We start from the raw sequence: 109,832 nt of genomic DNA on the forward strand, positions 1-109,832 counted from the left end.
GAGCTGACCGGTACTAATAAGCCAATAATTTGATAACACACCAGTTTGAATAAGCTGCAAGCGTCCACTATGTGGTTCTCGATGTACGGTCGAGAACAATGCCTCACGGTGTCTAATAAACACCGGGGCTCTATAACTGAAAAATATAGAATCGATTCATCGAAAGATGTTTCGGCGGCTATAGCGAGAGGGAAACGCCCGGTCACATTCCGAACCCGGAAGCTAAGACTCTCTGCGCCGATGGTACTGCAGGGGGGACCCTGTGGGAGAGTAGGACACCGCCGGACTTNACCCTGTGGGAGAGTAGGACACCGCCGGACTTGACTTAGCAAGATCAGGAAAGCCACCCCACGGGGTGGCTTTCCTGCGTTAACGGCCCGGGGTCTCGACACGCTCGACCACCGGTGGTCGAACCTGTCGAGACCCGCTCCCGGACGGGCCTGGCGTGATCACCGGACCGGCTCGAGGACCTCTCCGTTCAGGACGTCCAGGGTCCAGCCGGCGGGCCCGCTCTGCGCCACCGTGAGGGCGGCGTTGGCGATCGTCGGGATCGGCCGGTCCAGGACGCGCATCAGGCTGAGCCGGATCAGGGTGCCGTGGCTGACCACGATGATGCGCGCCCCAGGGTAGTCGAGCGCCAGCATCCGCAGAGCCCCGACCCCCCTGTCGGCGACGTCGCCCTCCGTTTCGGCGCCGCGGAAGCCGCCGTTGCCGGTCGGTCCCCCCGGCTCGCGCAGAGCCTCAAGCTCGGCGCCGGCGCCCAGACCCTCGGCCAGGCCGTAGTCCCGTTCCCCGAGGGAGGGGATGCGCTGGGTCACCGTCAGTCCCAGGCCCTCGGCGATCAGGTCGGCCGTCTCGGCCGCGCGGGACAGGGGCGAGGAGACCAGGAAGTCCCAGTCGTAGGGTGACAGAGCGCCGACAGCCGCGACGGCCTGCCCCCGTCCGGTGTCGTTGAGGGGGATGTCGGACCGCCCCTGGATGCGCATGGCGGCGTTCCAGTCGGTTTGGCCGTGACGGACAAGGGCGAAGGTAGTTGCAGAACTCACCCGTCCATTGTCCTCCAATGTCCTGCAGCCGTTGCCCTCCAGGCGTCAGTCCCGGCCGACCGGGACGGTGCGCGCGCCGGACCGGGTGGCCGACCCGAGGATTCGGGGCGTGGAACGCACCAGGCGGGCCAGGGCGAGAACCGACCAGCCGAGCATGACCACGAGGAGCACATTGCGAGCGGTCAGGAGCAGGACGGCGAACGGATCCCCGTCGACCAGGGGCAGGTAGAAGACCGGGAAGATCAGGGTTGTCAGCACGCTGATGGCGAGCATCAGGTAGACCGGGGCGCGCCACTGCCGCCAGGCCGTGGCGGCGCCGACGACCACGATCGGCACGAGCCAGAGCATGTACTGCGGCGAACCGACCTTGTTGAAGACGATGAAGGCGCCAACGAGGGAAAGCGCGCCGAGCAGGAGCAGCCGGGAGGGGTCGCTGCGCCGGCGGAGCCCGACCAGCATAAGGGTGAGCACCGCGGCGAGCACCAGGAACATGAGCGGCGTCATCAACTCGGCGATGATGGCGGTGCCGGGGCCGGCGACCTCCCTGGTCGCAATGGCATAGTTCTGGTAGATGGCCGTGTCCGGCCTTCCGGAGACGGCCAGCCACACCCACGGCGTGGTGACGGGCGCCTCGAGCTGCAGGGCACGGTCGGACTGCATGGTGACGAACCCCGTGAGGAACCGGATTCCGCCCGAGGCCCACACCATCAGGGCGACGCCGGCGCTCATGGCCGCACCGGTCACGGCGACCACCGTGCGGCGGCTGGAGACCGTGACGACGGCTAACATCACCGCGGCCGGCCAGACCTTGATCCAGGTGGCGGCGGTGAGCAGGGCGGCCGCCACGATCGGGCGGCGGGAAAGGAGCACCAGACCGGTGATCACGAGCGGGGCGGTCAGTCCCTCCAACCGGAGAAGGCCGACCGGGCTCAGCACGAAGCTGAGCAGCAGCCAGAGCCAGGCGGCCCGATATCCCCGGGCGTCCCGGCCCCGATCGGTCAGCGCGGTCACGGCGATCGCGTTGAGGGCCATCGTCATCAGGAACCACAGCAGTTGGTAGAGCAGGGGACCGCCGATGGCGGCGAAAACGATGGGGACGAGGGCCCCGATCGGGTACACCCACAGGACGTCGATGCCCGGCCAGAGGTGGTGGACGAGGCCGTTCTCCGCCCAGGTGCGGTAGAGCGGAAGGTCACCCAGGACATTTCCGGTGAGGATCGCCGGCAACAGGGCGAGGAGGAACACGACGTGGATCGCCAGGAAGCCCAGCACCAGGGTGCGCGGAGAATGAAGCCAGGCCAGCCTGGCCGGGGTGAGGGCGTGGAAGAGCCGGCGATCGGCCCGGTCGAGAAGCTGGGACACGGCACTCACCTCTGCAGACGACGGCACCGGGAGCGGTGCCTGACGCCAGCGTAGAAACCTCAGGTGACAGGCAGGCTGCGTGCGGGCATCCATTGGGTGACACTTCTGAGAGTGCTCTCAGCGGGGGAGGCTCACGCCGGCCGGCCGCGGATCAGGTCACGGGCGAGGAAGCGAAGAGCACCCGGCTGCTGGCGACGAGATCGGAGACCTCGAAGAGACGGGCCAGGTCACGGCCGGCCGCGTGCGCCCCGTGCGCCTCGGCTTCGCTCTGCGGCGCCATCCGGCCCAGCATGACGCCACCGAGCGCGCGAACCGCGCAGGCCGCGATGACACCCTCCGGGGTTCCGCCGATTCCCATCACGAGGTCGATCGCGGTGCCGGGGGTCGCGGCGACGATGGCCATGGACACGTCGCCTTCGGCGGTGAGGCTCACGGTCGCGCCGGCGGCACGGAGCTCGCGGATCAGGGACGCGTGACGGGGTTTGTCGAGCACCGCGACCGTGAGCGAGGTTTCGGCGATGCCGCAGGCCGCCGCGTAGGCGCGGAGGTTCACCGTGGGAGAGCGTCGGAGGTCGAGCACGCCCAGGCCGGCGGCTCCCGCGATGAGTTTCTCCATGTAGAACACGCCGGCCGGGTCGAACATCGTGCCGCGGGGGGCAATCGCGATGACGCTCACCGCGCCCGGGCGGGCGAGCGCGGCGAGGCTGGTGCCGTCGAGCGGGTCGACGGCGATGTCGCACTCCGGACCCTGCCCGCTGCCGAGCCGTTCCCCGTTCGCGAGCATCGGGGCGGCGTCCTTCTCGCCCTCGCCGATCACGACGGTTCCGGAGAATGGCGCACCCATCAGCACCGCCCGCATCGCGGCCACCGCGGCCGCGTCCGCGGCGATCTTGTCACCTCGCCCGACCCAGGCCCTGGCGGCCAGGGCGGCGGCGGCCGTCGAGGAGCGGACCGCCAGGACCAGGTCCGCCGGCCATGCCTCGGCGCCGATGACGGTGGTTTCGGCGACGCCGTCGGAAGGATCGTGCTGCGGCATCCGCCACCTCAATGCTCTGGATTCGGTCCGGTGACCGGGCTCTTCCAGCCTACCGGGCGGTCGGATCACACCGCCGTGCGGGCTCGGCGCCGGTCAGGAGAGCAGTTCGCGGATGTCGGCGGCCGTCAGCGCCGCGCCGCGCGGGGCGGCATCCGTCATGACGCTCTCGAACAGGCGCGCCTTGGTGGCCTTGAGCGCCATCACCTTCTCCTCGATCGTGTCCTTGGCGACCAGGCGGTAGACCATGACGTTCTTCGTCTGGCCGATCCGGTGCACCCGGTCGACGGCCTGCGCTTCCGTGGCCGGGTTCCACCACGGGTCGAGCAGGATGACGTAGTCGGCCTCGGTGAGGTTCAGGCCGAAGCCGCCGGCCTTGAGGCTGATCAGGAAGACCGAGTTGGTGCCGTTCTTGAAGTCGTCGATCGTGCGGGCCCGGCCACGGGTCTTGCCGTCCAGATACGAGTAGCTGATCCCGGCGGCGTCGAGCCGGTCCCTGGCCTTGCCGAGGTACTGGGTGAACTGGCTGAAGATGAGGGTGCGGTGCCCTTCGGCGACGGTGTCCTCCAGCAGCTCGAGCAGCGCGTCCAGCTTGGTCGACGGGACCCCGGCGTACTTCTCGTCGTACAGGCTCGCGTCGAGGCTGAGCTGACGCAGCATGGTGAGTGAGCGGAAGATCTCGAACCTGTTCGCGTTCAGGTCCTCGATCAGGCCGAGCACCTTCTGTCGTTCCCGGGCCAGGTGCATGTCGTAGACCTTGCGGTGCTTCGGGTTCAGCTCGAGTTCGAGCACCTGTTCCTGCTTTTCGGGAAGGTCGCCGGCCACCTGGTCCTTGGTGCGGCGCAGCATGAACGGGCGGATGCGGCGGCGCAGCTGGGTGAGCCGGTCAGTGTCCGCGTCGGTCTCGATCGGTTTGCGGTAATAGTCGGTGAACCGGCCGGGGCTCGGGAACAGGCCGGGCGCCGTGATCGACAGCAGCGACCAGAGCTCCATCAGGTTGTTCTCCATCGGGGTGCCCGTGATCGCGAGCTTGAACGGCGTCTTGAGGCGGCGCGCGCACTGGTGCGCCCTGGCCTGGTGGTTCTTCACGAACTGGGCCTCGTCGAGCAGGAGTCCCGCCCAGTCCAGTCCGTCGTAATCGTCGAAGTCGAGCCGGAACAGAGTATACGAGGTGATCACGACATCGGCGCCGGCGGCGACGGAGGCGAGGCTTGTGGCGCGCTTCGCCGCGGTCTGCGTGATCGTGGCGACGCGAAGGTCAGGGGCGAAGCGGGCGCACTCCGCGGCCCAGTTCGAGACCACGCTCGTGGGGGCAACCACGAGGAACGGCGCTCCCGGAGCCGAGGGGGACGCCTGGTCGCGGGCGTGCGCGATCAGGGCGATCGCCTGCAGCGTCTTACCGAGCCCCATGTCATCGGCGAGGATGCCGCCGAGCCGGTGGTCGTAAAGGAAGCTGAGCCAGTCGAATCCGGACTGCTGGTAGGCGCGCAGGGTGGCGTGGACCGTGGCGGGGAGCGGGCGCCGGTCGATCTGGTCGGCATCCGTGAGCCCGGCGACGGCGGCGCGCCACCCGGCGGCCTGTTCGGCGACCACGCCGAGAGCCTGCAGCTCCTCCCAGAGATCGGCCTGGAACCGGCTGAGGCCGAGGGACTCCGCTCCGGCGTCCTGCAGGCCGCGCGCCTCCTCGATCAGCCGGCGGAGCTGGTGCAGTTCGGGGCGGTCGAGGCTGAACCAGGTGCCGCTGTCCAGGATCAGGATCTCCTGGTCGGCGGCCAGCGCCCGGAACAGATCGTCGAACGGGATCTCCTCGCCGTCGATGCTGACGGTCACCGCGAGGTCGAACCAGTCCCGGGCGGCTGTGCTCTCGGTGGTGGCCAGGCTGATCACGGGGGCATCGTCGGCGGGGCGGTAGCGGGGCGCGTCGGCGCTGACGGTGACCCGGATGTCGTCCAGCGCCTCGAGCTCGGCCCGGGCCCCGGTCAGGAAGTCGATCATGGCGGCGCCCTCGAGGGTCGCGATCATGGCGAGGCGCGGCAGGCCCTCGTGCACCGGCGCGAGCGTGGGGAAACCGGTGAGCACCGGCAGGATGGCAGCGAGGATGGCCTGTTCGCGCGTGGCGTCCCTGAACCGGGTGTCGCCGGGCGCCGGCCGGAGGGCGCTGCGATAGAGCGTGCCGGCCGTGCCGGTCTCCGCCCCGGCGGCGAGGTACTCCCAGTCCCAGTGCAGTTCGAGGCGCGCCCCCGGTTGGTGGGTGACCTGGAGGGCGAGCCGTGGCCGCGGCGTCTCCGGCAGGTCGAAGGAGCCGTCGGCGCTGGTCAGGGTGAGCTGTCGGCGCAGGAACGGGTAGAAGTCGGCGAGGAACAGAGCCTCGTCGGCGCGGGGGACGACGAGGGCTTCGGCGGACGCGGCCAGGGCGAGCAGCTCCGCGCCGAGCTGGTGTTCGAGTGGCGCGAGGGTGAGCACGGAGCCCGTGTCGTCGGTTTCCGTGCCCGCCGCGGGCTCCTCCCAGGTGAACACGCCGTGGGCGGGGCTGCCGATGAAACCGAATTGAGCGCGGTCGAGCCTGCGCCCGTCCAGGATGACCGCGGGCGAGAGGGTGAGGGTGCCGTCGGCGCGGCGGATGTCGAGTTGGAGCGCGGCGGGGCCAGGCGTCACGTCCACCCGGGCCCGGCCGCTCGCGGTGGTGACCAGGGCCAGCCCGGCCGTGCTCGCCTCGGCGAGGATCTCCCAGAACGCCCGGTTGGCGAAGCCGTCGAGAAGGATCCACTGCTGGGCGTAGCCGGTGGATCGGTTGCCGGCGGAGTACAGCGCGTAGAGCGCCTTGAGTACCGCCAGGTGGGCGGGGTCGTAGGCGCCGTAGACATAGGCGAGGTTGTCCCAGGTGAGATTGCCGCGGATCCACTTGCCCTTCTTGCCCATGACCACCGGGCGCGCGGCCAGCCGCCTGGGCCTGGCGCCGCCGCCGGCGAACCGTCCGTCTCGGACCGGGTCCTGAAGTTCGAACTGCAGGCCGACCACCGTGATCACCGGGCGAGAGGCGGCCGGGCGGGCGAGCGGCGCGAGGGCGCGCTGCCAGTCCGGCAGGACAGGCGGAGCGGGCGGGCCGGCGGACGGCTCGAACCGGGGCATCCGCCGGTCGCCGACCGCACGGCCGGGTTCGCCACCCGGGTTGTGGTCCCCCGGGGAGCCCGCGGTTGCGATCAGGAGGGCCGCCACATGCTTGCAGTTCTTCTTCATCGGGCAGGTGCACACGCCGGTGGCGCGCACGAGGGTGCCCGCCGCGTTGGCGGTGAAGGACACGGTCACGGCGTACGGCGCCGACCGGGTGCCCTGCACCTCGCCGAAAAGCTGGGTGCCTGCGCCGAACCATTCCGGCGGGTGGACGTTGCCGTTTCGGGCATAGCGCTCGCCGCGCGAGAACGCCTGACTGCCCACCAGTAGCGCGATCTGGTGGGAACTGAGCGAATGAGCCATGGTGAGGGCTCCCATTCTCCCACGGGACGGCGGCGTCGGCGCGGCAGGGGTGCGTCGACGTTCCAGGTTAGGCGGGGTCGGTCGAGGAACCCTTCCGGAGCGTGCGGCCCTGGAAGAACGCCGGGTCGGCTCGGCGCATCAGCAGCATCAGCACCACCCCGCCGATGAACAGCACCATGGCGAGGATGAAGACGAGACCGACCCCGCCGATATTCGACCCGCTGCCGTAGTCGGGGTTCATGCTGTCATACAGGGTGGTCGCGAAGATCACGGCGAGGATCACCCCGCCGACGAGCGGGGCGAGGAACTTGAGCAGGAACGCCCTGGCGTTGGTGAAGGCCTCGGCCCGGAAATACCAGACGCAGGCGAACGCGGTGACGCCGTAGTAGAAACAGATCATCATGCCGAGGGTCAGGATGGTGTCGGTGAGGACATCCGTGCTGAGCACCCGCATCACCGCGTAGAACACCCAGGCCACGATGCCGGCCATCAGGGTGGAGAAGCCCGGCGACTTGTAGCGCGGGCTGATCGCGGCGAACCGCTTCGGGAAGGCCTTGTAGTGGCCCATCGCGAGCATGGTGCGCGCGGGGCCGACGAAGGTGGACTGCAGCGATGCCGCCGAGCTCGACAGCACGGCCAGGGACATCAGGATCGCGAAGGGTCCCATCACCGGCCCGGCGAGGGCGGCGAAGACGTTCCCCTGGATGTCTTCGTTGCCCAGCCCGAGCTCGCCGGTGCCGACGCCGGAGAACATCAGGGCCGCGACGGCGACCAGGATGTAGAGCGCGAAGATGATGCCGACCGTGAGGGTGGCCGCGCGTCCGGGGGTGGTCTTGGGGTTCTTCGTCTCCTCGTTCATGGTGAGGGTCACGTCCCAGCCCCAGAAGATGAAGATGGAGAGCGACACCCCGGCCGCGAAGGCGGAGAACGACGGGGCGAGGAACGGGTTGAACCAGTCGGCGCTGAAGCCGAGGGCGTCGAACGACGTGCCGTTGCCGAAGTGCACCAGGGCGGCGACGCTGAACCAGACAAGCACGACCAGTTGGAAGGCCACGAGCACGTACTGCACCGCCTTGGTGGTTTCCATTCCCCGGTAGGAGACGTAACAGGCCGCGACCATGAAGACCAGGCAGGTGAGCACGTTGACGACCACGTTGGAGGCCAGATCGGCCAGGTCGGGATTGCCGAACAACTGGGCCAGCATGAGGTAGAAGAAGTCGACGGCGACGCCGGCGAGGTTGGACAGCACGACCACGGTGGCGACGATGAGCCCCCAGCCGCCCATCCAGCCGATCCACGGGCCGAACGCGCGGGTTGCCCAGGTGAAGGAGGTGCCGGCATCCGGCATGGCGTTGTTGAGCTCCCGGTAGCCGAGGGCGACCAGCAGCATCGGGATGAAGCCGACCAGGAAGATGCCGGGCATCTGCGTTCCGACGGCCGCGACCGTCGGGCCGAGCGAAGCCGTCAGGGTGTAGGCGGGGGCGATGCAGGAGATGCCGATCACGGTCGCGCCGAGCAGTCCGATCGAACCGGCGCGGAGGCCCTTGTCGGACAGGCCGCCGGCGGTGGTGGAGGCTCCGGTGGAGCCCGAGGAGTGGATGTTCGTCATCAGAGCCTCTTTCGGTCAGTGCGTCAGCCGGGCGTGGGTGCCGGTGGGAACGACGATCAGGGGCACGGGCAGGGCATGCAGCATGCGGTGGGCCGTGATGCCGAGGAAGATCGTGGTGGGCTGGGCGAGCCGGCTCGACCCGACGAAGGCGATCTCGGTCTCCTGCCAGTCGAGGGCCTCGACTGCGGCCTCCACGCTGTGGCCGGACGCCACTTCGGTGGTGATGTCCCCGTGTGCCCGGGAATGGGCCCCGAAGTAGTCGAGCACGGTGCGCAGGTGGGCGCCGCTCTCGTTCTCATCGGCAACCGCCTCGCCGCCGGTGGCGTGGGTGCGGTGGGCGTCGACCTCGACCAGGGTGACGAAGCGCAGGTCGACGGTGAGGCCCTCCGAGAACGCGAGCACCGAGTCGAGCAGGGTGCGCCAGCCCGGCCGGGTGCCGATCGCGCAGGTGATCCGCGTGATCTGTTCCGGGGCGCGGTAGCCGTGCGGCGCGAGGGCGACGGGCACCGGTGAGGCGTGCAGCAGCGCGTTGGCCACGCTGCCTATAGTGAACCGGTTCAGGATGCCGCGGCGGGAGGCGCCGACGATGATCCGATCGGAGTCGAACCGTTCGACCGCCTGCAGCAGCCCCTCGGTGGCCGAATCCGCCCAGAGCAGGTTCGTCGTTGCGACGATGTCCGCCGGGATCCGCAGGGCGGCCTGGGCGAGCCAGTCCAGGCCCTGCTCCTCGAGCAGGGCCTGGAAGTCCGAGGCAGAGGCTCCCACCTTGGCGGGCACGGCGGAGGAGTGCGGCAGCACGAGGCAAAGCCGCAACTCGGCCCCGGTCAGGCGCGCCAGGGCGACACCCAACTCGATGGCTTCGTTGCCGCGTTCGGTCGCTTCGTAGGCGACGACGTAGTTCGCTACTCGGGTCACTGCTCACTCCTTCGATTCTGTGGTGCCGTGGTCAGTGCTGATGCTCTGCGTGCCCGTCGTGATCGTGCCCGTCGTGTGCGTCGCCGGTGGTTCCCGGGGCGCAGTGTCCGCTCGGGCTCGGTGCCACGTCGAGCGACGGGTTGCGGTCGAAGAAACCGACCGGTTTCAGCCAGAACGATACCGTGTCGGCGGGCATGACCGGCCATTCCTCCGGCCGGGTGATGTGGTGGATGCCAAATACGTACCAGAGCACGAGGTCGGTGTCGCGGACGGAACGACCGGCCTGGATCCACTCGGGCAGCCCGTGGTCCACCGAACTCTGGTTGACGAACTCGCCGCAGGGCCAGCGCTCCGTCTCGTCGTTCGGGGTGACCCAGACGGTGTGCCCGATCACCTGGGCGCGCTGCAGGGCCGGCGCGGCGGCGTCGAAGAACGACGGGATGGCGCCGCCGGGCACGAGCTTGTAGGAGACGGGCGTGCCGAGGCCGTTGAGCGACTTCTCGTTCACGACCTTCCAGGCCCGCTGGGTGTTCCACTCGAAGTCGTCGAAGCCCTCGGTCTCGATCGGCGTGTTCTGCTGGGTCAACGCCAGGCCGAGCGGGTTCGTCTCGCTGATCGGTTCGATCCGGGTCTCGGAGCGGAAGACCGTGTTCTCCGGGCCGTCGATGTCGAGGTCCATCCGGGCGACGATGAAATGCTGGTGGAACGGCGCGTAGGTGCGGGTGTCGACGAGCGTGCCGTTCGGATGCGGCTGGCCGGCGTCGAGGTGGGTGACCACCATGATCCCGGTGGCGCGCACCTCGCACTCCATGTTGCCGTCCTGGTAGAAGCGCCAGTAGACGAGGTACTCGTAGTTCGCGACGGTGACGTGGAAGGACACGACGAGGCGGCGCATCCGTCGCACCTCGGCGCCGCCGTCGTGGTCGACGTGCTTCCAGAGCACGGCGTTGTCCTCCTCGTGGATGCAGAAGGCGTTCGGGATCGTGTACGGCTCGCCGCGGCTGTTGTGCAGCACGGCGTCGAGATAGCGGATCTCGCCGAGGCAGTCGCAGCCGAGCTCGAGCGAGGTGGTCATGAAGCCGAGGCCCCACTCGCCGATGTCGAACGCGGTGCGGCGGAAGTGGTCGACGCTGGGGTCGCGGTAGGGCACGACCATTTCGGCGAAGGAGAGCCGGTTGGCGATCGGGCGTACCCGGCCGCCGTCGGTGTAGCTCACGTTGTGCAGGGTCATGCCCTCGCGGTAGTTGAACCCGACGCGGAGCGACCAGTTCTGCCACCGGACCAGGTTGCCGTCGACCGTGAAGCTCGGCCCCTCGGACTGCACGATGTCGAGCGGCGCGAGCGGCGGGCGGTGGCTGAGCTCGCGGATGCGCGGCGGAATCAGGTGCGGGACGTACTCGCCCATCACCTCCGGGCGTTCGACCTCGAACGAGTCCTCGATCTCAAGGAGTTCCATGGTGTTCACGTCGATGACGAAGTGCAGGCCGCTGACCGGCCCGGCGTAAGGGTTCGCGCCCTTCTCCCGTCGCACCCAGATGTCCGCCCAGCCGAGCCGGCGGCCGCGGAAGCGGTCGGGGATGACGGCGTCGCCGTAGGTCCAGGTGTCGATGAACACATTGTCGAGGTCGGTGATGCCCCGGCCGGCGAGCACGGCGATCACGTCGGGGTGGGCGCGGAGGGCGGTATCCGCCTCGTCCCACTCGTCCACGGTGAAGTTCGCCTGCACGCCGGGCACAGTGGCCCAGTCGAGCAGGGAGTCGTCGGTGAGGGAGACCAGCGCGACCCAGGTGCTGTTCTCCGCGCGGTTGAGCACGACGAGCCTGGCCCGCCGGTCCGGCACGGTGCCGTCGGCTTCGAAGGCCCGGACAGCGCCCTTGGGGGGTTCGACGAGTTCGATCGAGGCGAAGCGCCAGCCGTCGCCGACCCCGTGTTCGCGGGCGAGGATGGCGGATGCGGCGCTGAACTCGGCGGCGGCAAGTGGATCGAGCGGGTGAAAGGCCATCGTGATTCCTCTGCGTTGAAGAGTGGATGTCTGTGGGGCGTGAAGATGCGGTCATCCACACCGTACATCCAGAGGACGGTTCGTGGCGGCGGAAGATCGGGGGCCGGGCGCAGTGAATTCGCCTGCCCCGCGCCCGGGCGGGCGCGGTGCTGGCGTGTCGGTCGAATATGAAATAAAGTTGAGTCGACAAGGCTCAGCTTTTCCGCCGGTCTCCGTGTGGGGCCGGCCGGCCAGAGAGAGGTTTCCCGATGCAAGCAGGTCAGCAGCCGCCCCAGGAAGACGCCAAGACGGCCCTCGAGCAGTACGGGGTCAACCTCACCGAGATCGCCAAGAGCGGCAAGCTCGACCCGGTGATCGGCCGGGACGCGGAGATCCGCCGGGTCAGCCAGGTGCTCACCCGGCGCACCAAGAACAACCCCGTGCTTATCGGCGAACCCGGCGTCGGCAAGACGGCGGTCGTGGAGGGCCTCGCCCAGCGCATTGTCGCCGGCGACGTCGCCGACTCGCTCAAGGGCAAGCAGCTCGTGTCCCTCGACCTGGCGGCCCTGGTGGCCGGGGCAAAGTACCGCGGCGAGTTCGAGGAGCGGCTCAAGGCCGTGCTCAAGGAGATCAACGACGCCGAGGGGCAGATCATCACCTTCGTCGACGAGCTGCACACGCTGATGGGCGCCGGCGGCGGCGAAGGCTCGGTCGCGGCCTCCAACATGCTCAAACCGATGCTGGCCCGCGGCGAACTGCGCCTGATCGGCGCCACCACCCTCAACGAGTATCGCGAGTTCATTGAGAAGGATGCCGCGCTGGAGCGCCGCTTCCAGCCGGTGCTCGTGGACGAGCCGAGCGTCGAGGACACCGTGGCCATCCTGCGCGGGCTCAAGGAGCGCTACGAGGCCCACCACAAGGTGTCGATCGCGGATGCGGCGCTGGTGGCCGCGGCATCCCTCTCCAATCGCTACATCACCGCCCGGCAGCTGCCGGACAAGGCGATCGACCTCATCGACGAGGCCGCGAGCCGGCTGCGGATGGAGATCGACTCGGCGCCGGTGGAGATCGACGAGCTGCGCCGCAGCGTCGACCGGCTCAAGCTCGAGGAGCTGGCGCTCAAGAAGGAGAAGGACGACGCGTCGAAGCAGCGGCTGGAGAAGCTGCGCGGGGACCTCGTCGAGCGGGAGGCGAACCTGGCCGGGCTGCAGGCCCGCTGGGACAAGGAGCGGTCCTCGCTCAACCGGATCGGCGAGCTCAAGGAGAAGCTGGACACCGCCCGGAGCGCCGCCGACCGGGCCCAGCGCGAGGGCAACCTGGAGAAGGCGTCCCGCCTGCTCTACGGCGACATCCCGGTGATGGAGCGCGAGCTGGCGGAGGCGGAGCGGGCGGAATCCGACGGGCCCCGGATGGTGAACGACCACGTCACCGCGGAGGACATCGCCGCGGTCGTGGCCATGTGGACCGGCATCCCGGTGGGTCGGCTGCTGCAGGGCGAAACCGACAAGCTGCTGAACCTGGAGGGCGAGCTCGGACACCGGCTGATCGGGCAGAAGGAGGCCGTGCGCGCCGTCGCCGACGCCGTGCGCCGCAGCCGAGCCGGCATCTCCGACCCGGACCGGCCGACCGGGTCGTTCCTCTTCCTCGGGCCGACCGGCGTCGGCAAGACCGAACTGGCCAAGGCGCTCGCCGAGTTCCTCTTCGACGACGAGAAGGCGATGGTGCGCATCGACATGAGCGAATACGGGGAGAAGTTCTCCGTCTCCCGGCTCGTCGGGGCGCCCCCCGGTTACATCGGCTACGAGCAGGGCGGGCAGCTCACCGAGGCCGTGCGCCGCCGCCCCTACTCGGTGATCCTGTTCGACGAGGTGGAGAAGGCGCATCCGGAAGTCTTCGACGTTCTGCTGCAGGTGCTCGACGACGGCCGGCTGACGGATGGCCAGGGCCGCACCGTGGATTTCCGCAACACGATCCTGGTGCTGACCTCGAACCTCGGTTCGCAGTTCCTGATCGACGCGAGCCTCAGCCGGCAGCAGAAGGAGGACGCCGTGCAGCAGCTCGTGCGGCAGACCTTCAAGCCGGAGTTCGTCAACCGTCTCGACGACATCGTCGTGTTCGAGTCGCTGTCGATGGACGACCTCGGCCAGATCGTCGAACTGCTCGTGGACCGGCTGGAGCGACGCCTCGTCGAGCGGCGGCTCGAGCTCGCGGTGACCCCGGATGCCCGGTCCTGGCTGGCCGAACGCGGCTACGACCCGATCTACGGCGCGCGACCGCTGCGCCGGCTGATGCAGACCGAGATCGACGACCGCCTCGCGACGGCGCTGCTCTCGGGCAGGATCCGCGACGGGGACACGGTGCTGGTGGACCTGGACCCCGACGCGGACGCCCTCACCGTGGCATCCGCCCCCGCCCTGGTCTGACCCGGGCCCTCCCGCCGGTGCCGCGCGTGCCGCGAGAGTGCGATTTTCACCCCTTCTCGTTGAGGGCGAAAACCGCACTTTCGCGGCAAGCGAAAACCGGGGTGACGGACGGGTGACGGTCAGGAGCGGCACCTAGGCTAGAAGGATGCGTGCAACAGTGATCTACGGCGAACGGGATGTTCGCCTTGAAGAAGTCCCAGACCCCATTCTTTCCACCGGCGGTGACGCCATCGTGCGCGTCGTCGCAGCCTGCGTCTGCGGCTCGGACCTCTGGCCCTACCGCGGCGTGCAGCCGACCGACGAACCACACCGGATCGGCCATGAATTCGTCGGCATCGTCGAGGAGATCGGCGCCGACGTCTCCACCATCAAGGTCGGCGACTTCGTCATCGCGCCGTTCTACGACTGCGACAACACCTGCGTCAACTGTCGCAACGGCGTCAGCACCTCCTGCCTGAACGGCGGCTGGTGGGGCTCCGACGACAAGCTCGGCGGCTTCGCCGACGGCGCCCAGGGCGAGAAGGTGCGCGTGCCGCACGCGGACGGCTCGCTCGTGGCGACCCCGACCCAGCCGACCGACGCCCAGGTTCCGGGCCTCCTCACCCTCGCCGACGTGATGGGCACCGGCCACCACGCCGCAGTGTCGGCCGGGGTGACCACCGGCAGCACCGTCGTCGTCGTCGGTGACGGCGCGGTCGGACTCTGCGGCATCATCGCCGCCAAGCGCCTCGGCGCCTCCCGGATCGTGGCGATGTCGCGCAACCCCGAACGGCAGGCCGTTGCCCGCGAGTTCGGTGCGACGGACATCGTCGAAGAGCGCGGCGACGCGGGCGTTGCCCGCATCCGTGAGATCTTCGACGGCATCGGCGCGGACTGCGTGCTCGAGTGCGTCGGCACGAAGGAGTCGATGGAGCAGGCGATCGCGTCGGCCCGGCCCGGCGGAATGGTCGGCTATGTCGGCGTGCCCACCGGTGGCCCGATCGAGGTGCGACCGCTGTTCAGTCGCAACGTCGGGCTCAACGGCGGCGTCGCATCCGTGCGCGGCTACGTCGAGGAACTGCTGCCCGAGGTGCTCTCCGGCGCGATCAACCCCGGCCGCGTGTTCGACCTCGAACTGCCGCTGTCCGAGGTCGCCGAGGCGTACGCCGTGATGGACGAGCGCCGCGCGATCAAGGTGCTCCTCCGCCCGTAGCCGGTCCCGGTAACCCCGCTCGCGAGAGCGCAAAAAATGGCCCCTTCACGACTCGTGAGCGGGCCATTTTGGCGCTCTCGCGGAGGTCGGCAGCCGACAGGCGTCAGTCGTCGACGAGGAGCAGCTCGGCGAGGGCGCTGCCTTCACCGTGCGTCTGCCGGTGCATGCCGCCGGGTCCCGTCACGATGACCTCGCCGGTGACATGGCAGGCTGTTCCGTATGAGTCTGTCCCGTATGAGTTCCGTCGATTCCGCTCCCGTCATCCACGTCCTGCACGAGAACCCGGACTGGTTCGGCCCGTTCCAGGCCGCCTTCGAGGCCGCCGGAGTGCCGTACCGTGAATGGCTGCTGGTGGACGGGGTGCTCGACCTCGATGAGGCTCCGCCGGCGGGGATCTACTGGTCGCGGATCAGCGCCTCGGCACACACCCGCGGGCACGGCCTGTCGAAGGACTACACCCGCAGCGTGCTGAACTGGCTGGATGCCTACGGCGCCCGCACGGTGAACGGCCGCCGCACCATCGAACTCGAGATGAGCAAGGTCGACCAGCTCACCCGGCTTCGCGCGCAGGGCTTCGACGTGCCGCTCACCCGCGTGGTCGTCGGTACGCATCTCCTGGTGGCGGCGGCGGAGGGCTTCCCGACCCCGTTCATCACCAAGCACAACCAGGGCGGCAAGGGCTTGGGCGTGCAGAAGTTCGACAGTGCGGCCGAACTGGCGGCGGCGATCGCCGCGGGGGACTACGAGGAACCCGAGGACGGCATCTCGCTGCTGCAGGAGTTCGTCGTGGCCGCCCGCCCCGAGGTCACCCGGGTGGAGATCATCGGCGATGAGTTCATCTACGCGATCACGGCCGACACCGCGCGCGGCGGCTTCCAGCTCTGCCCGGCGGATGCCTGCGCCATCGACCCGACCACCGGCGCGCTGCTGCTGCCGCCCGGCGCGACCATCCAGCCCGAGGTGGGACAGCATATCTTCGCCCTCCGTGAGGGGTTCGATCACCCGATCATCGACCGCTACCGGGCATTTTTGCGGGCCGAGGGGATCGAGGTCGCCGGGATCGAGTTCATCGAGACCGCTGACGGCCGCGTCGTGACCTACGACGTGAACACCAACACCAACTACAACGCCCAGATCGAGGCGTCCGCACCACGCTCCGGGCCCGGCGCGATCGCGGACTACCTGGCCGCACTGCTCGCCGACGCCTACCCGTCGGCTCGCTAGCTGCGGGGTTGATCACCGTGACAGGCTGCTCACCGTGACAGGCTCGATCACCGTGACAGGCTTCGGTACCTCCAGCAGGATTCGGCGGGCCGTGAGGCCGATGACCGCACTGTAGGTGGGGTAGGCGAAGCGCACCCCGGCCAGGGTGGCGACGTCGACGCCGGCGGCCATTGCCGTCGTCACGGACTGGATCACCTCGACCGCGTTCTCCCCGGTGGCATGGGCGCCGAGGATCAATTCCCGACGTCGGTCGGCGATCAGCTTGAGGAACCCGGGTTCCCGGCCGTCGATCACAGCGCGGTCGAGTTCGGTGTAGGGCACTGTCGCGACGACGCAGTGCGGATCGCGAGACCGGGCCTCCTCCTCGGTGAACCCCACTCCCGCGTAGTCGGGGTCGGTGAAGCCGCCGGCCGGAAGCAGGTGGTGCGGCGTTCTGCGATTGGCTCCCAGCACTGCGTTCTCGGCGGCGGCTTCACCCTCGAACTGGGCGGCCTGCACGAGCATGTCCCGTCCGTTCGCGTCGCCGACGGCGAAAATGTGTGGCACGACGCTCCGAAAATACAGGTCCACCGGGATCGCCGAACGCGCCGTGGTGATGCCGGCCTTGTCGAGCCCCAGATCGTCGACATCCGCCGGCCAGCCCGTGGACATGATGACGGCGTCGAAGCCGGAGGAATGCTCCGTTCCGTTCTCGCGCCAGGACAGGGTGAGGGTTCCGTCAGCCTCCCGCTCGATCGCCGTGACCGTTTCAATGCCCGTGTGCACGGCCACGCCCTGCTGGCGGAACGCCGCCGACACCATGGCGGAGATGTCGGAATCGGAAGCCGTCAGGATGCGCGGGGCGACGTCGAGCACGGTCACGGCTGAGCCGAACGAGTTGAACACCGTGACCAATTGTGCGCCGGTGTTGCCGGCACCGATCACGGCGACACGTCGGGGCAGTTCCGGCAGCTTCAGGATGTCTTCCGGGACGGTCGCCAGGTGCGCCCCCGGCACGGGGAGTCGACGTGAGTGCCCGCCGACGCAGACCAGGAACGTGTCGGCGGTGAGAATGCGGCCGGTGTCAAGGACGACGGAGTGCGGATCGATGAAACGCGCCCGACCTTCCAGCACGAGTTCGATTCCTGCGTCAGCGAAACGCTCGGCCTCGCTCTTGATCGAGCGCACCCTGTTCACCCGCGACTGCACCCGGTCCACCATGGTGGCCCAGTCGATGCGTGGGTCGCTGACCACGATTCCATAGGTGTCCGCCGCGCGCACCTCGCGCATCAGCCGCGCCGCCTTGGCGAGCACTCTCGTCGGCACGCACCCTGTGTTCACGCAGGTTCCGCCGAGCTGATCGGCCTCCGCCACGGCGACGCGCGCTCCCAGTTCGGCGGCGCGGAGTGCCGCTGCCGTTCCGGCGGGCCCTGCGCCGATGACGACGACATCGAAGTGGTCGGGGGTTTTTGGGGTCATTGTGGTCTCCACCGGTGGTCACTCCTGAGAGCACCCGGACGCCTGGCCGGAAAAATAGTTGGATGACTTTTTTACCGGATGGGGCTGTGGAGTTACTGTGCTGGGACGAGGATCTCGACAGGCTCGATCACCGGTGCGGCTGGATCACCGGGTCTCCACGGCCGCCGGCGGGCGGCTGCTAGTCGTTGCTCAGTCGTTGACGAGGAGCAGCTCGGTGAGCGGCTTGCGGGTTCGCGGGGCGGTCTCGCGCTCGAGCAGCTCGGGGGAGAGCAGGGAGACGTCGCCGAGTACGCCGAGGGCGGTGATCGAAACGATGGCCTGGTCCTCGGCGAGGCCGAAGGCCAGGGCAAGAGCGGCGCCGTCGAAGCCGCCGAGCTGGTGGGTGTGCAGTCCCTCGTGCTGGGCCTGGATCGTCAGGTGCGCGACGGCCTGGCCGAGGTCATAGCGGGCCCAGGGGTTTTCGCGGCTTTCGTCGATCGCCAGGGTGGCGACGTTCACGATCAGCACGGAGGCGGCATTCGCCCACGCCTTGTTGAATCCCCTCAGCGTCTCGTGCACCTTCACGAAGCTGTCGGTGCCGCGGCGGGCGACGATGAACCGGGACGGCTGGATGTTGCTGGCCGAGGGCGCCCAGCGGGCGGCCTCGAGCACGGTGGTCAGGGTGGCCTCGTCGACGAGGGCCGTCGGGTCGAAGCCGCGCGGGCTCCAGCGCCCGGCGAGCACGGGGAGAAGGGGCGACGTCGTGTCGGCGGCGCGGCTGAGGGTGTCGGTGATGAGGGTCATGGGCCCGTCTTTCGCTGTGTTCGCTGGGGGTGGAGGGGCAACGCTGACCCATCTGCTCCAACGTTCGGCGCTCCCTGCTATTCCACGAGTCCTGCTCTTCAGGCACGCCGGATGGCCACGACGTCTCGCGAGAGCGGGTGAATCGTCGGCAAGGGGCAGCGAAACCGACGATTCACCCGCTCTCGCGAGAGGGGGACAGGGGGATCTGGCGGCTACTCCCCGGTGAGGGAGGCGCGCACCTCGCGGCGGAGTACCTTGCCGACGAGGGACCGGGGGAGCTCGTCGACCTGCACGATGTTGCGGGGGACCTTGTAGGCGGAGAGCCGGGTGCGGCAGTAGGCGCGCAGCTCCTCGACGTCGAGGGTCGCCCCCTCGCTGAGCACGATCGCGGCCACGACGTCTTCGCCGCCGTTCTTGCTCGGCAGGCCGACCGCCGCGGCGTCCGCGACATCCGGATGCGAGAGCAGCGCCGCCTCGACCTCCGACGGGGACACGTTGAAACCGCCGGTGATGATCAGTTCCTTGATCCGGTCGACGACGGTGATGAAGCCGTCGGCGGAGACCCGCACGATATCGCCGGTGCGCAGCCAGCCGCCCGGAAGCAGCACCTTCGCACTCTCGCTCGGCTGGTCCCAGTAGCCGGAGAAGACTTGCGGGCCGCGGATGAGCAGCTCGCCCTCCTCTTCGATGCCCCGGTCGACGGTCGGGTCGGCCGGGTCGACCACCCGGATCTCCGTGCTCGGGAACGGGACCCCGACGGTGCCCGGCCGCCGGGTCGGCCCCATCGGGTTGCCGACGGCGATCGGCGAGGCCTCGGTCATGCCGTAGCCCTCGACCAGCAGTCCGCCGGTCGCGGCCTCCCAGCGTTCGACGATCGACACCGGCAGGCTCATCGCGCCCGAAATGGCGAAGCGGATGCTGCGCAGGCTCACCTGGCGTTTCGCGGCGGCCGTGACCAGCCGGTCGTAGATCGGCGGGACCGCGGGCATGAACGTCGGCGGGGTGCGCCGGGCCGCGTCGAGCAGCAGCCCCTCGTCGAACTTGGGGAACAGGACGAGCCGGGCCCCGGTGGCCATCGCGAAGGTGAGGCACAGGGTGAGGCCGTAGGCGTGGAACATCGGAAGGACCGCGTAGAACACCTCCTCGCCCACGTGCAGGCCCGGCACCCACGCCTCGCCCTGGAGGGCGTTCGCGCGCAGGTTGAAGTGGCTGAGGATGGCGCCCTTGGGGCTGCCGGTCGTGCCGCTGGTGTACTGCAGCGCGGCGGTGTCGCCGATCTTCGGCCGGGGGTGGTTGTGGCGGAGTTTGCGCGACCCGAGGAGCGAGGACCAGTCGATCGCGCCCTTCGGCAGCGAGTCCACGGTGAGGGCGCTCCGGGCGGCGCGGGCCTTGCCGACGGGCAGCCGCAGCGCCACCCGTTTGGCGAAGGGCATGGCCTCCGTCAGGTCGACGGCGATCACGGAGCGCAGCCCCATGTCGGCCGGGAAGTCGCGCACGGTCGAATAGACCTTGTCCCAGACCACGGCCACGGTGGCGCCGTGGTCCTCGAACTGGTGCCGCAGCTCACGCTCGGTGTAGAGCGGGTTGTGCTCGACCACGATCGCGCCGAGCCGGAGCACAGCGTAGAACGCCACCACGTGCTGGGGGCAGTTCGGCAGCACGAGGGCCACTCGGTCGCCGGGCTTCACGCCGAGGCGCAGCAGCCCGTTGGCCACCCGGGAGATCTGCTCGCCGAGTTCGGCGTAGCTGGTCGTGGCGCCGAAGAAGTCGAGCGCGACGTCGCCGGAGAACCGCCGCACCGACGTCTCGATCATGTCGACGAGGGTCTCGGTCGGCTCGGTGATGGTGGAGGGAACGCCGGGCGCGTACGCACCGAGCCAGGGCTTGTTCGCGAACGCGTTCATCGGGCTGCCAGTTCCTTCTTCAGGGCGTCGACGAACGCGTCGATGTCCTCCTCGGTGGTGTCGAAGCCGCACATCCAGCGCACCTCGTTCCGGGCCGCGTCCCAGTCGTAGAAGCGGAACGACTCGCGCAACCGGTCGGCGACCCCGGCGGGCACCACCGCGAACACGGCGTTGGACTGGGTGGCCTGGCTGAAGCTGACGCCCTGGATCGAGCCGTCCGCCACGCCCCGCTCGAGGGCGGCGCGCAGCCGGGCGGCCATCTCGTTGGCGTGGCCGGCGTTGCGCCGCCAGAGGTCGTTCTCGAGCAGCGCGATCAGCTGGGCGGAGATGAAGCGCATCTTCGACGCCAGCTGCATGTTCAGCTTGCGCAGGTAGATCAGGCCGTCGGATGCCTCGGGGTTGAGCACCACGACGCACTCGCCGTACATCATGCCGTTCTTGGTGCCGCCGAAACTGAGCACGTCGACGCCGGCGTCGCGGGTGAACGCCCGGAACGGCAGCCCGAGCGAGGCAGCGGCGTTGGAGAGCCTCGCCCCGTCCATGTGCAGCTTCATGCCGTGCGCGTGCGCATGGTCGGCAATGGCCCGCACCTCGTCGACGGTGTACAGGGTGCCGAGCTCGGTGGTCTGGGTGATCGACACGACGAGCGGCTGGGCGCGGTGCTCGTCGCCCCAGCCCCAGGCCTGCTGGTCGATCAGCGCCGGGGTGAGCTTGCCGTCGGGGGTGTCCACGGTGAGCAGCTTGATGCCGGCCACCTTCTCCGGCGCCCCGGCCTCGTCGGAGTTGATGTGCGCGGTCGACGCGCAGACCACCGCCCCCCAGCGCGGCAGCATCGACTGCAGCCCGATCACGTTGGCGCCGGTGCCGTTGAACACGGGGAAGGCTTCGACGCCCGGGCCGAAGTGCTCCGCGAAGACCTCCTGCAGCCGGGCCGTGTAGACGTCTTCGCCGTAGGCGATCTGGTGGGCGCCGTTCGCCCGGGTGATGGCGCCCAGGATCTCGGGATGCACGCCCGAGTAGTTGTCCGAGGCGAAACCGCGCGAGCTGAGGTCATGGAGTTGAGTCACTCCTCCATCTTCGCGCATCAAGCTCCTTCGAGGCCGCAGCCGACTGTTGCCCGGGCGGACAACTGTTCCCGGGGTGACGGCAACAGTTGTCCGCCCGGGCAACAGTCAGTGATTCACGGTGTCGGCGGGGCCAGGAACACCCGGGTGTTGTTGACGGATGCGGCATCCGTGTCCCAGAGGCCGACGACGCGGCCGGCGAGCTCGGTTTCGAGCCCGTCGAGTGCCTTGACGACGAAGACGACGGCCGCGGCCGGCGCCCCGGCCTTGCGGAAGCCCTGCCCGACGGCGCGGGTCCAGGTCTCGGCGGCGGCCTTCGTGGCGGCGTAGTTCGCCCCGCCGGCGAGCGGGTTGTCGACCGACACTGAGGAGACGATCGCCAGGCGACCGGCGGGCGAGGCCAGCAGGTCGTCGTTGAAGGCGCGGGTCGTGTTGCGGAGGGTGGTCACGACATTACGGTGCAGGAAGTCCCAGTCCTCGTCGGACTGCCCGGCGAGGCCGCCGCCGCCGCGCCAACCGCCGACAAGGTGGATGAGGCCGTCGATCGGACCGTGCTCGGCATGTACCACCGCGGCGAGGCTGGTCACGGCCGCGAAGTCGGCCAGGTCGCACTGGTAGGTCACGGCGGCCGGGACGGCGGCCCGGAGTGTGCGCAGCCGTTCGACGTGGGAACCGACCGCGATCACTCCCGCGCCGGCCCTGGCGAGGGCGGAGACCACGGCGAGGCCGGCGGCGCTGGTCGCCCCGGCGACGAGCACGATGCGACCGGCCACGGTTGGCCCGGCCACGGTGCTGCCGTCGGCGTCCTCTTCGGCGGCGTAGGCCGCGGCGCGGTCGATCCCGGATGCCTGGCCCGCGCGGTCGATCCCGGATGCCTGGCCCGAGCGGTCGACCGTGGGGCCGGCGTCAGACGCCGACCCCACGGTGTCGTCCGGTCGTTCAGTCACGCCCGGTGAGCCCGGCCGTCGACTCGATCACGGTCTTCATCTTCTTGTCGAGCGCCTCGAAGAACATCGACAGCGGGAACTCGTCGTCGAGGACGAGGTCGGTGTACCCCTTCGGCGCGCCGGCGAGCACCTCCAACGGCAGGCCGCGAGCCCAGGTCGACGCCGGGTTCGGCGTCAGTGTCTTCGCGATCATCTCGTAGGCGGCCAGCCAGTGCGCCTTCTTCGGCCGGTCGATCGACGCCCAGTACAGGTCGTCGATCTGCGCGCCGAGGGCGATGACGACCTCGGGCACTGCCTCCCAGTCGAAGGTGAGCGCCGTGTCGGTCCAGTGCAGCACGTGGTGCTGGTGCATCCACGCGAAGAGCAACTGGCCGCCGAGCCCGTCGTAGTTGCGCACCCGGCTGCCGCTGATCGCGAACCGGAAGATCCGGTCGAAGATCACGGCGTACTGCACCAGTTTCGCGTGCTTGCGCGCCTCGGGGCTGGCCGCCTCGTCGCGTTCGATCGTGACCGATTCGCGGAAAGCGGTCAGGTCGCAGCGCAGTTCCTCGAGGGAGTAGAGGAAGAACGGCATCCGCTGCTTGATCATGAACGGGTCGAACGGCAGGTCGCCGCGCATGTGCGTGCGGTCGTGGATGAGGTCCCACATCACAAAGGTTTCCTCGGTGAGGTGCTGGTCGTCCAGGAGCGCGGCGGCGTCGGCGGGCAGGTCGAGACGGGTGATCCCGGCGGCCGCGCGCACCACCCGGCGGAACCTCGCGGCCTCCCGGTCGGCGAAGATCGCCCCCCAGGTGAACGTGGGGATCTCGCGCATCGCGACGGTCTCGGGGAACAGGACGGCCGAGTTGGTGTCGTAGCCGGGCGTGAAGTCGAGGAACCGGATCGGCACGAACAGCCCGTTCGTGTACTCCTTCTCCAGTTCGTCGATGAACGCCGGCCAGATGACCTCGATCAGCACGGCCTCGACCAGGCGGTTGGTGCTGCCGTTCTGGGTGTACATCGGGAACACGACCAGGTGGCGGATGCCGTCGGCCCGGTGCAGCTGCGGCTGGAAGGCCATCAGCGAGTCGTAGAAGTCGGGCTCGCCGAAGCCCTCCGCGACCCAGCGGGCGAAGTCCCTCGTGAGTGCCGTCAGGTAGGCGGCGTCGTGCGGGAAGCGCGGGGCGAGCTCGTCGACGGCTTCGGTGATCGTCGCCACGTGGGCGGCGGCATCCGGGTGCGCGGTGGCCTCGGGGACCGAACCGTTCTTGACCTGCAGAGCCTGCAGCGCGGTGGCGGCGGCCTTGAGGCGGAGCCAGGCGGGGGAGGCGGCGACATCCTCGAGAACCTCGGGCTCACCGACCAGTGCTTCTTGCGCAACATAATTCGACATGGGAACCTCCCGTCCTCCTGGATGCCGCGGTTGCGGCAGTGGCGGCGCCGGCTTCAGCGCCACGGTCCAGCGTATCGGGACGACCCCGGCGTTTTCTTGCGACTTCCCGCAACGAATCGCCGGAAACGTGGTCTGACCTCGCCGAATTCGAGCGTTTCGGTCGAGGTCGTCACTTCCGGCGGCCGGGCTCGACCGGAAAGGTCGATGTCGGCGGGGGCGCGGCGGGCGAGGGAGCGGCTTCCGAGCTACCCTGCGAGGGTGACGGATGCGACGGTGACGGATGCGATGGGCACGGCGGGCACCACGGCATCCGTGGGCGCGGCGGCATCCGTGGTCGCGGCGCTGGCCGAGCTCGCGGACCCGGCGCGCGCCGAGGGTGCATCCCGGTACTTCCAGGGCGGCCCGGGCCAGTACGGCGAGGGGGACGTGTTCCTCGGGGTCAGTGTGCCGGCGACCCGGCAGGTGGTGAAGCGCTTCACCGGGCTTCCGTTGGCCGAGATCGACCTGCTCCTGGCCAGCCCGGTGCACGAACACCGGCTCGCCGCACTGCTGATTCTGGTGGCCCGGTTCGAACGGGCCGGCACGACCCGTCACCGCGACGACGACGCGCGCGCCGCCATCGCCGGGTTCTACCTCGACGCCGTGCGCCGCGGCCGGGTCAACAATTGGGACCTGGTCGACTCGTCGGCTCCCGCGGTGCTCGGCGGGTACCTCTTCGACCGGCCGCGCGGCGTGCTGTTCGAGCTGGCCGGCAACGAACTGCTCTGGCAGCGGCGCACGGCGATGATCGCCACGCTCGGCTTCATCGCCCGCGGCGACGCGTCGACGACGCTCGAACTCTCCGCGCTGCTCCTGGACGACACGGAGAGCCTGATCCACAAGGCGGTCGGCTGGATGCTGCGCGAGGTCGGCAAGCGCGTCGACCGGGCCCTGCTGCTCGCCTTCCTCGACGAGAACGCCGGGCGGATGCCGCGCACCGCGCTCAGCTACGCGACCGAGCACCTCGACGCCGGGCTGCGCGCCCACTACCGGGCACTGCCCCGGCCCACGGATCGGACGTGAACCATGGCATTCGAAGAGGTCATCCGGACGGTCGTGCAGGTGGTCGAGGCGGCCGGCGCCGGGATCATGGTGCTGGGCGGGGCCTCCGCGTTCGTCGTGGCGGTGCCGCGGGCGCTCGCCGCCGCCACGCGGAAGAGCGCCTACACCGAGCTGCGCCGCAACCTCGGCCGGGCGATCCTGCTCGGGCTGGAGGTGCTGATCGTGGCCGACATCATCCGCACGATCCTGGTCGACCTGACCACGGAGAGCGTGCTCGGCCTGGCCGGGATCGTCATCATCCGGATCCTGCTCAGCTTCTCGCTCGAGGTGGAGATGGACGGCGTCTGGCCGTGGGCGCGCTGGCGGATGCGCCGCGGCGACCCGCCGTCCTGACCGGCCTGGGCCAGGGTCGCGCCCGGGCAGGCAGCCCTGATCGCATCCGCCTGAAAAAAACCGGCGGGTACCGGTGCGCAGTCTTCTCGTGAGAGCGCGACCATGTTTGGCTGGTCATCACCGCAATCGGGCGACCGCCGGCGGCGTGAACGGAGATTCGGCTGTCGCCCCAGACGAAGAACGAGTTTCGACTCTTCCCTAATAACCGTTATCGTTGCTAATGATACGTGAAGATTTACAGGACCTTCTCAGCCGGCCACCGCGGTTTGCACGAGTCGTGCCAGGGGGAATCCCACGTTCCACATCCACATCAAGGGAGAACCAAGTGGCATCCAAACCTGCTGCAGACATTATTGAAAGCATGGGAGGGGCCGCGAATATCGTCGGCCTCACCCACTGCGCGACCCGCCTACGCTTCCAGCTCAAGGACGCGTCGGGCATCGACCAGAAGGCGGTTGAGGCGATCCCCGTCGTCCTGGGCGGCGTCGCCCAGACCGGGGACCGTTATCAGGTGGTCATCGGCGGAGCAGTCGAGACCGTCTACAACGACATTATGGCGCTGCCCGCATTGAAGAAGATGCACTCCGGTGACAGCCACTCCGGCGACGCCGCCGACATTAAGGCCGCGGAACGGGCCAAGGGCCCGCGAGGAAAGTTCGCGGGGCTCGACACGTTCTTCGAGATCCTCTCCGACTCCTTCCGCCCGATCCTGGGCGCACTGCTCGGCGCATCGCTGTTCATCACCTTCATGGCCCTGATGGCGACCCTCGGTGTCATCCCGGCCTGGAACGCCCCCGGCGTCACCCTGGACCCGTCCTGGCAGTTCGTGAACCTGATGTGGCAGGGCGTCTTCGTCTTCCTGCCGCTCATGGTGGCCTACAACGCCTCCAAGCGGCTCGGCGCCGACCCCTGGGTCGGTTTCGCCATCATGGCCGTCGTCATGCTGCCGGGCTTCACCGCCCTGGGCCAGACCGACGGCGCGGAAACCGTCTTCGGCGGCAAGGCGTCCGTCGTGCAGATCTTCGGACTGCCGCTGACCGTCACGGACTACAGCTCGCAGGTGTTCCCGCCGCTGCTCATGGCGGTCGTGCTCGGCCTGCTGACCAAGTACCTGAAGAAGATCATTCCGTCCAGCGTTCAGTTGATTTTCGTGCCGTTCCTCAGCATGCTGATCATGATCCCGCTGACCGCCTTCCTGATCGGCCCGATGGGCGTGTACGGGGGCGCCGCGCTCGGCAACTTCCTCAAGTCGATCAACGACTTCTCGCCGTTCATCTTCGCCGTTGTCATTCCGCTGGCCTACCCGTTCATGGTTCCGCTGGGCCTGCACTGGCCGCTCAACGCGATCATGCTGCTCAACATCCAGTCACTGGGCTTTGACTTCATTCAGGGCCCGATGGGTGCCTGGAACTTCGCCTGCTTCGGTGCGACCGCCGGTGTGCTGTTCCTCTCCATCCGCGAGAAGGACCGTCAGATGAAGCAGACGGCGACGGGCGCGCTCGCAGCCGGACTCCTCGGCGGCATCTCCGAACCCTCGCTGTACGGCATCCACCTGCGCTTCAAGCGCATCTACCCGCGCATGCTCCTCGGTTGCCTCGTCGGTGGCGTCATCATCGGCCTCGGCGGCGGCGTGAAGACCAGCGCGTTCGTCTTCACCTCGCTGCTGACGATTCCCGCGTTCGACAACATCCCGCTGTACGCCGGCGCCGTTGCCGCCGCGTTCTTCACCGCGATGATCCTCGTGATCCTCTCCGGCTACCAGACGCCTGAGCAGAAGGCGGAGGTTGCCGCCCAGGTTGCCGCCGACGAAGCCGCCGCAAGTGAGAAGGCCGCCGATTCCGCACACGTGGCAGCTCCGGTTGCTGCCGCTGCCATGGCTGGCGCTGGCGCAGGCGCTGGCGCAGGCACGGCGACCGCGGTCGCCACCGTCCTGGCCACCGTCGGTTCGCCCGTCGCCGGCATCGCCATCCCGCTCTCCGACGTGCCGGACCCGGTGTTCAGCAAGGGCATCGTCGGCCTCGGCGTCGGAGTGGACCCGACCGAGGACACCGTGTACGCACCTGGTGCGGGCAAGGTCGTCGTCGCGCAGGCGACCGGCCATGCCTTCGGCCTGCTGCTGGACAACGGCGTCGAACTGCTCATCCACGTGGGCATCGACACCGTCAACCTGGCCGGCAAGGGCTTCACCGTCAAGGTGGCCGCGGGCGACCGGGTTGAAGCCGGCACTCCGCTGGTGACCTTCGACCGCAAGGTGATCGAGGAGGCCGGCTACTCGCTGGTCACCCCGGTGCTCGTCACGAACCCCAAGAAGTTCGGATCGGTCGATCAGGCGGCGTTCGGACAGGTGAGCGTCGGAAGCCCGCTCATCACGGTCGCGGCCAAGTAAGACACCATACGGACAGGGTGGGCAGAGAATCTTCTCTGCCCACCCTTTCTGTCTGTTCGGATTCTGTCTGCGCGGATTCTTTCTGTGTGGATTCTGTTGTGCGGATGCGCAGGTCGCCGCGTCAGCGACTCAACGCGGGGCCTCCGGGTCAGCCGGCGGATGCCGCGCGCAACCGCCAGAGCGAGGTCACTTCCTTCGAGCGGGCGAGGTGCAGCGGGTCGCTCGCGTCCGCCGCCTTGCGGTGCACGGGCCGGGTGTCCTGCCGTGCGACGACCTCGAGGCCGGCGTCCTCGATGAGGTCAAGAAGCTCGCTGCGGCTTCGCAGGCCGAGGTGCTCGGCGATGTCGGAGAGCACGAGCCAGCCCTCGCCGCCAGGTTCGAGGTGTTCCGCGAGTCCGGAGAGAAAGCCGCGCAGCATCCGGCTGTCGGGATCGTAGACGGCGAAGTCGGTCGCGGTCACGGCGGCGGCCGGGATCCACGGCGGGTTGCACACGACGACGCTCGCCCGGCCTTCCGGGAACAGGTCCGCGTCGACGACGTCGACGGCCCCGGTCAGGCCCAGCCGCGCGATGTTCTCCCGGGCGCAGGCCAGCGCACGCGGCGCCTGGTCGGTGCCGACGACGCGTGCGATGCCGCGCCGGGCGAGGATCGCGGCGAGCACGCCCGTTCCCGTGCCGATGTCGAAGGCTGAGCTCGCCCCGTCCGGCAGGGGTGCCGTGCGCACGAGGTCGAGGTACTCGCCGCGCACGGGGGAGAAGACGCCGTAGTGCGGGTGGATGCGCGCCCCGAGCGCCGGGACGTCGACGCCCTCGATGCGCCACTGGTGCGCCCCGATCACGCCGAGGAGTTCGCGCAGGGCGAGGACCGACGGCTCGGTTGCCGGCCCGTAGGTCTCGGTGCAGGCATCCGCCACCAGCGGCGCCCGGCGGAGGGGAACCGAGTAGTCGGCGCCCAGCGGAACGAGGACCAGCCCGAGCAGGCGGGCCCGGCGAACCGCCTCGGTGCGGGTGCGGCGGAATGCGCTCGCCAGGTCGGGTGACGGGGTGTGCCGGCCGCGGTCGACACGGCGCGCGAGGGCCTGCAGCAGCTGGCGGCCGCCCAGGTAGTCGCCGCGCCACAGCATCCCGGTGCCCGCCTTCGCCAGGCGGTAGGCGGCATCCGCGGTGAGGGTGTCGTCGACGGGGATGATCCGCGTTGGCGGCGCCCAGCCGCTCTCCGAATGCCAGGCCGCCGACCGCGCCTCGCCGGCCTCGACCCAGCCGGCGCGGTCCGGTGACGGATGCCCGGGCGTGCCGGGGGCGGAGTTCGTGCCGATCATGGGGTCCCTCTTCCTGCTCGGGGGCGTGGGCGGTGTGGGCCGGGGCGGGGAGGCTAGCGGAGAGCCGGCATGACCTCGCGCTCGAACAGCTCGATGCCCGACCGGTCATAGGCCGCCTCGGGGAAGTAGTGGATGGCGTAGCCGAGGCCCCGCTCCTTCATCCCGCTCAGCCGCTCGACGATCTGCTCCGGCGTGCCGACTCCCTGCGCCTGACCGCTGCGGTACTCCGCCATGAAGTCCGCCGCGCCCGCGACGCCGAGATGGGGCGTGACCCGCGCCTCGATCACGTCGAGGCGGTCGGCCACCTCGGCCTCGGTCGCCGCGATCACGGTGTTGTAGTTGGCCGAGCGCGTGATGGCGGCGAAGTCCGTGCCCAGCACCCGGCAGTGTTCCTCGAGCAGGGCGCTCTTGTGGCTGAACCCCTCCGGCGACCCGTCGAAGTTGGTGTAATTCGCGTACTGCGCCGCGATGCGGAGCGTGACCTTCTCGCCGCCGCCCGCGATCCAGATCGGGATGCCGTCGTCCTGGAGCGGGAGCGGCCGCACGATCGCGCCGTCCACCTGGTAATGCGTGCCGTCGAGGGTGGCCGTTCCGGTCGTCCAGGCCTGCTTCATGATCTCGACGCCCTCCTCGAGCCGGGCGAGGCGTTCACCGGCCCGGGGGAACCCGTAGCCGTAGGCGCGCCACTCGTGCTCGTACCAGCCGGCCCCGATGCCCATCTCGACCCGGCCGCCGGAGATGATGTCGATGGTCGCGGCCACCTTGGCCAGGTAGGCCGGGTTGCGATAGCTCATGCAGGTGCACATCTGGCCGAGCCGCACCCGCTTCGTCGTGGCCGCGAAGGCGCTCATCAGGGTCCAGGCCTCATGCGTGGCCTCCTCGCTCGGCACCGGGACGGTGTGGAAGTGGTCGTACACCCAGATCGATTCCCAGTCGCCGGCGTCGGCGTGCGCGGCGAGGCCGCTCATCGCCGCCCACTGCTCGGCGGGGTCGATCCCGACCAGATCGTGACGCCAGCCCTGGGGTACAAACAGTCCGAATCGCATAGGTCGAGCCTAGGCGCAGTCGGGCGGGAGCCCGGTGACGGCCCGGGGTCGCGATGGCCAGGGCCGGCACTCCGGGGCCGCGATGTCCATACGCGCGCATGGGTTTCACAGGTAAAAGTGAGGATTCATCCAGTACCGGCGTGCAGACTGACCACTTCGCCCGCCCGGCAATCCGGCCGCGGGTCCACCGACCCGGCGCCCCGGCCTCGTTTGCCCGCCGGCGCCGCCACCTGGAAGTCATGATCTCCCTCCTCCGCACCCTGTTCCGCCCGTCCGCCCGCGTGCCGTCCACCCCGTCCTCCCGAAAGTCGCTCGCCGCCCGGCGGAAGCGCAGCCGCACCACGGTCGTGTCGGCCGCGGCCGCCCTGGCCCTCACCGGACTCATCGTCGGCGCCGCATCCTCCGCCCAGACAAGCGAGGCCGGCGCCGCGAGGATGGCGGCGACCACCGAGCTCTCCCAGAGCACCGGCCTCCGCCACGACCAGCTCGCCGTCCACCCCCAGACGGCGAAGGCGCACGCCGACGGGCGCGCGAAGAACACCCTCCGCGACGCCACCGTGGTGATGGCCTCGACCCGCGACAAGGTCGATGTCGGCCCGCTGGTGGCATCCGTCACGTCGCTCGCGAACTACCAGACCCTCGACCTCGACGCGGTCATCTCCCTGACCGGCCGGACCCGCACCATTGCGGCCACCGTGCAGGCCGCGGCGGCCGAAGCGGACCGGGCCGCCGCTGCGGCGGCCGCAACGGCAGCGGATGCCGCAGCCTCCGCGCTCACCGCCGCCAACACTCCCGACGGGGCCCGCGCCACCGCCCGCGACCTCGCCGCCGCACGGTACGGCTGGGGCGAGTCCCAGTTCTCCTGCCTGACCCAGCTGTGGGCCAAGGAATCCGGCTGGTCGTACACGGCCCTCAATGAGGCCAGCGGCGCCACCGGCATCCCGCAGGCTCTGCCGGGCAACAAGATGGCCTCGGCCGGGCCGGACTGGCAGACCAACGCGAGCACCCAGATCAAGTGGGGCCTCGACTACATCAGCCGCGGCTACGGCACCCCGTGCTCGGCCTGGTCGCACTCTCAGGCGATGGACTGGTACTAGGCCGCCGGGTCGTGCCGCGAGGCGCGGCGTCAACCCGAGCGGCGTCAGCGCCGGGGGTGCCGGTGCGACGGTGGACGTGGGAACATGGGCGGCATGGACCGCATCGACCCGACCCCGGCCGCCGACGAAGCAACGACGCTCGCCCAGTTCCTCGACTACCAGCGGGCGACCCTGCTCGGCAAGGCCGAGGGGCTGGATGCCGCGGGGCTGAGCCGGCGCCTCCCGCCGTCCACCCTCACCCTCGGCGGGCTGCTCAAGCACCTCGCCCTGGTCGAGGAGCACTGGATCCAGGTGCGCTTCCTCGGCCGGCCGGAGCAGGAGCCCTGGGTCAGCGTCTCCTGGGAGGACGACCCCGACTGGGAGTTCCGCACCGCGGCCCAGGACGACTCCGAGGCGCTCCGGGAGCTCTATCGCACGGCCTGTGACCATAGCCGCGCGGCCGTCGCCGGCGTCGACCTTGGGGCCCTGTCGGCCGGCGTCAACCGGGCCGGCGAGCACTGGAGCCTGCGGTGGATCCTCGTGCACCTGATCGAGGAGACCGCACGCCACAACGGGCACGCCGACCTGCTCCGCGAGGCCGTGGACGGCACGGTCGGCGAGTAACCCGGCCGACCGGTCAGGTTCCGCCCTCGCGGGCGAGAGTGATCGCGGCCGCGTGCGCGCCGACGGCATCCAGATAGCGGCCGCCGGGCGGCCGGAGCGCCGGAGCATCGCCGAACCGGTAGACGAGCGGATGCCCGGTCGGCAGGTTGAGCCGGTGGATGGCGTGGTCGTCGAGCGCGTCGAGCACGGCGCAGTATGCCCGCAGGGAGTTGCCGTGCGCGACGACGAGCACGACCTGGCCGGCGGTAAGCCGCGGCTCGATCCGTTCGGCGTGGAAGGCGACGACCCGGGTCATCACCTCGCTCAGCGACTCGGTGCGGGTGAGGGCCTCGGCGGGGAGCCGCCGGAACAGTGCCGACTCCCGCAGCGCGGCGAAGGCGGAGTCGCCCAGCGGCGGCGGCGCCGTGTGCACCGAGCGACGCCAGGCGAGGAACTGCTCCTGACCGAACTCGGCCCGCACGTCCTCCTTCGACCGGCCGGTCAGGGCACCGTAGTTGCGTTCGTTCACCCGCCAGTCCGCGGCGAGGACCTCCGGGCGGGAGGGCAGCTCCCCGGTCACGATCTCGGCGGTCTGCCTGGCCCGGTGCAACTCGGAACTGAAGACGGACTGCGGGGCGAGGCCCGCCGCGGCGAGCAGGGCGGCGGCGGACTGCGCCTCGTGGATCCCGCGCACCGACAGCGGGACATCCAGAACACCCGTGAACAGTCCGGCCGCATTCGCGGTGCTCTCGCCGTGACGGAGCAGGACCAGGATGCCGGCGTCTCGCACGGGTCACCAGCCTGTTTTCCGTCGCGGATGCCCGCGGGCCGGTCTCCCGGCAGCCGCGGCCGTCCTGGGCCGTTGTTCGGTCTCAGGCTACCGGTTAAGGCTCACGGTTTCGGGCTCACGGTCCCGCTCGCAGCGGGTGCGCGCCGGCACCCGGGTGCGCGCTCGCAGCGGGTGCGCGCCGGGGAGCGGTCAGAACCGGCCGGGGAGCCGTCAGAACCCGCCGAAGTCCCCGCCCCCGAAGTCCCCGCCGCCGAAACCGCCGCCCGAGTCGCCGCCGAAGTCCCCGCCGGAGGAGGCCGTGTCGGCGCTGGAGCTGTCGGCGCCGGCATCCGAGCCGGAGTCGCCCGAGGAGTCGCCACCGGCATCCGTGCCCCCGGAATCGCCCGGCAGGAACGCGCTCACCAGGGCGGACCCGATCACATAGCCGGCGACCGTGCCGAGGATGGTGCTGCCGACCATGCCGCCGAAGCCGAGCCCGCCCTGGCCCTGACCGCCGAAGCTGCGGGCGAGGGTGCCGGGCTGCCGGAGCTCCTGGCGGGTGGCGGCCTGCGCGAGCGTGGCCGGTTCGGCGTTCGCGGGTCGCTCGGCGGCGTCGGCGTTCTCGCTCAGCCGGCGGAAGAGCAGGTCGCGCTGCTCCTCGGTGAGTTTGCTGAACGCCTCGGTGTGCACCTGCTCGATCGTTTCAGGCGGGGCCGTGCGCAGCAGGTACTCGTAGCGTTCGACGGCGATCTCATCGTCGGTGCGTTTCGGCGCGGCCGGGCGGGCGGGTGAGCGCTCCGGCTCGTCGCGGCCGAGGAGGCGGTCGAGGAATCCCATGGTGTGCTCCTTCTGGCTGTCGGGATGACTGGCGGGCGCCGCATCGGGGCCGACGCCGACGTGGGTGGCAGTGCCGGTGGCGGCAGTGCCGGTGTCGGTGTCGTTGTCGGCAAGACTGGCAGGCGAGGCTGGGCGCGGGCTGGGCTTATTCTCCCAGCCGGCCGAGCGCCCGGGTGCCCGCCTGGCCCAGCGCCCGGGTGCCCGCCTGGCCCAGCGCCCGGCCGCGCACCCGGCGTAGCATTCGATCGTCCGTCGACGCGCTTTCGCGCAGACCCAGGAGGCAGCGTGCGCGGTGGTGAGAAGACCCTGCTCGGCATCGACCTGGGCACCAGCTCGGTCAAGGTCGCGCTCTTCGATGCGGACGGGCGGCGGCTGGCCGGCGCCCAGGCGGCCTACCCGCTCGACGCGCCGCACCCCGGCTGGGCCGAAACGAGCCCCGACGCCTGGTGGGCGGCCGTCTGCGCGGCCGTGCGGGAGGTGACGGCGGCTGCCGACCGTGACGTCGGCGCCGTCGGACTGTCCGGCCAGATGCACGGGCTCGTCCTCGTCGACGGGCGCGGCGCGCCGGTGCGGCCCGCGATCACCTGGGCGGACACCCGGGCGGCAGGACTCCAGCCCGACTGGGCCCGGCTGGCCCCCACGGTGCTCGAGCGGCTCGGCAACCCGTTCAGCCCCGGAATGGCCGGCGTGCTCCTCGGCTGGCTCGCCCGGCACGAGCCGGCCACGCTGCGGGCGGCAGCCGTCGCCCTGCAGCCCAAGGACTACCTCCGGCTGCGCCTCACCGGCATCGCGGCGACCGAGCACACCGACGCCTCCGCGACCCTGCTCTACGACCTGACCGGCCGGGCGTGGCTGACCGGCCTCGCCGCCGGTCTGGGCATCGACCCGGGGCTGCTCCCGCCGATCAACGAGGCCGCCGAGATCGCCGGGCCGCTGACAGCGGATGCCGCGGCCGACCTCGGCCTGCGGGCGGGCATCCCGGTGGCGCACGGTCTCGCCGACACGGCCGCCGCGATGCTCGGCAGCGGGCTGGTCACTCCCGGGGCCGTGCAGCTGACCCTCGGCACGGGCGGCCAGTTCGTCACCCCGGTGGCCGCGCCCGCCCCGGCGGCGACCTCTGGCTCGCCGGCGGCGGTACGACCTCGCCGCCCTGGCGCGGGATGCTGGCCGACCACCTCGGCGGGGGGTGGCCGCCGTGGAGGTGCCGGGGGCATCCGCTCGCGGGGCGGCGCTCGTCGCCGGACTGGCCGTCGGGCAGGTGGACCGGGCCGGGATCGCCGGGCCGCTGACCCCGGCGCGGCGGCACGTGGCCGATCCGCGGCCGGGCTCCACCGCCCAGGTTGAGGAGCGGGCCGCACTCTGGGCGGATGCCGTGCGGCGGAGCCTGGAGTGATCCTCTCGCCGTGATCGACCTTTTCGGTCGAGGCCGACCGGTGTGCCGGTCGCCCTCGACCGGAATGGCAGATCTCGGCGGGGTGGCGGGGTGGCGGTGGCGAGGTGGCGAGGTGGCGGGGTGGCGGGTGGCGGGTGGTCCGCAGGGAAAGTCTTGGGATGATGGAGCAATGACTCGAACCGTATCCGGAGCCCGCGTGCTGATCACCGGCGCAGCCATGGGCATGGGCCGCCTCTACGCCGAGCGGGCGGTGGCCGAGGGAGCCAAGGCCGTAATCCTCTGGGACCGCGACCCCGCGGCGCTGGCGGTCACCGCCGCCATCCTGAACGAACGTTCGGATGGCCGCAGCCAGGTGACGCCGTACGTCGTCGACATCGCCGACCTGGGAGCGATCGCCCAGGCGGCCCAGCGGGTGCGGATGGAGGTCGGCAATCCCGACATCGTCATCAACAATGCCGGCATCGTGCGCGGCTCCTACTTCTGGGAACATGACAACGGCGACGACACCCGGCCGACCATGCAGGTAAACGCCCTCGCCCCCATGTACATCACGCGTGAGTTCCTGCCCGCGATGATCGAGGGAACCGGCCGCGAATCGCGCATCGTCAACATCGCGTCGGCCGCGGGGATGCTGTCCACTCCTCGGATGAGCGTCTACGCCGCGTCGAAGGCCGCGCTGATCGGCTGGAGCGACTCCCTCCGCCTCGAACTCACCCAGCAGGGCCACGGTCAGGTGAAGGTCACCACTGTCTGCCCGAGTTACATCTCCACCGGCATGTTCGAGGGTGCCCGCGGCCCACTGTTCACCCCGCTGATGACGCCCGAGCATGTCGTCGACCGGGTGTGGCGGGCCATGCTCGCGGGCCGTCCGAGGCTCCTGATGCCGTGGACGGTCGGCCTGTCCAGCGCGGTGCGGGGCCTGCTCCCCCTGCCGGCGTGGGACCTGGTCGCCGGCCGGGTCTTCGGCGTGTACCGGTCGATGGACGCCTTCACCGGCCGACGCTGACCTGCCCGCCCCGCCGCATCCGTCGCCCGCCCGCTGAGATGCGGAGAATGCACCTTCGTGGCGCGGGAGGGTGCTTTTTCCGCAACTCACCAACAACGCGCCGGCGCCGGCGTGCCCCGAACTGGGGTCCTCATTTATGAGGACAACGGGGTGGTCTTCGCCTACGTTGAAGGTGCGCCCCCGGACGAGCTCACAACCGACGGCCGGAGGAAAGGCACACCCGTCGCGAGGCGGGGTCGCAAAGGCACGGGGCCTCATGGTCAGCCGGCCCACCGGGAACAGGAACCAGATCGATGAACACAGTGACCGACGGCCCCGCCGTCCGCACGGGTGGGTCGGGAATCTTCACGCGGCCCACGGGCATTGCGGATGGCGCCCGCTGGCTCTTTCTCTGGCTGGCCGTCGTCTCCGTGGTCCTGGCCGTCCCCGGGGTGCTGCTCACGGCGCGCGGCGGACTGCTGGCCCTGGGCCTCGCCGGCGGTGCCGTGCTCGTCTCCTCGCTCACCACCGGCTTCGTGCGCCGGCGCATTCCCCTGGGCGTCGACCTGATCGACGCGCTGGCGATGATGGCATTCGCCCTGGCGTCGCCGAAGGCGTCGGCCGTGGTCATGGTCATGTTCGGCGCCCTCTGGTTCCGGTCACTGTACGGCTCCGGCGCGCAGGCCCTGCTGCGGGTCAGCCTGTTCGCCGCGGCCCTCGGCTCGCTCTACGCGGTGTGGCCGCTGTTGCGGGAGGACAGGATCGGGACCGACTTCGGCGCGTTCCTCGGCGTTCTCCCCACCATGTTCTTCACCGTGCTGATCGCCCGCCAGCTGGGCAAGTCGCTCGCCGCCCGGGAGCAGAGCATGGGGCGCGACCGCGTGCTCGCCGCGACCGGCTCCCAGCTGCTCGGCGCCACCAGCACGGCCGCGATCCTGGCCCTGGGCTGGTCGGCCTCGGCCGAGTTCTGCGCGGCGACTCCCGGGCTCCGGCTCGTCCTGCTCGCACCGGACGGGCGCACCCTGCGGGTCGCGGGCACGGCCGGCAACTTCCGGAACGTCCCCGGCCGGCTCCCCGGCGAGGTCCTGTTCACCCGGCCAGGGACATCCGTCGCCCGTATCCTCGACCCCGCGCCGCTGAACGCCGCGGTCGGCGAGCCGCTGATGTGGGAGTGCCTCGAATTCGAGGGGCGGGACGAGCGGAGCTGGCTGCTGGTCGGCGCGCCGGGCAGGATCCCCGCCGAGGCGATCCTCTCCGTGCGGGGCCTGGCCGGCCAGGTCGCGCTCGCCATCCGCAACAGCCACGCGCACGAGGAGCTCTCGGCGCAGGCCCGCACCGACTCGCTGACCGGCCTGCACAACCGCGCCTCGCTGCTCGCTGGGCTCTCCGCCGGCCTGGCCGGCGGCGACGATCCGGCCGGGTTGCAGGTGCTCTTCCTCGACCTGGACGACTTCAAGGACGTGAACGACGAGCTCGGGCACCGGGCCGGCGACATCGTGCTGGTCGAGGTCGCCGCCAGGCTGCGCGCCTCGGTGCGCCCGACCGACGTCTGCGCGCGGCTCGGCGGCGACGAATTCGCGGTGCTCCTGCACGGCACCGGCCTGGCCGAGGCCACCGAGATCGCCCAGCGAATCGTCGACGCCGTGGCGGAACCGTTCCTGGTCGGCGCCGAGTCGATGCGGGTCGGCGCCAGCATCGGCATCGCGACGCCCGCCGCCGGAGTCGGCATCGAAGAGCTCGTGCACCAGGCCGACGTGGCGATGTACGCCGCCAAGGCGAAGGGAAAGGGCCGGGTCGAGCCATTCACCCCCGGTCTCCTTACCATGGATCGGTACCACACCGTCCACGCCTGACCCGGCGCCGCGGACCCGACCGCGGCGCCCGGAGCGGGGCGTGGGGCCCGGCTGCCGGCCCTGGCGGGACGAGGTTGACGGATGCTCACTCAGCGTCGTAGTATGGAATCGTTTCCATGGAAACGATTCCATACAACACGACGAGGTGACACCCGATGGTTGCGATCACGATCAAGGACGTGGCGGCGCTCGCCGGCGTCTCCGTGGCCACGGCCTCGCGGGTGCTCTCCGGCAACCCGGCCACCTCACCGGACTCCCGGGCGCGGGTCGCCGCGGCCGTCACGGAACTCGATTACCGGCCCAACGCCCAGGCCCGCGCCCTGCGCTCGACCCGGTCGGACTCGATCGGCCTGCTCGTCTCGGACGTGCGCAACCCCTTCTTCGCCGACCTGGCCCACACCGTGGAGCAGGCCGCCCTGGCCGCCGGCTACGTCACCCTGCTCGGCAACGCCAATGAGCGCAAGGAACAGCAGGACCGCTACCTCGACACGCTGATCTCCCGCCGGGTGGACGGCATCATCGTGGCCCCCCTCGGCGAAGGCAGCGGCAGCATCCGTTCGCTCATCACCCGGGAGATCCCCACCGTCTTCGTCGACCGCACCGTGGACGGCCTCGACATCCCGAGCGTGACCACCGACAGTGAGGCCGGCATCCGGCAGGCCGTCCACCATCTCGCGGCGGCCGGGCACACCCGGATCGGCTACATCTCCGGGCCGCAGGCCACCTCCACCGGCCGGGACCGGTTCGCCGCGTTCACCCGGGCGATCGCCGCCGCCGGACTCAGCCAGGATCCCGAACTCGTCTACTTCGGCGACTATCAGGCGGCCAGCGGCTCGGCCGGCGTGCACGCCCTGCTCCAGCTGCGCGAGCCGCCGACGGCCCTGCTCGCCGCCGACAGCCTGATGGCCGTCGGGGCGATCGCCATCCTGCACAAGCTCGGCCGCCGGATCGGCGCCGACATCGCGCTGATCGCCTTCGACGACATCGAATGGTTTGCCCTGCTCAACCCCGCGCTGAGCGTGATCTCGCACAGCGTCGAGGAGATGGGCCGGATCGCCGTGGACATGCTGCTCCAGGTCATCGACGGCGGAGAGCCGGAATCGGTGGTGCTGCCCAGCGAACTGATCGTGCGCGCCTCGTCGTCTACCCCCACCTCACCCGCATCCGGGCCCAGCCTAAGGACGAACTGAAATGAGCCAACAACCACTCGTCACCCTGCAGAACGTGGGCAAGACGTTCGGCCCGGTCACGGTCATCAAGGACGTCACCGTGAGCGTCTACGCCGGCAAGGTGCAGGTGCTGCTCGGTGAGAACGGCGCCGGCAAGTCGACCCTGATCAAGATGATGGCCGGCGTCTACCAGCCCGATGCCGGCCGGATCGTCGTCGACGGCAAGACCGTCACACTGCCGACCACCCGCGCCGCCGAAGAGCTCGGCATCGCCACCATCCACCAGGAACTCAATCTGGTGCCCACCATGAGCATCGCCGAGAACGTGATGCTGGGGCGGATGCCGACCAGGCACGGCATGGTCGACCGCAGCGCCCTCCGCAACCGGGCGCGCGCCGCCCTCAACCTGATCGGCCTCGACATCGACGTCGACACCCTGGTCGGCGAGCTCGGCATCGCCCGGCAGCAGCTCGTCGAGATCGCCAAGGCGCTCAGCATCAATGCCCGCATCCTCATCCTGGACGAGCCGACCGCGGCCCTGACCCGGCACGAGACCGAGAGCCTGTTCGCCGTGATGGCCGACCTGCGCAGCCGCGGCGTCGGGATGCTCTTCATCAGCCACCACCTCGACGAGATCGCCGAGGTCGGCGACACCGTGACCGTGCTCCGCGACGGCGAGTTCGTCGCCGAGGTGCCGGCCTCCACCCCGGAGGACGAACTCGTCAAGCTGATGGTCGGCCGGAGCATCGAGGACCAGTACCCCCGCAATACCGGCGCCGGGACCCAGCCGGCCGGGACCCAGCCGGCCGGGATCCTTGCCGTCGAGCACCTCAGCTCGACCGGGCGGTTCTCCGACATCACCTTCACCGTGCGCGCCGGCGAGGTGCTCGGCATCGCCGGCCTGGTCGGAGCGGGCCGCACCGAGCTGATTCGCGCCATCGCCGGCGCCGACCACTACGACTCCGGCACCGTCACCGTGCGCGGCCAGGCGCTGCCCAAGGGCAACATCCAGGCGGCGATCAAGGCCGGCATCGGGCACGTCCCCGAGGACCGCAAGGGGCAGGGCCTCGTGACGGGCGCCTCGGTCAACGACAACCTCGGCTACGCCACCCTCGCCTCCACCGCCCGGCTCGGCCTGGCCGACTTCGCCGGCCAGCGCAGCCGGGCGCAGGCGGTCGCGACGAAACTGCGCATCCGGATGCACACCATCGACCAGGCGGTCGGCGCCCTCTCCGGCGGCAACCAGCAGAAGGCCGTCTTCGGCCGTTGGATCATCGCCGCCTCCACTGTGCTCCTGCTCGACGAACCCACCCGCGGAGTCGACGTCGGCGCGAAGGTCGAGATCTACGAGCTGATGAACGCGATCACCGCGGCCGGCGGCGCGATCGTCATGGTCTCCAGCGAACTTCCCGAGATCCTCGGGATGAGCGACCGCATCCTCGTGATGCGCGACGGCAAGCTGGCCGGCGAACTCACCACGGCCGAGGCCACCCAGGACGCAGTAATGACACTCGCCGCCCGCGATGTCGACGAGAAGAACTGAAAGAAAAGGGATCCACGCATGTCAACGACAACCCAGCCCGCAACGAGGCGCGGCTTCAACTACAAGAAGTTCCTCGCCAACAACGGCGCCCTGGTCGGCCTCGTCGTGCTCTGCATCGCGTTGTTCATCGCGACCCCCGACTTCCTGACCGGGCAGAACCTGCTCAACATCGGCATCCAGGTCTCCACGGTGGCTGTGCTGGCCTTCGGCATGACGTTCGTCATCGTCGCCGGCGGGATCGACCTGTCGGTCGGCGCCGTCGCGGCCCTCTCGGCGATGGTGTCGAGCTGGCTGTTCGTCAGCGCCGGCCTGCCGGGCTGGCTCGCCCTCGTCGGCGGACTCGTCGCCGGCCTGCTCGCCGGAGTGGTCAACGGCCTCGCCAACGCCTACGGCAAGCTGCCCAGCTTCATCGCCACCCTCGCCATGCTCAGCGTCGCCCGCGGGCTGACCCTGGTCATCTCCGACGGCCGCCCGATCAAGACGCCCGCCGAGGTCTCCTTCCTGGGCGGAAACCTGGGTCCCGTGCCGATGCCCATCGTGGTGCTCCTGGTGGCCGCCCTGGTCGCGTCATTCCTGCTCAACCGCACCGTGATCGGCCGCTCGATGTACGCCGTCGGCGGCAACGCCGAGGCCGCACGCCTGTCCGGACTGCCCGTCAAGCGCATCCTCGTCACCGTGTTCGCGCTCGCCGGGCTCTTCGCGGCGCTCGCCGGGCTGCTGCTGGCCGGCCGCCTCGACTCCGCCCAGCCTCAGGCCGCGGCGGGCTACGAACTCGACGCCATCGCCGCGGTCGTCATCGGCGGCGCCTCGCTCTCCGGCGGGCTCGGCAAGATCTCGGGCACCTTCGTCGGCGCCCTGGTGCTCGTGGTCATCCGCAACGGCCTCAACCTGCTCAACGTCACGTCGTTCTGGCAGCAGGTCGTGATCGGCCTCGTGATCGCCCTCGCCGTCGGCGTCGACGTGCTGCGCCGCAAGACCCGCAGTAGCTGAGTCGTCCCGCTCCCTCCCTCACATCACCACCCCGCTCCACCAACAAAGGAAAAACAATGAAGTCCTCCTCATTCCGCAAGATCGCCGCACTGACCGCCACCGCGGCCCTGATCCTCACAGGCACGACCGCCTGCGGCCGGGGCGGCGGAGACGCGGCCGGCAGCACCAAGATCGTGATGGCCATCTCCACCCTGAACAACCCGTTCTTCGTCGAGCTGCGCGACGGCGCCCAGGCGGCCGCCAAGACCGCCGGCGTGCAGTTGAACATCGTCGACGCCCAGAACGACTCGGCCACCCAGGCCAACCAACTGGCCACCGCGGCCGCCGGCGCCACCAAGGCAGTCATCGTCAACCCGGTCGACTCCGATGCCGCGGCATCCGCCGTCAAGGCCCTGACCAAGGCCAATATTCCCGTCATCGCCGTCGACCGCACCGTCAACGGCGCTGAGCTGACCTCCCTCGTCGCCAGCGACAACGTCGCCGGCGGACGCCAGGCCGCCGACGAGCTCGCCAAGTCGATGGGCGAGAAGGGCAGCGTCATCGCCCTGCAGGGCGTCTCCGGCACCTCCGCCAGCCGTGACCGCGGCGCCGGGTTCGCGGAGGGCATGAAGGCCTACCCGAACATCACGGTCGTCGCCAAGCAGACCGCGAACTTCGACCGCGCCGCCGCCCTCGACGTGACCACGAACCTCATGCAGGCGCACCCCGACGTGACCGGCCTGTTCGCCGAGAACGATGAGATGGCCCTCGGAGCCGTTCAGGCCCTCGGAGCCCGCGCCGGCACGGATGTCATGGTCGTCGGCTTCGACGGCACCTCCGATGGCCTCGCCGCCATCAAGAAGGGCACCCTCGTCGCGACCATCGCGCAGCAGCCGGCCGAACTCGGCAAGCTCGCCGTCGAACTCGCCGTCAAGGCCATCAAGGGCACCAAGGTCGACAAGACCGTCCCCGTCGAGGTCGTCTCGGTCACGAAGACGAACGTGGGCGACTTCGCCAAGTGATCCCCTCCACAGCGTCAGTGGTCGTCGTCGGATCGATCAACGTCGACCAGCTGATCACCATTGAACGCCACCCGCTGCCCGGCGAGACCCTGATCGGGAAGTCGATGGAGTTCCTCCCCGGCGGCAAGGGCGCAAACCAGGCGGTCGCCGCCGCCCAGCTCGGTGCCACCGTGCGCCTGGTCGGCGCCGTCGGCCGGGACGCGCAGGCGCAGGTCGCGACCGCGATCCTGACCCGCGCCGGAGTCGGGCAGTCTGCGGTTCAGACCGTCGACGGCCCGACCGGCCTGGCCCTGGTGACCGTGGCCGACGACGGCGAGAACACCATCGTCGTCATCCCCGGCGCCAACGCTCTGGTGGGCGCGGATGCCGTCACCGCCAACGCGCACGAGATCGCCGCCGCCGCGGTGGTCGTGTTGCAGGGCGAGATCCCGGCCGACGGGATCGACACCGCTGCCCGGCTCGCCACGGGACGGGTGGTGCTGAACCTGGCGCCGGTCATCCCCGTGGCCGCCGAGACGATCCGGCGCGCCGATCCCCTCGTCGTCAACGAGCACGAGGCTGCCCTCGTGCTCGCCCAGGTCGAACCCGGTGCGGGAATCCCCGCGACGGACGAAGACCTGGTGGCCCGTCTGCGCGCCTGGGGTGTGGCATCGGTGGTGCTCACCCGCGGCGCGAAGGGGGCGATCTGCTCCGACGCGAGCGGCACGACCAGCGTGCCGTCGCCGGTGGTGTCCGCGGTGGACTCCTCCGGCGCCGGCGACGCGTTCGTCGGGGCGCTGAGCGCCCGGCTCGCGGCCGGAGCCTCGCTGCTGGACGCGGCACGCTTCGCCGTGCGCGTCGGCGCGTTCGCGGTGCAGGGACGTGGCACCCAGACGTCGTACCCGACCCTGGCCGACACCATGCCGGAGGTGCTCGCGTGAAGCGCGGGGGCATCCTGAACGCCGAGCTGTCGGGGGCCATCGCCCGGCTCGGGCACACCGACCTGGTGCTGCTCGCGGACTGCGGGATGCCCATCCCGCGCGGCGTGCCGGTGATCGACCTGGCCCTCGTGCACGGCGTGCCGCGGTTCGAGCAGGTGCTCGACGCGCTGCTCGGCGAGCTGGTCGTGCAGCACGCCATCGCGGCGGACGAGGCGCAGGGGGCTCCGGCCGGGGCCTGGCTGGCCGACCGGTTCGACGAGATCGAGTACATCAGCCACGAGGAGCTCAAGGACCTCTCCGCCTCGGCGAAGCTGTTCATCCGCACCGGCGAGGCCACCCCGTTCGCCAACGCGGCGCTGGTCTGCGGCGTCTCGTTCTGATGCTCGCGGCTCAGGTTGGGGAAGGCGGCTCAGGTTGGACCCTGCGCCCGCCTCCCCAACCTGAGCCGCGACAGGGGTGCCCGGAGTAGGCTCGCCGGATGACTGAAGCCTTCCGCCGCCGGCTGCGCGCCCTGCCGGATTTCCCGAGCGACCTGCCCGTGTTCGACCCGGCCACCGCGCCGGACGACCCGACGGTGTTGTTCAAGGAGTGGTTCGAGGACGCACTCGCCGCGGGCGTTCCGCAGCCGCACGCGTTCAGCCTCGCCACGGTCGGCGCGGCGGGCATGCCCTCGTCCCGGATGCTGATCCTCAAGAACCTGGATGCCCGGGGCTGGCAGTTCGCGTCGGCGCGCACCTCGCGCAAGGGTCGCGAACTCGGCGAGAACCCGCAGGCCGCGATGAACTTCTACTGGTCGCGCCTCGGCCGGCAGGTGCGCGTGCTCGGACCGGTCTCCGAGCTCTCGGCGGAGGCATCCGCCCTCGACTGGGCCGAGCGTCCGGCGGCGGGCGGCGGCGCCAACCCGGCCTGGCAGCTGTACGCCCTGCGCCCGGTCGAGATCGAGTTCTGGCAGGCCAGCGCCGACCGCAACCACGTGCGGCACCGCTACGAGCTGACCGCCGGCTGAGCCAGGAAACAGGCCGGGCCGGGAACAGGCCGGGCCGGGAACAGGCCGGGCCGGGAACCAGGCCGGGCCGGCTACTTCCAGCGGCGCGCGGAACCCGCCAGGTACTGCGTGTAGCCGGCCAGCGACGCGAACGAGCAGAGCACCTGGTAGCCGAGCAGGAAGGCCAGGTAGCCGACCGCGTTGCGCCGCACGTGCAGGTCCAGCGGGCCGAACACCGAGCGCCGCTGGTGCCGGCGGAGTCCGCCGTAGATGAGCAGGGTGACCGGGAGCACGGTCAGCGCCCAGACCGATACGATCGCGGGGACCCCGAAGAGGAACAGGACCAGGCCCGGCAGCCAGATCAGGGCGTAGCCGACGTCGAGCAGCGGGATGAGGTAGTCGATCCCGCTGATCAGGCCGGCCAGCCGGCGCTTCTGCCGCCACGGCGGCACCGCGTGCAGCCCCTCGAACATGCCGCGGGCCCAGCGCGCCCGCTGCCGCAGGAAGTGCGGGACGGTCGCCGGGGCATCCGTGAACGCCACGGCGGTGGGCTCGAACAGGACTCGTCCGCCCTGCTGCAGCAGCTTCCAGGTGACGACGATGTCCTCGCCGATCGCGTCTGGCCAGCCGCCGATCGCCTTCACGTCATCGGTGCGGTAGACCGAGAACGCGCCCTGGGCCACGAGGGTGGCCTGGTAGAGGCCCTGCATGCGCTTCACAGCGGCGATGCCGAGGTAGTAGTCCCACTCCTGCATGCGGGTGAGCAGGTTGACCCGGGAATTGCGCACGAGCACGGTGCCGGCCACGGCGACCGTATCGGCCGGGGCGGACTCGAGCCGGGAGATCAGGCGGCGCAGGGCCTCGCGGTGCAGCAGGGTGTCGGCGTCTACGGTGATGACGTAGGGCGTCGTGACCTGCTCGAGCGCGGTGTTGAGGGCGTGCGACTTGCCCGGGCTCGACTCGGGGAGCACCTGCAGGGTCATGCCCGAGGTGGCGGCGGTCCGGGCGGCGACGGCGGCCGTCGCGTCCTCCGAGCCGTTGTCGGCGAGGATCACGGTGACCGCGCCGGCGTAGTCGCTCTCGCCGATGCACCGGATCGTGCCGGCGATGCCGGCCTGCTCGTTGCGGGCCGCGACGATGATCGTGACCGGGGACACCGGGTTGCTGATCCGCAACGGCGGCTGGCGGTCGAGGAGCAGCGACATGGTCATCAACGCCACCACGAAGCCGGGCAGGTAGGCGACGAGGGTGACCATGACCCAGGCGGCCGGCTCGCCGACGCTGTGGGAGAGATCGGCGATCCAGGGCTGGGAGATCCACACCGCCGCGCCAGCCCAGGAGACTGCGAAGAGGGTGGAGAGCAGGAACTTGACCGTCACGGACAGGTAGAAGCCTGTGTACGCGTTCCGCGGGTGCTCCGGCCGGGCCGTGGGCGGTGTGCTCTGCGGGAATTCGGGCGGGCGTGAGTCCGCGTGCTGCGCGTGCTCCGTGCCGGACATCCTGTAACCCCTCCCCTCAACGCTATGCCTTTCCCCGCTCATCGACGAAAGGAGCGCCCTCCCATTTCGGGGGTCAGGCCGGGCCTTTCGCTCGGTGCGGGGGTCAGCCCGGGGCGCAATCGTTTACAGTGCTCTTATTGCGCCGTCGGAGCGCGAGTGAGGACGAAACCATGGCCCGAAGCACACCGCCCCGGTCCGGCTGGACCGCCGCCGACATTCCCGATCTGGCCGGCCGCACGGCCATCGTCACGGGCGCGAACTCGGGGCTCGGCTTCGTGACGGCGTCGGAACTGGCCCGGCACGGCGCATCCGTCACCCTGGCCGCGCGCGACCCGGACCGGGGCGAGGAAGCGGCCGCCCGCATCCGGGCCGCCGCACCGGATGCCTGGGTGCAGGTGCGCACGCTCGACCTGTCGAGCCTGGCCTCGATTCGCGCCTTCGCCGGCGCATGGGCCGACGAACACGTCGACGGGCTCGACCTGCTGGTCAACAACGCCGGCGTGATGAACGTGCCGCGGCGGTTCACCGCGGACGGTTTCGAGCTGCAACTCGGCACCAACCACCTCGGCCACTTCGCGCTCACCGGGCTGCTGCTGGGCTCCCTGCTGCGCCGCCCGGCCGCCCGGGTGGTGACGGTCTCCTCGACCCTGCACCGCCGCGGCCGGATGAACTTCGACGACCTGATGGGGGAGGCGAGCTACAGCGGCTGGGCCGCCTACGGCCAGAGCAAACTGGCGAATCTGCTCTTCACGAAGGAGCTGGCACGCCGGGCCGCGGTGGCCGGCCTGCCGCTCCTCGCGCTCGCCGCGCACCCCGGTTACGCCGACACCAACCTGCAGGCGGTGGGACCCTCGATGCGGGGCAGCGCGTTCCAGCGGGGCGTGTCCGCCCTCGCCAACCGATTCCTGGCCCAGCCGGCCGAGATGGGCGCGCTGCCCTCCCTCTATGCCGCGACGGCCCCCGGGCTGGCCGGCGATTCGTTCGTCGGGCCGGACGGGCGCGGCGAGCAGCGCGGCCACCCGCGCCTCGTCGACCGGTCGGCGGCGGCGAAGAACGGCACGGATGCCCGGCGTCTCTGGGAGGAGAGCGAACGCCTCACCGGCGTGCGTTACGCCCTCGGCTGAGCGGTCCGGGTCGACGCAGTCCGACGCGGTGCGACGCGGTCCCGGTCGACGCGGTCCGACGCGGTGCGGAAGCTCCCGCAGCCCCGCTCAGGCGGCCACCGATTCGGACAGGCCGGCGGCATAGGCGGGTTCCGGCATGGGCACCGCTGCGGTGGACCGGGCCGGAGTCGTGGTCCGCGCCGGCGCGAGGGCGAGGATCCGCTCGAGCAGGCGCGGCGCGGCATCCCGGCGCAGGGACAGCAGCACCCGGGCCTCGTGCGGGTTCTGCCCGTTGCGCACGTCGGCGCTGACCGGGCCGTCGACCTTGGCGAAGTAGGTCTGGCCGCGACGCGGGCCGGCGGTCGTGTCGACGCCGATGCGGAGGGTGGGCATCCGCTCTGGGTCGAGGTCACCGGAGGCGAACGCCGCGGCCAGGCAGTCGTGCGGGGACATCCGCCGGGTGCTGAAGTGCTTCTCGTAATAGGTGAAGCAGGTGCCGAGCATCTGCGCCAGCGCCTGCTGGGTGAGGCCCTCCGCGGCGGCCAGCGCACGCCGGTGGGTCTCGTCGAAGGAGTGGGCGAGGGCCACGTCGAGCGGCACCAGGGTCACCGGCCAACTGGCCGCGAACACGTCCGCGGCCGCCTCGGGGTTGGCGGCGACGTTGGCCTCGGCGAACTTGCCGGCATTGCCCGGTGCGAAGACGGCGCCGCCCATGACCGTCACTCGGCGCACCAGGCGCGGCAGTTCGGGGTCGAGGTAGAGCGCCTCCGCGAGGTTGGTCAGCGGCCCGGTGGCGATGATCTCGAGCCTGCCCGGGTGCTCGTGCGCGAGCCGGATCAGGAGTTCCGTGGCGCTCTCGTCCACGGGATGCCGGCGCGAGCGGGGGAGCAGCACGTCCCCGATCCCGTTCCGGCCCTGTCCGGTCCGGCCGTGCCCGGGGGTCCCGGGCCGCGGCCCGTCCACGGGATCGTACCCGCCGACGGCGACGGGGATGTCGTCGCGGCCGGCCGTGGCGAGCAGGTTCAGGGTGTTGGCGGCGGCGACGGCCGCATTCAGGGCGCCGGCCACGGTGCCGATCCCGGCCAGGCGAATGCCGGGCGTCGCGAGCAGGTAGGCGATCGCCAGCGCGTCGCCGACCCCGGTGTCGCAGTCGAGGTAGATCGGGGTGAGCGGGGTGGGGTGGGTGTTCATCGGTGAACCATCCATTTCGGGGTCGACGGGTTCGAGGGGGTCAGGCGCCGGTCTTCACGGCGGCGCGCAGGACGAGGGAGGCGAGGAAGGACCCCGTGCACAGCAGGGCGGAGATCCAGAGCGCGCTCTGGTAACCGGCGGCGGATGCCGTCGCCACGGCGGGCGCGACCAGGGCGATGCCGGTGCCGATCCCAATCCCGAAGCAGGCGCCGTTGAGACCGGGCAGGGCCCCGCGGGCCTCGGGCGGGGAGTTGAGCACGGACACGCCGTTGACGGCGCTCTGGAACAGGCCGAGGTAGCAGATCCCCATCACGATGAGCAGGCCGAAGACGGCCCAGCGGTCGAGGGCGAACACGGCCAGAGCCACGGCGACCAGCGCGATCAGGCCGCTGCTCAGCCGGAGGGAGGTGATCCAGCCGATCCGCACGGCCACCCAGCCGGAGAAGATCGCCGCGGTCACGCCGAACAGGGCGGTCGGGGAGAGGTAGAGCAGCGCGGACATCGACGCGTTCAGGCCGTAACCGACCTGCTGGTCCTGGCTGAGCATGATGACCGTGAAGTTGAGTGCCGAGTACGCTCCCGCCATGGTCAGGACCGTGCTGACCAGAAGCGGCCAGACCTGCCGGGAGCGCAGGGCGCGGATCGGGATCAGGGGCCGGATGATCCGGTTCTCGACCAGGACGAAGGCGACGGCGGTGACGAGGGTTCCACCGAGGCAGGCGATCGTCAGCGGGTCCGACCAGCCGGCGGAGGAGGCCTGCGAGATCAGGCTGGTGACCGAGACCAGGAAGAGGGAGAGGATGCCGGCGCCCCACCAGTCCATCGACCCGGCCTGGGTCCCCGGCTCATCCTGCGGCACGAACCGGGCGACGCAGACGATCGCGATCAGCCCGAGAACGAGGGTGATCACGAACAGGAACCGCCAGCCGATGGTGTCGGTCACCAGGCCGCCGAGGAGCCCGTCGACGCCGAACAGGCCGCCGTTGACCGAGGTGATGATGCCGACCGCGATCCCGAACAGGCGGGAGTCCAGCCGCTCGGAGAGCAGCAGGAAGGAGATCGTGAAGGTGGCACTGGCCGCACCCTGCAGAACCCGGCCCACGAGCAGCATCGCGAGGCTGGGGGCGAGCACGCAGACGACGGTGCCGACCAGGAGCATCGTGAGCACGATCACCAGGCTGCGCCTGCGGCCGATGAAGTCGCTCCAGCGGGAGAACACCATGCCGAACACGGCGCCGGCGAGGAAGAAGGTCGACTGCACCCGGGCGACGTCCCGCATGCTCTCGCCCAGCTGCACGCCGATCGCGGGCAGGGCGGCGGAGAGGAGGGTCGCGTTCAGCTGGAAGGTGAGGATGGCCAGCACCAGTGTGCCGATCAGCACCCCGGCGGAGCGGGGAGCCCGGTCCCGGACGGGTGCCGGGATCACTTCGGGGGCAAGCACGAGCATGAACGAACTCCTTCGTTGGAGCAACCACAAGGTCGATACGCTTAGTGTACATGCATGTTATACACGTGCACCAGTTCCGCCCGGTATACTCGGTCGCGACCGGGGGAGACGAATGGATCGACGCACCGAGGCGGCCCTGGCCGGGCCGCTCGAGAGCACCGGCGGGATTCCGCTGCGCGTGGCCGTGTACTCGCGGATCACCGAGGCCATCCGCGACGGCTCGCTGCCGATCGCCTCCCTCCTGCCCTCGGAGACCGAACTCGGCGCCGCGATGGGGGTCAGCCGCACGGTCGTGCGCGAGGCGCTGATGCTCCTCGAGGAGGACCGTTTCGTGCGCAGCCGCCGGGGAATCGGCCGATTCGTCGCCGACCGGCTGCCGCACCTCGGGTTGCAGAAGATCCGCCCGATCGAGGACCTGCTCGGCGAGACGGGCCAGCCGGTGCAGGTGCGACGCACCCAGAACGCACTGCAGCCCTCGTCGCCGGCGTTCACCGCCGACGCGATCGGGATCCTGCCCGGCGAACCGTCCTGGTTCATCGAGAGCGTCATCTCCCGCGACGGCGCGCCGATCGCCCTGCTGCAGGAACACGTGCCGGCCGAGGGACTGGACCGGCTCGGCCAGGCCGCCGTCGCCGCCGTCGCCGACGACCAGGCGGATGCCCGCAGCGTGCTCTCCGCCCTCATCGCGGTGCTCGGGCCGACCTTCGGGCCCGGCGAGACCGACATCACGATCGGCGTTCCCGGGGCGACCAGGGGCAAGCTGCTCGGGCTGCCCGCGAACAGCCCCGTGCTCATCCTCACCCAGACCCTCGAACGCGAGGGACACCCGTTCTACCTCTCCAAGGCCCTCATCAACACGAACCCCGTGCAGCTGACGATCAGCCACTCCGCGCAGTCCTGATCGGGTCCTCCTCAGCGCAGCGCGGAGATGCCCAGGGCGATCGCCTTGAGGTTGCCGATCCGCTGCTCGTAGCGGGCGGCGAGCACGATCAGCACGGCGCCGCCGATCCCGAGCCACAGCCACCACGGCACGGCGCCGTAGGCCAGCGAGATCCACGGCCAGAGCTGGGCGATCGCGTGCACGAGCAGCACGACGGCGCCGATCACGAAGGGCGCCTGCAGGCGGCGCATCGCGCCGACCACGATCACGACGGTGGCGACGACGCCGAGGCCGACCACCCGCCAGAGCGGGCTCTCGGTCACGTCGAGCAGCAGTGACGGCACGAGGAGCACGAGCAGGCCGGGCGCGAACCAGGGCCAGCTGCGCGCGGCCGGCGTCGCCTCGAGGTGCAACCAGCCCGTGGTCAGCAGCGCGACGGCGAGCGGAACGCTGACGATCTCGATCGTGTCGGGAGCCGCGTGTGCGAAGCCGGCCAGCACGGCGACCGCCCCGGCCGCGATGAACACCCAGCTGACACCGCGCCCGAGCGGGCTCTCGTCGAGCCAGAACGCGGCCAGGTGCAGGGAGGAGAAGGTCCAGACGAGCAGGATCACCCGGATCGTGGCCAGGGGCGCGAAGTCGAGGGCGGGCAGCTCTGCGGCGAGCACGAGCGCGGTCGCCAGGATGACCAGCGTGTAGCCGCGGCGGAGTGCCACGGCATCCGTCGGCCGGCCGGCGCCGGCCGGGATCGCGCCGACAGGCAGGGTGAGGGCAGCGGGGCCGTGAGCTCCGGTGACGAGGATGGTGCCGGCGACCACGAGAGCGAGCGCTGCCGGGAACAGCCAGGCCTCGAGCCGGGCATCCGGGCCGGCCGGCACCTCGGCGAGGAGCCTCACGATGCGCCCGCCCGCGGCCGAGACGACTCCCACCAGGCCGAGCACGAGGGCGAGCCCGGCGGGCGCCCTCCACCGCCGGTGCGGGGTCAGGACGGCCGCACCGACGGCCAGCGCGCCGCCGACCGCGAGCGCGAGGATCGGCCGCAGCACGGCGTCGCCGCCGGTGAACGCACTGGGCAGCAGCCCGATCGCGAGGCCGGCCCCGAACCGGCGGGTGGCCAGGGCGTCGAACGCGAGGCCGCCGACGCGGAGCCGGGGAAGCAGCTGCCCCACGGCGACGACGAGGCCGAGCGGCACGGTGACGAGTTCGAGCGGGTCCACCGCTCCGGTCACGATCGCGACGAACGCCACGAGCACAGCCAGGGCCACGGCCAGCCAGCCGGTTTCCGCGCGCAACGGCCCCCGGCTGCCGTCCCTGGTGAGGGCGAGCAGGTGAAGCGCGCCCAGCCCGAGCACGAGCGCGGTTCCGCGCAGGGTGCCGACCCAGCCTTCGGCCTGGCCGCCCGCGCCGTCGAAGCCGGCGATCTCGGCGAGGCTCACGATCGTGAGAACGCCGGCCAGCAGCAGCATGCCGGCGAACCGGCGCGCGGACCGGGTGCGGGCATCCGGGTGGCGAGGCAGCAGGAAGGCGGCCGCCGCCACGACGGCCAGCGGCAGCAGCCACAGTTCGAGGCGGCCGTCCGGCGGCCCGGGTTCGTTCAGCACGGTGACCGCCCGGGCCACGACGGCGAGGGCCAGGCCGGCCGCCCCCGCGGTGCCGGCTGCCGCCAGGTAGGCCGACCGGGCCGGCGACCAGCGGATGCCGGTGACGGCCAGGAGCAGCAGGGCGCAGACCAGCATGACCACGACCGGGCGGGCGACCGGGCCGGTCTGGCCGGCCACGGCGAGCGGCAGCACGGCCACGAGCAGGCCGGCCAGGGTGAGCAGGGCGGCGACCGGGCTGGCGGCGGCGGCCCGGTCGACCCGGCCGAACCGGCGCACCAGCACGGCCACGACGAGCAACAGCCCGGCGACGGAGAGCACGAAGGGTTCGAGAGCGGCCGTGCCGGCGGCGGAGAGCCCCCGCCAGAGCCCGGCGATGCCGAGGACCATGGCCAGCCAGCCCAGGTGGCGGCGCGGCGAGCGGGAGGCGAAGAGGCCGTCGGCCGCGATCGCCGCGACCAGGGCCCCGACGCCGGCCACGAGCAGCACCAGCCAGCCGAGGTCCGGGTCGGCGGTGACGGCCCAGCCAGTGGCAGGCACGAGCACCAGCGTTGCGCCGGCCTCGACGGCGAGCCGGTCGCGGTCGCGGTCCGCGCCCCCGGCTGTGGCGGTGGCCCCGGCTGTGGGCCAGCCGTGGGTGCCGAGGAACAGGGCGAGGGCGAAGACGAGCAGCGCGGCGGCCGCGGCGGGAAGGGCGATGGTGGCCACGGCGGCCGGGGCATCCGTCGCCCGGATCACGCTCCACCCCAGCAGCAGGAGCACCGGGGCAAGCGCCACGGCGGCGGTCAGGCGCTCGCGGTGCAGCTCACGGTTGCGGGGCGCCAGCACCCAGACCAGCGGCACCGCGAGCAGGATCGCCGCGTGCGCGATGCCCGCGGCCGGTTCGCCCTGCAGGAGCGTGGCATGCTCGGCGGGCGTGAGACCTTCCGCGATGGCGGAAAGCGGCGGCGCGAAGGCGGCCGCCGTGGGGGCGAGCAGGGTCCAGAAGGCCCAGCGGCGTTCGGTCGCCCCGAACAGCGGGAGGGGGACGGCCACGAGGAGCTGGAGCAGGGCCGCCACCAGGGTGAGGCCGCGGAGCTGGTCGACCAGCCGGGCGTCCCCGGTCGGCGCCGCGTCGAGGTTCAGCGCCCAGGGCGCGGCGACGGCGGCGACCAGGGTCAGCAGCAGCGCGCCGGCGAGCAGTGCCCCGCGGACGGTGCCGCCTCTGGCCCGGTCGACGAGGAGCCGAGCGGTGAACAGGGCCACGATCGCCCCGGCCGAGCCGACCCACCAGCTGCCGCTGCTGTTGCAGCTGACCAGGTAGCCGAACAGCACGGTGGCGGTGAGGAAGGCGACGACGACCGGGCGGAACCGGCCGAAGGACGCCCGGCCGAACCGCTGCAGCAGCAGACCGAGGAGGGACAGCAGGCCGAGGAGCACGTAGACCAGGGTGACCAGCCAGAGCGCGCCGAGGAACGGAACCGCGAGCACCGCGACGACGGCGAACAACCAGGCGATGACACGAGCCCTGACCGTGAGGATGCCGCCCAGCGCCCAGGCGAGCGTCGTCAGCAGGCCGACCCCGGCCAGGGCGCCGAGCGCCCAGACGTTCTCCGCGACCGGCGGCGCGAGCGGATCACCGGCCCCGGACAGACCCCCGGCCACGGCGCCGACCAGCGGGATGGCGGCATAGAGGCCCGTGAGCACGGCGAAATTGGCTGCCGCGAATGCCGCGGTCAGGGCGGCGACGATCGCCGCGGTGCGGGTCGGCCCCGAGCTCCGGCGGGCCAGGAGCTCGAGGGCGAGGGCCAGGCCGACGGCGATCAGGATCGGCCCGGCGGTGGCTCCGGCGAGGTCGCCGGCCCGGAAGGTGGCCACCGGAGCGATTGCCACCACCGCCAGGGTGGCCAGCGCGGCCGCGCCGGAGGCGAACGCGCGATGTGGCCCGCCGGCCGCCGGGGCGACCAGCACGACGACGGTGTGCAGCAGGGCGGCGGCCGCCACCAGCCCGAGGGTGAGGACAGGCGCGAGCGCGTTGGCGGGGTCGACGAAGACGGCGGCGAGGAAGGCGCCGGCCAGGGCCAGGCCGCCCAGGGTGACCACGGCCGCGCGCTCCGGCACCCGGTCGATCGAGGGCCAACGGCCGCCGCGCACAGTCGGGGCGGCGGCGGGAACGGCGTTCGGGGCTTCGGCAACCGGAGCCACGGCGACCGGGGTGTCGCCGACCGGGGCGTCGCCGACCGGGGCATCGGAGTCCCGGCCCGGTGCGGGCAGGGTGAACCGGTGCACCAGCGCGCCGATCGACGCGCCGAGGAACGCGAGGTAGAGGCGCGTGGCGTCGGGCTGCCCGGTCGCCAGGCCCGCGGCGAGCAGCCCCAGCCCCGGTGCGGCGGCGGCGAACCCGGCGACGCTGGCGACCCGGAGCCGGGAGACGGCGTGCCAGCCCAGGAAGAGGACCGTGCAGGCCACCAGGGTCACGCCCCAGTAGGTCAGGGCGTCCGTTCCGGCCAGCCCGAACAGGTCGTTCTGCCGCAGGGCCCAGGCGTCGAGGAGCACGAGCACGACGGCGAGGGCGCCGATGCCCTCGGCCGTCGCCACGAGAGTGCGACGGCGGAGGGCCGCCGCGGTGACGAGCGCCGCCACTGTGACCAGGCCGACGATCAGCGAGCGCACCGCGAGCCCGGCGAAGAGCCACGCCACGGTGAGGAAGAAGATCGCCGCGACCGACACGAGCGTGACGCCGACCAGCAGCAGGAGGATCTGCACGCTCGAGCGCTTCGGCGGCCGGGATGCCCCGGCGGCGTGGGGCTCGGCTCGCGGCGGGAGCGGAGGCGCCGGCTGTGGTCCGAGCGGAAGCAGCGGCTGGGCGGGCCGCGGTGCGCCTGCCGGTGGTGCGCCTGCCGGCGGCGCGAAGACTGGCGGCGCGAAGACCGGCGGCGCGAAGACCGGCGGCGCGGCGGGAGTCGTCGAGGATTCGGGCGCCGCGGCGGCCGTCGGCGCAGCCACGGCCACGGCCTCGGCCACGGCCACGGCCACGGCACAGGCTACGGCCGCGACCGGGCCGCGGGGGAGCGGCAGCTGCGCGGTGCGGGCCCGCTCGAGGTCGAAGCGGATGCGCCCGATCAGCGCGACGCGCTTGTCGAGCAGCGCCGCGGCATCCGTCGACGCGGCCAGCAGCTCCGTCGCCGCGGGGTGCGAGAGGTCGAGCCCGCAGGACGGGCAGCGGAACGATCGCAGCCGGGACTGGCAGGCGGGGCACTGGGTGACATCGGTCAGGTCGGCGGGCCGGCGAGGCCAGAGCACCCGCCCCGCGAACTGCGCGAACGAGCCTGGTGTTCCGGTGCCTGACATCGTTGCCCCTCGCTGGATGTGAACCTTCCCCACAGGCTAGCGGCACGGGTGCGTTCGTGGCGGTACGGTCGCAACCGGGGGCACGTGATGACCGACCGCGGGTGGGTTACAGCCGGTTCTCGGCCAGCCAGGCCAGAAGCACCCGTTCGAACTCCGCCGGCCGTTCCGCGCTGGGCAGGTGGGCGGTGTTCCGGAACGTGCAGCCGGTGGCTTGCGGCAGGGTCGACAGCAGGTATTCGTATTGCGCCAGCGCGGGGGTGATGTCGAATTCGCCGACCGTGACCAGGGCAGGCACCTCGATGTCGACCACCCGGATGCTCGCCGGCGGCTCCAGTGGGATGGGGAGCGGATTCTCCTCGGCGTGCACCACGTTCACCCGGTTGAGGGCATAGGCCGTGGAGAGGAACTCGGGGTCGAGGTCGGCTTCGGTGCGGAGCGGCCCGATCGCCCAGAGGGCGACTTCGAGCCGGGCCAGGCGGTGCCAGTCCTTCACGTCGAACGCGCGGTCGAGTTCGTCGAAGAGGGCATCCTCCGCCTCGGTCAGTTCCACCTCGGGGAAACCGCTGGGGCCCGACCCGATCGTGACCAGCCCGGTCACCCGGTCGGGGTGTTCCAGGGCCAGGTCGATGGCGATCGAGCCCCCGCGAGAGCACCCGACCAGGGTGGCCGCGGCCACCCCGAGGTGGTCGAGAACGGCGACGGCGTCGGCGCGGTTGGAGAAGGCGACATCCTCGGTGCTGGTCTGGCCGAATCCGCGGCTGTCGAAGCGGATGACGAAGTGGCCGGCCGCCAGCGCGGCGATTTGCGGGTCCCACATCCGGAGGTTCGCGATGCCGGCGTGCAGCAGCAGTAGGGCGGGCGCCGAGGCATGCCCGTCGGTCTCGTAGTACAGCGATGCGCCTGGAACGGTGAGATGGGGCATGGCTCGAGCGTAGGCGGGCCGCTTCTCCGGCCGCAAGGACCCGGCTGACTTTCGGCCGCCGCCACCCCGTAGGCTCTGTCCCATGGGCGGTGTGCTGGTGGGGTTCGCCATCATCGGGTTCGTGATCCTGGTCGGCTACCTGATCGAACGATTCGGGGTGGCCGGCGCGGGCGCGCAGCGGGTGCTCAACCGGGTCGCCTTCTTCGTGGCGACACCGGCCCTGTTGTTCACGGTGCTGTCCCACGCGGATGCCCGGGTGCTGTTCTCGTCGTTCCTCCTGACCAGCCTCTGCAGCGTCCTGCTCGGCGCCGGGCTCTACCTCGTCATCGCGCGGCTGTTCTTCCACACCCCGGTCGCCGAAACCGTTCTCGGCGCGGCCTCGTCGGGCTACGTCAACGCGAACAACATCGGGCTGCCCGTGGCCATCTACGTGCTCGGGAGCGCGCGCTTCGTCGCCCCGATCCTGCTGCTGCAACTGCTCGTGCTCGCCCCGGTGATCCTGGCGGTGCTCGACGTGTCGACGAGGGGCCGGCTGTCCGTGCGCGCCATCCTGACCCAGCCGTTGCGCAACCCGATGATCATCGCCTCCGCAGCCGGGGTGCTGGTCTCGATCTCGGGGATGCGGCTGCCCGCTCCCGTGCTGGCGCCGCTGGAGCTGCTCGGCGGTGCGGCGATCCCGATGGTGCTGCTCGCGTTCGGGATGTCGCTCTCCGGGGAGCGGCTGCTGCGGGCCGGCTCCGGGCGGAGGCTGGTCGCCACCGCCGCCGTGATCAAGGTGGTCGTGGTGCCGTCGATCGCATTCCTGCTCGGCCGGTTCGTGTTCGCGCTCGACGCGGCCGAGCTGTTCGGTGTCGTCACCATCTCCGCGCTGCCCACGGCGCAGAACATCTACAACTTCGCCGCCCGGTATGACCGTGGCGTGACGGTGACGCGGGACACCGTGCTGGTCACGACCCTGGCCTCGGTGCCGGCCCTGCTGCTGATCGCGGCGCTCCTGGCGCCCGGTCGCTGAGCGAGCCCGTCGAAATCAGTGCCGGATCGGGTGACTGGCCGCCGGCCGTCGCGTCAGCCAGGGCCGCAGCATCCGGGTGACCCGCGGCATCACCAGGAAGGTCATGGTCGGGGCCATCACGAGTGTCGTCACCAGGATCTTGGGCAGGACGTCCACGTCGTGCCAGCCGGGGATCAGCCAGGTCGCGAGCAGGGTGAAGGCCAGGTTCGTCGGGAGGAAGCCCAGCCCGATGCTCACGGCCTGCTTCCACCGCGGCGGCTGGAAGGATGGCGCCGCGTCGACGTCGTCATCATCGGAAGCAGGGGCGTCGAACCAACCCTCGATACCGGTGCGCTTCTCCACCCGGGCGTCGAGGATGAGATCGTGGCCGTCGATCAGCCAGTGCGCCCGCTCCTCAGAGCCCTCCCAGGCATCCAGCAGCTCGGAGTTCGCGAAGCGGTAGAGCATGTGCCAGCTGAGCGAATCCGCGGTGGCGCGCACCCAGCCGGAGCCGAGGAACCCGGGGAAGCTGCCGGCGAGGTCCATCCCCTGCTGGGCCCAGTGGGTGGCGTCCGGGATTCGGGTGGGCTCGACCCGGCGGGTGACGGACACGGTGACGGAGGACGCAGGCTGCGCTTGTGGCGCTCCGGCGGCGTTCCCCGGAGACACGGAAGACATGGTTCCAGTATCGCCGCTGCGTGCACTCCTACCGTTGCCGTCTCGTTTCCGGCTCGTTGCGGGCGGCCGGGCACCCGCTTAGAAGATCATCGGGCGGTCGTCGTCCTCGCCGTCCAGGGCCAGCTCCACCACGACGGGAACATGGTCGCTGGGCGCGTCGCCCTTGCGTTCGCCCCGGTGGATGCTCGCCCCGGTGACCAGGTCGGCGAACGCCGGCGAGCCGAGGATGAAGTCGATCCGCAGGCCCTCGTTGCGCGGGAAACGCAGCTGCTTGTAGTCCCAGTAGGTGAAGCCCTCCGGAACCAGCGGGCGCACCACGTCGTGCAGCCCCGCGCCTTCGAAGGCCGCGAAGGCCGCGCGCTCAGGCGGCGAGATGTGCGTGGAGACCCCGGGGATCAGGGTGGGGTCGCCCACGTCACGCTCCAACGGGGCGACGTTCCAATCGCCCATCAGGGCCAGGGCCAGCTGCGGGTTCGCGGCGAGTTCCTGCCGCGCGTGCTCCTCGAGCCGGGCCAGCCAGTCCAGCTTGTAGGCGTAGTGCGGGTCGTCGAGGGACCGCCCGTTCGGCACGTACAGGCTCCACAGGCGCAGGTCGCCGACGGTGGCGCCGAGCGCACGCGCCTCGAGCGGCAGGCCGGGACCTTCCTCGCCCTTCTGGAAACCGGGCATCCCGGGGAAGGCGGTGGCGACATCCGTCAGTTCGTGACGGCTCGCGAACGCGACCCCGTTCCACTGGCTCAGGCCGTGGATGGCCAGCTCGTAACCGGCCTCTTCGAACTGATGGGCCGGGAACTGCTCCGGCTTGCACTTGATCTCCTGCATCGCGAGCACGTCGATGTCCTCGCGCACCATCCAATCGACCACCCGGTCGACGCGGGCTCGGATCGAATTGACGTTCCAGGTGGCGATGCGCATGCCCCCAGCCTATTTGACGGACACCGCACCGCCCGGGACGGGGATACTCGGAGACAGCAATGGCAGGATTGACGCACGACCAGAAGGCAGGGGTGGACCCATGACGGATTTGCAGATCGGCTACGCGGCGATGCTGGAGCAGTTCGCGCCGGCGGAGGCCGTTGCGCTCTCGGCCTACGCCGAGGAACACGGCTTCACCGGCGTGATGGCGGCGGACCACTTCCAGCCGTGGGTGCCCGCCCAGGGCCAGTCCTCGTTCGTCTGGAGCGTGCTCGCCGCGGTCGCCGAGCGCACCAAGGGCGACTTCGGCCCCGGCGTCACCGCGCCCACCTTCCGCTGGCACCCGGCGATGGTCGCCCAGGCCTCGGCCACGCTGGCGTCGATGTACCCGGGCCGGCACTGGCTCGGCCTCGGCTCCGGCGAGGCCCTCAACGAGCACATCGTCGGCGGCTACTGGCCCGAGGCCCCCGAACGCATCAACCGCATGTTCGAGGCCATCGAGATCATCTCGAAGCTGTTCACCGCGTCGATCGCCGGCAAGGACGTCAAGCACTCCGGCCAGTTCTTCAAACTCGAGTCGACCCGGCTCTGGACCATGCCGGAGGTTGCCCCCGAGATCCTCGTCGCGACCGCCGGGCCGGTCACCGCCAAGCGCGCGGGGCGGCAGGCCGACGGCCTGATCACGGTCGGAGCCCCGCTGGAGAAGATCTCGATGCTGTTCGGCAAGTTCGACGACGGCGCCCGCGACGCCGGCAAGGACCCGTCGACCATGCCCAAGGTGCTGCAACTGCACATGAGCTGGGCCGAGACCGACGAAGAGGCGATGACGAACGCGCTGCACGAATGGCCGAACGGCGGGATGAAGTTCCCGAAGGGGGACATCCGGTCGCCGTTCGAGTTCGAGCAGATGGCGAAGCTGGTGCGGCCGGAGGACTTCGAGGGGCGGATGATCATCTCGGCCGACCCCGACGACCACCGCGCCTACATCCAGAAGTTCGTCGACCTCGGCTTCGACCGGATCTACCTGCACAATGTGGGGCGCAACCAGCGCCAGTGGATCGACGTGTTCGGCGCATCCGTGCTGCCGAAGCTCGTGCGGTAGTGGCGCCCGACCCCACCGGGATGCACGTCTTCGTGCTCGCGGGCATCGGCGAGGTGCGGGCCGGTGACGACCTCGCCGCGCTCATTCTGGCCGCCGCCGAGTCGCCGGCCGCCCGTCTGGCGGACGGCGATATCCTCGCTGTGACCAGCAAAATTGTCTCCAAGGCCGAGGGGCGCCAGGTCGCCGCGACCGACCGGGAGCAGGCGATCACCGACGAGACCGTGCGCGTGGTCGCCACCCGCGTCTACCCGGGCGGGGTCACCCGCATCGTGGAGAACCGGCAGGGACTTGTGATGGCGGCGGCCGGCGTCGACGCGAGCAACACCGCCGACGGCACGGTGCTGCTGCTGCCCGTCGACCCGGATGCCTCCGCCCGCGCGCTCTGCACCGCCCTGCGCGCGCGCACCGGGCTGCGGCTCGGCGTGCTGATCACCGACACGGTCGGCCGCCCGTGGCGGGAGGGCCAGACCGACATTGCGATCGGCGCGGCTGGGGTGGCGGTGCTCGACGACCTGCGCGGCACGACGGATGCCTCCGGCCGGCAACTCGACGTCACCGTCGCCGCCGTCGCCGACGAGATCGCCGGCGCGGCCGACCTCGTCAAGGGCAAGACCAGCGGCAACCCCGTCGCCGTCGTGCGCGGGCTCGGCCGGCTGGTTGAGGCGCTGCAACTGCAGCAGGGGCCGGCGCCGCAGGATGCCGCGGGCGGCGCATCCGCTTTGCTGCGCCCGAGTGAGACCGACATGTTCCGGCTCGGCACCGCCGAAGCCGTGGCAGAGGGGTACGCGGCGGGCTATGCCGCCGGAATCGCCGCGGCACGCGCGGCGGGTCCCGTGGCGGAGCGGTCGGGGCGCGGCTAGCGCAGTGAGGCGGCGTGACGGCGCGCCGTGAGGCACCGAGCGCCCCACTGCGAGACGGCGTCGACGAGTACGGCAATCGACATGGGTGCCGTTGCTGTTTCCGGGGCGGAGCGCTAAGTTGAGGATTTTCTGCGCGAACCGTTGCCATTGACCCAGGTCTCCGCGACAACAGGCTCGGAAGCCCCACCGAACCACTTCACTCCGGTCGGCCTTCGAGCGTCCCAGACCTGGTCAAGAACTCGACGAAGCAGCGCTGAAACCTGGCATTCGCACTCTTGTCTTGTCCCGCAGGTCCCTGTCCGCCGTCACTCCCAACAACCGTCACTCCCAACAAAGGGGTTGTCTCGTGCACTCATCCAGAAAGTTCCACACCGTCGCCCTCGCGGGGCTGTCCGTGTTCGCACTGGCTGCCTGCGGGACTGGAACAGCAGCGACCCCCAACACGTCTGCAGGCACGGTGAGGGTGACACCGGCGGTCGCGGTCGTTCCGGCAACGATCGGATTCGGCGCGCTCAGTGGTACGGCGCAGGTCTCTCCCGGGAAGGATGAGGCGCGCTACCCGGCCGGCGCCGCCGGAAGCGGTGACCCGTACTTCCCCAACGCCGGCAACGGCGGGTACGACGTCCAGCACTACGACCTCGCTCTCCGTTACTCGCCGCCGGTGGACCCCACGGTGCTCACCGGCCGCCTGAGCGCCGTCGCGACCATCACACTTCGCGCGACGCAGGATCTACAGTCACTGAACTTCGACTTGCGCGGGCTCGACGTCACCTCGGTCCGGGTGGACGGCAAGGCGGCGGTACACGGGGATTCGCGCGGCAAAGACAGCGCCGAGTGGTCACAGATTCAGGACGATGCGAACCGATACTGGGAACTCACCGTCGGGCTGCTGCCGAAGCTCAAAGAAGGACGGACGACGACCATCGTCATTGAGTATGGCGGGATCACCGGGCGGCCGCTCGACACGACCGGTGCTCTCTACGGGTGGGTCACCACTGCTGACGGGGCCATGGTGGTCAATGAGCCCGACGGCGCGGCGACCTGGTATCCCGTGAACGACGACCCGCAAGACAAGGCAACGTACACCTTCCGGATCACGGTCCCGGCCGGTAAGACGGCTGTGGCGAACGGCCTGCCTGCAGGGGAGCCCCGTACCAAGGCCGGGTGGACGACCTGGACGTGGCGGGCAACGGACCCGATGTCCAGTTACCTGTCGACGGCGAGCGTCGGTGACTTCGCCATATCCCGCGACCCGAGTTCGGACCGTCTGCCCATCATCAATGCTGTCGACGATGGTGTCACGGGTGAGGCCCTCACAGAGACGACAGCGGCCCTCGCGCTACAGCCCCGGATGATCACCTTTCTGGAGGCCCAGTTCGGGCGATACCCGTTCGAGTCGTTCGGCGCGATTGTCGACGACGATTCGGTCGACTACGCGCTGGAAACCCAGACGCGTCCGGTCTACTCAGGGGTCGCGGACGAATACACGGTGGTGCACGAACTGGGTCACCAGTGGTTCGGCAACTCTGTCACCCCGTCAGATTGGAAGGACATCTGGCTGAACGAAGGCTGGGCGAGCTATATCGAGTGGCTGTGGGCCGAGCATCAAGGCACGGCCACAATTCCCGACCAGTTCGCCGACACCGTGGCATTTCTCGACGCAACCAACGGCTGGGCGCTCAACATCGCAGACCCGGGTCGCGACAATCTGTTCGCGAATCCGGTCTACCTGCGGGGAGCGGCCACCTTGTACGCGTTGCGCGCCAAGATCGGCGATGCCGCGTTCTTCGCCGGCGCCCGGTTGTGGCTCACCCGGTACAACGACTCGAATGCGACCACTGAGGACTTCGAAGCCGTGATGGAAAAGACCTCGGGCCAGCAACTCCACACCTTCTTCGACGACTGGCTGCGCGAAGGCGACCGCCCGGCAATGCCCCAGCCCCAAGCGCCGTCTCCGGCGAGGAGCGCTCAAGCAACCCAGGCGCCCGTCGGGTTCGCGGGTTCCCACGGCAGAGAAGGTCGGCCAGGCTCTCGTTGAGCTCCTCACGATCGAGAGCGGGCCGGCGCCGCCGGACTCCGGCGGATCTAGCCCGGCGACCGGAGGCATCCGCGGTGAAACCGACCCCACCGCCGACCGTCGGGATGGAGTTTTTCGCGACGCGCCGGTTGCCTCGGCGCGAATGGCGGCGAGTCGCGCAAATCTCCGTCTGAACCATCCTGCGTTGCGGCAGCTGCGGCCGGGCATGGCGCGACCCGGGGCATCCGGGCACGCCGTCGACGCGCTCGAGCGACGGCTCGGCGGAGGCCTGCGGTGAGCCCGGTGCTTCTCGCGAGCATCGCCGGGCTGGGCCGGGCCGACCCGCGACGGTAAACTTCGGGGCATGGAATCGGGGCAGTCGGCGCAGTGGGTGGCGGTCGTCCCGGTGAAGGGAAACCCGGACGCGAAGAGCCGGCTCGGCGACCGGCCCGACCGGCCCCGGCTGGCGGATGCCTTCGCCCTCGACACGGTCGCAGCGGTGCTCGCGGCACCGCGGGTGGGCCGGGTGCTGGTAGTCACGGCCGATGACGCCCTCGCCGCACGGTTGGCCGCCCTCGGGGCGGAGATCGTGCCGGAAGCAGCCGTGCCGGAAGCAGCCGTGCCCGTGACGGAACCGGCTGCCGGGGAGGGTTCCGGCGAGAGCGCCCGGCCTCCGGCCGGCCCGATGAACGCGGCGATCCGGCAGGGGCTGACCGCGGCGCGCACCCGGTTCCCGCGGGCGAACCTGCTGGTGCTGACCGGGGATCTCCCGGCCCTCACGCCCGCCGACGTCGAGCAGGCCCTCGCGCTCGCCGCCGGCCACGAGCGATCGATGGTTCCCGACGCCGCCGGAACCGGCACGACGACCCTGCTCGCGCTCGCCGGGGTGCCGGTCGAGCCCCGCTTCGGGCCGGGCTCGCGGGCGGCGCACGAGGCCGCCGGGCACGTTCCCCTGGAGATCCCGCCGGCCGCCGGCATCCGCAGCGACGTCGACACCGCCGCCGACCTGCTCGTCGCGGAGCGCCTCGGGCTCGGGGTGCACACGCGTCCCCTGGTCGCCGCCGACCCGGCCTCGATCGGGCGCTGACTCCGGGCGCCTGCTCCGGGCGCTGACGCTCCGGAATGGAGTTATTCGCGACACGCGGTGTTTCCGGGCGCGGATCGCGGCGCGTCCCGAGGATCTCCGCATCAAGCAGATTCGGACGCCGCGGAGAAAAGCGGATGCCGGCCGCGTCGGCTAGCGGCGGCATCCGTCTGGGGGCCGGGCTCAGATCGCGGCGGGGGCCGTCTTCTTCGCGCCGACCTGACCGGCCAGCGCCTCGAGCACCTCCGCGGGGGTCGCGGCGGCCTGGAGTGCGGCCCGGAAGGCGGGTTTCACCAGGGCGCGGGACAGCTGCGCGAGCACGGTGAGGTGCTCGGTGCCGGCCGCCGCCTCGGGAACGGCGATCATGAAGACCAGCGTGGCCGGGGAGCCGTCGACCGAATTCCAGTCGATGCCTGTCCTGCTGCGGGCGAAGGCGAGCACCGGGGCGCTCACCCCGTCGGACTTGGCGTGGGGGATCGCGATGCCGTCGCCGATGCCCGTCGTGCCATGCTCCTCGCGGGCGAAGGCCGCCTGGACGACACCGGCTTCGTCGGTGACGCGGCCGGTCGTGCTCATCAGGCCGGCGAGGGTGCGGATCAGCGCGTCCCGGCCGGTCTCGTCGACGTCGAGCACGATCGTGCGTTCGTCGATGTAGTCGAGCACCGTCTTCGTCACCGGAGGCACCGTCGCCGAAACGGGCTCGAGCTCGGCGGACCGGTTCGGGCCGGCGCCAGCGGAGACGGGACCGGACGCATCCGCATCAGACGCCCCCGCCCCTGCAGTCGCAGCCGCCGCGGCGTGGCGTGCCGCCGTGCGCGCGGAAATGCCGAGCAGCAGCACCGACACGAGGGCGGTGACGACGGCGCCGATGAGCAGCGCGGCGAAGTACATCGGCACCCCGGAGACGGCGCCGAAAACGGCGACGATCGGGCCGCCGTGCGGCACGGAGTCGGTGACGCCGAACAGGGCGGCGATGCCGCCGGCCACGGCTCCGCCGATCATGTTTGCCGGGATGACCTGCAGCGGCTTGGCGGCTGCGAGCGGGATGGCGCCCTCGGTGATGCCGAAGAAGCCCATGAACAGGGCGGCGATGCCGGCCTCCCGCTCGGGCTTGGAGAAGTAGCGGCCGCGGATCAGCGTGGCCAGGCCCATCCCGAGCGGCGGAACGGCGATCGCGGCGGCGACCATGCCCATCGGGGCGGGGTTGCCGGCCGCGATCAGGGCGCCGCCGAAGAGGAACGCGGTCTTGTTGATCGGGCCGCCCATGTCGAAGGCGACCATGGCGCCGAGGATCAGGCCGAGCACGATCACGCTGCCGCCCTGCAGGCCGGTGAGGAACGTGGTCATGCTGGAGAAGACCCAGCTGATCGGCTGGCCGAGGGCGAGCACGAAGGCGCCGCCGACGATCACGGTGGTGAGCACGGGGATCACGAGGATCGGCATGATCGGCCGGATGAAGCGGTGCACGGGGATCTTCTTGATGCCGAGGGCGACGAAGCCGACCAGGAAACCGGTGATGATGCCGCCGATGAAGCCGGCGCCGGACTCGGAGTTGTAGAAGGACCCGGTGGTGGCGATCCAGCCGCAGATCATGCCCGGGGCGAGTCCGGGCCTGTCGGCGATCGCGTAGGCGATGAACCCCGAGAGAATCGGCACCATCAGGGTGAAGCCGAGCACGCCGATCTGGTTGAACGTCAGCCAGAAGCTGCCCTCGGGGATGACGAGGCCCTTCGGGGTCGCCTCGCCGCCGAGGGAGAGCGAGATCGCGATCAGCAGCCCGCCGACCACGACGAACGGAATCATGTAGGAGACGCCGTTCATCAGGGCGCGGTACAGGGTGCCCCCGAAGTCGGCCCTGCCGGAGCTCGCGGTCCCGGAATCCCGGCCGTCGCCGGCGGCGGCCGGCCCTGCGGCCGACGGCCCCGCGGCGAGGGCGTCCCTGATCAGTGCGGCGGGGTGATGGATGCCGTCGGCGACCTTCGCGGAGACGATCCGCTTGCCCGCGAAGCGCGAGCGGTCGATCTTGGTGTCGGCGGCGATCACGACGGCGTCCGCACGATCGATGTCGTCCTGGCTGAAGGTACCCTCCACGCCGACCGAGCCGTGCGTCTCGACCTTCATCTCGTAGCCGAGCTCCGCCGCCGCGCTCTCCAGCTTCTCCGCCGCCATGTAGGTGTGCGCGATGCCGGTCGGGCAGGCCGTGATCCCGAGGATCAGGAGCCTTGGCGGGGCCGGGGGCGCGTTGGTGAGAAGTTCGGGCATGACGGGTTCGGGCATGGCTGAGAGGTCCCTCCGGGGCGAGGCCGACCGGAATCTCCGCGAACACCACAGCCCAAGTTCATAAGCTTAACTAAGCATATCATCCCCGAATGAGGGCCTCGCTGTCTGGTGCACGGACCGCCCGGGACGGGCGCTGCCGCTAAGGGATGGAGTTTTTCGCGACACGCCGGGTACCGTGGCGGGCGTCAGGGTGATTCGCGAAAAACTCCACCGCGGGGCGGGGCGGGGCGGAGCGGAGCGGGGTTCACGGGCGCGCGGCGCGGCCGAGCTGCAGCGCGTCCGCCGCGATTCGCGCGGTCGACGCCGCGTCACGCATCCAGAGCGGCACGGCCGCCCCGCGGATGCCGGCGGCCGCCAGCGCGGGCAGCGCCGCGGCATCCGTCTCGTCCACCAGCCAGGCGTCGAGCACGCCCCCGGCCGCGCGGGAGCCGTAGTGCAGGCCCACGGCCTCGGCCGCGGTCTCGACGCCGATCGTGCGCAGGCACGCGTCGGCCATGCCGCGCACGGCGGAGCCGGCGATGATCGGCGACACCCCGACGACCGGTGCCGCGGTGGCCCGGAGCGCCTCGCGGATGCCGGGGACGGCGAGGATCGTGCCCACCGAGACGACCGGGTTCGACGGCGGCAGGATGACCAGGTCGGCCTCCGCGAGGGCGGCGAGCACTCCGGGGGCAGGGGCGGCGTGCGGGAGCCCGACCTGCACGAACTCGGTGACCTCCACCTGGGAGCGGTAGCGCACCCACCACTCCTCGAAGTGGATCAGGTCGCCGGCCTCGTGCTCGTCGATCGCGGCGTCGAGCCGCACGTGGGTCTCCACCGGCTGGTCGCTCATCGGCAGCAGCCGGGCGCCCGGCTGCCAGCGCCGGCAAAGGAACTCGGTCGCCTCGGAGAGCGTCGCCCCGCCGCGGAGCAGGTCGCTGCGCACGATGTGGGTGGCCAGGTCGAGGTCGCCGAGGGTGAACCAGGACCAGCCGCGCCCGTAGGCGGCGATCTCGGCCGAGGTGCGGCGGGTCTCCTCCGGCCGGCCCCAGCCCTGTTCCTCGTTGATGCCGCCGCCGAGCGTGTACATCACGGTGTCGAGGTCGGGGCAGATGCGCAGGCCGTCGAGCCACATGTCGTCGCCGGTGTTCACGATCACGGTCACCGCCGTGTCGGGGGCGGCCCCGGAGAGGTGGTGCAGCAGGCCGCGGGTGAAGCGGGCGCCACCGATTCCGCCGGCGAGCACGGTGATGTTCTTCATGCGGATACGTCCTTCGTCGGGTCTGGGTCCGCGAGCTCAGCCCTCACGGCCCGCCCCACGAGTCGGCCCCGTCGAATTCGACGGAGATTTTGCTCCGGATTGCGGTTTTTGGCCTCTCCCGCGCCCGATGAACGAAAATCTCCGTCGAATTCGACGGGCGGATGAGGCTCTTCCGCGGCGGGGGAGAAGACGATCACCGGATGCCCGCCCCGCGGATGGGCGACGATGTCGCAGTCCACCCCGTAGACCTGGGCGATGGTCTCCGGCACGAGCACCTCGGCGGGGGTGCCGGCCGCGACGAGCCGCCCGCGGTGCAGCAGGAGGATCCGGTCGCAGTACGCGGCCGCGAGGTTCAGGTCGTGCAGGGCCATGATCGCCGTCAGCCCGAGCGAGCGCACCTGGCCGAGCAGGCCCAGCTGGGCGCTCACGTCGAGGTGGTTGGTGGGCTCGTCCAGCAGCAACAGGCTCGGCCGCTGCGCCAGCGCCCGGGCGATCTGCACCCGCTGCTGCTCCCCGCCGCTGAGGGTGTGCCAGAGCCGCGCGGCCAGCGCGCTGCCGCCGACCAGGGCCAGCGATTCCTCGGCCACCCGGTGGTCGTCCTCGCCGCCGAAGCCGCCGAGCAGTCGGCTCCGGTGCGGGATCCGGCCGAGCAGCACGACCTCGCGCACCGACAGGTCGACGCTCGGCGCCGCGCTCTGCTCGAGCAGGGCCACCCGCCGCGCCGTCTCCCGGCGGGTGAGGCCGTGCAGGGCGGTGCCGTCGAGTTCGACCTGGCCGCCCGCCGGGGTGTCGAGGCCCGCGATCAGCCGGAGCAGAGTGGACTTGCCGGCGCCGTTGGGGCCGAGCAGGCCGGTCACCGAGCCGGTCGGCAGCTGCGCCGACACTCCGTCGAGGATGGCCGTCCCGCCGATCCGGAACGACACCCGGTCGAGCCTCACGCCCATGCCGCGGCCCTCCGGCTCTTGATCAGCACGATGAAGACGGGCACGCCGATGAGCGCGGTGATGATGCCGACGGGCAGTTCACGCGGGTCGAAGACCGTGCGGGCGAGGGTGTCCGCCACGACGAGGAACAGGGCGCCGAAGACCACGGTCAACGGCAGCAGCCGACGGTGGCCTGGCCCGCTCAGCCCGCGCACGAGGTGCGGCAGGATCAACCCGACGAAACCGATCGCGCCGCTCACGGCGACCATGGCCCCGGTGAGCAGGGCGACCGCGCCGAGCAGCGCCCACCGGGTGGCGTTGACGTTGATGCCGAGGGAGGCAGCGGCCGTGTCGCCGAACGCGAACGCGTCCAACCGGGTGGCGGAGAGCACGATCCCGGTGCCCACGACCACGAGCGCGCTGCCCGAGATGAGCACGCTGGTCCAGGAGCTGCCGGCCAGCGAGCCCAGCAGCCAGTTGAGGATCTCCCGGTAGGAGTCGCCCTTGGCGGACCAGAAGATGACGAAGGATGTGCCGGCCGCCCCGAGCTGGGCGATCGCGAGTCCGGAGAGCACCGCCCGGCCGGGGGTGATGGTGCCGCCGACCCTGGCGATGCTCAGGGTGGCGACCAGGGCGGACAGTGCGCCGAGGAAGGCCGCGGCCGGCAGGGCGAAGGCGACGCCGAGGATGACGACGCAGACCGCGCCGAGCGACGCCCCGCTGGACAGGCCGAGCAGGTAGGGGTCGGCGAGCGGGTTGCGGGTGACGCTCTGCATCACGGCGCCGGAGAGCGCGAGCCCCGCACCGACCGCGGCCGCGGTGAGCACCCGCGGCAGGCGCAACTGCCAGACGATGGAGTCGGTCAGCGGCGGGACATCCGTCATTCCGGGCAGGCCCAGGTGGCCGCCGACGCTCGCGAGCACGTCGGCAAGCCCCACGTCGGCCGGGCCGACGGCGACGGCGGCGGCGCAGACGAGCAGCAGCGCCAGCACCGACGCAGCGACGAGGCCGAGGTAGCGCCCGCGCGCAACGGCCCGGCCTGCCGCCCGCGCCGTCGCCGCCCGTTCGTCCGCCGTCACGGCCTGTCCCCAGTCACGCGGTCTCCCGGCTACTTGGACTTCTGCTTGTCGAGCGCGGCCAGCTGGTCGATGGCCGACCCGGCGGCCTCCACGTTGCGGATGCCGGCCTCGGTGGCCGCGAACGGCAGCACGATGTAGCGCTTGTCCTTCACGGCAGCCAGCCCCTGGGTTGCCGGGTTCGACTCGAGCGTGGCGATCTTCGATGCCGCGGTGTTCCAGGTGGCGTCGACGAGCACGATCACGCCCGGGTTCGCGGCGATCACGGATTCCCAGCCCACCGAAGTCCAGGTGTCGTGCACGTCGGCGAACACGTTGGTCAGGCCGGCGGCCTTCATGATCATGGCGGGCGAGCCGATCCCGGCGCCGACGTAGGGGCTGTCGGTGCCGCTGGAGTACCAGAGCGCCGTGGTCTTCGCGTCGGCGGGGGCAAGGGCGGCCAGCGCCTTCTCCTGCGTTGAAACGAGCTTGTCCGCGGCATCAGCCCGGCCGAAGATGGCGCCGGCCTCGGCGATCTCGGCGAACACGGAGTCGAAGGTCAGCGGGTCGGGCATGTAGCCGGTGGCCTTGCACGCGGCGGGGGAGACGTAGCTGCCGATGCCGAGGCCCTCCAGCTGGCCGCGCTCGCCGACGCCGTCGGCGGTGAAGTTGGACTCCCAGCCGCCGTAGACGAAGTCGGGCGTGAGGGCCAGCACGGCCTCCTGGCCGGGCACGAAGTCACTGACCACGTTGAGGCCCTTCCCGGCCGGGGCCAGGGAGGCCGGCAGGGGCCCGTCGAGGAACGCCGAGCCGACGATCCGGTCGCCGAGGCCGAGCGCGAGCAGCAGTTCGGTGGTCGACGACTTGATCGTGACGATGCGCTTGGGCGCCGCAGCCACGGACACGGTGGTGCCGCAGTTTTCGAGCGTGACGGGGTACCCCGCCGGGGCTCCGGTCGCGCCGCCCTCGGAGTTCGCCCCGCCCGCGGCGCCGGTGCCGGCTCCGGCGCATCCGCCGAGCATCAGGGCGACGGATGCCGCGCCCGCGACGTAAAGAAGAGTACTTCGACGGTTCATGACAACCTCACGTTTCGAAACCGCCCCCGCCCTTCCGCGAGAGTGCACTTTTCGCCCTCAGGGAAGTGCTGAAGGGGCGAGAACTGCACTCTCGCGGCCAAGGGCGGGCGGCGGAGCGGGGGGAGCCGCGGGGGAGCGGCAGGGGTGGGGAGCGTGTGTGGGGGGACCTGCCGCCCAAGTCAGGGTTGGCACGACCGGTCAGAGCCAACCGGCGGTCTGGATCCAGCCTAGGCCCATCTCGTTTCGGGCGGGCGCGCACCGGGGGCGGGGAGGAGCGCGCCGGGTCCCGGGCGTCGGAGCACGGCGGCCAGGGCCCGCGCGACCTCCGTCACGTCGCCGTGGAGCGCCCCGGCGGTCACCCGGATGAACGCCTCCGGGCTGGCATCGGACAGGAACGGCGAGCCACCGGCCACCCGGATGCCCGAGGCCGCCAACTGCACGATGGCATCCCGTTCGTCGGCCACCGGAAGCCAGGTGTTGATGCCATCCGCCTGCCCGGTCGGCCAGCCAAGCGCGGTCAGAGCGTCGGCCAGGGCCTTCTGCCTCGCGAAGTAGATCCGTCTGGCCTCGGCGATCTGGGCGATGCTGTCGCCGTGGGTGAGCAGGTCGTGCAGGATCGACTGCAGCATCCGGCTCGTCCAGCCGGGCCCGAGCATCCGTCTGGCCACGATCCGGTCCACGAGCGCCGCCGGCCCGCCGAGGGCGGCGATGCGCAGATCGGGGCCGTGCGACTTCGAGTAGCTGCGCACGTGCAGCACCCGGCCGGGCAGCCAGCGGCCCAGGCTCACGTCGGGGGCCACGCTGATCTCGCCGGAGTGGTCGTCCTCGATCACGACGGTCTGCGCATTGCGCTTGTGCACGCCGAGCAGCCTCGCCAGCTCCTCGGCCCGGGCGAGCGGCATCGACGCCCCGGTCGGGTTGTGCGCGCGCGGCTGCAGGATGACCGCCACCGGCGACTGGGCGAGGGCGGCGGCGAAGGCGGCCGGCACGATCCCGTGGGTATCGACCGGCACCGGCAGGCGTTCGATGCCGAGCCGGTCCAGCAGATCGAAGAATGGCGGGAAGCCCGGGTCCTCCACGATGACCCGGTCGCCGAACCGGGCGACTACGTCGAGGCTGCGGGAGATGGCGTCGAGGGCGCCGTCGACGACCGTGATCGACTCGGCCGGGAACGGCCAGGATGCCCGCAGCACCGCGAGCAGCTCCGGGATCACCGGCAGTTCCTGGTAGAGGACGGTGCTGGCCCGCTGGGAGACCCGGGAGAGCGCCGGGCCGAGATCGGGCAGGAGCCGCGGGTCGGGCGTGCCCCGCGACAGGTCGATCCTGGCCTCGCGGTGGTAGCCGGCCATCGACTGGCTACGGGCCGGCAGCCAGCGCGGAGCGGCGTCGAGAACAAAGGTTCCGCTGCGGCCGCGGGAGACGATCAGCCCCACGGCGGAGAGCGCCTGCCAGGCGTGGCTGACCGTCGCCGGGCTCACCGCCAGGGCCGCCGCCAGCGCGCGCACGGTGGGCAGCCGGTCGCCGGGGGCGAGCCGGCCCGAGCTGATCAGGCGGCCGAGCGCGGCCGCGATCCCGGCGGGAGTGCGGTGCTCGACCTCGTCGATAACGGTTTGCATGACCCCTTGCCTCCGGCTGGTTTGGACGACAGGATGAGAACGCGTGCGTCACACACAGAAACAGAACTGAAATGTTTACGTCGAAGAATAACAAACACGGACAACGCAGTCCGATTCGACTCAACTGATTCGGCGATGCGACTCCCGGCCACAGGGCCAGCTCAGCGCCGAGCTCGATGTGGAGGCAAGGATGACCGGGGAAACCAGCACCACCGACGGGCGCACGATCGTGCGGGCCGCCATCACCCAGACCGACTGGACCGGCGACCAGGAATCGATGATCGCCAAGCACGAGGGATTCGTGCGCACGGCGGCCGAGGCCGGCGTGCAGGTGATCTGCTTCCAGGAGCTCTTCCACGGGCCGTACTTCGGCATCGTGCAGGACCCGAAGTACTACGACTACGCCCAGAGCGTTCCCGGCCCGCTGGTCGAGCGGTTCCAGAAGCTCGCCGCTGAGCACAAAATGGTGATCGTGCTCCCCGTCTACGAGGAGGAGCAGCCCGGCGTGCTCTACAACACCGCCGCCGTGATCGACGCCGACGGCAGCTACCTCGGCAAGTACCGCAAGCACCACATCCCGCACCTGCCCCAGTTCTGGGAGAAGTTCTACTTCCGCCCCGGCAACGGCGACTACCCCGTCTTCGACACCATGGTCGGCAGGATCGGCGTCTACATCTGCTACGACAGGCACTTCCCCGAGGGCTGGCGGGTGCTCGGCCTGAACGGCGCCGAGATCGTCTTCAACCCCTCGGCCACCAAGCCCGGCCTCTCCAACCGGCTCTGGGAGCTCGAGCAGCCGGCCGCCGCGGTCGCCAACCAGTACTACATCGGTGCGAACAACCGGATCGGCACCGAGAGCCGCGAGTTCGGCGACGAGGCGGTCACCTTCTACGGCAGCTCCTACTTCGTCGACCCGCGCGGCAACTACGTCGGCGAGGTGGCGTCGACGGATGCCACGGAGATCGTCATCCGCGACCTCGACCTCGGCGTCATCCGCGAGGTGCGCAACTCGTGGCAGTTCTACCGCGACCGCCGCCCCGACTCCTACGAGCCGATCGTCGAACCCTGAGCCCGGCCGAATAGGAGCGCACCATGACGACAACCCTCATCACCGGAGGCACCGTTGTGACTGCGACCGGCCGGTCCAGAGCCGACGTGCTCATCGACGGCGAGACGATCGCCGCGGTGCTGGCCCCCGGATCACTGCTGCTCGGCGCCGACCTGGCCTCCGGAGTCGACCGGGTGATCGACGCGACCGGCAAGTACGTGATCCCGGGCGGGATCGACGCGCACACCCACATGCAGCTGCCGTTCGGCGGCACCGCGGCATCCGATACCTTCGAGACCGGCACCCGCGCGGCCGCCTGGGGCGGAACCACCACGATCATCGACTTCGCGGTGCAGAGCTACGGCCAGCGCGTCTTCGACGGACTCGCCGCGTGGCACGAGAAGGCCGCCGGGAACTGCGCGATCGACTACGGGTTCCACCAGATCATCGGCGACCTCAACGCGGACTCCCTGCAGGCGATGGACGGGCTGCTCGCCGAGGGGGTCTCCAGCTTCAAACTGTTCATGGCCTACCCGGGCGTCTTCTACTCCGACGACGCGCAGATCCTCAAGGCGATGCAGAAGTCGGCCGAGACCGGGCTGATGACCATGATGCACGCCGAGAACGGGCCGGCGATCGACGTGCTCGTCGGCCAGCTGCTCGCAGAGGGCAAGACCGACCCGTACTATCACGGGGTCGCCCGGGCCTGGCAGCTCGAGGAGGAGGCCACCCACCGTGCGATCATGCTCGCCAACCTCACCGGCGCACCGCTCTACGTCGTGCACGTGAGCGCGAAGCAGGCCGTCGCCCAGCTCGCGGCCGCCCGCGACAACGGCCAGAACGTGTTCGGCGAAACCTGCCCGCAATACCTTTACCTCTCGCTCGAGGAGAACCTCGGCGCCCCCGGCTTCGAGGGTGCCAAATGGGTGTGTTCGACCCCGCTGCGCTCCCGGGCCGAGGGGCACCAGGAGCACCTCTGGCAGAGCCTGCGCACGAACGACCTGCAACTGGTCTCCACCGACCACTGCCCGTTCTGCATGAAGGGCCAGAAGGACCTAGGCCTCGGCGACTTCTCCAAAATCCCGAATGGGATCGGCTCGGTCGAGCACCGCCTCGACCTGCTCTACCAGGGTGTAGTCACCGGCCGGATCTCGCTCGAACGCTGGGTCGAGATCACCTCCACCACCCCGGCGCGCATGTTCGGCCTCTACGGGAAGAAGGGTGTGATCCAGCCCGGAGCGGATGCCGACATCGTCGTCTACGACCCGAACGGCCACACCTCCATCGGCTACGGCACCGACGAGTTCGGCGAGCCGACCGGTCGCAGCCACCACATGAACATGGACCATTCGGCCTGGGAGGGCTACGAGATCGACGGCCACGTCGACATCGTGCTCTCCCGCGGAAAGGTCGTCATCGCCGAGAACTCCTACCTCGGGGCCAAAGGCGACGGCCGGTTCGTCAAGCGCGGCCTGAGCCAGTACCTCATCTAGGGCAGGGGACAGCATGGATTTCGGAGCAGTACTCCAGACCAACCCGCCGTCGGCCCGCGTCGTGCAACTCGCCCAGCTCGCCGAGGTGCACGGCTTCAGCCACGTCTGGACCTTCGACTCGCACCTGCTCTGGCAGGAGCCCTATGTGATCCACAGCCGCATCCTCGCCGAGACCCGCAAGATCATGGTCGGCCCGATGGTGACCAACCCGGCCACCCGGGACTGGACCGTGACGGCGTCGACCTACGCCACCCTGAACGAAATGTACGGCAACCGCACCATCTGCGGCATCGGCCGCGGCGACTCCGCGGTGCGGGTCACCAACGGGGCACCCACCACGCTGAAGACGCTGCGCGAATCGATCCACGTCATCCGTGAACTGGCGAATTCGCGGGCGGTGGAGCACAACGGCGCCACCCTCCGGTTCCCGTGGAGCACGGGCTCCAGCCTCGAGGTGTGGGTGGCCGCCTACGGGCCGCTCGCGCTCAAGCTCGCCGGCGAGGTCGGCGACGGCTTCATCCTGCAGATGGCCGACCTCGACGTGGCCGAGTGGATGATCGGCACCGTGCGAGAGGCCGCGGCGAACGCGGGACGCGACCCGGAGTCGATCACCTTCTGCGTCGCCGCGCCGATGTACATCGGCGACGACTGGGAGCACATGCGCAACCAGTGCCGGTGGTTCGGCGGCATGGTCGGCAACCACGTCGCCGACATCGTCGCCAAGTACGGCACCGACTCCCCCGTGCCCAAGGCCCTCACCGACTACATCGCCGGCCGCAGCGGCTACGACTACAACCAGCACGGCCGAGCCGGCAACACGCATGCCGACTTCGTGCCCGACGAGATCGTGGACCGGTTCTGCCTGCTCGGCACGTCGAAGGACCACATCGAGAAGCTGCAGGCCCTCAAGGAACTCGGGGTCGACCAGTTCGCCGGCTACCTCCAGCACGACAACAAGGAGGAGACCCTGCGGGTCTACGGAGAGACCGTGATCCCTGCCCTCACCGACCCGATCGTGGCGAAGCTGTGACTGCGCCCCGCCGGTTCATCGTCGGCGCGCTCGGGCTGGTGCTGCTCGCCGGGCTCTGGGAGCTCTACAAGCTGCTCGGCCCGGCGGACGGCGTCGTGCTCGCCGGCGTCACCGTGCTGCCGCGCACCAGCGACCTGGCCATGCCGCACCTCTGGGTGATGGCCGGGCGGGCGCTCGAACCGGTCACCGGCGCCGGCAACGCCATGCCGCTCTGGCAGGCCGTCGTCGACGCCTCCCTGTTCACCCTCGGCATCTCCGCGGTCGGCTGGCTCGTCGGCGTCACCGTCGGCCTCGCCCTGGCGCTCCTGATGCATCGGTTCCGGCTGGCCGAGGCGGCCGTGCTGCCCTGGATCATCCTCAGCCAGACCGTGCCCCTGATCGCCCTGGCCCCGCTCGTGCGGCGCTGGGGAACCCAGATCCAGTTCGGCGCCTTCAGCTGGGAGAGCTGGATGTCGGTGGCCCTGATCGCCTCCTACCTCGCATTCTTCCCGGTCTCGGTCGGCGCCCTCCGGGGCCTCGGCTCACCCGACGCCAACCACGTCGACCTGATGCACTGCTACTCCGCCGGCTGGTGGAAGACCCTCTGGCGGCTGCGGCTGCCGGCGAGCGTCGGCTACCTGCTGCCCGCGTTGCGCCTCGCCGCGGCCAGCGCCGTGATCGGCAGCGTCGTCGCCGAGGTGTCGATCGGGCTCCGCGGCGGCATCGGCCGGATGATCGTCGAATACGCCGGCGCGGCCGGCGGCGACCCAGGCAAACCGTGGGCGCCGATCTTCGGCTCGGTGCTCGTCGGGCTCGTCGCCGCCGGGTTCGTCGGGCTGATCGGGCTCGGCCTCCGCCGGTTCCGGCGCGGGGAGGTCGCGGCGTGAGCGCGCCGGAACCGACCCCGCTGCCCGGCAGGAGGGCCGCGAGCCTGGCCGTGGACGTGCGCGGGGTGAGCCGTGTGTTCGCCGGCCGGAAGGGGGCATCCGTCACGGCCCTCGACTCCGTCAGCCTCACCGTGGCGCCCGGCGAGTTCGTCTCCCTGATCGGGCCGAGCGGCTGCGGCAAGAGCACCCTGCTGCGGCTGATCGCCGACCTCGACACCCCGACCACGGGCGAGATCCGGGTCTTCGGCAAACCGGCCAGGCAGGCCAGGATCGACCAGGACTACGGCATCGCCTTCCAGCAGGCCGGGCTGCTGCCCTGGCGCACCGTCAGCGGGAACATCGAACTGCCGCTCGAGCTGCACGGCGCCGACCGGGCGGCCCGTCGCACCCGCGCGGCCGAGCTGATCGAGCTGGTCGGGCTGTCGGAGTTCGCGGGCCACTACCCCGACCAGCTCTCCGGCGGCATGCAGCAGCGGGTGGCGATCGCCCGGTCGCTCGCGGAGAGCCCGAGCCTGCTGCTGATGGACGAACCGTTCGGCGCCCTCGACGAGATGACCCGGGAGCGGATGCAGAACGAGCTCGTGCGGATTTGCGCAGAGACGAGCGCCGCCGTGGTGTTCGTCACCCACTCCATTCCCGAGGCCGTCTTCCTCTCCAACCGGGTCGTCGTGTTGGAGCCGCGGCCGGGCCGCATCCGCGACGTCCTCCGGGTCGGCCTCGGCGAGACCGGGGAGCGCGGCGAGACCCTGCGCGAAGACGAGGAGTTCTTCCACGCCGTCAGCCAGGTGCGCGAGCTGCTGCACGGCGAGGCCCCCGCCGGGGCGAGGGGGGCCGAGGCCCGGTGAGCCAGGCATCCGTTCGGCAAGGCGGCGCCGGGCAGGCCCGCGCCAGGCAGGGCGGCGCCGGCGGGCCGGTGCGCACCGTGCTGGCGCCGATCCTGCTGGGCGTGGCCGTCGTGCTGCTCTGGCAGGGGGCGGTCACCCTGCTCGCCATCAAGCCGTTCATCCTGCCCGGGCCGCTGACGATCGCCGGCCAGTTCGGCGCGAACCTGCAGAACGTGGCCAACGGGATGTTCACCACCGGCCGGAACGCTCTCATCGGACTCCTGATCGGCACCGTGCTCGGGGTGCTGCTGGCGATCCTCGCCGCGCTCATGCGGCTGCTCGACGAAATGGCCGCGCCGATCGTCGCCGCCATCGCGGTCGTGCCGATCGTGGCGCTGGCCCCCGTGCTCTACACGATGTACGGCGCCGGCGCCGAGACCGCCCGGCAGTTCGTGGCGGCGCTCGCCGTGTTCGTGCCCGTGTACTTCAACACCCTCAAGGGGCTCCGGCAGGTGCGCCCCGTGCACCGCGACCTGATGCGGTCGTATGCGGCCACCAACTGGCAGGCCACCCGCACCGTGACCCTGCCGACCGCGCTGCCATTCGTGTTCACCGGCCTGCGGATCGCCTCCTCCCTTGCCGTCATCTCGGCGCTGATCGCCGAGTACTTCGGCGGCCCGGTCGGCGGCCTCGGCAAGTCGATCACCTCGTCGGCGTCGAGCAGCAACTACGGGCTGGCCTGGGCGTACGTGCTGGGCTCGATCCTGCTCGGCCTCCTCTTCTATTCCGCAGCGCTCATCGTCGAGAAGCTCGTCACCCGCCGGTCAGGCGGATAGGCGTCCGCCGCGTGCGCGCGGCGGTCGAAGCGCCACGACGCACCATCCACAACACAGTCAGGCAACCACTTCACGGAGGTAGACATGAAACACCGCACACGATGGCTGGGCACGATGGGCGCCCTCGCCGCCACCAGCGCCCTCGTCCTCACCGGCTGCAGCACCGGGACCACATCGACGACGTCGACCTCGGGTTCCGGCGTGGACCTCGTCCCGATCACCCTGCAGCTGCAGTGGGTCGCCCAGGCCCAGTTCGCCGGCTACTACGCGGCCGTCGACCAGGGCTTCTACAAAGACGAGGGGCTAGACGTCACCATCGCCGAGGGCGCCGCGGACATCGTGCCGCAGGACGTCCTCGCCGCCGGCGATGCCGACTACGCCATCTCCTGGGTGCCCAAGGTGCTCGGCTCCATCGAACAGGGCGCCGACATCACCGACGTCGCCCAGATCTTCGAACGCAGCGCCACCACCCAGATCTCGTTCAAGGACAAGGGCATCACCTCGCCCGCCGACCTCAAGGGCAAGAACGTCGGCAGCTGGGGCTACGGCAACGAGTGGGAGCTCTTCGCCGGGATGCAGAAGAGTGGGGTGCAGGTGGGCGACATCAGCCTCGTGCAGCAGGCCTTCGACATGAACGGATTCCTCTCCGGGGACATCGACGCGGCCCAGGCCATGACCTACAACGAATACGCCCAGGTGCTCGAGACCAAGAACCCGAAGACGGGGGAGCTCTACCAGCCCTCCGACCTCAATGTGATCGACTGGAATGACGAGGGCACGGCCATGCTGCAGGATGCGATCTGGGCCGACGCCGGAAAGCTCGCCTCCGACAAGGACTACGCCGCCAACACGGTCAAGTTCATCAAGGCGTCGATCAAGGGCTGGATCTACGCGGCCACCGACCCGGAGCAGGCGGCCGGGATCGTCACCGCTGCCGGGTCGCAGCTGCCGGCGGGACACCAGCTCTGGATGACCAACGAGGTCAACAAGCTGATCTGGCCGTCCACAAACGGGGTCGGCCTGATCGACGCGGCCGCCTGGAAGAACACCGTCGACATCGCGATGAACACCAAGAACGAGACCGGTGCCACCATCATCACCGCCGAACCGCCCAAGACGGCGTACTCGAATGAGTACGTGCAGAAGGCGCTCGACGAGCTGAAGGCGGACGGCGTCGACGTGATGGGCGCCGGCTGGAAGCCGATCACGGTCACGCTCACCGAGGGCGGCAAGTAGGCTCGCCCCACCGCCACTCAACGCCTCTCACCGCTGGGCCGGGTGGTCCACCGGACCACCCGGCCCAGCTCCCGACCTTCACTCCACGCATTTCCTTCACTCCACGCAATTTCCTTCACTCAACGCAGAGAAAGAACACGATATTCGTGAATGACACCACCGCCGCCAGCCTGAACGACCCCGCCTACGAGCTGGACCGGGCCTACGTCTTCCATTCCTGGTCGGCGCAGGCCGCCCTCGCACCGCTCGTGATCGCGGGCGGCAAGGGGTCCCGGGTCTGGGACTACGACGGGCGCAGCTACCTGGACTTCTCCAGCCAGCTTGTCAACGTGAACATCGGCCACCAGCATCCGGCCGTGACCCAGGCGATCATCGACCAGGCCGGCACGCTCGCCACCGTCGCGCCGTCGACCGCGAACCTGATGCGCGGCGAGGCCGCCAAACGCATCGTCGACCGCGCCCCGGCCCGCTTCAACAAGGTCTTCTTCACCAACGGCGGGGCGGATGCGATCGAGAACGCGATCCGGCTGGCCCGGCTGCACACCGGGCGGGACAAGGTGCTCTCCACCTACCGCTCGTACCACGGCAACACCGGGGCGGCGATCGTGGCGACCGGCGACTGGCGGCGCATCCCGAACGAATTCGCGCGCGGGCACGTTCACTTCTTCGGCCCGTACCTCTACCGCAGCGAGTTCTGGGCGACGACGCCCGAGCAGGAGTCGGAGCGTGCGCTGCGCCACCTCGAACGCATGATCCAGAGCGAAGGGCCGACCACGATCGCGGCCGTGCTGCTCGAATCGATCCCCGGCACGGCCGGGGTGCTCATGCCGCCGCCCGGCTACCTGGCCGGGGTGCGCGCGCTCTGCGACCGCTACGGGATCCTCCTGATCCTGGACGAGGTGATGGCCGGCTTCGGGCGCACCGGGCGGTGGTTCGCGTTCGAGGGCTTCGACGTGACCCCCGACCTGATCGCCTTCGCCAAGGGCGTCAACTCCGGCTATGTGCCCACCGGCGGGGTGATCATCTCCGAGTCGATCGCGAACGACTTCGAGACCACGGTCTTCCCCGGTGGGCTCACCTACAGCGGGCATCCGCTCGCGATGGCCTCGATCGTGGCCGCCCTCGACGCCATGGAGAACGAGGGCATCGTCGCCAACGCGGCCCGGATCGGGCGAGACCGGCTCGCGCCGGGCCTCGCGGAGCTGGCGGAGAAGCACCCGATCATCGGCGAGGTGCGCGGCGAGGGCGTGTTCTGGGCGCTGGAGCTCGTGGCCGACCGGGGCACCCGGGCACCGCTGAGCGGCGTCGTGATGGGCCGGATCAAGGCCGAGCTGCTCGCCCGCAACCTCCTGCCCTTCCTCGCCGACAACCGGATCCATGTCGTGCCGCCGTGCGTGGTCACCGACGACGAGGTCGCCGAGGCCCTCGCCATCTACGACGAGGTCCTCAGCCTCGACCTGCTCTGACCTGCCCGCCGCCGGCTCACCCACACCCACTCGACGAAGAGAAACGAAGGACAATGACCGATCTGCCCGTAATCACCCACTGGATCGACGGGGCGCCGTTCGACGGGACCTCGACCCGCAGCGCGCCGGTCTTCAACCCGGCCCTCGGCGCCGTCGCCAAGCACGTGCGCCTGGCCGGCGCCGTCGACGTCGACACCGCCGTCGCCTCCGCCCAGGCCGCCTACCCGGGGTGGCGGGACACCTCCCAGGCCCGGCGCCAGGGCGTCATGTTCACCTTCCGCGAGCTGCTCAACGCGCGCAAGGGCGAGCTGGCCGACATCCTGACCGCCGAACACGGCAAGGTGACCGCGGATGCCCTCGGCGAGATCGCGCGCGGGCTCGAGGTCGTCGAATTCGCCCTCGGCATGCCGCACCTGACCAAGGGCGAGTACTCGGAGAACGTGTCGACCGGTGTCGACGTGTACACGCTGCGCCAGCCGCTCGGTGTCGTGGGCATCATCAGCCCGTTCAACTTCCCGGCAATGGTACCGCTGTGGTTCTTCCCGATCGCGATCGCCGCCGGCAACACCGTGGTGCTCAAGCCGAGCGAGAAGGACCCGTCGGCGTCGAACTGGATGGCCGCCCTGATGACCGAGGCCGGCCTGCCCGCCGGCGTGCTCAACGTCGTGCACGGCGACAAGGAGGCGGTCGACGCCCTGCTCGTGCACCCCGACGTGCAGGCGATCTCCTTCGTCGGCTCCACCCCGATCGCCAAGTACATCTACGAGACCGCGGCGCACCACGGCAAGCGCGTGCAGGCCCTCGGCGGCGCCAAGAACCACATGCTCGTGCTGCCGGACGCCGACCTCGACCTGGCCGCGGATGCCGCGGTCAACGCCGGTTTCGGCTCGGCCGGTGAGCGGTGCATGGCGATCAGCGTCGTGGTGGCCGTAGAACCGGTCGCCGACGAGCTGGTCGCGAAGATCACCGAGCGGCTGAAGGGGCTCAGGGTCGGCGACGGCATGCGCGGCTGCGATATGGGGCCGCTGATCACCAAGGCCCACCGAGACAAGGTCGCCTCCTACATCGACGTGGCCCGCACCGACGGTGCCGAGGTCGTCGTGGACGGGCGCGGCATCGAGGTGGACGGTGACGCATCCGGATTCTGGCTCGGCCCTACCCTGTTCGACCGGGTCGGCACCGACTCGGATGTCTACCTCGACGAGATCTTCGGCCCGGTGCTCTCGATCGTGCGGGTGGGCAGCTACACCGAGGGGCTCACCCTGATCAACCGGAGCCGCTACGGCAACGGCACCGCGATCTTCACCAACGACGGCGGCGCCGCCCGGCGCTTCCAGAACGAGGTGCAGGTCGGCATGGTCGGCATCAACGTGCCGATCCCGGTGCCGGTGGCGTACCACTCGTTCGGCGGCTGGAAGGACTCCCTCTTCGGCGACGCGAAGGCCTACGGCCCGGCCGGGATCGCGTTCTACACCCGGGAGAAGGCCATCACCAGCCGTTGGCTCGACCCCAGCCACGGCGGCATCAACCTCGGCTTCCCCCAGAACGCCTAGCCCGCCCACCGCCCGCCTCCATCCCGCACTCGCGCGGGTGGGGGTGGGCGGCTATGGGGTTGGGGAGGGCGGCGGGGTCGCCGAGGTGTGCTCGGCCTGCACCCGCTCGGCCTCGGCCCGCAGCACGTCGACGACCGTGCGCACGGCGAGGCGCTCGGCCCGGTCGGGGCGCATCAGCGCCACGATCTGCCGCTCGGCGTCGACCCCGCGCAGCGGCTTGAGCACGAGCTTGCCCGGCTGGTCGCCACCCCAGGTGTAGCGCGGCACGAGCGCGATGCCCAGGCCCGCCATCACGAACGCCTCGATCAGCCGCATGTCCGCGAAGCGCTGTGCCACCAGCGCCTGCCCGCCGCCCTGCTGTTCGATCTGGTGCAGGATGCGTTCGAACGGGTAGCCGTCCGGCGCGCCGATCCAGGTCTCGCCGACGACGTCGGCCGGCCCGATCCAGGCCCGGGCGGCCAGGCGGTGGTCGGCCGGCAGCCCCACGTCGAGCGGCTCGGTCATCAGCGGAACCACGGTCAGTCCCCGCCCGCCCCAGGGCAGCTGCCCGCGCAGGCTGTAGGCGAGCACGATGTCGAAGTCGGCGGTCAGCGCGGGGAAGTCGCTCAGCTCCGGGTCCTTGTCGGTGCAGTTCACGACCAGGCCCGGCACCGACGCGATCTGCCGCAGCGCGCCCGGCAACAACATCTCGCCCGCGGTCGGAAACGTCACCAGGCTCACCTCGCCGGTGGCGTGGTTGCGGAACTCGTCCCACACCGCGTTCGCCCGGGCGAGGGCGACCGCGACATCGGTCGCGCTGCGGGCCAGCGCGCGCCCGGCATCCGTCAGGATCAGGCCACGGCCGCTGCGCTCGGTGAGCGGCAAACCGGCCTCCCGTTCGAGCACCTTGAGCTGCTGCGACACCGCCGACGGCGTGCGGTGGGTGGCCCGTGCGACAGCGGTGATGCTGCGGCGTTCGGCCAGTTCCCTGAGCAATTCGAGCCTCTGTACATCCATGTAGTCAAGCTTCACACTCATTGCAGAACAATGCGATTGTGCTGCACTGTCAATAGTGGTCGAATTAACGCGTCGAACTCGTGCAATGGTGCCTCCGTCTCCCCGACATCAACCTCCATTCTCGAAAGGTACGACCGTGTTCGTTCTCCTCGCCGTTCTCGTTCTCATTGTTCTCTCCTCCGCTGCGGCCGTCGTCGTCGACGTGCAGAAGGACGGCTACCGTCGTCTTCCCGAGCGCAAGCTCGTTCGCAGCTTCTGAACCGTCGGAACCCCCGCCGGGAACCCCGCGGGGCCGCCGACCGGCCGATGGCCTAAAGTTGGACTGTGAAAGACACTCGCCAGCAGCTCATCGACCACATCTCGGCCGAGGCCGTCTTCCACGGTGATTTCACCCTCACCAGCGGCAAGAAGGCCACGTACTACGTCGACCTCCGCAAGGTGAGCCTCGACCACCGGGTCTCCCCGCTGATCGGCCAGGTCATGCTCGATCTCATCGCTGAGATCCCGAACGTGGCCGCCGTCGGCGGGATGACCATGGGCGCCGACCCCGTCGCCGCCGCGATCCTGCACCAGGGGGTCGCCCGCGGCCTGGCCTACGACGCCTTCGTCGTGCGCAAGGAACCCAAGGACCACGGCCGCGGCCGCCAGGTGGAGGGCCCCGACCTGGCCGGCAAGCGCGTGATCGTGCTCGAAGACACCTCCACGACCGGCGGCTCCCCGCTGGCCGCGATCGAGGCGCTGAAGAAGGTCGGCGCCATCATCGCCGGCGTCGCCGTGGTCGTCGACCGGGACACCGGCGCGCGCGAAGTGATCGAGGCCGCCGGCTACCCGTATTACGCCGCCATCGGCCTTGAGGACCTGGGGCTCCGCTGATGCCCGACAAAGACGGGCAGGGCGAAGACGGAGTCGACTGGCTCGCCGCCCAACTCGGCGGCGGAGCCAAGCCGGCCAACCCCGACGAGTTCGTTCCCCGCAAGGGTGCGCCCCTTCGTTCGAAGGACACCCCCGCGGCGCCCGCCGACCCTGCCCCGAAGCCGGCCGGCTTCCTCTGGGGTCTGAAACCCACCACCGAGACCGACCCCCACCTGGCGTCGACGGATGCCGCAACTCCCGCCGCCACGCCGGCCACCCCCGCGCCCGTCCCGGCCGACGCGGCGCCGCGTCCCGCCCGCGACGCGGAGCCTGCCGCCGGCCATCGGGTCGAGCCGCTCACCCCCGCCCAGCCGGCGGACCTCACTCCCGCGGCCCCCACCCCTGCCCGGACCCCCGGGCACGCCCCACTCGTGCCCGAAGCGAACGTCCGTCCCGAGGTGCCCGCGCCCGCTTCGCCTGCCGCCGCACCGGCCGCGCCTGCCCCCGCCGTGCCCGCCCGCTCGGAGGCCGACCTCGAGCCTGCGCCGTGGTGGACGACCCCGGCCCAATCCCCACTCGTGCCCACTGCCGAGGAGACGGCCGACGCGCTCCGCGCGGGCGCCCACGCCGCGCCGGTTGCCGCGACCCCGTCCCCGCTGCCGATCCCCGCGACTGCCCCCACCCCCGCGCTTCGGCGGTTCCGGGCGCGCGCCGCCGCCCCCGCTCCGCTGGAGGCCGAGACCCCGGCCCCCGAGACCCCGGCGATTCCCGCGCCGCTCATCGAGCCCGCGCCGACCATTGCCATGGCGGCCCAGCCCGATGCGACCCCGCCCGACGCGGCCGAGCCGCACGGGACCCCGCCCGACCTGACGACTCGCGCAGTCGCCGAGCCCGAAGCGATCCTGCCCGAGACCCGCCAGGCCCGTAGGCTGGCAGAGGCGGCCGGGACGGACCAGCCGCCGACGCCGGCCCCGAGCGTGGCACCCACCGTGGCCATTCCGGCCGGACCCGCGGCATCCGCCGGCCCGGCCGGCCCGGACGCCCCCGGTCGCCGCCGCGGACCCGGCGGCCGGTCGCCATCGCGCACGGGCGTGTTCGGCGGGCTGCCTCCCCGCCTGGTCTGGATCGCCGGCGCACTACTCGCCGTGATCGTGCTGGTCGGCCTCTTCTTCCTCGGCCGCCAACTCGTCGGCGGCATCGCCCCGGCCGCCGTGGCCACGTCCAGCGCGGCCGCGACCCCGACCCCCACGCCGACCCCCACGGCCGCCCCGGAGCCCACCGGCCCCCAGCCGGTCGGCGTGCACAAGTGGAACACCCTCTTCGGCGGCGAATGCCTGCAGCCGTACGTGTCGCCGTGGGAGGAGGACTTCACCGTCGCCGACTGCGCCGCCCCGCACGCCGCCCAGCTGGTCTACCGGGGAACCTTCCCCGGGGATGCCGCCGCCGCGTTCCCCGGTGAGGAAGCCCTGGCCTCGCAGATCAACCTGCTCTGCAGCGCGACCGGCGTGATCGACCTGGCCGCAGCCGCCGAGTTCGCCGACGTGCAGGTGCAGGGCAGCTACCCGATCACCGCGGAACAGTGGGCGAAGGGCCCGCACTACTACTACTGCTTCGTCAACCGGTCAGGCGGCGAGGCGCTCTCCACGAGCGTCGCCGGCCCCGGACCGGCCCCCGCCGGCTGACGAGGACCGCCGGCTGTCGAGGCGCGTCAGCTGTCGAGGCCCGTCAGCGCTAGACCTCGTCCGACAGCAACGGTTCGCGGGCGACGAGCTCGTGCACGCCCGAGATGATCTCGTCGGGGCGGAACGGGTAGCGGCGCACCTCGGCCTCGTCGCTGATGCCGGTCATCACCAGGATCGTGTGCAGCCCGGCCTCGATCCCGGCGACGATGTCGGTGTCCATCCGGTCGCCGATCATGGCCGTGTTCTCCGAATGCGCGCCGATCTTGTTCATCGCCGAGCGGAACATCATCGGGTTGGGCTTGCCGACGACATACGGCTCCATCCCGGTCGCCTTCGAGATGAGGGCGGCGATCGCGCCCGTCGCCGGCATCGGGCCATCGGCGCTGGGGCCGGTCGCATCCGGGTTGGTCGCGATGAAGCGGGCACCGGCCAGCAGCAGGCGGATCGCCTTGGTGATCGCCTCGAACGAGTAGTTGCGGGTCTCCCCGACGACGACATAGTCGGGGTTCGTCTCGGTCATGATGAAGCCGGCCTCGTGCAGCGCGGTCGTCAGGCCCACCTCGCCGATCACGAAGGCGGTGCCACCCGGCGCCTGCGACTTGAGGAAGTCGGCGGTGGCGAGGGCGGAGGTCCAGATCCGCTCCTCCGGCACGATCAGGCCGGACGCGCGGAGGCGGGCGCTCAGGTCTCGCGGGGTGAAGATGGAGTTGTTGGTGAGCACGAGGAACGGCGTTCCGGCGTCGGTCCAGTTCTGGATCAGTTCGGCCGCACCGGGCAGCGGGCTGTTCTCGTGCACGAGCACACCGTCCATGTCGGTGAGCCAGCATTCGATCTCGTCGCGGCGTGTCATTGGGCGCTCCTCAGGGTCGACCCAAGCCTAGCCGGGGCGGGTTTCCGGGCGGTTACACCGTCAGCCAGATCGACGCGGCGGCATCGGGGTGCAACGGCCGGATGCGCCCGCCCGGCAGGCGCACCGCGCCCGCCTCGAGCACGGTCAGGGCGCTGCCCGGCCCGATCGACTCGGCGGCGAGATCGCGCAGGATTCCCGGGTCGCGGTCGCTGATCCGCAGCACCGTCCCCGCGTGGCCCGGCGCGGCATCCGCCAGCAGGATCGCGGGCCCGCGCACCAGGCTGCCGTCGGCGGCGGGGATCAGGTCGCCGTGCGGGTCGGCGCCCGGTCGGCCGAGCCGCTCGTCGATCGCTTCGAGCAGCCGGTCGGAGAGCGCGTGCTCGAGCACCTCCGCCTCGTCGTGCACCTGGTCCCAGGCATAGCCCATCTCGCGCACGAGCCAGGTTTCGACCAGGCGGTGCCGGCGCACCACCGCGCTCGCGCCGAGGAAACCCGCCCGGGTGAGCCGGAGCGGCCCGTACGGCACATGCGTGATCAGCCCGGCCGCGGCGAGCTTCTTCACCATCTCAGTGACGGATGACGGCGCCACCCCGAGGCGCGAGGCGAGCACCGAGGGGGTGATCGGCTCCGGCTGCCATTCGGTGTGCGCGTAGATGGTCTTGAGGTAGTCCTCCACAGCGGGGGTGGACACTGCCGTGGGCCGCCTGGTCATCCGGATCCCGGCCTCAGGCGCCGGTGAAGATCAGCACGAGCAGCACCACATTCAGGGCGACGAGCAGCACGGCGGCGACGATGCCGGCGGCGGTGGTGAACCACCGGTTCGTGTAATCGCCGAGCACGTCCCGGCGGGAGGTCAGCCAGATCAGGGGGATCAGAGCGAACGGGATGCCGAAGGAGAGCACCACCTGGCTGAGCACGAGGGCGAGGGTGGGGTCGAAGCCCAGCCCGAGGATGAGCAGGGCGGGGATGAGCGTGACCAGGCGGCGCAGCAGCAGGGGAACGCGGATGTGGAGCAGGCCGTGCATGATCTCCGCGCCGGCATACGCGCCGACCGACGTCGACGCGAGCCCGGATGCGAGCAGCCCCACCGCGAACAAGGTCGCGACGAGAGGGCCGAGGTTGGCCTGCAGGGCGGCGTAGGCTCCGGGCAGGCTGTCCGTTCCGGGCGCGCCCTGCAGGGCGGACGCGGCGAGCAGGAGCAGGGCCAGGTTCACGGTGCCGGCGATCGCCATGGCGATCGAGACATCCCACCTGGTCGCCCAGAGCAGCCGGCGAGTCGCCGTCGACCCGACGATGTCGGGGAACCGGTCCCTGGCCAGGGCCGAGTGGGCGTAGATGGCGTGCGGCATGATCGTGGCGCCCAGGATCGACGCGGCGAGGAGCACGGAGTTGGCACCCTCGAAGCGGGGCACCAGCCCGCCCGCGACCCCGGCGGCATCCGGCGGGGCGAAGAAGACGCCGGCGGTGAAGCCGACGGCGATGATCAGGAGCAGCGCCAGCACGACCTTTTCGAAGCTGCGCGGACCGCGGCGGGTCTGCACCGTGAGCACGAGCATCGAGATGACGCCCGTGATGATCCCGCCGGCCAGCAGGGGGAGGCCGAACAGGAGGTAGAGGGCGACCGCGCCGCCGATGATCTCGGCCAGGTCGGTGGCCATCGCCACCAGTTCGGCCTGCATCCAGTACAGCCTCCGCCCGAGCGGCCTCCGCAGCCGCGCCCCGAGGATCTCCGGCAGGCTCGAGCCGGTGACGATCCCGAGTTTCGCCGAGAGGTACTGGATCAGCCAGGCCATCAGGTTGCCGGCGATGACCACCCAGACCAGCAGGTAGCCGAAGCGCGCCCCGGCCGTCATGTTGCTCGCGACATTGCCGGGGTCGAGGTAGGCCACGCCCGCCACGAGGGCCGGTCCGAGCAGCCAGAGCAGGCGAGTGGATGCGATGGTGGCGGGTTGCGCGCCGACCGGCGCCTGCGTCGTCCCAGATTTAGGCATACCGAAATCATAGCCTCGCGGCGGCCCTCCGCCGCTCCCGAGATCGCCTCTTTCGGTCGAAACCGACCCGCGCGCCGGTCGGTCTCGACCGAAACGGCAGATCTCGACGAAGAGGGGAGTCGGGCAGGGGGCCGGCCGGGCCGGGATACGGTTACAGGGTGACTGAATCGCTCAACCCGACGCCCGAGCTCTCGACCCATGGCGTCGGCCCCTGGCAGGGCGATCTCCCCGAGGAGTCGTTCTACGACCCGGAGCTGCTCGAGCACGGCGACACCCGCAACGTGATCGACCGGTACCGGTACTGGTCGATGGCGGCGATCGTGGCCGACCTGGACGAGAAGCGGCATCCGTTCCACGTCGCCATCGAGAACTGGCAGCACGACATGAACATCGGTTCGATCGTGCGCAGCGCCAACGCGTTCGCCGCCGACACCGTGCACATCATCGGCCGCAAGCGCTGGAACAAGCGCGGCGCGATGGTCACCGACCGCTACCAGCACGTGCTGCACCACCCGGACGTCGCGGCCTTCGTCGCCTGGGCCGCCGGCGAGGAACTGCCGATCATCGCCATCGACAACGTGCCGGGCAGCGTCATCATTGAAACCTTCCGCTTCCCGGAGCGCTGCGTGCTGCTCTTCGGGCAGGAGGGCCCAGGTCTCTCCGAGGAGGCGATCGCCGCCGCCGACGCCGTCGTGGAGATCAGCCAGTTCGGCTCGACCCGGTCGATCAACGCGTCGGCGGCGGCCGCCGTGACCATGCACGACTGGGTGCTCCAGCACCTGTTCTGAGCCGCGTCGCCGTCGGCCTGACCCTCGGCGCGATCCTCGTGCTGCTCCTCGGCGCGATGCTGCTCCTGGTCGCCCGAAAGAGGCGAGGCATCCGCCGCGGATAGGGGCTAGCGTGGGGTCATGACTGAGATCACTGACGATCTGCCCGCCCGACTGCTCCACGAGGAGCAGGAGGGCTGGCAGGCGATCCTCGCCGGCCGAGGCGGAGAGTATTACCGCCGCACGATGACCAGGGATGCGCTCCTGATCCTGCCCGGGCGGGTCATCACCCGGGACCAGGTGATGGCGGCGTTCGCGGCCGCCGCCCCGGTCGACAGCTACCAGCTGCGCGAGCCCGCCGTGATCCGGATCAACGACCACGCCGGCATCCTCGTCTATCGCCTCGTCGCCCACCGCGGAGAGACCACGACCGAGGTGAACGCGGCCACGACCTACGTCTTCGCCGACGGCGGCTGGTGCGTCGCCGCCCACCAGCAGACCGCGATCTGAGCCCTCCGCCGGGGCCCGAACAAGGCCTTCCGGCAGGGTTGTGGACCCTCCGGCCGCAGGCTAGCGTGGCGAATAGGTACACATCGTGAGAAGGGACTCCGACCATGGCTGACTTCGGAAATGAGGGGCTGGCGGAGCTGTATCGCCGGCCCGGTTCGGTCTCGACGGTCTACGTGGATGTCACCCAGACCGGCGAGGATCCGCGTCGCACGTCCACCATCCGGCACCGCACCCTGCGCGAGTCGTTGGCCGCCGCGGGAGCGCCGTCCGGTGACGCGGACACGATCGTCGAACTGGTCGAGGAACCGCCGGGCGTTCCCGGCAAGGTCAGCCGGCTGATGATCGTGCGCGACGGCAAGGTCGAGTTCAACGAGGTGCTGCCGGGGGAGCCCCTGGGCGAGTTGATGGCATCCTACGGCCCCGTTCCCAGCCTGATCCCGCTGTTCACCCAGCGCCCCCGGGACCTGAGCTACGTAGTCGCCGAGGTCGGTCGCGACGGCGGCGAGATCCGGCTGTTCCGGCTGAGCCAGGCCGACCCGGTGGCCGAGGAAGACGTGCAGGGCGACACCGAGTACATCACCAAGGTGCAGGTCGGCTTCCTGTCCAACTCGCGCTACCAGCGCGACACCGAGGAGATCTGGAAGCGCAACGAGGGCCAGGTGGCGGACGCCATCGACGAAATCGTGCGCGACAGCGGCGCGGAACTCCTGGTCGTGACCGGGGACGTGCGCGCCCGCCAGCTCCTCGTCGCCCAGCTTGCCCCCGCGACAAGGGACATCCTCGCCGTGGTGCCGACGAACACCCGGCCGGGCGGCGCGACGACCCGTGAACTGGAAGAAGACCTCGACCGGCACCTCGCGTCGATTCTCGCCCAGGACGAATACGACGCCCTCGAACGCCTGGAGTCCGGGCGGGGCGAGGGGCTGGCCGAGATCGACTTCGCCGCGGTGGTGCGGTCGCTCCAGCAGGGCCAGGTCGAGGTGCTCATCCTCGACCCGGCCGGCCTGTCCGGGACCACCCTGATCGCGCTCGACCGGGAACCGTGGGTCGCCGCCTCGTCGGCGGATGCCCTCGGCGCCGGCGAGCTCGGCGAGGTCGCCGCCGCGGACGCCCTGGCCAGGGCCGCCACCCTCACCGACGCCCGGGTGGTGGTCGTGTCGCACGGCGAGCTTCGGGGCGACTCCACCGCCGCGGCACTGCTGCGCTGGTCGACCCTTCCGGCCGCACCCGAGACGGAGTGAGAGGGGACGCCCCTCACCCTCACCGGTGTTCGCGGCGCCAGACAAGTTTCAGGCCCGACCAGTCCTCGTCCAGCGCCGCGACCTTGACGTCGACGAGCCCGATGGTCAGTGCGCTGTCCCGAATGAGGTTCTCGGTCATCTCGCTCCGGTGACCGGCCGCCTTCCGCGGCCAGGCGATCCACACCATGCCGGCCGGCCGGATCCGCTCCGCCAGCGCCGGCAGCTCGGCGATGAAGGCCGCCGGGTCGGTGTGGAACGCCAGGATCACCGCGGCAGGGGCATCCGTCTCACCGGTCAGCCAGTCGATGCGCACTGGCGCGTCCGGAACCATCCACCCGGCCGGCGCGTGCAGCAGTTGCACCGCGTCACCCGCCCGGAGCCCGAGCTTCCTCCACAGCGGAGTACCCGAATAGCCGCCCATCCGCACAGGATACCCGGCTCACCCGATGACCGCACTCTCGCGGGCGGGGATGGCGCCGGCGCCGGGGTCGTCCAGTAATCCACTGACTCGTCAGTACAAGTACAAGGGTTCCCAGCGGACTGGCGGTTTGCGCACCGACCGGAATCCGACCTATACTGACTGGTCAGTATAAAAAGGAAAGAGGTTCGACGTGCAGTCGACTGTGTGGGCGGACGACCTGGCCCTGGAATTCAAACGCGGAGCGGTCTACGGCCCGCTGAGCTTCGAGGTCGGCGACGGCCTCACCGTGCTCTGCGGGCCGTCCGGCAGCGGGCGCACCAGCCTCATGCTCACCCTGGCCGGCCGGATGAAGCCGACCAGCGGAAGCCTGACCGTGCTCGGCCAGGAGCTGCCGCGCCGCGCCCGCCGGGTGCAGAAACGCACCGGCATCTCCGGCTTCCACGACATCGACAACCTCGAAGACTCGGTCACGGTCGGCGCGGCGATCCGCGAACGCGAGGCCTGGGTGTCGCCCTGGTGGGCGTTCATCCGCGCGGTCGACGACACCGAGGTGCGGCGGGTCTGCGCCGCCGTCTTCGGAGACGTGCCGATGCCCGCCGCGGACGCCGTCATCTGGGACCTCGACGAGGTGCAGACCGTGCTCCTCCGGGCCGCCCTCGCCCTGATGAACGAGCCGAGCATCCTCTTCTTCGACCAGGTCGAGCAGGTGCACTCTGCCGAATCCCGCCGCATCCTCTGGCAGCGCCTCGCCGCCCTCGTCGAGGGCGGCACCTGCGTGATCGCCTCCGCCACCGCGCCGGACACCGAACTGTGGTCCGAACTCGGCATCGAACCGACCGTCATTCTCATGAACAAGGAAAACCGCTGAATGTTCGCCTTCCTCTCCTCCGGCACCGAGCTGCACCGCTTCGGCAAGGGCAAGATGCCCAAGATCGCCCTCGTCGTGCTCATGTTCATCCCCCTCATCTACGGGGCGCTCTATCTCTGGGCCTTCTGGGCGCCCAATGACGCCATGGACAATCTGCCCGTCGCCCTCGTGAACGCGGATGCCGGCGCCAGCCGCGACGGCAAGCCGATCACCGCGGGCAAGGACCTCGTCGACCAACTCGTCGACGGGCACGACCTCGGCTGGACGGTGACCAGCGCGAAGGATGCGACCGCCGGCGTGAAGGACGGCGACTACTACTTCGCCGTGACCATCCCGCGCAACTTCTCCGCCAGCGCGGTCTCCGCCGGCACGGACAATCCGACCTCCGCGGTGGTCCAGGTCGACTACAACGACAGCAACAGCTTCCTCGCCACCACGATGGGCAAGCAGGCGATGGTGCAGCTGCGCGACGCGGTGGCCGAGAAGATCGGCGACCAGACCGTCAACGCGCTGCTGGTGGGCGTGAACGACGCCGGCACCGGCATCCGCTCGGCCGCGACCGGGGCCCAGACCCTCGCCGACGGCCTCTCCACAGCAGAGGAGGGCACCGGCGCGCTCAGCGAAGGGCTCGGCTCCCTCTCGGACGGGGCGACCAGCCTCGACGGCGGCGCCGTGCGCCTCGCTGATGGGGCGACCGCGCTCTCCTCCGGGCTCGACACGCTCTCCCGGGGTGCGGCGACCCTCTCCGGGTCGAGCGTGAAGCTCGCGGGCGGCACCGCTCAGGTCTCGGCGGGAATGCAGGCGGCCGCCACGGGGGCCGCAACCCTCTCCGACAAGTCACAGCAGCTCGCCGGCGGCGCCACCAGCATCGCTGACGGCACCGGCAGGCTCGCCGGCGGCACGGCATCCGTGGCCCAGGGCCTCACCGACCTGGAAGCGGCGATGGATGCCAATCCGCTCGCCCCTGCAGCCGCGTTCCGGCCCACCCTGGACAAGATCAAGGCCGGCGCGGCCGACGTCGACGCCGGTGCGCAGGGCGCGGTCACCCAGACCCGTGACTACGCCGGCCTGAGCGGCCAGTTCTCTGCCGGAGTCGGCGAACTCTCCAGCAAGCTCGCCGCCGGGGCGCCGGGCGCCGCCCAGGTCGCCACGGGCGCCGGTCAGCTCTCCACCGGTGCCGCGAGCCTGGCCACGGGCGTTGCCACGGCCGCCACGGGCTCGCACGCCCTGGCCGATGGTTCGAGCGCCCTGCGGGCCGGCGCGGACTCCCTCGTCGACGGTTCGGCGAAACTCGTCGCCGGTGGCACCGCGCTGCAGGACGGCACCGTGCAGCTCGCCTCCGGCTCCCGCACCCTCTCCGACAAGCTCGCCGAGGGCGGCCGGGCCGCCCCTGACCTCAGCCAGGCCGAGATCGACAAGAAGACGGATGTGATCGCCAACCCGGTCACCCTCGACCAGCGCTGGGAGAACGCCTCCAGCAGTTTCGGCGAGGGCTTCGCCCCGTTCTTCCTGGCCCTGGCCACCTTCGTCGGCGCGCTGATCACCTGGCTCATCCTGCGCGCCCTGCCCACCCGGGCGCTGGCCAGCGCGGCCTCCGGCCTCCGCACCACGATGACCGGGTTCCTGCCGGCCATGGCCGTCGGGCTCGCCCAGGTCGTGATCATGGTGCTCGTGCTGGTCTACGGGATCGGGCTCCAGCCGCGGTACTGGCTCGGGATGAGCGCCTTCATCTACCTGACCACGCTCGCCTTCCTCGCCCTGCAGCAGATGTTCATCATCCTGCTCGGGACCGCGGCGGGCCGGGTCGTCAGCCTGGTGCTGCTGATGCTTCAGCTGAGCTCGTCGGGCGGAACCTACCCGGTCGAGACCACGCCGGAGTTCTTCCAGGCGCTGCATCCGTTCATGCCGGCGTCGTACGTGGTCACCGGCCTTCGGCAGCTCATCACCGGCGGCATCGACTCTAGACTGTGGGTCTCGGTGGCTGTGCTGCTGGTCATGCTGGTGGGATCCATCGCCCTCAGCGCCTGGAGCGCCTCCCGGCAACGGATCTGGACGGTCGGCCGCTTGCACCCCGAACTGACGATCTAGGCCGAACCGACAAGAAGGAAGGACGCCATGCCACGCGCCACCGGAACGAAACGCGCCATCCTCGACGCGACGCTGGAGCTGGCGGCCACCAAGGGGATCACCGGCACCACGATGGACGAGGTCGCGGAGCGGGCCGGGGTGGCCAAGGGGAGCCTGTACTACAACTTCGCTTCCAAGGACCGTTTGTTCGAGGAGCTCCTCCAGGAGGGGGTCGGCGCACTCGCCGACACCCTCAGGGAGGCGCGGGCCGGCCTGCACGGCCGGGCAGCGCTCGAGGCGCTGATCAGGGCGCTGCTCGACCGGATCGCCTCCAACACCGCACTGGCCAAGCTGATGGCGGCGGAGATCTTCCGCACCGACCGCACCTGGCAGAAGACCCTGTTCGCGCTCCGGCACGAGGCCCTCACGGTCTTCGCCGAGGCGATCGCGGAGGCGAAGCCGGGCAGCCGGGACGACGGAACCTGCGGTCTGATGGCGTCGAGCGTGTTCGGGGCGGTGCTGCTGTCCGGCCTCGAATGGCTCGTCTTCGACCCGGAGCGGCATCGCGACGAGGTCGCGGCCGCGATCCTCGACTCGTTCTCCGGCGGCCTCCTCGGCGACTGACCGGTGATCGAGCCTGTTCGAGATCGAGCCGCCCCGGTGATCGAGCTTGTCGAGATCCCCGTCCGACGGCGACCGACAGGCTCGACCGACGGCGCAGCATCCGCGTCGCGTTAGGATCGAGTGTGACCGGCGAAAACTTGATTGAGCAGCCCGAGACCCTTCTTCCCGCGGAACCGGAGGTGATCGAGGCTCTGCGACGAGCCGGCAGCGCCGATCTCGGCTCCGTCGTGGTGGCGCATCCGACCTCGTCCCTGGCCTGGGTCGTGCTCGCCGATCTCGCCCACCTCGAGGGTCGCACGATCGAGGAATACGCCTTCGCGCGGGTCGGCTACCACCGAGGCCTCGACGCTCTGCGCAAGGCCGGCTGGCATGGCCACGGCCCCGTCAAGTGGACCCACGAACCCAACCGAGGGGTGCTCCGCGCCCTGTACGCGCTGCGGCGGGCCGCCCGCGAGATCGGCGAGATCGACGAGTTCGACCGCCTCACCACCTTCCTGAACGACGCCGACCACACCGTGATCAGCCGCATCGAGCAGGAAACCATCACGCCGGACGGGTACCGCGCCAACGACCCGGCCCCGCCCACCGAGGCGTTCTTCATCCGAGGAGAGAACTGATATGCCAGCGATTGTTTTGATCGGCGCCCAGTGGGGCGACGAGGGCAAGGGCAAGGCGACTGACCTTCTCGGCAGCCGGGTCGACTATGTCGTCAAGTTCAACGGCGGCAACAACGCCGGCCACACGGTCGTCATCGGCACCGAGAAGTACGCGCTGCACCTGCTGCCCTCCGGCATCCTCACCGCCGGGGTCACCCCGATCATCGCCAACGGCGTGGTCGTCGACATCGAGGTCCTGTTCGAAGAGCTCGACGCGCTCATCTCCCGCGGCGTCGACGTCTCCAAGCTCCGGGTGAGCGCGAACGCGCACATCATCACCCAGTACCACCGCACGGTCGACAAGGTCACCGAACGATTCCTCGGCAAGCGCCAGATCGGCACCACCGGCCGCGGCATCGGCCCGACCTACGCCGACAAGATCAACCGGGTCGGCATCCGCGTGCAGGACCTCTTCGACGAGAACATCCTGCGCCAGAAGGTCGAGGGCGCGCTCGAGCAGAAGAACCACCTGCTGGTCAAGGTCTACAACCGCCGCGCGATCTCGGTCGACGAGATCGTCGAGGACCTGCTCAGCTACGCCGAACGCCTGCGCCCGATGGTCGCCGACACCGCCCTCCTCCTGCACCAGGCGCTCGAAGGCGGCAAGACCGTGCTGTTCGAGGGCGGCCAGGCGACCATGCTGGACGTCGACCACGGCACCTACCCCTTCGTCACCTCCTCGAACGCCACCTCCGGCGGCGCGGTGACCGGCTCGGGCATCGGCCCGAACCGGATCGACCGGATCATCGCCGTCGTCAAGGCGTACACGACCCGCGTCGGCGCCGGCCCCTTCCCGACCGAGCTGTTCGACGAGTCGGGCGAGTTCCTGCGCGCCAAGGGCTTCGAATTCGGCACGACCACCGGTCGCCCCCGCCGCTGCGGCTGGTACGACGCACCCGTCGCCCGGTACACGGCCCGGATCAACGGTGTCACCGACTTCGTGCTGACCAAGCTCGACGTGCTCACCGGCCTCGACGTCATCCCGGTCTGCGTCGCCTACAGCGTCGACGGCGTGCGCTTCGACGAGGTTCCGGTCTCGCAGTCCGACTTCCACCACGCCAAGCCCATCTTCGAGGACTTCCCCGGCTGGACCGAGGACATCACGGGTGCGCGCACCTTCGAGGACCTGCCCCGCGCGGCCCAGGACTACGTGCTCGCCATCGAGAAGATGAGCGGCGCCCGCATCTCGGCGATCGGCGTCGGCCCCGGCCGCGAAGCGATCATCTCCCGGCACGACCTCGTCGACTGATCAGAGAAACGGATGCCGGCGGCGAACCGTTTCGTCGGCATCCGTTCACCGCGCCGTCACATTCTGCTGACACACTGTCGGGATGAGCGCCCTTCGCCCGGCGCCCGCGACGATCGCGGGCCAGTACCTGCAGCTCGAGCCGCTGACGCGCGTGCTGCTGCCCGAGCTGCACCGGGCGATCGCCCAGCCGGCCGTCTTCGCCGGCGGCTACGGCGGCGGGCCGGCCGGGCTGCGCGCCGGCCTCGGTGAATTCATCGATTGGGCCCTCGGCTACTACCAGTGGGCGGGGCTGCCCTACGCGGTGCGCCTGATCGGCGGCCCGCATGACGGAGACCTGGTCGGCACCTCGACCCTCGGCGACCTCGACCTGGCCAACGGCACGGCGCACCTGGGCTGGACCGCCTACGACCCGCGGGTCTGGGGCACCGCCGTCAACGCCGAGGCCAAGCTCCTGCTGCTCGGCCTCGCCTTCGAGCACGGATTCGGCCGGGTGAAGATCCAGGCGGACGCGCTGAACCTGCGTTCCTGCGCCGCCATCGCGGGCATCGGGGCCACCTACGAGGGCACCATCCGCCGTGAGCGACGCCGCGCCGACGGAAGCTGGCGCGACACCGTGGTGTACTCGGTGCTCGAGGATGAGTGGCCGCGGGTGCGGGCCGGCCTCCGGGCAAGACTCGACGGCTACGGCACCCAGGCGGTGCACTACCGAATCGGCCAGCTGAGCTGAGCCCCGCCCGCCCCCCGCGCCCGTCCGCTCCCGCCCGCCGAGTTCTACCGTTGCGGCCCTGCCCGCCCCGCACACCGGTCGGCCTCGACCGGAAGGGTAGAACTCGGCGGGTTTCGGCCGTCGAGGCCGGATCCGGCGCCGGTCGCACCCGGCCGCGATAGGGTCGGCAGGTGATCGACACTCCGACGTCAGGCAAGACCATCGTCACCCTCCAGTTCCTGGGCATGGGCGTGGTCTGGGGCTCCAGCTTCCTGTTCATGAAGGTCGCCCTGGCCGGGGTCAGCTTCGGCCAGGTGGCCTGGTCCCGGCTCGTTCTCGGCGGCCTCACCCTGGGCCTGATCGTGCTCGTCACCCGGCCCCGAGTGAACCGGGGACCGGTGCTTCCACGCGAGGGCATCGTCTGGCTGCACTTCCTCGTGATCGCGATCACCGGATGCGTCGTGCCGCACCTCCTGTTCGCGTGGGCGGAGCAGTACGTGTCCTCGAGCCTGGCGAGCATCTACAACGCCGTCACCCCGATCATGACGGCACTGATGGCCACTCTCGCCTTCCGGGTGGAGCGACTCGTCCGCGGCCAGGTCGTCGGCGTGACCGTCGGCATCCTCGGCGTGGTCGTGATCATCGGGCCGTGGCAGTATGCGGCCCTGACCGGCGATCTCTGGGGCCAGCTCGCCTGCCTCGGCGCCGCGGTCTGCTACGGCTTCACCTTCGGCTACACCCGCCGGTTCCTCAGTGGGCGGCCGATCGCGGGAGCGACCTTCGCCTTCCTCAACATCGGGCTCGGAGGGGCGATCATGCTGCTGCTCACCCCGGTGCTGGCGTGGCATCCGGTGGCCCTCACCGCACCGATCGTGCTGAGCCTGGTCGCGCTCGGGGCGCTCGGCACCGGCGTCGCGTACATCTGGAACATCAACGTGCTCCGGGCCTGGGGGCCGACGAACGCGTCCACGGTCACCTACGTCACCCCGGTGGTCGGTGTGCTGCTGGGTGTGCTCCTGCTCGGCGAGACCTTGTCCTGGCACGAACCGCTCGGTGCGGCCCTGGTGCTCCTCGGCATCCTGCTCGCCCAGAAACGGCTCCGGCTGCCGCCGCGCCGTTCGGCGGCTGCCCGCGAGTCTCCTCCCGGCAGCGCGGCCGCCGCCCCCGCCCGCGCCGCTGGGTCCCCGCGCCGCTGAGTCCCGCCGCCGCGAAGTCCCCGCCCCCCCCGAGATCCGCCCTTCCGGCCCAGCCCGCCCCGCACACCGGTCGGCCTCGACCGGAAGGGTCGAAGTCGGCGGCGATTTCGGCCGCACGGTATCGTCGAACCATGGCAGCAGCAGAGGAATTGCCCGCGGGCGCGGGGCAGGATGCGATCGACGAGCTGGGCAGCATCCGGCAGAGCATCGACAACATCGATGCGGCGCTGATCCACCTGCTCGCCGAGCGCTTCAAGTTCACCCAGCAGGTCGGCCGGCTCAAGGCCGCGCACGGTCTGCCGCCGGCCGACCCGACCCGGGAACTGCTGCAGATCCAGCGCCTGCGCGGCCTCGCCGAGGAGGCCCGGCTCGACCCGGGGTTCGCCGAGAAATTCCTCAATTTCATCATCGCCGAAGTGATCCACCACCATGAGAAGATCGCCGGCACCGAGAACGTGAACGGCGGCGCCCGTGCCGCCGGATCCGCCGCGACCGGATCCGCCGCGACCGGGGCGAACCCCACCTAGTGACCTGGAACCCGCGGAGCCTCCCGGGCCAGGCCGGCAAGACCTTCGTGATCACGGGCGCCAACGCGGGGCTCGGTTACTTCACCGCCGAGCAACTGGCGGATGCCGGCGCCCACGTCGTGCTCGCCTGCCGCAACCCCGACCGGGCCCGGGCCGCCGCCGGGGCGATCCGCGGGCGGGTGCCGGGGGCATCCGTCTCGACAGTGCCGCTCGACGTGGCCGACCTGGCCTCCGTGCGACGAGCGGCCGAGGCCCTGCTCGAACTCCCGTCCATCGACGGCCTCATCCTCAACGCCGGGGTCGTGCACCCGCCGCGCCACCGGGAGGTCAGTGTCGACGGCAACGAACTCGTGTTGGCCACCAACTACCTGGGCCATTTCGCGCTCACCGCGCTCGTGCTGCCGGCGCTGCGGCGCACGCCGGGCAGCCGGGTCGTCTCACTCGGCTCGTTGATCTCGTGGCTGCTTGACTCCCCGCTGCTCGACCTTCAACTGGAGTCGGGCTACAACCGGTGGAAGGCCTACGCACAGTCGAAGATCGCCGCGCAGGTGTTCGGCTTCGAGCTCGATCGACGGCTGCGCGCGGCCGGAGCCGGCGGCGCTGACGGGGTGCAAAGCCTCGTCGCCCACCCCGGCTACTCGATTTCGGGGCTGACGCTGGGCATCCGCGGGGTCAATCAGCCGTCGCGGGCGACCCGTCTCGCCGACAACCTGCAGGCCTTCGGCGCGCAGGGCAAGGATGCGGGCGCGTGGCCCACGGTGCGCGCGGCCGTGGACCCGGATGCCCGTGGCGGCGACTACTACGGCCCGCGGTACCTCACGCGCGGCCTGCCGACGCTGCAGGAGCCCACTCGCACCTCGCTCGACCCCGCGGTGGCCGAGTCGCTCTGGTCGCGCTCGGAGCAGCTCCTGGGTGTCCCCTTCCCGCTCTAGCAGGCCCGTCCCCGCTGCGGCGCCCGCCCACGTCGAGTCTCCCTGCTGTTCTCCGCTCTTCGCCGCGAGAGCTGGTGAATCGTCGGTCTGAGTTGTCCAAACCGACGTTTCACCCGCTCTCGCGTGCACGGAGGTGCCGCGGTCCGCGTCAGGGACGCCATCCAGCGGCGCGCAGTGCCGTTTCGACCTTGCGGAGCACCGACGCCGGTTTGCTTCGCAGGTGGGACTTGTTGATCCGGATCACGCGCCAGCCCTCCTCCATGATCCGGTCGAGCCGGTCGACATCCCAGTGGTATTGATCCTCGTCGGTGCGGTGTTGCTCGCCGTCGTATTCGACGAGCACGCGGTACAGGCGGTAGACCAGATCCCCGGTGGCGATCTTCACCCCGAGGCGGTCGGTGATAGCGCAGTTCACCTCCGGCTCCGGCAGCCCTGCCCGCACGATCAACAGACGCAACTCGGTCTCCTTCGGGGAGTCGACCCCGGGTCGCACCCAGTCGAAGGTCTCGCGCAACTTCCTCGCGCCCCGATGCCCCGCATAGCGCAGGACTGCTGCCCGAAGCGACTCCATCGTCGCCAGCGGTTTCTTGCGGCGCACCAGCGCATCGCCGACCTTGATCAGGTCGTCGAGATCGAGTACGGATGCGAGTCGGCACCAGGTATCGACCGGCGATGTGACTCGCAGCCCCCGAACCTCCACGACGGCGATGCTCCCGGCGCGGACATGGTGGCCGATGACCCCGGAGCTTCCGTGCCGGGCGGCCGGCTTGTCGGTGCACACGTGCAGCAATTGCGAACGCGCCAGGCCGAGCGGCAACGGCAAACCAAGGATGATCGCCGCGGTCACGTCGCTGAAGAACTGGTCGCGGGACATCCGCAGGCTGTAGGCCACGATCCGGGACTCGATCGTTGTGGTGATCCCGGGGGCCGCGTGCAGGCCCCGGTACGGATGCTCCAGGTCGGCACGCCGCAAACGCTCACGGCTGAGACCTGCATCGAGTCCCTCTGCCGTCGTGAATGCTCGCGCGCTCAAGTGCCGCGGGAGCTTCCCGGCCCGTTTCATCCCCCGAGGATGCCCCAAACCGGCATCCGTTCGCCCGATTCATCCACACCCGAACCCAGCACCCCCCACCGGCGCCCCACCGGAGCCCCGACCCGAGCTGCCCTCCCACGAGAGCGGGTGAATCGTCGGTATCAGAAGCTGAAACCGACGATTCACCCGCTCTCGCGGCCTAATCAGTGGCTACTGGGCGAAGCGGGAGGGCAGGGTGCTGCGGTGGCGTGACTGCAGGTCGAGCAGGCTCACCGTGAAGTAGTCCTGGATCTCGAGGACCGGCGCCGTGGCATCCGTCACGCCGATGCGCAGCACCGGGTAGCCGCGCCCCTCGCACAGGCCGAGGAACTTCACGTCGTCCTCGCGCGGCACCGACACGACCACGCGGCCGGCCGACTCCGAGAAGAGGGCGACGGATGCGTCCACCCCGTCGCGCTCGCAGATGTCGCCGAGCCAAACCCGGGCGCCGACCCCGAACCGGAGCACCGCCTCGGCCAGCGTCTGCGCCAGCCCGCCCGTCGAGAGGTCGTGCGCGCTGTCGATCAGCGCTTCGATCGACGCTGCGTGCAGGAGTCCAGCGAGTCGCGCCTCCCCAGGAAGGTCGACCACGGGCGGCAGGCCGCCGAGGTGGTCGTGGATGACGCCGGCCCAGGCGGAGCCGTCGAGTTCCTCACGGGTGATGCCGAGCAGGTAGATGTTGTGGCCGTCGTCCTGCCAGCCGCTGGGCACCCGGCGGGCGACGTCGTCGATGACACCGAGCACGGCCACGACCGGGGTCGGGTGGATCGGCTGGTCGCCGGTCTGGTTGTAGAACGAGACGTTTCCGCCGGTGACCGGGATCTCCAGTTCGAGGCAGCCGTCGGCGAGCGCCGTGACGGCGCGTTCGAACTGCCACATCACCTCGGGGTTCTCCGGCGATCCGAAGTTGAGGCAGTCGCTGATGCCCACCGGCACCGCGCCGGTCGCGGCCACGTTCCGGTACGCCTCGGCGAGGGCGAGCTGCGCGCCGCGGTACGGGTCGAGCTGGCAGTAGCGGCCGTTCGCATCGGTGGCGATCACGAAGCCGAGGCCGGATTCCTCGTCGATCCGGATCATGCCCGCGTCGTCGGGGAACGAGAGGGCCGTGTTGCCCAGCACGTAGCGGTCGTACTGGTCAGTGATCCAGCTCGGGTCGGCCAGGTTCGGCGAGCCGAGCAGGGCGAGGAACTGCTCGCGCAGGGTGGCAGCATCCGTCGGGCGGGGCAGGGCGGATGCCGTGTCCGCCTGCAGCGCGTCGAGCCAGGCCGGGTAGGCCACGGGCCGGTCGTAGACGGGGCCGTCGACCGCGACGGTGCGCGGGTCCACGTTGACGATCTCTTCGCCGTGCCAGTCGATGATCAGCCGGCCGGAGTCGGTGACCTCGCCGAGCACGCTGGTCTCGACGTCCCACTTCGCGGTGACGGCGAGGAACCCGGCGAGCTTCTCCGGGGTGACGACCGCCATCATCCGTTCCTGGCTCTCCGACATGAGGATCTCCTCGGCGGTGAGCGACGGGTCCCGCAGCAGCACCTTGTCGAGCTCGATGAACATGCCGCCGTCGCCGTTGGAGGCGAGCTCGCTGGTCGCGCAGGAGATGCCGGCCGCGCCGAGGTCCTGGATGCCCTCGACCAGCTTGTCGCGGTACAGCTCGAGGCAGCACTCGATCAGCACCTTCTCGGCGAACGGGTCGCCGACCTGAACGGCGGGGCGCTTGGTCGGCCCACCCTCGGAGAAGGTGTCCGACGCGAGAATGGATGCCCCGCCGATGCCGTCGCCGCCGGTGCGCGCCCCGAAGAGCACGACCTTGTTGCCCGCGCCGGTGGCGTTGGCCAGGTGCAGGTCCTCGTGCCGCAGCACGCCCACCGAGAGGGCGTTGACCAGCGGGTTGCCCTGGTAGACCTTGTCGAACCAGGTCTCGCCGCCGATGTTGGGCAGGCCGAGGCAGTTGCCGTAGAAGGAGATGCCGGAGACGACGCCGTGCACGACCCGGGCGGTGTCGGGGTCGTCGATGTCGCCGAAGCGGAGGGCGTCCATCACGGCGACCGGGCGGGCGCCCATCGAGATGATGTCGCGCACGATGCCGCCGACGCCGGTCGCGGCGCCCTGGAACGGCTCAATGTAGGAGGGGTGGTTGTGCGACTCGATCTTGAAGGTGACCGCCCAGCCCTCGCCGACGTCGAGCACGCCGGCGTTCTCGCCCATGCCCACCATCAGGTTCTTCTTCATGGCCGGGGAGACCTTGTCGCCGAACTGGCGCAGGTACTTCTTCGAACTCTTGTAGGAGCAGTGCTCGCTCCACATCACCGAGTACATCGCGAGTTCGCCCGAGGTGGGGCGGCGGCCGAGGATGGTGCGGATCTCCGCGTACTCGCCCGGGGTCAGGCCGAGCGCGTCGAACGGCTGCTCTTTGTCGGGTGTCGCGATCGCGTTGGTCACGGTGTCGGCGACGCCGCGGGAGGATGAAGTGGAAACAGCGGTCACGAGGCGTTCTCCCAGGGATAGCGGATGCTTGGCCCCGCAAGTCTACCGTCGCGGGCTGTTCTCCTCCCCAGCCGGACGGACTGCAACGGAGTGTGCCAGCATGAATGGGTGACCTATCTCCCCGCTGACACCAGATACGACTCCATGCCCTACCGCCGCACCGGGCGGAGCGGCCTCAAACTCCCCGCGATCTCACTGGGGCTGTGGCAGAACTTCGGCGACACCACCGCGCGCCAGACGCAGCGGGACATCCTGCGCCGCGCGTTCGACCTCGGGGTGACCCACTTCGACCTCGCCAACAACTACGGCCCGCCCTACGGCAGCGCCGAGACGAACTTCGGCGCTCACCTGCGGCAGGACTTCTCCGCCCACCGCGACGAACTGGTCATCTCGACCAAGGCCGGCTATGACATGTGGCCGGGGCCGTACGGCGAGTGGGGATCCCGCAAGTCGGTGCTCGCCAGCCTGGACCAGTCGCTCGGCCGGATGGGCGTCGACTACGTCGACGTGTTCTACTCGCACCGCGCCGACCCCGACACGCCGCTCGAGGAGACCATGGGCGCCCTGCACACCGCGGTTACCAGCGGCAAGGCCCTCTACGCCGGCGTGTCCTCCTATTCCCCCGAGCGCACCCGGCAGGCCGCCGAGATCCTCGCCGGCCTGGGCACCCCGCTGCTGATCCACCAGCCCTCCTATTCGATGGCCAACCGCTGGGTCGAGACCGAACTCCTCGGCACCCTCGACGAGCTCGGCGTCGGCTGCATCGCGTTCTCGCCGCTGGCCCAGGGTCTGCTCACCGACCGCTACCTGCACGGGGTGCCCGAGGGCTCGCGCGCCGCCCGCCCCGGCTCGATGAGCAAGGACATGATCAACGACGAGACGCTGGGGCACATCCGGGCACTCACCGCGATCGCGGCCGACCGCGGGCAGTCGCTCGCGCAGCTCGCGCTGGCCTGGGTGCTGCGGCGCCGCGAGGTCACATCCGCCCTGGTCGGGGCGTCATCCGTCGCCCAGCTGGAGACGAACCTGGCCGCCCTGGACAACCTGGCCTTCGACGACGAGGAACTCGCCCGCATCGACCTGCACGCGGTCGATCTGGGCATCAACCTCTGGGCGCAGTCGGCCGCCGTCTAAACCGCCGTCCTAACCGCCGTCTAAACCGCCGTCCTAACCGCCGTTCAGCACATCGGTGGGCACCGCGCGGGGCCGGCCCGGATGTCAGAACTCGGGCATGAAGCTCTGCCAGACCGCACGCCGTTCCCCGCGCGGGTCCGACTCGATCCGGTCCTCCTCGTCGATGATCAGGGTCAGCCGTTCCGGCTCCGTGTAGGTCGGCCAGGTGTCGTCCGGCCGGCCGGTGACGGCGAAACGCAGCCAGTGCCGTCGCATCCGTTCCCCGGCGCCGATGAACGCCGCGCGGCCGCCGAGCAGGCTCATCGCCCGGGCGAAGGGGGCGTCGACCTGCTCGAACAGGGCGAACAGTTCCAGGCCGTGGGTCGCGCCGATGCCGAGCAGGTGCATGAGCCGGGGGGCCAGGTCGAACCGGTACACGTAGACCGGCGCCACCCGGGAATGCAGTTCGCCGATCTGCACGCTCGGATACCAGAACACGAAGTCGCCGCCGAAGTCGACGGCAGACCGGTTCGCCGGCAGCCGGGAGTACACCGCCCGCATCGCGTCGTGCGAGGACACGGGGGCGTTGTCGTAGACCGACACGATCCGCCACGGCGACCGGGGCAGGATGTCCACCCGGCCCCGGAACAGTGAGCCCTCCCGCTCGTTCGTGCCGATGATCAACGGCACCCGGTGCGCCCGCCCGTGCCGGAACGCGTCGAGCGGCCGTTCGGGCAGGAAATCGCCGTCGACGACGGGCGCCAGGCAGAACGTGCCGGGGTTTGCGTCGGGGGTGCGAGACTGCACGACCACGGCCGCGCGGGTCAGGTCGGCGACCTCCGCGGAACAGAGCAGGTCATTCGGGTCGGCCTGCTCCCCGCCGGGAATCTCGGTGATCGCCCGCAGCTCGTCGACGAACTCCGCGGCCCAGCCGTCGGTGAGCGCGGTGGAGAACGAGGCGTTCGTCGGGGCGCTCTGCGCGATCGCCCGGGTGAACAGGCCCGCTGCGCTCGGCGTCGCCATCAGCGTGATCACCGCGTTGCCGCCGGCGGATTCGCCGAACACGGTCACGTTGTGGGGGTTGCCGCCGAAGGCACGGATGTTGTCCCGCACCCATTCCAGGGCGGCAACCTGGTCGCGCAGCCCGAGATTGCTCTCGAGGGGGCGCTCCGGCGTCGAATACCGGCTGAAGTCGAGGTAACCGAGCGCGCCGAGCCGGTAGTTGAAGCTGACGTAGACGACCCGCCCGCTCCGCACGAAGCGCTCGCCGCGGCCGGCGAATTCCTGCGACGAGCCCACGCTGTACCCGCCGCCGTGGATGAACACCATCACCGGCCGGCCGAGCCGTCTGCGGGAGGGTGCTGCCGGGCGCAACACGTTGATGGTCAGGCAGTCCTCGCCCGCGGGCACCTTCGGCCCGGCTCCCCTGAACTGGCCCTTGTACGGTTGCGGCGCGATCCGCCCGAACGCCGACGCATCCCGGATGCCGTCCCACGGCACGACGGGCCGGGGCGCACGGAACCGGTACTCGCCCACCGGCGGCGCGGCGTAGGGGATCCCGCGCCAGGCCAGCATGCCGTCCTCCTGCACGCCGCGCACGATGCCGCCGGTGACCCGCACGTCCAGGCGGCCAGGCAGCGGCACCGGCGCGTCGTGGGCCAGGATCGCGCTCATGCCGCCTCGTCTCCTCGTACGGTCCTTCTCGGTGCTGGTGCTGGTGCCGGTGCGGGTGCCGGTGCGGGTGCTGGGGCAGCCGGTGGCGCCGCTACCGGTATTCCGGGTTCGCCTGGAAGCCGAATCGCTCGCCCTTGTCCCAGTCCTGGCGCAGGTTGCCATAGGCGGGGATCCCGCCGTTGGCCTTGAGGATCGCGGCCAGGTGCATGAGGTTCCAGGTCATGAAGGTGGTGTTGCGGTTGGTGAAGTCGTTCTCCGGCCCGCCGGAGCCCGGGTCGAGGTAGCTGGGGCCCGGCCCGATCTCGCCGATCCAGCCGGCATCCGCCGCGGGCGGGATCGTGTAACCGACGTGCTGCAGGCTGTAGAGGATGTTCGACGCGCAGTGTTTCACGCCGTCCTCGTTGCCGGTGATGATCGCCCCGCCGACCTTGCCGTAAAAGACGTACTGGCCCTTGTCGTTGAATTCGCCGCTCATCGCGTAGAGCCGTTCGATAATCCGCTTGGTGACCGAGCCGTTGTCGCCGAGCCAGATCGGCCCGCCGATGACGAGGATGTCGGAGGCGCGCACCTTGTCGAACAGGGCCGGCCAGGCATCCGTCTTCCAGCCGTGCTCGGTCATGTCGGGGTAGACGCCGGTGGCGATCTCGTGGTCGATCGCCCTGAGAGTCTCGACGTAGACGCCCTGCTCGTGCATGATCGCCGCGCTGAGGTTGATGATGCCCTGAGTGTGGCTGACCTCGGGGCTGCGTTTCAAGGTGCAGTTGATGAACAGGGCCCGCAGGCCGGAGTATTCGAAGGATGCCTGGGTGTTGCGGTTCGGGGTCATGGCGCCAGTTTTGCACCGGCCCGGGGCTCCGGCTAGGGGCCCGGCCGGGGGCGGCCCCACCATTGCCGGGGCGCCGCCATCGGGGCTAAAATGCGGCGTGACCCCCCGCCAGCGCCGCGTCCTGATCGTGTCCATCCTGTCGTCCTTCGTGGCCTTCCTCGACGGCTCCATCATCAACGTGGCGCTGCCCGCTATCGGGCGGGAGTTCGGCGGCGACCTGGCCCTGCAACAGTGGGTGGTCGACGGCTACCTGCTCTCCCTCGGCGCGTTGATCCTCGTGGCTGGCTCCCTCTCCGACACCTACGGCCGGGTGCGGGTGCTGCGGGCGGGCCTGATCTGGTTCGGGATCACCTCGCTGGCCTGCGCCGTGGCGCCGCTGGGGACCCTGCTGGTGGTGGCCAGGATCCTGCAGGGCGTGGCGGCCGCGCTGCTGGTGCCGAGCTCCCTCGCCCTGATCACCTCCACCTTCTCCGGCCCGGCGCAGGGCAAGGCGATCGGCGCCTGGACCGGCTGGACCGGCATCGCCGGCATCGCGGGACCGGTGCTCGGCGGCGTCCTGGTCGACACGATCGGCTGGCGCTTCGTCTTCGGGATCAATGTGCTGCCCATCCTGGTCACCCTGATCGTGCTGGCCCGGATCGATGAGCCGGCGCGCACCGGCCCGGCCGCCCGGATCGACCTCGTGGGCGCGGGGCTGGCCGTCGTCGGCCTGGGTGCCCCCGTCTTCGCCCTGATCGAGCAGGGCCGACTGGGCTGGGGCAGCCCGGTGGTCGTCGTGCCGCTCATCGTGGGCGTGCTTGCGCTCGCCGCGTTCCTCCGGTGGGAGGCCCGGGCGCCGCAGCCGATGATGCCGCTCGGGCTGTTCCGAGTGCGCAACTTCTGGGTCGGCAACATCGCCACCGTCGGCATCTACTCCGCACTGAGCCTGGGCTTCTTCATCTTCGCGGTCTACCTGCAGCAGGTGGGCGGGTTCTCCGCCACCGCGGCGGGAATCGCGGGGGTGCCGGCCACACTCATGCTGCTCCTCTTCGCGACACTGTTCGGCACCCTTGCCGGTCGCTACGGCCCGCGCCGGTTCATGACCATCGGCCCCATGGTCGCGGGGGCCGGCTTCCTGCTGCTCCTGGCCGCCGTGCCGCCGATCAACGTGTGGCTGCAGGTGGTGCCCGCCATCGTGCTGATCGGCCTCGGCCTGGCCATCACGGTCGCGCCGCTGACCTCGGCGGTGCTGGGATCGATCCGGGCGGAGCAGGCCGGTATCGGATCGGCCATCAACAACGCCGTGTCGCGGGTTGCCGGCCTCATCGCCGTGGCCCTGGCCGGCACGATCATCGGCGAACGGCTCGATCTGGCCGGCTTCCAGCGGGTGATGGTCGTCGTCGCCGTGCTCATGTTCGCCGGCGGGATCGTGTCCTGGCTGGGCATCCGCACCCCGGTCGTCGCCTCGCACGAACGAGACAGCTCGGAAAAACTGTTATAGTTTCCAAGTTGTCTTCGAGCGTAAAGTTCGAACGGCACCACTGCGCTCGTAGCTCAACGGATAGAGCATCTGACTACGGATCAGAAGGTTGGGGGTTCGAATCCCTTCGGGCGCACAGTAAGAAAGCGGCTCACTTCGGTGGGCCGTTTTCGTTTTCCCCTGGGGATCCTGCCCTTGCGCGGCCGAGCCGAGGGGGGAGACTGTGGGAATGGTCCGACAGGCGATCGAGGGAGACCTCAATGAAGATCTTTCCCGGCGACCGGTGGGTGCGCGCATTCGTCGAAGGCACCACGGTGGTGGACAGCCGGGATTCGCTCCTGTTCTGGGAGGACGGCTTCCCGGTGCCCGGCTACGCCTTCTCGGCGGAGACCGCCGAGCTGCCGCTGCTCTCCGAAGGCGCTGACGCGCCCGTGCGGCGGGCGACGGCGAACGCCGCGGTCGACGGTCAGCGCGCAGCGAGCACTTTCCGCGTCGGCCTGGCCGAGTCGCGCCGCACGCTGGTGCGGTCACAGCCGGTGCACTTGAGCACGTAGAGCGGAAGGGTCAGCCGTTCGGCATGGGCAGGATTCGGCGTGAGCCGGGCCGGCGAATGACAAAACGGGCAGGTGATTCTCATGGTGATGTACCCCCTCGGGCAAGAACGCCACGCTTGCGAAGTGTAATTCCGAAGTTACTCCGCGCCGACGGGGAGAGTCACCCCCTAGATGAGTGAGTCCTAATGGTCGTAGGCGATGAGGGATCGTTTGTTGGGTGTTCCGAGGAGCCAGTTGTGCCAGATTCCGGCGGCGAGGGCGAGT

Annotated in this window: 91 protein-coding genes, 1 tRNA gene, 1 rRNA gene and 1 riboswitch; of the genes, 54 read left to right on the top strand and 39 right to left on the bottom strand. The window is 70.6% G+C overall.

Annotated elements, in window-relative coordinates:
• The first annotated feature begins 170 nt into the window (after positions 1 to 170).
• Positions 171 to 287, top strand: a 5S ribosomal RNA gene (rrf, locus tag E3O48_RS00290).
• A 162-nt stretch (positions 288 to 449) separates the two neighbouring features.
• On the opposite strand, the gene E3O48_RS00295 is transcribed toward rrf, so the two are convergent.
• From E3O48_RS00295 to E3O48_RS00325, 7 genes are all read right to left on the bottom strand, one after another.
• On the bottom strand, positions 450 to 1,046 hold the full coding sequence (locus E3O48_RS00295) for a histidine phosphatase family protein (protein WP_255453675.1): 597 nt from the start codon (positions 1,044 to 1,046) through the stop codon (positions 450 to 452).
• Positions 1,047 to 1,091: 45 nt separating this feature from the next.
• A complete protein-coding gene (locus tag E3O48_RS00300) occupies positions 1,092 to 2,408 on the bottom strand; it encodes a glycosyltransferase 87 family protein (protein WP_166788564.1) in 1,317 nt (438 codons plus the stop codon).
• Positions 2,409 to 2,559: 151 nt separating this feature from the next.
• Entirely contained in the window at positions 2,560 to 3,444 is an 885-nt protein-coding gene (locus tag E3O48_RS00305; protein WP_134536874.1) for a fructose-bisphosphatase class II family protein, read from the bottom strand.
• 93 nt (positions 3,445 to 3,537) lie between these two features.
• Positions 3,538 to 6,915 (bottom strand): DEAD/DEAH box helicase, encoded by a 3,378-nt coding sequence (locus E3O48_RS00310; RefSeq protein WP_166788565.1) that lies wholly within the window; start codon positions 6,913 to 6,915, stop codon positions 3,538 to 3,540.
• Between the two features lie 67 nt (positions 6,916 to 6,982).
• Entirely contained in the window at positions 6,983 to 8,524 is a 1,542-nt protein-coding gene (locus tag E3O48_RS00315) for an APC family permease (RefSeq protein ID WP_134536876.1), read from the bottom strand.
• 15 nt (positions 8,525 to 8,539) lie between these two features.
• Positions 8,540 to 9,439, bottom strand: coding sequence for a universal stress protein (locus E3O48_RS00320; protein ID WP_134508761.1), 900 nt, complete (start codon positions 9,437 to 9,439; stop codon positions 8,540 to 8,542).
• 31 nt (positions 9,440 to 9,470) lie between these two features.
• Positions 9,471 to 11,441 (bottom strand): primary-amine oxidase, encoded by a 1,971-nt coding sequence (locus E3O48_RS00325; protein WP_134536877.1) that lies wholly within the window; start codon positions 11,439 to 11,441, stop codon positions 9,471 to 9,473.
• Between the two features lie 248 nt (positions 11,442 to 11,689).
• Between E3O48_RS00325 and E3O48_RS00330 the strand changes: the two genes are divergently transcribed.
• The 3 genes from E3O48_RS00330 (at position 11,690) to E3O48_RS00340 (ending at position 16,259) form a co-directional block, all read left to right on the top strand.
• On the top strand, positions 11,690 to 13,843 hold the full coding sequence (locus E3O48_RS00330; protein ID WP_134536878.1) for an ATP-dependent Clp protease ATP-binding subunit: 2,154 nt from the start codon (positions 11,690 to 11,692) through the stop codon (positions 13,841 to 13,843).
• A gap of 145 nt (positions 13,844 to 13,988) precedes the next feature.
• Entirely contained in the window at positions 13,989 to 15,035 is a 1,047-nt protein-coding gene (locus E3O48_RS00335; protein WP_134536879.1) for a zinc-dependent alcohol dehydrogenase family protein, read from the top strand.
• Positions 15,036 to 15,269: 234 nt separating this feature from the next.
• Positions 15,270 to 16,259, top strand: coding sequence for a RimK family alpha-L-glutamate ligase (locus E3O48_RS00340; protein ID WP_134536880.1), 990 nt, complete (start codon positions 15,270 to 15,272; stop codon positions 16,257 to 16,259).
• A gap of 12 nt (positions 16,260 to 16,271) precedes the next feature.
• Here E3O48_RS00340 and E3O48_RS00345 read toward each other — a convergent pair whose 3' ends face one another.
• From E3O48_RS00345 to E3O48_RS00370, 6 genes are all read right to left on the bottom strand, one after another.
• Positions 16,272 to 17,717, bottom strand: coding sequence for an NAD(P)/FAD-dependent oxidoreductase (locus E3O48_RS00345; protein WP_134536881.1), 1,446 nt, complete (start codon positions 17,715 to 17,717; stop codon positions 16,272 to 16,274).
• Between the two features lie 189 nt (positions 17,718 to 17,906).
• The gene (locus tag E3O48_RS00350) at positions 17,907 to 18,500 is read right to left on the bottom strand and encodes a nitroreductase family protein (RefSeq protein ID WP_134536882.1); all 594 of its coding nucleotides are present in this window, start codon (positions 18,498 to 18,500) and stop codon (positions 17,907 to 17,909) included.
• 212 nt (positions 18,501 to 18,712) lie between these two features.
• On the bottom strand, positions 18,713 to 20,404 hold the full coding sequence (locus E3O48_RS00355; RefSeq protein WP_134536883.1) for a long-chain-fatty-acid--CoA ligase: 1,692 nt from the start codon (positions 20,402 to 20,404) through the stop codon (positions 18,713 to 18,715).
• The gene (locus tag E3O48_RS00360; protein WP_134536884.1) at positions 20,401 to 21,489 is read right to left on the bottom strand and encodes a low specificity L-threonine aldolase; all 1,089 of its coding nucleotides are present in this window, start codon (positions 21,487 to 21,489) and stop codon (positions 20,401 to 20,403) included. The genes E3O48_RS00355 and E3O48_RS00360 overlap by 4 nt, the downstream gene beginning before the upstream one ends.
• Positions 21,490 to 21,584: 95 nt before the next feature.
• Entirely contained in the window at positions 21,585 to 22,256 is a 672-nt protein-coding gene (locus E3O48_RS00365) for an SDR family NAD(P)-dependent oxidoreductase (protein ID WP_241982337.1), read from the bottom strand.
• 151 nt (positions 22,257 to 22,407) lie between these two features.
• Complete coding sequence (locus tag E3O48_RS00370; protein ID WP_134536885.1) at positions 22,408 to 23,787, bottom strand: DUF6421 family protein; 1,380 nt, start codon at positions 23,785 to 23,787, stop codon at positions 22,408 to 22,410.
• A gap of 258 nt (positions 23,788 to 24,045) precedes the next feature.
• Here E3O48_RS00370 and E3O48_RS00375 point away from each other — a divergent pair, with 258 nt between their 5' ends.
• From E3O48_RS00375 to E3O48_RS00385, 3 genes are all read left to right on the top strand, one after another.
• Entirely contained in the window at positions 24,046 to 24,849 is an 804-nt protein-coding gene (locus E3O48_RS00375; RefSeq protein WP_206751278.1) for a DNA alkylation repair protein, read from the top strand.
• 3 nt (positions 24,850 to 24,852) lie between these two features.
• Positions 24,853 to 25,221: a DUF1622 domain-containing protein gene (locus tag E3O48_RS00380; protein WP_134536886.1), complete on the top strand. Its 369-nt coding sequence runs from the start codon at positions 24,853 to 24,855 to the stop codon at positions 25,219 to 25,221.
• A 325-nt stretch (positions 25,222 to 25,546) separates the two neighbouring features.
• Positions 25,547 to 27,607 (top strand): glucose PTS transporter subunit IIA, encoded by a 2,061-nt coding sequence (locus E3O48_RS00385; protein ID WP_198412991.1) that lies wholly within the window; start codon positions 25,547 to 25,549, stop codon positions 27,605 to 27,607.
• A gap of 148 nt (positions 27,608 to 27,755) precedes the next feature.
• On the opposite strand, the gene E3O48_RS00390 is transcribed toward E3O48_RS00385, so the two are convergent.
• Together E3O48_RS00390 and E3O48_RS00395 are read right to left on the bottom strand one after the other, a co-directional pair.
• Complete coding sequence (locus E3O48_RS00390; protein WP_134536888.1) at positions 27,756 to 28,925, bottom strand: class I SAM-dependent methyltransferase; 1,170 nt, start codon at positions 28,923 to 28,925, stop codon at positions 27,756 to 27,758.
• Positions 28,926 to 28,978: 53 nt separating this feature from the next.
• Positions 28,979 to 29,971, bottom strand: a complete 993-nt coding sequence (locus E3O48_RS00395) for an LLM class F420-dependent oxidoreductase (RefSeq protein WP_134508785.1) — start codon at positions 29,969 to 29,971, stop codon at positions 28,979 to 28,981.
• Positions 29,972 to 30,210: 239 nt separating this feature from the next.
• Here E3O48_RS00395 and E3O48_RS00400 point away from each other — a divergent pair, with 239 nt between their 5' ends.
• Together E3O48_RS00400 and E3O48_RS00405 are read left to right on the top strand one after the other, a co-directional pair.
• A complete protein-coding gene (locus tag E3O48_RS00400; RefSeq protein WP_134536889.1) occupies positions 30,211 to 31,068 on the top strand; it encodes a hypothetical protein in 858 nt (285 codons plus the stop codon).
• A 93-nt stretch (positions 31,069 to 31,161) separates the two neighbouring features.
• Positions 31,162 to 31,671 (top strand): DinB family protein, encoded by a 510-nt coding sequence (locus tag E3O48_RS00405; protein WP_338145192.1) that lies wholly within the window; start codon positions 31,162 to 31,164, stop codon positions 31,669 to 31,671.
• Between the two features lie 13 nt (positions 31,672 to 31,684).
• On the opposite strand, the gene E3O48_RS00410 is transcribed toward E3O48_RS00405, so the two are convergent.
• Positions 31,685 to 32,440 carry a 2,3-bisphosphoglycerate-dependent phosphoglycerate mutase gene (locus E3O48_RS00410; RefSeq protein WP_134536890.1) on the bottom strand — a complete coding sequence of 252 codons (756 nt, stop codon included), beginning with the start codon at positions 32,438 to 32,440 and terminating at the stop codon, positions 31,685 to 31,687.
• Between the two features lie 210 nt (positions 32,441 to 32,650).
• The gene (locus E3O48_RS00415; protein ID WP_134536891.1) at positions 32,651 to 33,256 is read right to left on the bottom strand and encodes a hypothetical protein; all 606 of its coding nucleotides are present in this window, start codon (positions 33,254 to 33,256) and stop codon (positions 32,651 to 32,653) included.
• 285 nt (positions 33,257 to 33,541) lie between these two features.
• On the opposite strand from E3O48_RS00415, the gene E3O48_RS00420 reads away from it, so the two are divergent.
• The 10 genes from E3O48_RS00420 (at position 33,542) to E3O48_RS00465 (ending at position 44,116) form a co-directional block, all read left to right on the top strand.
• Positions 33,542 to 34,600: an FGGY family carbohydrate kinase gene (locus E3O48_RS00420; RefSeq protein WP_166788566.1), complete on the top strand. Its 1,059-nt coding sequence runs from the start codon at positions 33,542 to 33,544 to the stop codon at positions 34,598 to 34,600.
• 218 nt (positions 34,601 to 34,818) lie between these two features.
• On the top strand, positions 34,819 to 35,655 hold the full coding sequence (locus tag E3O48_RS00425) for an SDR family oxidoreductase (RefSeq protein WP_134536893.1): 837 nt from the start codon (positions 34,819 to 34,821) through the stop codon (positions 35,653 to 35,655).
• 203 nt (positions 35,656 to 35,858) lie between these two features.
• A riboswitch (cyclic di-GMP riboswitch) is annotated at positions 35,859 to 35,932 on the top strand.
• A gap of 16 nt (positions 35,933 to 35,948) precedes the next feature.
• Positions 35,949 to 37,487 (top strand): GGDEF domain-containing protein, encoded by a 1,539-nt coding sequence (locus E3O48_RS00430; RefSeq protein ID WP_134536894.1) that lies wholly within the window; start codon positions 35,949 to 35,951, stop codon positions 37,485 to 37,487.
• Between the two features lie 155 nt (positions 37,488 to 37,642).
• Positions 37,643 to 38,677 (top strand): LacI family DNA-binding transcriptional regulator, encoded by a 1,035-nt coding sequence (locus E3O48_RS00435; protein ID WP_134536895.1) that lies wholly within the window; start codon positions 37,643 to 37,645, stop codon positions 38,675 to 38,677.
• 1 nt (position 38,678) lies between these two features.
• Positions 38,679 to 40,199: a sugar ABC transporter ATP-binding protein gene (locus E3O48_RS00440; RefSeq protein ID WP_134536896.1), complete on the top strand. Its 1,521-nt coding sequence runs from the start codon at positions 38,679 to 38,681 to the stop codon at positions 40,197 to 40,199.
• A gap of 18 nt (positions 40,200 to 40,217) precedes the next feature.
• On the top strand, positions 40,218 to 41,189 hold the full coding sequence (locus tag E3O48_RS00445; protein ID WP_134508804.1) for an ABC transporter permease: 972 nt from the start codon (positions 40,218 to 40,220) through the stop codon (positions 41,187 to 41,189).
• Positions 41,190 to 41,245: 56 nt separating this feature from the next.
• Entirely contained in the window at positions 41,246 to 42,190 is a 945-nt protein-coding gene (locus E3O48_RS00450; protein ID WP_134536897.1) for a substrate-binding domain-containing protein, read from the top strand.
• Positions 42,187 to 43,110 carry a ribokinase gene (locus E3O48_RS00455; protein ID WP_134536898.1) on the top strand — a complete coding sequence of 308 codons (924 nt, stop codon included), beginning with the start codon at positions 42,187 to 42,189 and terminating at the stop codon, positions 43,108 to 43,110. Before E3O48_RS00450 ends, E3O48_RS00455 begins: the two co-directional genes overlap by 4 nt.
• A complete protein-coding gene (rbsD, locus tag E3O48_RS00460; RefSeq protein ID WP_134508809.1) occupies positions 43,107 to 43,490 on the top strand; it encodes a D-ribose pyranase in 384 nt (127 codons plus the stop codon). The genes E3O48_RS00455 and rbsD overlap by 4 nt, the downstream gene beginning before the upstream one ends.
• Before the next feature lie 98 nt (positions 43,491 to 43,588).
• Positions 43,589 to 44,116 (top strand): pyridoxal 5'-phosphate synthase, encoded by a 528-nt coding sequence (locus tag E3O48_RS00465; RefSeq protein ID WP_134536899.1) that lies wholly within the window; start codon positions 43,589 to 43,591, stop codon positions 44,114 to 44,116.
• A 71-nt stretch (positions 44,117 to 44,187) separates the two neighbouring features.
• Here the strand turns inward: E3O48_RS00465 and E3O48_RS00470 are convergent, their stop codons facing one another.
• A complete protein-coding gene (locus E3O48_RS00470) occupies positions 44,188 to 45,594 on the bottom strand; it encodes a glycosyltransferase (protein ID WP_134536900.1) in 1,407 nt (468 codons plus the stop codon).
• Positions 45,595 to 45,764: 170 nt separating this feature from the next.
• Between E3O48_RS00470 and E3O48_RS00475 the strand changes: the two genes are divergently transcribed.
• Positions 45,765 to 46,718, top strand: coding sequence for an oxidoreductase (locus E3O48_RS00475; protein WP_134536901.1), 954 nt, complete (start codon positions 45,765 to 45,767; stop codon positions 46,716 to 46,718).
• A gap of 87 nt (positions 46,719 to 46,805) precedes the next feature.
• Here E3O48_RS00475 and E3O48_RS00480 read toward each other — a convergent pair whose 3' ends face one another.
• Both E3O48_RS00480 and E3O48_RS00485 read right to left on the bottom strand, forming a co-directional pair.
• Entirely contained in the window at positions 46,806 to 47,888 is a 1,083-nt protein-coding gene (locus E3O48_RS00480; RefSeq protein ID WP_134536902.1) for a nucleoside hydrolase, read from the bottom strand.
• 40 nt (positions 47,889 to 47,928) lie between these two features.
• Positions 47,929 to 49,335, bottom strand: a complete 1,407-nt coding sequence (locus E3O48_RS00485; protein ID WP_134536903.1) for an MFS transporter — start codon at positions 49,333 to 49,335, stop codon at positions 47,929 to 47,931.
• A 112-nt stretch (positions 49,336 to 49,447) separates the two neighbouring features.
• Between E3O48_RS00485 and E3O48_RS00490 the strand changes: the two genes are divergently transcribed.
• On the top strand, positions 49,448 to 50,236 hold the full coding sequence (locus tag E3O48_RS00490; RefSeq protein WP_134536904.1) for a GntR family transcriptional regulator: 789 nt from the start codon (positions 49,448 to 49,450) through the stop codon (positions 50,234 to 50,236).
• An 11-nt stretch (positions 50,237 to 50,247) separates the two neighbouring features.
• On the opposite strand, the gene E3O48_RS00495 is transcribed toward E3O48_RS00490, so the two are convergent.
• Both E3O48_RS00495 and E3O48_RS00500 read right to left on the bottom strand, forming a co-directional pair.
• Positions 50,248 to 55,143, bottom strand: coding sequence for an SCO7613 C-terminal domain-containing membrane protein (locus E3O48_RS00495; RefSeq protein WP_134536905.1), 4,896 nt, complete (start codon positions 55,141 to 55,143; stop codon positions 50,248 to 50,250).
• 106 nt (positions 55,144 to 55,249) lie between these two features.
• Positions 55,250 to 56,065, bottom strand: a complete 816-nt coding sequence (locus E3O48_RS00500) for an alpha/beta fold hydrolase (RefSeq protein WP_166788567.1) — start codon at positions 56,063 to 56,065, stop codon at positions 55,250 to 55,252.
• Positions 56,066 to 56,147: 82 nt separating this feature from the next.
• Here E3O48_RS00500 and E3O48_RS00505 point away from each other — a divergent pair, with 82 nt between their 5' ends.
• Complete coding sequence (locus E3O48_RS00505) at positions 56,148 to 57,077, top strand: AEC family transporter (RefSeq protein WP_134536907.1); 930 nt, start codon at positions 56,148 to 56,150, stop codon at positions 57,075 to 57,077.
• Positions 57,078 to 57,092: 15 nt separating this feature from the next.
• Here the strand turns inward: E3O48_RS00505 and E3O48_RS00510 are convergent, their stop codons facing one another.
• Together E3O48_RS00510 and E3O48_RS00515 are read right to left on the bottom strand one after the other, a co-directional pair.
• Positions 57,093 to 57,734, bottom strand: coding sequence for an antibiotic biosynthesis monooxygenase (locus tag E3O48_RS00510; RefSeq protein WP_134536908.1), 642 nt, complete (start codon positions 57,732 to 57,734; stop codon positions 57,093 to 57,095).
• Positions 57,735 to 57,812: 78 nt separating this feature from the next.
• Entirely contained in the window at positions 57,813 to 58,649 is an 837-nt protein-coding gene (locus E3O48_RS00515) for an exodeoxyribonuclease III (protein WP_134536909.1), read from the bottom strand.
• Positions 58,650 to 58,749: 100 nt separating this feature from the next.
• On the opposite strand from E3O48_RS00515, the gene E3O48_RS00520 reads away from it, so the two are divergent.
• The 4 genes from E3O48_RS00520 (at position 58,750) to cofC (ending at position 63,715) form a co-directional block, all read left to right on the top strand.
• Positions 58,750 to 59,751: a TIGR03557 family F420-dependent LLM class oxidoreductase gene (locus E3O48_RS00520; RefSeq protein ID WP_134510000.1), complete on the top strand. Its 1,002-nt coding sequence runs from the start codon at positions 58,750 to 58,752 to the stop codon at positions 59,749 to 59,751.
• Positions 59,752 to 59,771: 20 nt separating this feature from the next.
• The gene (gene cofE / locus E3O48_RS00525) at positions 59,772 to 60,611 is read left to right on the top strand and encodes a coenzyme F420-0:L-glutamate ligase (RefSeq protein ID WP_134536946.1); all 840 of its coding nucleotides are present in this window, start codon (positions 59,772 to 59,774) and stop codon (positions 60,609 to 60,611) included.
• A gap of 463 nt (positions 60,612 to 61,074) precedes the next feature.
• Complete coding sequence (locus E3O48_RS00530) at positions 61,075 to 62,649, top strand: M1 family metallopeptidase (protein ID WP_241982332.1); 1,575 nt, start codon at positions 61,075 to 61,077, stop codon at positions 62,647 to 62,649.
• Positions 62,650 to 62,992: 343 nt separating this feature from the next.
• Positions 62,993 to 63,715: a 2-phospho-L-lactate guanylyltransferase gene (cofC, locus tag E3O48_RS00535; protein WP_134536910.1), complete on the top strand. Its 723-nt coding sequence runs from the start codon at positions 62,993 to 62,995 to the stop codon at positions 63,713 to 63,715.
• Positions 63,716 to 63,895: 180 nt separating this feature from the next.
• On the opposite strand, the gene E3O48_RS00540 is transcribed toward cofC, so the two are convergent.
• The 6 genes from E3O48_RS00540 to E3O48_RS00565 form a co-directional block, all read right to left on the bottom strand.
• A complete protein-coding gene (locus E3O48_RS00540) occupies positions 63,896 to 65,989 on the bottom strand; it encodes a fructose-specific PTS transporter subunit EIIC (RefSeq protein WP_198412992.1) in 2,094 nt (697 codons plus the stop codon).
• Positions 65,990 to 66,236: 247 nt separating this feature from the next.
• The gene (gene cofD, locus E3O48_RS00545; protein WP_134536911.1) at positions 66,237 to 67,232 is read right to left on the bottom strand and encodes a 2-phospho-L-lactate transferase; all 996 of its coding nucleotides are present in this window, start codon (positions 67,230 to 67,232) and stop codon (positions 66,237 to 66,239) included.
• Positions 67,229 to 68,176 carry an ABC transporter ATP-binding protein gene (locus tag E3O48_RS00550; RefSeq protein WP_134536912.1) on the bottom strand — a complete coding sequence of 316 codons (948 nt, stop codon included), beginning with the start codon at positions 68,174 to 68,176 and terminating at the stop codon, positions 67,229 to 67,231. The genes cofD and E3O48_RS00550 overlap by 4 nt, the downstream gene beginning before the upstream one ends.
• Positions 68,167 to 69,234 (bottom strand): putative F420-0 ABC transporter permease subunit, encoded by a 1,068-nt coding sequence (locus E3O48_RS00555; protein ID WP_134536913.1) that lies wholly within the window; start codon positions 69,232 to 69,234, stop codon positions 68,167 to 68,169. Before E3O48_RS00555 ends, E3O48_RS00550 begins: the two co-directional genes overlap by 10 nt.
• Positions 69,235 to 69,263: 29 nt before the next feature.
• Positions 69,264 to 70,286, bottom strand: a complete 1,023-nt coding sequence (locus tag E3O48_RS00560) for a putative F420-0 ABC transporter substrate-binding protein (RefSeq protein ID WP_134536914.1) — start codon at positions 70,284 to 70,286, stop codon at positions 69,264 to 69,266.
• Between the two features lie 227 nt (positions 70,287 to 70,513).
• Positions 70,514 to 71,902, bottom strand: coding sequence for a PLP-dependent aminotransferase family protein (locus tag E3O48_RS00565; RefSeq protein ID WP_134536915.1), 1,389 nt, complete (start codon positions 71,900 to 71,902; stop codon positions 70,514 to 70,516).
• Between the two features lie 190 nt (positions 71,903 to 72,092).
• On the opposite strand from E3O48_RS00565, the gene E3O48_RS00570 reads away from it, so the two are divergent.
• From E3O48_RS00570 to E3O48_RS00610, 9 genes are all read left to right on the top strand, one after another.
• The gene (locus E3O48_RS00570; protein WP_134510012.1) at positions 72,093 to 72,971 is read left to right on the top strand and encodes a nitrilase-related carbon-nitrogen hydrolase; all 879 of its coding nucleotides are present in this window, start codon (positions 72,093 to 72,095) and stop codon (positions 72,969 to 72,971) included.
• A 23-nt stretch (positions 72,972 to 72,994) separates the two neighbouring features.
• Positions 72,995 to 74,443: a dihydropyrimidinase gene (gene hydA, locus E3O48_RS00575; RefSeq protein ID WP_134536916.1), complete on the top strand. Its 1,449-nt coding sequence runs from the start codon at positions 72,995 to 72,997 to the stop codon at positions 74,441 to 74,443.
• Between the two features lie 13 nt (positions 74,444 to 74,456).
• A complete protein-coding gene (locus tag E3O48_RS00580; protein WP_134536917.1) occupies positions 74,457 to 75,473 on the top strand; it encodes a TIGR03842 family LLM class F420-dependent oxidoreductase in 1,017 nt (338 codons plus the stop codon).
• The gene (locus tag E3O48_RS00585; protein WP_241982333.1) at positions 75,470 to 76,339 is read left to right on the top strand and encodes an ABC transporter permease; all 870 of its coding nucleotides are present in this window, start codon (positions 75,470 to 75,472) and stop codon (positions 76,337 to 76,339) included. Before E3O48_RS00580 ends, E3O48_RS00585 begins: the two co-directional genes overlap by 4 nt.
• On the top strand, positions 76,336 to 77,184 hold the full coding sequence (locus E3O48_RS00590) for an ABC transporter ATP-binding protein (protein WP_134536918.1): 849 nt from the start codon (positions 76,336 to 76,338) through the stop codon (positions 77,182 to 77,184). The genes E3O48_RS00585 and E3O48_RS00590 overlap by 4 nt, the downstream gene beginning before the upstream one ends.
• Positions 77,181 to 77,999, top strand: a complete 819-nt coding sequence (locus tag E3O48_RS00595) for an ABC transporter permease (RefSeq protein WP_241982334.1) — start codon at positions 77,181 to 77,183, stop codon at positions 77,997 to 77,999. Before E3O48_RS00590 ends, E3O48_RS00595 begins: the two co-directional genes overlap by 4 nt.
• 84 nt (positions 78,000 to 78,083) lie before the next feature.
• Positions 78,084 to 79,235 carry an ABC transporter substrate-binding protein gene (locus E3O48_RS00600; RefSeq protein WP_134536919.1) on the top strand — a complete coding sequence of 384 codons (1,152 nt, stop codon included), beginning with the start codon at positions 78,084 to 78,086 and terminating at the stop codon, positions 79,233 to 79,235.
• A 146-nt stretch (positions 79,236 to 79,381) separates the two neighbouring features.
• On the top strand, positions 79,382 to 80,701 hold the full coding sequence (locus E3O48_RS00605) for an aspartate aminotransferase family protein (protein WP_134510020.1): 1,320 nt from the start codon (positions 79,382 to 79,384) through the stop codon (positions 80,699 to 80,701).
• A 53-nt stretch (positions 80,702 to 80,754) separates the two neighbouring features.
• Complete coding sequence (locus E3O48_RS00610; RefSeq protein WP_134536920.1) at positions 80,755 to 82,254, top strand: CoA-acylating methylmalonate-semialdehyde dehydrogenase; 1,500 nt, start codon at positions 80,755 to 80,757, stop codon at positions 82,252 to 82,254.
• 51 nt (positions 82,255 to 82,305) lie between these two features.
• Here E3O48_RS00610 and E3O48_RS00615 read toward each other — a convergent pair whose 3' ends face one another.
• On the bottom strand, positions 82,306 to 83,271 hold the full coding sequence (locus E3O48_RS00615) for a LysR family transcriptional regulator (protein ID WP_338145198.1): 966 nt from the start codon (positions 83,269 to 83,271) through the stop codon (positions 82,306 to 82,308).
• 115 nt (positions 83,272 to 83,386) lie between these two features.
• Here E3O48_RS00615 and E3O48_RS18140 point away from each other — a divergent pair, with 115 nt between their 5' ends.
• From E3O48_RS18140 to E3O48_RS00625, 3 genes are all read left to right on the top strand, one after another.
• Positions 83,387 to 83,509 (top strand): hypothetical protein, encoded by a 123-nt coding sequence (locus tag E3O48_RS18140; protein ID WP_255453676.1) that lies wholly within the window; start codon positions 83,387 to 83,389, stop codon positions 83,507 to 83,509.
• Between the two features lie 65 nt (positions 83,510 to 83,574).
• Positions 83,575 to 84,123 (top strand): orotate phosphoribosyltransferase, encoded by a 549-nt coding sequence (gene pyrE / locus E3O48_RS00620; RefSeq protein WP_134536921.1) that lies wholly within the window; start codon positions 83,575 to 83,577, stop codon positions 84,121 to 84,123.
• A complete protein-coding gene (locus tag E3O48_RS00625) occupies positions 84,123 to 85,784 on the top strand; it encodes a hypothetical protein (RefSeq protein WP_134536922.1) in 1,662 nt (553 codons plus the stop codon). The genes pyrE and E3O48_RS00625 overlap by 1 nt, the downstream gene beginning before the upstream one ends.
• Positions 85,785 to 85,833: 49 nt before the next feature.
• Here the strand turns inward: E3O48_RS00625 and E3O48_RS00630 are convergent, their stop codons facing one another.
• The 3 genes from E3O48_RS00630 to E3O48_RS00640 are packed head-to-tail and all read right to left on the bottom strand — an operon-like array spanning position 85,834 to position 88,625.
• Positions 85,834 to 86,634 (bottom strand): HAD-IIA family hydrolase, encoded by an 801-nt coding sequence (locus E3O48_RS00630; protein WP_134536923.1) that lies wholly within the window; start codon positions 86,632 to 86,634, stop codon positions 85,834 to 85,836.
• 52 nt (positions 86,635 to 86,686) lie between these two features.
• Positions 86,687 to 87,346 carry a metal-dependent transcriptional regulator gene (locus E3O48_RS00635; RefSeq protein WP_241982335.1) on the bottom strand — a complete coding sequence of 220 codons (660 nt, stop codon included), beginning with the start codon at positions 87,344 to 87,346 and terminating at the stop codon, positions 86,687 to 86,689.
• A 13-nt stretch (positions 87,347 to 87,359) separates the two neighbouring features.
• A complete protein-coding gene (locus E3O48_RS00640; RefSeq protein ID WP_134536925.1) occupies positions 87,360 to 88,625 on the bottom strand; it encodes an Nramp family divalent metal transporter in 1,266 nt (421 codons plus the stop codon).
• Between the two features lie 158 nt (positions 88,626 to 88,783).
• Between E3O48_RS00640 and E3O48_RS00645 the strand changes: the two genes are divergently transcribed.
• The 3 genes from E3O48_RS00645 (at position 88,784) to E3O48_RS00655 (ending at position 91,143) form a co-directional block, all read left to right on the top strand.
• The gene (locus E3O48_RS00645; protein WP_134536926.1) at positions 88,784 to 89,413 is read left to right on the top strand and encodes an RNA methyltransferase; all 630 of its coding nucleotides are present in this window, start codon (positions 88,784 to 88,786) and stop codon (positions 89,411 to 89,413) included.
• A 120-nt stretch (positions 89,414 to 89,533) separates the two neighbouring features.
• A complete protein-coding gene (locus E3O48_RS00650) occupies positions 89,534 to 89,902 on the top strand; it encodes a DUF4440 domain-containing protein (RefSeq protein ID WP_134536927.1) in 369 nt (122 codons plus the stop codon).
• 104 nt (positions 89,903 to 90,006) lie between these two features.
• Positions 90,007 to 91,143: a Vms1/Ankzf1 family peptidyl-tRNA hydrolase gene (locus E3O48_RS00655; protein WP_134536928.1), complete on the top strand. Its 1,137-nt coding sequence runs from the start codon at positions 90,007 to 90,009 to the stop codon at positions 91,141 to 91,143.
• Between the two features lie 19 nt (positions 91,144 to 91,162).
• On the opposite strand, the gene E3O48_RS00660 is transcribed toward E3O48_RS00655, so the two are convergent.
• Positions 91,163 to 91,564 (bottom strand): DUF3052 family protein, encoded by a 402-nt coding sequence (locus E3O48_RS00660; RefSeq protein WP_134536929.1) that lies wholly within the window; start codon positions 91,562 to 91,564, stop codon positions 91,163 to 91,165.
• A gap of 190 nt (positions 91,565 to 91,754) precedes the next feature.
• Here E3O48_RS00660 and E3O48_RS00665 point away from each other — a divergent pair, with 190 nt between their 5' ends.
• From E3O48_RS00665 to E3O48_RS00705, 9 genes are all read left to right on the top strand, one after another.
• A complete protein-coding gene (locus E3O48_RS00665) occupies positions 91,755 to 92,432 on the top strand; it encodes an ATP-binding cassette domain-containing protein (RefSeq protein ID WP_134536930.1) in 678 nt (225 codons plus the stop codon).
• Positions 92,433 to 94,520: a YhgE/Pip family protein gene (locus tag E3O48_RS00670; RefSeq protein WP_134536931.1), complete on the top strand. Its 2,088-nt coding sequence runs from the start codon at positions 92,433 to 92,435 to the stop codon at positions 94,518 to 94,520.
• A 27-nt stretch (positions 94,521 to 94,547) separates the two neighbouring features.
• Complete coding sequence (locus E3O48_RS00675) at positions 94,548 to 95,123, top strand: TetR/AcrR family transcriptional regulator (protein WP_134536932.1); 576 nt, start codon at positions 94,548 to 94,550, stop codon at positions 95,121 to 95,123.
• Positions 95,124 to 95,245: 122 nt separating this feature from the next.
• The gene (locus E3O48_RS00680; RefSeq protein WP_134536933.1) at positions 95,246 to 95,740 is read left to right on the top strand and encodes a DUF3151 domain-containing protein; all 495 of its coding nucleotides are present in this window, start codon (positions 95,246 to 95,248) and stop codon (positions 95,738 to 95,740) included.
• Position 95,741: 1 nt separating this feature from the next.
• Positions 95,742 to 97,028 carry an adenylosuccinate synthase gene (locus tag E3O48_RS00685; RefSeq protein WP_134536934.1) on the top strand — a complete coding sequence of 429 codons (1,287 nt, stop codon included), beginning with the start codon at positions 95,742 to 95,744 and terminating at the stop codon, positions 97,026 to 97,028.
• An 82-nt stretch (positions 97,029 to 97,110) separates the two neighbouring features.
• Complete coding sequence (locus tag E3O48_RS00690; RefSeq protein ID WP_134508959.1) at positions 97,111 to 97,755, top strand: GNAT family N-acetyltransferase; 645 nt, start codon at positions 97,111 to 97,113, stop codon at positions 97,753 to 97,755.
• Between the two features lie 224 nt (positions 97,756 to 97,979).
• Positions 97,980 to 98,930 carry a DMT family transporter gene (locus tag E3O48_RS00695; protein WP_134536951.1) on the top strand — a complete coding sequence of 317 codons (951 nt, stop codon included), beginning with the start codon at positions 97,980 to 97,982 and terminating at the stop codon, positions 98,928 to 98,930.
• 131 nt (positions 98,931 to 99,061) lie between these two features.
• Complete coding sequence (locus E3O48_RS00700; protein WP_134536935.1) at positions 99,062 to 99,457, top strand: chorismate mutase; 396 nt, start codon at positions 99,062 to 99,064, stop codon at positions 99,455 to 99,457.
• A complete protein-coding gene (locus tag E3O48_RS00705) occupies positions 99,457 to 100,389 on the top strand; it encodes an SDR family NAD(P)-dependent oxidoreductase (protein WP_134536936.1) in 933 nt (310 codons plus the stop codon). The genes E3O48_RS00700 and E3O48_RS00705 overlap by 1 nt, the downstream gene beginning before the upstream one ends.
• Before the next feature lie 148 nt (positions 100,390 to 100,537).
• On the opposite strand, the gene E3O48_RS00710 is transcribed toward E3O48_RS00705, so the two are convergent.
• Both E3O48_RS00710 and purL read right to left on the bottom strand, forming a co-directional pair.
• Positions 100,538 to 101,281 (bottom strand): DUF559 domain-containing protein, encoded by a 744-nt coding sequence (locus tag E3O48_RS00710; RefSeq protein WP_166788568.1) that lies wholly within the window; start codon positions 101,279 to 101,281, stop codon positions 100,538 to 100,540.
• A 351-nt stretch (positions 101,282 to 101,632) separates the two neighbouring features.
• On the bottom strand, positions 101,633 to 103,942 hold the full coding sequence (gene purL / locus E3O48_RS00715; RefSeq protein ID WP_134508967.1) for a phosphoribosylformylglycinamidine synthase subunit PurL: 2,310 nt from the start codon (positions 103,940 to 103,942) through the stop codon (positions 101,633 to 101,635).
• Positions 103,943 to 104,050: 108 nt separating this feature from the next.
• Here purL and mgrA point away from each other — a divergent pair, with 108 nt between their 5' ends.
• Entirely contained in the window at positions 104,051 to 105,076 is a 1,026-nt protein-coding gene (gene mgrA, locus E3O48_RS00720) for an L-glyceraldehyde 3-phosphate reductase (protein WP_255453677.1), read from the top strand.
• 84 nt (positions 105,077 to 105,160) lie between these two features.
• Here mgrA and E3O48_RS00725 read toward each other — a convergent pair whose 3' ends face one another.
• Both E3O48_RS00725 and E3O48_RS00730 read right to left on the bottom strand, forming a co-directional pair.
• On the bottom strand, positions 105,161 to 106,729 hold the full coding sequence (locus E3O48_RS00725; protein ID WP_134536939.1) for a carboxylesterase/lipase family protein: 1,569 nt from the start codon (positions 106,727 to 106,729) through the stop codon (positions 105,161 to 105,163).
• Between the two features lie 91 nt (positions 106,730 to 106,820).
• Positions 106,821 to 107,555 (bottom strand): flavodoxin family protein, encoded by a 735-nt coding sequence (locus E3O48_RS00730; protein WP_134536940.1) that lies wholly within the window; start codon positions 107,553 to 107,555, stop codon positions 106,821 to 106,823.
• Between the two features lie 97 nt (positions 107,556 to 107,652).
• On the opposite strand from E3O48_RS00730, the gene E3O48_RS00735 reads away from it, so the two are divergent.
• The 3 genes from E3O48_RS00735 (at position 107,653) to E3O48_RS00745 (ending at position 109,568) form a co-directional block, all read left to right on the top strand.
• Positions 107,653 to 109,035 carry an MFS transporter gene (locus E3O48_RS00735; RefSeq protein WP_241982336.1) on the top strand — a complete coding sequence of 461 codons (1,383 nt, stop codon included), beginning with the start codon at positions 107,653 to 107,655 and terminating at the stop codon, positions 109,033 to 109,035.
• 42 nt (positions 109,036 to 109,077) lie between these two features.
• A tRNA-Arg gene (locus E3O48_RS00740) sits at positions 109,078 to 109,150 on the top strand.
• A 124-nt stretch (positions 109,151 to 109,274) separates the two neighbouring features.
• Positions 109,275 to 109,568 (top strand): hypothetical protein, encoded by a 294-nt coding sequence (locus tag E3O48_RS00745; protein WP_134536942.1) that lies wholly within the window; start codon positions 109,275 to 109,277, stop codon positions 109,566 to 109,568.
• The last annotated feature ends 264 nt before the right edge of the window (positions 109,569 to 109,832 follow it).

Source organism: Cryobacterium sp. HLT2-28 (assembly GCF_004402495.1).
GTDB classification, from domain to species: Bacteria; Actinomycetota; Actinomycetes; order Actinomycetales; family Microbacteriaceae; genus Cryobacterium; species Cryobacterium mannosilyticum.

Excerpts from the sequence above, each read along its gene's own strand:
- E3O48_RS00305 (WP_134536874.1), bottom strand. The coding sequence starts at position 3,444 with ATGCCGCAGCACGATCCTTCCGACGGCGTCGCCGAAACCACCGTCATC.
- E3O48_RS00310 (WP_166788565.1), bottom strand. The coding sequence starts at position 6,915 with ATGGCTCATTCGCTCAGTTCCCACCAGATCGCGCTACTGGTGGGCAGT.
- E3O48_RS00315 (WP_134536876.1), bottom strand. The coding sequence starts at position 8,524 with ATGACGAACATCCACTCCTCGGGCTCCACCGGAGCCTCCACCACCGCC.
- E3O48_RS00325 (WP_134536877.1), bottom strand. The coding sequence starts at position 11,441 with ATGGCCTTTCACCCGCTCGATCCACTTGCCGCCGCCGAGTTCAGCGCC.
- E3O48_RS00330 (WP_134536878.1), top strand. The coding sequence starts at position 11,690 with ATGCAAGCAGGTCAGCAGCCGCCCCAGGAAGACGCCAAGACGGCCCTC.
- E3O48_RS00335 (WP_134536879.1), top strand. The coding sequence starts at position 13,989 with ATGCGTGCAACAGTGATCTACGGCGAACGGGATGTTCGCCTTGAAGAA.
- E3O48_RS00340 (WP_134536880.1), top strand. The coding sequence starts at position 15,270 with ATGAGTTCCGTCGATTCCGCTCCCGTCATCCACGTCCTGCACGAGAAC.
- E3O48_RS00345 (WP_134536881.1), bottom strand. The coding sequence starts at position 17,717 with ATGACCCCAAAAACCCCCGACCACTTCGATGTCGTCGTCATCGGCGCA.
- E3O48_RS00350 (WP_134536882.1), bottom strand. The coding sequence starts at position 18,500 with ATGACCCTCATCACCGACACCCTCAGCCGCGCCGCCGACACGACGTCG.
- E3O48_RS00355 (WP_134536883.1), bottom strand. The coding sequence starts at position 20,404 with ATGAACGCGTTCGCGAACAAGCCCTGGCTCGGTGCGTACGCGCCCGGC.
- E3O48_RS00360 (WP_134536884.1), bottom strand. The coding sequence starts at position 21,489 with ATGCGCGAAGATGGAGGAGTGACTCAACTCCATGACCTCAGCTCGCGC.
- E3O48_RS00370 (WP_134536885.1), bottom strand. The coding sequence starts at position 23,787 with ATGTCGAATTATGTTGCGCAAGAAGCACTGGTCGGTGAGCCCGAGGTT.
- E3O48_RS00380 (WP_134536886.1), top strand. The coding sequence starts at position 24,853 with ATGGCATTCGAAGAGGTCATCCGGACGGTCGTGCAGGTGGTCGAGGCG.
- E3O48_RS00390 (WP_134536888.1), bottom strand. The coding sequence starts at position 28,925 with ATGATCGGCACGAACTCCGCCCCCGGCACGCCCGGGCATCCGTCACCG.
- E3O48_RS00395 (WP_134508785.1), bottom strand. The coding sequence starts at position 29,971 with ATGCGATTCGGACTGTTTGTACCCCAGGGCTGGCGTCACGATCTGGTC.
- E3O48_RS00400 (WP_134536889.1), top strand. The coding sequence starts at position 30,211 with ATGATCTCCCTCCTCCGCACCCTGTTCCGCCCGTCCGCCCGCGTGCCG.
- E3O48_RS00405 (WP_338145192.1), top strand. The coding sequence starts at position 31,162 with ATGGACCGCATCGACCCGACCCCGGCCGCCGACGAAGCAACGACGCTC.
- E3O48_RS00415 (WP_134536891.1), bottom strand. The coding sequence starts at position 33,256 with ATGGGATTCCTCGACCGCCTCCTCGGCCGCGACGAGCCGGAGCGCTCA.
- E3O48_RS00425 (WP_134536893.1), top strand. The coding sequence starts at position 34,819 with ATGACTCGAACCGTATCCGGAGCCCGCGTGCTGATCACCGGCGCAGCC.
- E3O48_RS00430 (WP_134536894.1), top strand. The coding sequence starts at position 35,949 with ATGAACACAGTGACCGACGGCCCCGCCGTCCGCACGGGTGGGTCGGGA.
- E3O48_RS00435 (WP_134536895.1), top strand. The coding sequence starts at position 37,643 with ATGGTTGCGATCACGATCAAGGACGTGGCGGCGCTCGCCGGCGTCTCC.
- E3O48_RS00440 (WP_134536896.1), top strand. The coding sequence starts at position 38,679 with ATGAGCCAACAACCACTCGTCACCCTGCAGAACGTGGGCAAGACGTTC.
- E3O48_RS00445 (WP_134508804.1), top strand. The coding sequence starts at position 40,218 with ATGTCAACGACAACCCAGCCCGCAACGAGGCGCGGCTTCAACTACAAG.
- E3O48_RS00450 (WP_134536897.1), top strand. The coding sequence starts at position 41,246 with ATGAAGTCCTCCTCATTCCGCAAGATCGCCGCACTGACCGCCACCGCG.
- E3O48_RS00465 (WP_134536899.1), top strand. The coding sequence starts at position 43,589 with ATGACTGAAGCCTTCCGCCGCCGGCTGCGCGCCCTGCCGGATTTCCCG.
- E3O48_RS00470 (WP_134536900.1), bottom strand. The coding sequence starts at position 45,594 with ATGTCCGGCACGGAGCACGCGCAGCACGCGGACTCACGCCCGCCCGAA.
- E3O48_RS00475 (WP_134536901.1), top strand. The coding sequence starts at position 45,765 with ATGGCCCGAAGCACACCGCCCCGGTCCGGCTGGACCGCCGCCGACATT.
- E3O48_RS00480 (WP_134536902.1), bottom strand. The coding sequence starts at position 47,888 with ATGAACACCCACCCCACCCCGCTCACCCCGATCTACCTCGACTGCGAC.
- E3O48_RS00485 (WP_134536903.1), bottom strand. The coding sequence starts at position 49,335 with ATGCTCGTGCTTGCCCCCGAAGTGATCCCGGCACCCGTCCGGGACCGG.
- E3O48_RS00490 (WP_134536904.1), top strand. The coding sequence starts at position 49,448 with ATGGATCGACGCACCGAGGCGGCCCTGGCCGGGCCGCTCGAGAGCACC.
- E3O48_RS00495 (WP_134536905.1), bottom strand. The coding sequence starts at position 55,143 with ATGTCAGGCACCGGAACACCAGGCTCGTTCGCGCAGTTCGCGGGGCGG.
- E3O48_RS00500 (WP_166788567.1), bottom strand. The coding sequence starts at position 56,065 with ATGCCCCATCTCACCGTTCCAGGCGCATCGCTGTACTACGAGACCGAC.
- E3O48_RS00505 (WP_134536907.1), top strand. The coding sequence starts at position 56,148 with ATGGGCGGTGTGCTGGTGGGGTTCGCCATCATCGGGTTCGTGATCCTG.
- E3O48_RS00510 (WP_134536908.1), bottom strand. The coding sequence starts at position 57,734 with ATGTCTTCCGTGTCTCCGGGGAACGCCGCCGGAGCGCCACAAGCGCAG.
- E3O48_RS00515 (WP_134536909.1), bottom strand. The coding sequence starts at position 58,649 with ATGCGCATCGCCACCTGGAACGTCAATTCGATCCGAGCCCGCGTCGAC.
- E3O48_RS00520 (WP_134510000.1), top strand. The coding sequence starts at position 58,750 with ATGACGGATTTGCAGATCGGCTACGCGGCGATGCTGGAGCAGTTCGCG.
- cofE (WP_134536946.1), top strand. The coding sequence starts at position 59,772 with ATGCACGTCTTCGTGCTCGCGGGCATCGGCGAGGTGCGGGCCGGTGAC.
- cofC (WP_134536910.1), top strand. The coding sequence starts at position 62,993 with ATGGAATCGGGGCAGTCGGCGCAGTGGGTGGCGGTCGTCCCGGTGAAG.
- E3O48_RS00540 (WP_198412992.1), bottom strand. The coding sequence starts at position 65,989 with ATGCCCGAACCCGTCATGCCCGAACTTCTCACCAACGCGCCCCCGGCC.
- cofD (WP_134536911.1), bottom strand. The coding sequence starts at position 67,232 with ATGAAGAACATCACCGTGCTCGCCGGCGGAATCGGTGGCGCCCGCTTC.
- E3O48_RS00550 (WP_134536912.1), bottom strand. The coding sequence starts at position 68,176 with ATGGGCGTGAGGCTCGACCGGGTGTCGTTCCGGATCGGCGGGACGGCC.
- E3O48_RS00560 (WP_134536914.1), bottom strand. The coding sequence starts at position 70,286 with ATGAACCGTCGAAGTACTCTTCTTTACGTCGCGGGCGCGGCATCCGTC.
- E3O48_RS00565 (WP_134536915.1), bottom strand. The coding sequence starts at position 71,902 with ATGCAAACCGTTATCGACGAGGTCGAGCACCGCACTCCCGCCGGGATC.
- E3O48_RS00570 (WP_134510012.1), top strand. The coding sequence starts at position 72,093 with ATGACCGGGGAAACCAGCACCACCGACGGGCGCACGATCGTGCGGGCC.
- hydA (WP_134536916.1), top strand. The coding sequence starts at position 72,995 with ATGACGACAACCCTCATCACCGGAGGCACCGTTGTGACTGCGACCGGC.
- E3O48_RS00580 (WP_134536917.1), top strand. The coding sequence starts at position 74,457 with ATGGATTTCGGAGCAGTACTCCAGACCAACCCGCCGTCGGCCCGCGTC.
- E3O48_RS00600 (WP_134536919.1), top strand. The coding sequence starts at position 78,084 with ATGAAACACCGCACACGATGGCTGGGCACGATGGGCGCCCTCGCCGCC.
- E3O48_RS00610 (WP_134536920.1), top strand. The coding sequence starts at position 80,755 with ATGACCGATCTGCCCGTAATCACCCACTGGATCGACGGGGCGCCGTTC.
- E3O48_RS00615 (WP_338145198.1), bottom strand. The coding sequence starts at position 83,271 with ATGAGTGTGAAGCTTGACTACATGGATGTACAGAGGCTCGAATTGCTC.
- E3O48_RS00625 (WP_134536922.1), top strand. The coding sequence starts at position 84,123 with ATGCCCGACAAAGACGGGCAGGGCGAAGACGGAGTCGACTGGCTCGCC.
- E3O48_RS00630 (WP_134536923.1), bottom strand. The coding sequence starts at position 86,634 with ATGACACGCCGCGACGAGATCGAATGCTGGCTCACCGACATGGACGGT.
- E3O48_RS00635 (WP_241982335.1), bottom strand. The coding sequence starts at position 87,346 with ATGACCAGGCGGCCCACGGCAGTGTCCACCCCCGCTGTGGAGGACTAC.
- E3O48_RS00640 (WP_134536925.1), bottom strand. The coding sequence starts at position 88,625 with ATGCCTAAATCTGGGACGACGCAGGCGCCGGTCGGCGCGCAACCCGCC.
- E3O48_RS00650 (WP_134536927.1), top strand. The coding sequence starts at position 89,534 with ATGACTGAGATCACTGACGATCTGCCCGCCCGACTGCTCCACGAGGAG.
- E3O48_RS00655 (WP_134536928.1), top strand. The coding sequence starts at position 90,007 with ATGGCTGACTTCGGAAATGAGGGGCTGGCGGAGCTGTATCGCCGGCCC.
- E3O48_RS00660 (WP_134536929.1), bottom strand. The coding sequence starts at position 91,564 with ATGGGCGGCTATTCGGGTACTCCGCTGTGGAGGAAGCTCGGGCTCCGG.
- E3O48_RS00670 (WP_134536931.1), top strand. The coding sequence starts at position 92,433 with ATGTTCGCCTTCCTCTCCTCCGGCACCGAGCTGCACCGCTTCGGCAAG.
- E3O48_RS00675 (WP_134536932.1), top strand. The coding sequence starts at position 94,548 with ATGCCACGCGCCACCGGAACGAAACGCGCCATCCTCGACGCGACGCTG.
- E3O48_RS00685 (WP_134536934.1), top strand. The coding sequence starts at position 95,742 with ATGCCAGCGATTGTTTTGATCGGCGCCCAGTGGGGCGACGAGGGCAAG.
- E3O48_RS00690 (WP_134508959.1), top strand. The coding sequence starts at position 97,111 with ATGAGCGCCCTTCGCCCGGCGCCCGCGACGATCGCGGGCCAGTACCTG.
- E3O48_RS00695 (WP_134536951.1), top strand. The coding sequence starts at position 97,980 with ATGGGCGTGGTCTGGGGCTCCAGCTTCCTGTTCATGAAGGTCGCCCTG.
- E3O48_RS00700 (WP_134536935.1), top strand. The coding sequence starts at position 99,062 with ATGGCAGCAGCAGAGGAATTGCCCGCGGGCGCGGGGCAGGATGCGATC.
- E3O48_RS00725 (WP_134536939.1), bottom strand. The coding sequence starts at position 106,729 with ATGAGCGCGATCCTGGCCCACGACGCGCCGGTGCCGCTGCCTGGCCGC.
- E3O48_RS00730 (WP_134536940.1), bottom strand. The coding sequence starts at position 107,555 with ATGACCCCGAACCGCAACACCCAGGCATCCTTCGAATACTCCGGCCTG.
- E3O48_RS00745 (WP_134536942.1), top strand. The coding sequence starts at position 109,275 with ATGAAGATCTTTCCCGGCGACCGGTGGGTGCGCGCATTCGTCGAAGGC.